The organism is Dyadobacter endophyticus, from assembly GCF_014641595.1.
In the GTDB taxonomy this organism is placed as follows: domain Bacteria; phylum Bacteroidota; class Bacteroidia; order Cytophagales; family Spirosomataceae; genus Dyadobacter; species Dyadobacter endophyticus.
In genome coordinates, this window is the sequence record NZ_BMIA01000001.1 from 1 (window position 1) to 115,343 (window position 115,343).

Genomic DNA, 115,343 nt, shown 5'->3' on the forward strand with positions numbered 1-115,343 from the left:
GGTAATTATGGATTTACCATACCGATACCCACGGCTTTGAAAGATGGCGTGGCCCATCAATTGAACGTGCGGGTGAAAGGTTCCACCTTTAATGTGACGGGAGGGCCCAGAGCCCTGACGTGCAGCTCTTCTGCGAGACTGGCGGCTGATTCCCTCTCTGTTCAGGCAGATGTCGAAGAAGGTTTATTTACCGTTGCACCAAACCCGACCAGCGGCAAGGTGTTAATCAGTTTGATGCTACCTGTGAACGAGAGCGGTGAATTGTCGATTGTAAATCTTAAAGGTGACATTGTGTGGAAGCAGAAAATAGCAGGAGTCGGTGAACGCTACCAGCAATGGGTAGACCTAAGTGCTTACACAGACGGTGTGTATATAGTTGTACTGAAAACATCCGGAAAAATTAAAACGAAACGAGTCATACTGTTAAAATAAGATAGTTTATAAAGATCTGATAGTCTGATGCTTTATTGACTATCCTATGACTAAGGAAGTCCGTAAGGGATAGTGTACAAATAGTGCTGACCCGTTGCCGCGTTAACCTTTGGTTGGCATGGCAACGGGTCATTTGTTGATGGTGCGGCCCAATGCATCTATCAGCACGATTGTTTTATATAAAATACGAAAGGGCTCTGATCGTTGCAATAACAACGAACGAGACATTTGCGTCGGCTAGACTCTCAGAGTCTTCCTTGTAAGAATGAAAAGCAAACCGTGGAAGTGGAACGCCCCTGGTTTCTTTGATACTCAACTAAAATGAATTATGAGAAAGTTATTTGCTTTTTATTTCACCCTCTTTACGATCTCTACATTTGCTCAAACCCCGGCCAGCCGGATACCTTACCTTTCCGTGTCGGAACTCAGAGCAGGCCAGGCAGACACTGCCAGGACCGTGCATATCACAGATGATGGCAAAGAAGGCTTATTTCGTTACAGCGCCACGGATGTTTCCTCTGTGGACGATTCTGCCATGGTGATCCGTTCCGGCAGCAGGCGATATTTGCGGGTTATCCGGGGGGCTGTTAATGCAAAATGGTTTGGAGCAAAGGGAGACGGCACCACAGACGATTATTCAGCTATCGCAAGAGCTGTTGCCTATGTTGGCAAAAAGTCGCAATCACTGTTCTTGCCGAAAGGAGTCTACTACCTGAAACTGAAAGCTTCGTTGGCCCTGGCAGCCGGTGTAAATATGTATGGAGAAGCAGGAACGGTTTTGAATCTCGATACGACCACGCCAGTGTACACCTCTTTCGCCAGCAACATCGGTGACAATGTTACTATCAGTAATTTGGAAATTAACCGGATTGTCGATCGTCCGTTTGTCTTCTTCATGGTTCAGTCATTCAAGGGTTTCACTTTCCGAAACCTGAAAATTAACGGAAACCGGGCCCGATATGCGAACTTCTATTGCCACGCCTTTCAAATGGGCGTTAACAATGCTGGTGTTTCCGAGAACGTCACGATCGACAGCTGTTCAATCATGCAGACATCCTATGGACTATTCATGACCAACGCATCGACAGCTGTCGTGAAGAATGTAACAGTAAGTAACTGTATGTTCGATTCAAATACATCGACAGACTTAGAATTCAACAGTCCGAACGGCTCGTTTTCGAGTGTGAGCGTTGACAATTGCAGATTTTCTAACGGTAGGTTGTTTGCTGTAGGTTTTGCGAACGTTAAATCGGCCAAGGTGAAAAATTGCTTTTTTGAGAGGTACGATAAGGAACCCGTGCATATTGAGGACTATTCTGAGGACATCAGCATCGAATCAAATTCGTTCAAATCATGCGCCTTGAATGTATACGCGTACGTTCAGATTATTTCGGGATCGCGGCGTGTCCGGGTCAGCAACAACACCTTTGATGCAAGTGCAAATGCGGCCGCGACCAACGTTATGAGCGCGCTTGCCGGAGGGCTGGGATCTACGGGTGGTGGCCGAAAGGTAATACCTCCACGTTCGATTTCTTTTCTGAACAACGATGTGCTGTTAAGCTCTGTCGTTAATGGGCTATACGTTGAGGCCGTTACGAATTTCACCATCAGCGGTAATAAGTTCAGGGGGCCGGGCGGTGTTACCTCAGGTGTATTCAATGGGGCTTCGAATTATGCGATCAGGGTTTACGCGAGCCAGTTCGGTGTAATTTCCGACAACAATATCCGGGGCATCAATTCGGGAATATCAAGTCCGCCGAACAACGTCAATGGGCTCTCTGAAGGTCAGGTGGTTTCAGGTAATAGTTTTTCCGATTGTCTGGTAGGCATAGCAGGATATAACTTGTTCCCGTCGACTATTAGTCAGAATACCTTTACCCAATGTCAATTTCCCATGTTTACGGGCGCTTACAGTAGCGGTGTTCCTAAGAATCTCGTCATCACAGGGAACAGTGCAATCAGGTGTTCAAACCCGTTTCTTATTTACAATTATGTAAACGTTAGAGCTACATCAGCAGTAACTTCTGGCAGTGATAAAACTGTTTCGATTTCACCTCTTCCCGGAGTATTTCCTCAGGGAACAGTCATAACTTTCGCGTCCGGAGCAGTCTTGACCCTCACAAAGGCAGCTGCATTCCAGGCAACAAAACTCACCGGAAATATTACCGTTTCAAACATTTTGGCAAATGACACAGCAACGGTTTACAGGCGTTATAGCAGCGATGTCAAGCAGACTCAAACTGTTTTCAAGAATATCGATGATTTTTATGGCAGAAGTGGTTCAACGCTGATAAAAGAGGTGCATGCTGATTACCAGGTCGTCGGCTATGAAGAAACCATAATTATCACAGCAAATGCGCCAACCATAAAACTTCCGCCTGCCATTTCGTGGAATACCAAGGAGATTACGGTCAAAAACAGTAGCGCGAGAAATGCAACCGTTTCACACGACGGGGTAAAGGACACCTTAAAAGCAGGAACTAGTGTCGGGTACCGATTGAATGATGCGGGGAGCGCTTATATAAAAATGAATTGAGGATTTAGATAATGTTAAAGCCGGGTTATTCGAGCCCGGCTTTCTTTAGTTATTCGGATAATACTGCCTCAATTTCTGATCCAACTGATACCCGGTCCGATACCGCTCGCCAATGCGATACCCACGCGTATACGCATACTCCCAGCGGAATTCGTCGTTCGTTCTCAGTCTTACCCTTTTTCCCTGAATAATCTTGCCGGGGGGAATCGGAACGGCGAAATTGAAGCCAGCGGTGGTTCCGTAGCTCGTTTTCATGATGTAGAAGCCAACCTCGACGTTGGTGAACTGCCGGATCAGGTCTAGCCTTGCCCCGTTGTCGCCTGCAAGGTACCTGCCTCCCGAAAGCTGCATGGTTATATTGTGGTAGGGAAGGCGATAGGCGACATCGGCCAGCAGGAGCATATTGTCCATTTTCTCATAGTAAATGCCCTTTTCTGCCCAATAATAGAGCCCGGTAATGCCGCTTTGCAGCCCGAATGACCAGGGGTTGGTAAAGTTTTGATGACGGTATTGCAGGTTGACACCATATTGGTCGTCATAAAAATAACCCGCCGACGCACTGACAAAGTTTTGCCCAAACGCCAGAAACTGATTTAAATAGGTAGGAGCCAGGCGTATTTTCTTAGGGCGATTATCGAGGTCGTTTGTGATGGGGAACAATATGCCGGTGTTGAATGCCAGGCCCTTTGCCAAGAAGAATTGCGTTTGAAGCAGGAGACTCGCATTACTCTGGATGGGTTTTTCCTTGTAGCCGAAATTGGCGGCAAATACGGGTTGCAGCCAGAAGTCCAGCTTGTATTTCGTTAGCGGGAAATCGGAAACGTTCAATTCTTGACCTGCTAGGTTGCGAAATTTAGCGGACCGGCCAGGCCGGTAGGCTCCGATTGGAACACCCTGAAACATGGGAATGTATTCCTGGATGCCCGAGTCTGGTAACGCCAGGGAAATTTGCTTTATAGCCCGATAAGGGTTTCTGTAAAGTCTTTGTTCGTAAGCAATTTTAGTACCGGAACTGTCGCGGGTTATGTTCTCGAAGTTTTCCAGCACTTTGTTCCGTTCGGAAGGGCCAGACAAATCGGTTTCCGGTTCAACCGCATCTTCATCCGTACGATTTTGGCTGCTAACAGCGCTTTGGCGTAAGTTCAACGCGTAGGACGTCCCGAAGGTAATCTGGTCAAAATTCAGCAAGCCGGCCTGCACAGTCCAGCGTTTGAAGAGCCGGCCGTAAATGCCCATGTTGAACTGTTGGCTATCCCATTCAAGCATAAGCCCAGCCCGCCGCTCCAGCCGAAGATTAACCCCTCCGACCGGGCCTGACAGATACTGATAGGTTAGATTTTTTTTCTTTCCAAGTTTCATATCTGCAAAAATGTCGTTGTTGACCTTATTGCCGCGCTGGAAGAAATAGGGGCTACCGATGCCAGCAGTTACTTCTGCGAATACTCTTGGTGCTAATTTGAACGTTTTCGTGGCTACAAGCACATCGGCAGATACCGAACTGTTTATGCCGAAAGGGGGGGAGATAATAGCCGCGAGGGCAGGCCTCCTGGACGTTTCCGTAAGAATTAGATACTTAATATCGAGTTGCCTGTCGCCGATGCCTTTCTGATCCAGGTTTTTGTGATTGTTGTATTGCAGCAGATTCACATTGACTTCTAGCCTAGGAAGGATGGTGAGGTTGATGAAGCTGATACTTTCGGAATTCCGATCTTTGTAACGAAATCCATAACGGATTGGGTTGTAGTGATAGCCAAATTGAAATGTGCCGTCGTCGGTCCGTGTTGCGGTAGGGACATAGATCAGGCCAGTCTTGCCAAAAATCGTGGTCTGTGCATCGCAAAAAGGACTAATAAGAACAAGAAGTGGAAGAAGAACGGCAGTTTTCAACAATTGTCCCCAATGAAGTTTAGCTGATGTGTAGGGGCGAGGACGAGACGTTCGCTGCTTGAAGCCCATAAGTGTGAAAATGATGGTGGAGTGAATCAAATACATTCGCAATGTATATAATATTTACTCTATATGTATGCGAAAATACTTCTACAAATACCTATCCATTTTGCGATATAGCCCTTTTTTTGCGCCGGAGGTCAGCACCCGGCATTTTTTTTCCCTTTTGGCGGACGTAGCTCTGGGATGCACCGACGTTCAAACCACCTGGCTTTTTGGCAATGGCCGAAAGATCTGCAAAATGTTTGAGACTGAATCTTTCCATAAGCATTCTCCGGTGGTATTTAAGCTCGATCATCGAAATATTCAGGTGTTTGGCGATCGTTTTGAATGGCTCGTCGCGCGATAAACCTTCCAAGATTGCCCGCTCGATACTTGACAGGTTATCCAGGGACGGCCCGCCAGCTGTTATTCCGGCCCACAGCATATCCTGAATGTCCTGCGACAAGAACAGATTTCCTTTTTGTACCTGCACGATGGCGTCCAATAGTTCCTGAAACGGACAGGTCTTTGTAAGGAAAGCTTTCGCGCCCAGGTTCATATAGCTTCTAATCCGCCATTCATCGCTCATAGAGGTTAAAATGATTACGTCGGCTTTTGGCCCGGAGGAAAAAATCAAATCTACACCTTTGTCATACCGGCCATTGAAAACGAGCTCAGTAATGACCAGCGGCGCGGTTTCTTCGCTTTGACGTGTGATGAAGGCTTCGATAGAGCTGTAAATATTTATATTTTCTAGCCCGGGCATCGCTTTCAAGAGGTTTTCTTTTAAGGTTTCGGTGAAGATTCGATGACTATCGATCAGTGCAATTTTCATGACAGGAGGATGTTAATGGCAAACGGGTTTCGGAGCCGCTTGCCAATGGATACAATTATTTTTAGATAACCAGAGATGGCTGACAATGTTTAAACAAGCGCAAAGACGTTGGAAAGGCCGTTATTCTTCGATACGGTCATAGAATTATCTCACGGATTTTGTTCCGACTAACTGGGCGGAGTGTCAATCAGCGGACGATATTTAGCCGGTAGGTTATCGTCGGAAGTGCGCTGTCCCACGGGCTAGTTCGCCAGATGAGACATGTTTGCCGAGGTTTGTTTGAGAAACTGACCGTTTCGGCCGGTTTGCGAAAGTGGTTGTTAGTAGCATCTATTCGAAAGATTAACGTTGAGTAAAATTCACTTTGATATGATTCCAAAGCGGGCTTGTCAAGATTTGAGTGTGCGGGGTTAATTGGCGTTGCCAGTTTTTGAACCTGGTTGTGATTTTGGCTGCGGTCGATTTAGTTGATCGGCCAAATACAAGCCAAGGCATAGAATATTTGTGGTTGAAGCTATTAAACAAAGTTTATTATAGCAAGCCATTAATTGTAATATTATGCGACTTTATCAATAATTGTTCGATTAGTTATATAAATTAATTGGATAATTTCATGTTTGTTGGCTCGGCTTGCGGGCTGTGTAGATGCGCGATTGTGGGTCTTGTCAGGAAAGTTTTGGGCGTGTGTGGGGGGAGATTACATTGAAAAGTAGCAACATGAGGCAGTTACTCTAATGTATATACGTTTGATGATTAAAGCCGTAGTTGATCTATATACGTGGCTGTCCGACGCTGCATTGGCTTCGCCGAATTTATCAAAACACAGCATTGCGATGGTCCATTGAGACATTCAGACAGCAAAAACAAACCTTATTTAAGCTAAAATTCAGCGGCCACTTTTTCTCTGAGTAACCTGATTTGCCTGACCAGGTCGAAACATTCATTTTTCTGCATCTGACTGATCGTGTTCTTAACCGAATTGACGATAATACGACCCTCTTCATCCAACAACGGACCGTGCCGGGTTACGTTTTTGTATATTTCTTCCCACTCCAAAGCAAGTTGCTCCGAAAACATTTTGGCTGGTATCACATGGAAGTAAGCGTGCAATTTCAGAAGCGTCGACCGGCAATCGTCGTTATCCAGGCCGTCGGAGAATTTCGACAGTTCAGCGTAGGCAAATATGTTAGAAGGTTTCATGATAAAGGATAAGAGGCTTGTATAGCGTAACCAGTTAACAATTTTATGATTTTATTGCCTTGCAAGCAACCCACACCGCTGTTGCCGGCAGCGTCAATAGGGACGGATTGACTTGAAATAGCTTACACACAGTTACTTGAAGAGACTTGCAGTCCCAGGTGCGTTAAATAAAATAATAGACTATTTATTTAGCGGTTGAATACGCCACAACCCGTTTGAAGTCAGCTACTTCTGTTATTGGAGGTGTAGAACGATCCGGTATATAGTGACTGTTCGAAATGTGCCATCAAATTTATTCGTATCGTTTTTTATTCCGTCGCCCTCGCTGCGTAGTTAAAAGTTTAGCGCTGTCAACCTACACTGCTTTCCTGGTGTGGACGCGTCGTTAACGAGTATTACAGAGGTAGCCGGTCGATAATTAACTTGTAGAATGTCATATGAATTTTACTTATTATACGAATTAGGTCACTATTTTGCTTGTGATTTTACTCAACGATAGAAAAGGGGGCGTTTGCGTAATGCGAAGCCCCCGCTTTGTTTTCAGGATCTCCCGGCTTAGTCGGCCGAATATTGGGGCCGGAACTTGACCACCTTGTTGCTTTGCGGTTTCACAGTTTGCAGATATGCAAAAATCGCTCTCAAATCACTTTCTTTCATTCCCGCATACATGGTCCATGGCATAGGCGTATTCATCTCTTTGGCCCCTACCTTATGTGGCTGATAAGCGGAATCGGCATAGGGTTTGAAACGTTGTACGAATGCGTCAGCCGTCCATGAACCGATACCGTTAGCTTTGTCGGGAGAAATGTTTGCCGAGGTAGTAATGCCGTTGGGCATAATAAATTCCATTCCGCCGCCAAATTCGGTTCCCGGTACCTTTTCACCCTTTTCGCGTTTACTATGGCATTCCACGCAGCTTGCGGCCGTGGCCACATAGCGGCCATAGGCGACCTGGTCAGTTTCAGAAGGCCGTTTGGAGAGATTGGCTTTCGTAGGCATCGTGTTAATCAGGATATTGACCGGAAAGTCGTATTCCGGCGCTTCAATGTCATGCTTTACGGGCGCTAAGGTGCGTATATAGGAAATCAAGCAGTAGATATCTTCCTGGTCGAGTTGGCCGTAGTTCAGGTAAGGCATAATTGGGAATAATGCGCGGCCATCCTTACTGGTGCCGGTGGTGATGGCGCGGAAGACCTCCCCGTCCGTCCATTCGCCGATGCCGTAGGGCGTGATATTTCTGGCGTAAAACTTGCCCGGGAAACCCATATCGCGGCTGAAAAGCTCGCCTCCTCCTCCAAAATTGCCGGCGGCAAGCGGAGCGGAAAACCGCGACCAGTCGCGTGTGCTGTGGCAATCCACGCAAACCGCAATGTGATTGGCAAGGTACTTGCCGCGTTCGATACGCTCAGGTGTTTTTTCAATCGAAAGCACAGGGGCCTCGCCCACATCGGGAAGGGCAGTCTTGACATAGGTAGCGGCAGCAGCGGCCGCCAAAATGATTACAAGAAGCAGGACGCCCACGATTTTGAGTAGCTTTTTCATAACAGAGGGGTGATAGTAGATGGTGAATATGAGGATTGTTGATAAGGTACAATAATTCCCTTAAAGTCCAAATACTTAGTTATTTAGTGAAATTCGGTGAAGCGAATGCAACGTTTAAATGCAACATGGTGTCTAAAACTGAAATTCAATCCAGATTCCTGCCATGAAAAGAACCTTACTTGTAAGCTGCCTGGTGCTGTTGATGGTCTCGTGCTATTACCGGGACTCCGAACCCTTTATCGGCAATGTGAAGTTCGATGGCACAGGCTACCGGCCGGTCTACAAAAACCCGGAGGATATTTCGAAGGTAGAGGTGTTGGCCGCCCAGTCGCTGAGAAAGCCCGGCAAGATCTATACTTTCGACCGTTACCTTTTTATTAATGAGCTCGGTAAAGGCATTCACATCATTGACAATGCCGATCCGAAAAAGCCCGAAAACCTTTCATTTGTCTCGATTATTGGTAACTACGATATCGCAGTCAAGGATAACTGGCTGTATGCGGACAACCACTCGAACCTTCTTGTTATTGACATTGCTGATCCTAAGGCTCCTAAGGTGACCAAGGTCATTCCGGACGCTATTCCCGTACATAACTATCCGCCTTTGCTGGGGGTTTATTTTGAATGCGCCGATGAGAAGAAAGGAGTGATAGTGGATTGGGAAAAGGTCGAGATGGAGAAGCAGCCCAAATGTTACAGGTAATCATTAACAGACATCTTTTAGCTATGAAAAAGTTGATACCCCTTTTATTTCTCGGACTTGCCGCTGTGGGTCTGATGCTTTTGCTTAATAGCTGCGATGACGGAGCGTCTGACTCTGCACCCAGCCCGCAGACCGGCACAGGCGGGTCAATGGCGCGGTTTGCGATCACAGGCAACACGCTCTATATAGTTTCAAAACAATCCTTGGAAGTCTACGATATCAACCAAGGTGGAAGCCCCGCCAAGGCGGTCACAAAGAACCTGGGGGTGGGGATTGAAACAATCTTCCCCTATCAGAAGAGCCTGTTCATAGGGGCTACGGACGGAATGTATATTTATAACAATAGCACGCCGAACGATCCGGTCCTTTTATCGAAATACACCCATGTGCTTTCCTGTGATCCCGTAGTGGTGCAGGGCCAGTATGCCTACGTGACATTGAGGGCGGGCGTAAACTGCCGGCCGGGCGGTTCTTTCAGCTCGCTGGATGTGGTCGATATTAGCGATCCGACCAAACCTCAAATGGTCAATAGCCAGCGAATGGATACCCCTTACGGGTTGGGCGTGTCGGGTAACAAACTTTTTGTTTGTGAAGGTGATAAAGGACTCCGCGTGATGGATATTACCGACCGTAAAGTGCCGATCCAGAAACATTTTTTTCAGGAAGTGCCCTCATATGATGTGATCGTGCGAAACAATCAGTTGATCGTTACAGGCAAGGAAGGCCTCTACCAGTATAAGTTCGATGAGTCGGACAGCATCGAGTACCTGAGCAAAATTCCCGTTCTATGAGAAGCACGCTCATTGCAATACTTACACTCTTGTATCCCTTTTACAATTGCTTTGCCCAGTTCGACGTCGAAACCGCCAAGCGGCACGTGATCATTAAGTATTCGCCGCTGCCGATGTTCGACTTCGACAATACCGTTCAGTTCGGGGTGGAAGTGCCTTTGGGTGACGGGGTTTTCGCGTTACAGGAAGATTTGGGCTATGGAAACTCCTCTTTCAGTACTTGGTATAGCGATGATGACCGGCCAGACAAGCAGATTTTTAAAACCCGCACGCATTTGAGGTGGTATTTTGTGGAAAGACGCAGGATGCGTGCTTACTTTGGACCCGAGATTTTGTACAAAAAAGTCGTTTACCGCGACAGTCAATGGGCGGGCAGGGATTGCAGTGGTCCATTTGGCCCATGCAGTTTTTTTCAAAACCAGAACGTCCGGGTCGATAAGAACGTTCTGGCCGGGCATGCGCGCTTCGGCTGGCAGTTCATTACGCCAAGCCGGTTCACGTTTGATCTTTTTGCCGGCCTGGGGTTCCGCCACATTTTCGCCACCTCACATTCGCCGGGAATCCCCGACTCACAGGTTCTTAGAATTCATGATAACTGGGAAGACCTTGATCCGGAGAAGAGCGAAACTCGTCCCAGCGCAGTCCTAGGCTTCCATTTGGGGATTGTTTTGGGGAAATACCGCAGAGATTGACTACATTACCATTCAATCCCTAAACATCGGACAACTATGGACAATGCCATCAGCTGGTTTGAAATACCAACCGCCGACCTAGATCGTGCTACCGCTTTTTACGAGTCGATTTTTGAGATTAAATTCATTCCGCTAGACGCGCCGAACCTTAAAATGCGGATGTTCCCCATCGACAATATGGCTACCGGGGTAGGCGGGGCGCTCGTATACAGCGGCGGGTTTCACAAACCTTCCGCCACCGATGGGCCGTTGATTTATCTGAATGCAAACCCGGACGTGCAGATCGTGCTCGACCGGGTAGCCACCGCAGGTGGGAAAGTTACCGTTCCCAAAACGCAGATCAGCCCCGAATACGGCTATATGGCCGCATTCATCGATTCGGAAGGGAACCGTATCGCACTGCATTCAGCGCCGGTCGAATAGTTTTGCCGGCTTAGATTTTAACCTGTAATGTCAGGTAAAAGCCCCGCCCGTCGGATGGCAAAATACCCGGGCCGGGATACCCTGTTGCCCGGCGGGTGAAGTACATTTCGTTGGTCAGGTTGTTAGCGCTGCCTTCGAGCCGGAAGCGCTTCCATTCGTAGGACAGGCTCACGTCCATGATCTTGTAAGCCGGGATAAGGCCGACCACCGAGGATACGCCGCCATCCACAGCATTAGTGGCTTCCGAAAACTGGTTAGTCAGGTGCGTAAGCTGAAAAGAACCCTTTAATTTCTTATAGCCGAGCCGCAAGCCGGTTTTTAGGTTGAGTTTGGGTACAAATTCGACCTGGTTACCCTGCACGCCCGGGATCTCGCTATGATTATATTCGGATTTGATCAGCGCGACATTTCCAAACAGGACGCCACTCCAATCGTTATGCTCCGGCCGGGCGAGCCTGATGAAGTCAGCTTCTGCATAGGATTCAATCCCCATGATAATGGCTTGGCCGACATTGCTTCTCAGACGCAGCACGCGGTTGCTTTCGTCATAAAACTGCACCTCGCCGATCCGGTTATCGTAGTTGAGGTAAAACAGGCTAACATCATAATTGAACAGCGAGGTCTGGTGGCTGCGCACGCCGATATCGATCGAGTACCCTTTTTCATCCTTTAAATTCGGGTCTATGACCGAGGATGGGTTGGCAATGCGCATGTCGCTGAAAGTGATCGAGCGGTAGTTTTGTGATATGTTGCCGTAAAGCTCGACTTTTTCAGCAGGCTTATAACCGATTCCGATGCCGGCAAGCAGGAAATGGCGTGCATTGGTGCGGTATTCGTCGGTTCGGGAAATGTTGATCACATTCTCAGCAAGGTCGCGCGAAATGTTGCCATAGTAGCCGTCTGCGGTGGTTTTAATGTATTCAAATCGCAAGCCAGGAGTAATGGAGAGCTTGTCGTTGAGGTAGAAGATGTTTTCTGCGAAAAGAGAAATGTTGCGGTTGGGGAATCGGTAGTCGTAGGTGATAAACCTGTCGGGCTCCACAAATGTAAAATCAGCGTCCTTTGCTTTGCTGCCAAGTCCCTGCAAGTTGTGGTTATAGCCATAATAGTAGCGCCCCCCAAGGAGCATTACCGACATTTTCTTGGCAATCGAATACCTTTTCAGGTAACGCGCTTCGGCGCCCCAGTTGGTGAAATCGCCTTTGATCAGATCGCGCTCTCCGTTGTCATCGATGGTAGCCACCCGGTTGGGCCGGAAACCCAGCGAATACCGGTTGGCTGCCAGGCCAAAAACGCGCAGGTTGAATTCATTACCTGCATTGAAACGATGGTCGAAATGCAGGGCGGCCATGTTCCAGTTTACCTCAAACCAGTTTCGTTCGCGGTTAGTCTGGCGCGGATCGTCGGCAAACATTGCGTCGGTGAGCCCGCCGGGTTGCTTGGCCAGGTAATGCATGTGTGTGATATCGAGGCCTATGCTGGTTTTGTCGGAGAGCTTATAGTCAAGGTCGGAATAAAAAGTGTAGTTGTTGAACCGCGAATTCGCACGCCAGCCGTCGGCTCTTTTGTATTGGAAAAAAGTGTAGTAGCTCAGCTTGCCTACTGTGCCGCTGGCGCTGGTAAATGCATTGTAAAACCCAAAAGAGCCCACACTTTGCCGCGCTACCACCTCCATTTTGCGATCCTGCACCGGTTTTTTCATGATAAAATTGATCAGCCCGCCAAACTGTGTGCCGTACTGCAGTGAAGCCGCCCCGCGCACGATCTGGATCTTGCCGACAGCTTCGATAGGTGGTGTGTAATAGCTTTCGGGATAACCTAGCGCATCGGCGCTGATATCGTGGCCATTCTGACGTACATTGAAGTTGGCCGTCCGGTTGGGGTCCAGGCCACGCCCGCCGATACTGAGCTGCAAACCGCCTCCGTCATTCTCCCATATATTCAGCCCGGCCACTCGCGAGTAGACCTGCCGCGCATTGTTGGTCGATAAATTGGCCACCAGTTGCTCGGGGGTGATCACCTCCGATTTTTTACCTTCGTAGATCCCCATACTCTCCACACCGCGTAGCCGCGAGAAACCAAAATCCGCCGCTTTTTCTTTTACGGTTAGCTCGTCAAGGTTTTGCTCCGAAGAGCTCAGATAAATATCGAATCGCAGGTCCTTGCCGCGGGCATTGAAATGTTTTTTCTCGATCCGGTAGCCCGACAGCGTGGTTTGCAAGGTATAATTCCCGTTTGGCACCGAGGTGAAGACGAACCTGCCCTGCTGGTCTGTTACTGTGGTGAGGCTTTCATTCAGAAAGATGGTGCAACCCGCAATAGCGGTCGTATCAGACTTGGAAAAGATGCGGCCCGACAGACTGGTCTGCGCCAGAGAAAAACTGCCAAACAGCAGCAGGAGGGGTAAAAATTTAAAGACCTTTAATTTCATTGTCAAATGGGGTAATCCAGGATTTGTGTCGGAAGGAGTCGGTTTGTTGCGCCAAATCGACATCTGGGGCAATCAATGGTTTGCCGGTGCGCCCGTTGAGGGCTACATACGAATCTACATACACATGAGGGCGTGTGAAGCCGCGTGCAGCGTAGTGGTCGCGCAGCATATGCGCGTATTGCAGGATCATGTCAGGCTGGGTCGACATCATTTTTTCCTGCAAATGCGTGAGAAAATCGTTATTGTTTACAACCTGTCGTCTTCCAGTGGCATCTGTGACGGTAAACTGTGTGTAACCTGCTTTTTCCATCAACATAACCCTCCATGAAAACCGGTAACCTTCCTCGGTCCAGAAAAGCTCGTCGGAATAAAGCAGGTACCGGAAAGGAAAAGTGATTTGGAATACAAAAAACAGCGCAAAAACTGCGTAAACGATCGGTTGAAGCCATGCGGGAAACCGGTAAGGTGCAATAGGCTTGATGGTCTCAGCAGGTAATGCAAGCAAACGACCAGCACGGTCAATGATTTTCTGATGGAATTCCGCCGGAAAAAATACCAATGCGGTCACGATCATGATATAGGGAAACATGCCGATCGGGAAAAGCAGAGACGTCAGCAAATGAAACACCACTACCGAGGCGTAGGCAAAGGGTCTTGTCCGGCCGTTCCAGAGCAAAAATCCTACGCTCAGGTCATAAATGCATCCAATCCAGCTAAAAATGTAAGCCGTCTCCAAATGGTTGAACAACGTACCGATGAGCAGCGTGTCATTTTTAGCAGGTAACCATATTTTCATGGGTAGTGCTTCCAAAAGCCAGTCGCTGTTGAGCTTGGCAATGCCGGCGTAGAAATACAGCATGCACACGATGAGCCGGATGCTATCCAGGCACCAGGCAGGGATTTGCCCCGCACGCAATGCTTGATTTTGGCGTGAATCAATTGAAAACAGGGTGTTTGCTGGTAAAAATAGGAGCATGAAACAAAGCAGGCTCACAAAATAGTAGTGGTTCAGGTATGTGCTTTTGTCGATGAATTCAATGTAGGTGAAGCTCAGGAAAAGTGCGACCGAAGCCATCCTGTAATGCCAGCCAATAGCGACCAGCAATGCGGAAATGCCACAAATCGCAAACAGCAGGTAAGTCCATTCACCCAGCGGCCTTACGAATTCAAAACCATAGAACGGGAAGAAAAACCGCGGGTTGATATAGAGCTCTTTGACCCACCCCAAAGCCACAAAACGGCCTGTGCTGATCGCCAGCATCAGGCCGAAAATGGCCCTGAACACGGCCAGGGGAGCCGCCGAGGTATATTTTTGCAGATATGCCCGCATGGGTTGGGTGCTAATCGCCGTCGTTATCGGTGTAAGTAATGGTGATGCTCATGGCCGAAGTCATATCCACTTTCAGCATCCGCACCGCCTTTTGCATTTCGGTATAGGTGTCCTTCATGGCCTGGTTATTGGTTTTGACCTCTTCGTACAAGTTGGGCTTCAATACGTCGAGTTTGGCGGCAGCAGTCTGGAACTGTGCATTGATGCTCTCGGTCAGCAATTTGCCGGTGCCGCTGTCCTTGGCGCCCAATGCATCCAGGTAATTTTTAAGGCCTGGGCCGGCCTGGCCAGTAACCGCGTGTCTTCCGTTGAAAAAGTCCACGTAAGCTTTATGCGCCGTTTGGGCGAGTGTTTTGGAAATGTCTTTCTTGTAAAAAGCTTCCACCTTTTCCGGGGCCGGAATACCGCTAGCCATGGCGCCGGAAGGAATCCCGAACTTACCCGAACGAATGTAGCGTTCGTAATGAAGAACGGAGCCATTGACCATCAATGAAGTCGATGAGCCGATATCAAGGCCGGTTTTACTGATGAAAGTATTGAGATATTCGCCTTTCCAGTCGCTGATCACCTTCCCCAGCAGCGAGTCCATACGTGCGATCACGCGGGTAATGTATGCGAGTTTTTTGGCGGCATCTTTGTCGGTGGTGTAATGGGCAAGAATGGAGGTGTCGTTGGCGCCCAGCCCATTGATAAGGTAATCGAGCGCTGGAAAGCCCTGGGTAGGGTAGGATGCGGGTACTTCCAGGCTTGAGGTTGGATCGGTGATGTTGGCTGCAATGCCTGCCTCGCTGGCGGGATAGATGTTGAAGAAGTTGCGGATAATCTGTTTTTCAGCCGGACCAAAATCGAATAGCTCCACACGTTGCCAGGCCACATACGCATCGGTCCAGGCGCTGCGGAACTCGGTCAAAGTTTGGCTATCAGGTTTTGCCGTAAATGCTTTGGACTTTGCCGACATCAGATCAAACTTGGTTTTAAACTGATCGTAGGAGGGAATGATCACATTTTCGGCCAAGGCTTTAAGCATCACCGACCGGTCTTTTCCTTCGTCTGTCGGCTGCGGATCGGGCTTATCGCTTCCGCTCGAACAGCCTAGGAAAACCAATGTCAGCACGAGCGCGATGTACTTTTTCATTCTTATCAGAGGTTATATTTAAAACGACAAATGGTGGACCGGCAAAATGCCAGTCCACCCACTTGAAAAGAGATAATATGAGCTGTTACAGCTTGAATTTCTTGGTAATAGCGTCGGATGCGGCATTAACCTTGTCGTTGGTAAGGTCCCAGAATTGGTTGGGCGAGCCTGGTCCGATCAGTGCCAAAAGGATCGCGTCGGAAAAGTCAGAGTCAGCGCCGTTGATCGTACAGTAACGCAGCGAGTAAATAAAGCCGAGCCCTTCTCCGATGGCGTGTGCGCGGGCCGCATCGGTAGTGCCGCTTTTCCATTTGGCCAGGTAACCCAACGCTGCTGAGGCGATGGCTTTCTCCATTTCTGTACGGATGAAGGTAGCCTGTGTTTTGAGCTCCGTTTTGTCGTTATTCACGATCGCCACGCGTCCTTTAACAAATGCAGTGTGGATTTTGGCATAGGAAGCCTTGTTGTATTCCCAAAGGTAAGAACCCAGGAATGATTCGGTCGCTTTTGCTCCTTTGGCGGCATCGGTTGCTCCTTCGAGGAAAATAGGGTTTGGCGTAAGCAAACCGAAAGCTTCATCCCAATTGTGTTCCAGTGCAGTGTATTTTTTACCGGAAACCAATGTTTTGTTGTCAGCTTCAAGACCTTTGTCCATCACTACGTTACCGATATAGTCGAGCTGCAATGCGCCGATAAGGCCTTTTTGAATGATCTGCGCGATTTCAATACCGTTCGCAGTGACCAGGTAAGTGCCCAGTTTTCCAGCCTTTCCTTTCGCCGCAGTTTGTTTCACCGATTTGCTGCTTTCCGCCATCTCGTTGAAATAGCCTTCCAGCAACTTGCGGTCTGTCTCTGCATTGGCTCGTGAGGAAGCCGTCAGGTTACGAAGCTGCACGCCTGAGGCATTCAAATCGTTTCCATTTACCACAACAGCTCCCGCTTTAATGTCTTTGAACGGGTTACCACTATTCGCAAACATGTTTTTCATCACAGTCGCATCAAGGGTCGCCGAGTCACGTACAGCGCTGCCGAGATAGTAATTCAGTGCCTGGAACATCCTGTAACGGTCGGTGCCTGATTTCAGATCGGCAGTAGTGTCGCCTTTGGCGTCGATGAAAAGGCTTTTATAAGGAGTAGTAGGCGTTACTTTCGCATAGTCGATCTTGGTACGAAGGTCTTGCTGCCCAGGAGGTGTAGGTTCGTCGTCATCTGAGCAAGAGACAAGTCCGAACGCAACGACAGAGGCCAACAACATAGCCCGCAACTTGAAATTGTGGTGTAGCATTTGATGCAGTAAGCGTTTTGTTAAGGATGTAACTGTGTGGTTTATTTAGAATAATTATAAACCACAGCAAACATAGGGATTATTTAGAATTGGAACAAATTATAAAATAAAGAGTGTGAAAAAGTTTTTTGTGCTGAAAAGAAAAGGGACGTTCCTCTTTGGGGGCGGGTCGTTTGGACCGGCATCCGAGGAATGTCCCTTTTGCTTACTAAATCAGAGGCGGAGGTATTAGCTGCCGCTTTCTCCTTTCCTTTTACTATTGAATTTTTTCTCGGCGGTTTTCGCCTTTTCAAAATCCAGCACCACGCCGTTGATGCAATACCTCAGGCCGGTAGGAGGCGGGCCATCGTCGAAAACGTGGCCTAAATGTGATTTACAACGGCCGCACATGACCTCGATCCGGTGCATGCCCAGACTGTTATCTGTCGCCTCGATGATCGATTTCTTGTTGATCGGTTCAAAAAAGCTCGGCCAGCCGCAGCCGCTTTCATATTTGGCGTCGCTTTTAAAAAGCGGGTTACCGCAAACGGCACAGTAGAATGTGCCTATCTCTTTGGAATGCTCGTACTCGCTGGTGAACGGACGTTCGGTTCCTTTCAGGCGCGCGACCCGGTACACTTCCGGTGAGAGGATCTTCTGCCAGTCGTCGTTGCTTTTCTTAACCGGTGCTGTTTCGCTATGTGAATATTCGGGCGCCTTTGGGGCCGGTTTGCTCTGGCCGGTCGGGGATTGCCCGTAGCAGTTCTGCAGGGTAAGGGCAAAAACACCCGCAATGGCAACCATGATGAAATTTTTCATGCGTTTATGATCTGTTTTTTCAAGATATACGATGAAAACAATCGTATAGGTCAAACAAATTCCCTCATTTTTTTCACAATAAATGTTAAATGAATACCGACAGGTCGCGTACTCCCAGCTTGCGGGCCGTTGTGAAACCTTCACCATACTTCACTCCGATCGCGTGACCCATTTCCTGCGCGCGCGCAATGATAAATTCCAGGAATTCCGGCGAGGAAATATAGCTCTGCGGCTCGCCTTCGCCCTTGTATTCCGGCACGTGAAACTGGCTTTTGAATGCCTTGATAGCCTCTACCTTTTTGTCGTGGAATTCGGTGATGTCGACAATAAAATCAGGATTAATGTAGCGGTCCTGGATCGAATGGAAGACCTGTTTCGGCCTCCATGGCTGCTGCTCGCTGCCTTGCTCGTCGTAGGTTTTCACCATTCGCAGCCCGGAATAGAAACTGGCTTCGGCAACCAGCGCTCCGCCGCGCCCATGATCGGGGTGGCGGTCGTGTATTGCATTAGTAATAACGATTTCAGGGCGGTATTTGCGAATAAAAGGGATGATCGCCTTTTGATGCGCTTCGTCGTTTTTGAAAAAGCCGTCTGCAAGGCCCACATTTTCTCGCACCTGCACGCCCAGAATGCGCGCGGCATCCAAGCCTTCCTGGATGCGGCCCTCAGGCGTTCCGCGCGTACCCAGTTCACCTCTTGTAAGGTCCACAATGCCTACTTTCTTGCCTAGCGCAATCTGAGCGAGCAATGTACCGGCGCAGCACAATTCGACATCGTCGGGATGCGCCGTGATGGCAAGGATATCTAATTTCATGATGGTTTCAGCTTATTTAATGCGCAGTTTCTGTCCGATCCGCAGCGTCGCGCGGGTCGACATGCGGTTTCTGCGCGCAATGGTTGAAATACTCACCCCGTAACGTGAAGCGATCGAGCCCAGGGTGTCACCCGAGCGTACTTTGTGCAAAATGGAGCGCGAATATGCCTTAGGCGCGTCGCCGGCTTCAAATTCGCTCTTGGTCGATTTGCCACGAATATGGCTCCATGCTGAGCTGGTCAGCAGGAAATGATCGGAACGTATAGCTGCGCCGGGCCAGTCGAATATACTTTCAGGGTCGAACGGGTTACCTTCGTAACGGTTCTCGTAATGCAAATGCGATCCGGAGCTCCTTCCGGTATTTCCTCCCAGACCAATTACTTCTCCGGCTTTTACAAGCTGCCCGGACTCAACCATTTGTTTGGAAAGGTGGCCATACAGGGTTTCCAGGCCATTATAATGCCGTACCACGACAAATCTGCCATAACCACTGCCGTCCCAGGCGACAATCCGCACCATGCCATCGTAGGTGCTGCGAACCGAATCGCCTGTTTCCAGGTCCAGGTCGGTACCATTGTGCCAGCGGCCCCAGCGGTAGGCGAAATGAGAGGTGACCGGCGTACGTTCCATAGGCGCGGCCCACATACGGCCAGCTGCCTGGTCATACAATTTAAGATCAACCGGCTCGTCGAATTCGGCCGGGCTGAGTCCGTACGGGTTAATGGTACGTGCGTCCCAGATTACGTAATACTCAGCAGCCTTTACCCATTCATCGGCAACGAGTACAGAATCTTCGGCGATCACTACTTCGGTTTCCCCCTCGTCGATGGTGGCAGTATCTTCATTGACGACGGGGTTCAGCGGCTTGACCGGTTCGAACTGGCTCTGGAATTTCAGGTTGGAGGTTTCTACTTCGTATTCGTCCTCTGGTTGAGGCGTGGCTTTGGTGGTCGGGCCATCGTTGGCATTGCTGCCCGACTGGTTGATCTTGGGGTTTCTTCGGAACTTTCCTCGCTCTTGCGCTTGCGTGTTCCAGGAGATCAGACACACGGCCATTAGCAAACAAACAATAAGCTTTACTTTCATAAGTATAATACCAAATCAGACTACGCTGGTGTTTACCATTCAACGTAGCCTGACTCCTATTAGGGGTTGTGCGATTAATTAAGCTGTTTCTTCTTCGATAATAACGTCCACTTCCCGTTCTACGAGGAATCTTTCAGCATCCAACGCAGCCATACAACCTGTTCCGGCAGCGGTTATCGCCTGGCGGTAGACATTGTCCTGAGCGTCACCACAGGCGAACACGCCTTTGATATTGGTGCAAGAGCTTCCTTTAATGGTTTGGATATATCCGGTCTCGTCCATGTGAACATAACCCTTGAAAATATCCGTGTTGGGTTTGTGGCCAATCGCAACAAAGAAACCGGTTGCTTCCAAAAGTTGCTCCTCGCCGGTTTTATTATTTTTAACCAATACCGATTCAAGTCCCTCTTCTCCGTTTAGCTTCACAGTTTCGGTGTTCCAGAGGATTTCGATATTTGGCAGCGTTTCCAAACGTTTCTGCATGATCTTCGAGGCACGCATTTCGTCGCGGCGAACCAGCAGGTATACTTTGCGGCAAAGCTTAGCAAGATAGCTGGCTTCTTCTGCGGCTGTATCGCCGGCGCCAACCACTACCACGTCCTGGCCGCGGAAGAAGAAACCGTCACAGACCGCACAGGCAGATACGCCGCGGCCATTCAAGCGTTCTTCGTCTTCAAGGCCAAGCCATTTGGCCGAAGCGCCAGTCGAAATAATTACCGCGTCGGCAGTGATTTCGTGCTTGTTGTCGATGATCACTTTATGTGGGTAACCCGTGAAATCAACCGAAGTAGCCAGACCGTAACGTACGTCGGTACCGAAACGTTTGGCTTGTTTTTCGAAGTTAATCATCATTTCAGGGCCGGTAATGCCATCGGGGTAGCCCGGATAGTTGTCAACTTCTGTCGTGATAGTCAGCTGGCCGCCTGGTTGGGCGCCTTGGTAAAGTACAGGATTCAATCCCGCGCGGGAAGCATATATGGCGGCTGTATAACCGGCAGGGCCGGAGCCGATAATTAAGCAAGAGACTTTCTCGGATGACATGTTAATATAAAACTACTGTTAATGACGATTTTTCTAGGTTTTAGCTGGAAATTCCAGCGGTGCCAGACAAGGCATATCTTCGTGTGTGAGACTTGATTTTGCCTTATTGTACCTGTCAGTACAACACAGGCAGACTGACAAAAGTGCAAAATTTCAGCCCGTTATGCAAATGCATTTAGAGGATGCGCCACTCAATCCTTCGGTTTTTCTGCCGGTTTTCATCCGAATCGTTGGGTGCTTTGGGCGTTGTTTCGCCATAACCTTTGGCCAAAATCCGGTCGGTCGCAATTCCGGACTGTTGCAAATAATATTGCACCGACTGCGCACGGCGTTGCGAAAGCGCCATATTCTCGGTATCCGAACCTACGTCGTCGGTGTGGCCGGATATTTCAATTTTAATGGTTTTGTTTTTGTGCAAAAACTCGCTCAGCTTGTCGAGCTCCACTTTGGATTTGTCATCGAGAATATATTCCCCTGTTTTGAAGAAAATGTTATTCAAAACCTCCGCGCGGTCCTTTTCGATCGCTTCCAGCGGGATTTCAAGGTCTACAAACGACTGGTCGTTATCAACGGAAAATGAAAGGCTTTTAAAGAGATACCCTGGTTTTGAGACATAAAATGCATATTCCCCACCGCTATTCAAAACAGCCAGAAATGAGCCGTTTTGGCTATCAGATGTAAATGAGCCTACCTTGGTCTGTGTTTTCAGGTCGAAAAGATCGATATCGGAAGCCAGAACCGTTCCCGTTTTTTTATCAAACACCTTACCCTTCGCATAGCGCGTAGGTGTGATGATCTTTTGCAGCGACTCGGGAACGCGGAAGGTGTAAATCAGCGAGCGGCCGCCGCCTTTTTCAGTATTATCATCGGTATAATAGGCATTCTCGCCGTTGGAAGCGATAAATAGCCCGACCTGGTCTGAAACCGTGTTGATAGGGTAGCCTATGTTTGCCGGGAGCGCCCATACCGTATCCGTTTTTTGGGTAATAAAAATATCAAAACCGCCCATACCTGGCAGGCCGTTCGAAGAGTAAAACAGCGTTCGACTATTGGCATGAATGAATGGAGCGTTCTCGTCGTCTGAGGTGTTAATAGTCGGTCCAAGGTTTTTGGGCGCCGTCCATTGTTTTTTGTCGTCCAGGTGTGTCACCCAGATGTCGCGCTTTCCCACGCCGCCCTTTCGGTCCGAAGCGAAATAGAGTGTATGTCCGTCCGCAGAAAGCGAAGGCTGCGATTCCCATTCGCGGGAATTAACCTCCTGGCCCAGGTTCGCGGGCTGGCTCCAATCTTTGCCTACCTTATGGGAGATATACAAATCGCAGCTGCCGTGGCCGTCGGGACGGTTGCAGGCCGTGAAAACCAGCGTACGGCCATCGGCGGAAACCGTGCAGGTACCTTCGTTATTGGTGGTGTTGATGGATTTGGAAATTTCTTCGGGTACGTCCCAACGGTCAGCCGGGCTGCGGTCCGCCACGCGACCGGCTTTGATGCGGCGCGTGAAATAAATGTTCTCGTCGCGGTTTTCAGTGAGTCCTGTAAAGATCAATGTCTCCTCGTCGGCAGTCATCACCGGGAAATACTGCGTTCCCAGGAAATTCACCGTGTCGCCCAATGATCTTTTCTCAATAGGAAGCGGGTTTTTAACAGCCTGCTGCGCAAACTTAGACGAGGCCACCGACTTTTCCGCTAATCTGCCCAAACTGGATTTGGCGGGGAACAATGCAGAGGCCTTCTCGAAGTAGAACTGCGCTGAATCGTAGCGCTGCACGTTGAAATGGTCACGGCCAATCCACTGAAAGGCTGCTGCCGATTGCGGCGCGGCAGGTTTGAGACTTATGGCCTTGTAGTAGTGTTTGCGGACGAGATCGCTCTTTCTTTGCAGTTCGTAAACCTGCGCGAGCCGCAGGTGGGTATCATAGCTGTTGGGCTCGATTTCAAGCACTTTCTCAAACAGTTCAGTTGCTTCGGGGAGATTTCTTTCTTGCCAGGCCTTTTGTGCCTTGTCGTATACTTGCCTGGCTGTTCTGGATAATGTAACGTCCTGAGCTGAAACGGATTGGAGTGTGGTGATGCCTAGTGCGATGCAGAAAAGAAATACCCGGTGCATTATGGAATGTTCATAAACTTGTGAGTTTGTAACGACATTTTCCATTTGGGATTGTCTTTGATATAGTCAATTATCAAAGGCAACATTACCTCCTGCTTACTCCATTCGGGTTGGAGAAGCAGCGTACAGTCAGGCGAAACTTTGGCGGCATGTTCTTCGGCGAAGTCGAAATCGCTTTTATTGTAAATGATCGCTTTCAACTCGTCGGCATTCTTATAAATATCCCGGTGAGGCGTCTTGAATTTTTTGGGCGAAAAACACACCCAGTCCCAATGCCCCGTGAAAGGATACACGCCCGAGGTTTCGATATTGGTTTTGAACCCAGCCGCTTGCAATGCACTCGTTAAACCGTCAAGATTGTACATTAATGGCTCTCCACCGGTAATTACTGCTAATCGACCGGGAAACTGCAATGCGCCGTCCACGATCGCTTCAATATCAAATTTGGGATGGATGCTCGCATCCCAGGACTCCTTTACATCGCACCAATGGCAGCCTACATCGCAGCCGCCGAGCCGGATGAAATAGGCGGCACGACCGCTGTGCTGGCCTTCACCCTGCAAGGTGTAGAAGGCTTCCATCACCGGCAGCTCTGATGTAACGATAGGCAAAGTTTCAGTAAGCAAAATCTTGAAATTCTTAATGTTGTAAAAATGGGTAACACGCCGCGTCAGCGGAAAAATCCCGTAAAGGTACAAAATTCAAACTTCCTGCTTCCGATATTGGTTCTTTCAAATAGTAGCATATTTGCATTATGAACATAGTACCCATCCATCAACAGGAAGTGATTTGCGCGCTTGCCACACCCTCGGGCGTAGGCGCGATAGGTGTTATACGTGTGTCGGGCCTGGGCGCTATTGCCATGGTCAACAGCGTTTTCAAAGGTAAAAACCTCGAAAAGGTCGAAACCCACACCGTGCATTTCGGCACTATCAACGCCGGTGGCGAAATCATCGACGAAGTGCTCGTCTCGGTTTTCAAAACGCCCCGCTCATTTACCAAGGAAGATTCCGTAGAAATTTCCTGCCACGGTTCCGATTACATTATCCGCCAGATATTAAAGGTATTGATCACCAAAGGCGCGCGCATTGCCAAACCAGGCGAGTTCACCCAGCGTGCCTTCCTGAATGGCCAGTTCGACCTGGTGCAAGCCGAAGCCGTCGCCGACCTGATCGCCGCCGACTCGCAAGCCAGCCACAAAACTGCATTGAACCAGCTCCGCGGCGGATTTTCCAAAAAACTGGCCTCGCTGCGCTCCGAGCTGATCCATTTCGCCTCTATGATCGAGTTGGAGCTCGATTTTGGCGAAGAAGACGTTGAATTCGCCGAGCGCGACGATTTGCGCAGGCTGATTGTGGCGCTGCAAACGACCATCGAGCCGCTGATCAGCTCATTTGACTTTGGCAATGCCATCAAGGAAGGGGTTCCGGTAGCTATTATTGGCTCGCCGAACGTGGGAAAATCGACACTCTTGAATGCATTATTAAATGAAGAGAAAGCTATCGTAACGGCCATTGCGGGCACCACCCGGGATGTGATCGAAGATACGATTGTGCTGGATGGGTTGAAATTTCGCTTTATCGATACGGCAGGAATTCGCGAAACGACCGATGTGGTAGAGTCCATCGGTATCGAGCGCTCGAAAGCAGCCATGGACAAAGCGGATATTGTGATTTTCCTTTTTGACAGCCTTGAAACGCTGGCTGAGAACCGCGCATTGGCCGCATTGCTGCCAGCTGATAAGGAAGTTCTTTTTGTGTTGAATAAAACCGATATTAATCCTTCGCTGGCAACGGAACTGCTTGGTGAAGACTCTGATATTGTTCCTATTTCTGCCTATACGCAGCAAAACCTCCCTGCGCTCACGCGGAAACTGGTTTCACTGGTTCACGGCCAGGCGGCCGGCGACACAGTCGTGACCAATTTGAGGCATTATGAGCATTTGATCAAGACCAACGCGTCGCTAACCGATGTTTTAAATGGGCTATCGCTGGGCGTGACCGGGGATTTTCTGGCGCAGGATATCCGGTTGGCGCTGCATCATTTGGGGGAGATTACGGGGACTATTGTGACGGATGATTTGCTGGATAATATTTTTAGTAAGTTTTGTATCGGAAAGTAATTGTTGAAATTGGCACAAAATTGAAACTATGGGCGAGCAGGATATCCGTTGGGAACAGCGCTTTGAAAATTATAAAAAGGCACTAAAAAAGTTGGGCGAAGCCGTGAAGCTCGATGCCGAACGTCCGTTGAGCGAACTGGAAAGGCAAGGGATTATACAAGCATTCGAATACACGCACGAGCTGGCCTGGAAGGTGATGCAGGACTTTTTTGTATATCAGGGCAATACTGAAATCAGAGGGCCAAGGGATGCGACGCGGCAGGCTTTTAGTGCTGATTTGATCTTAGACGGAGACAATTGGATGGAAATGATCAAAAATAGAAATCTTACCAGCCACACCTACAACGAAGAGATTTCCGATGAGATTTACACAAATATTATTGACCGGTTTTACCCGTTGTTTGTGAAGTTTCAGGAAACGATGGAGCGTATTAAATTGCAACATGACTAATGCACGGATTATCAGAAAAAGCCGTCAGCAGCATTCAGGGGGTGTTTGCTAAGCATCCCGAAGTAGAGCAAGCCATTCTATACGGATCGCGTGCGAAAGGGAACTACCGAAACGGCTCCGATATTGATTTGGCTTTGGTAGCGCCGGGGCTCGATCTATCTCTGTTGTTTAAAATTGAACTGGAACTGGATGATCTGATGCTTCCTTATAAAATTGATCTTTCTGCTTATCACAAAATTGAAGACACGGAGCTGATCGGTCATATTGATCAGGTAGGAGTAGTTTTTTTTTGAGAAGGGTTGATTGATTGTCCACGTTTCTTAACAGTTCAGGACCCACAACGTACCTTCAAGGTTGGGTGAGCACGCAGGCTAGCTTTTCTAGGGCCTTCGCCTGCGCCCTTTTATAGTTGTAAAAGTCGCCTCTGGCGTTGGTCTGGACAAGCCAAACTTCTTGGCAATTTCGCTCTCAATGTCAACAGGGGTTCGAGACTTCACGGGAGCACTTTTTGACAAAATAAAATCGATCAAAACCCTGTAAATCAACTATTTGCAGGGTTTTTGTTTTTGAACTGGGTGCCAAAGTTCGTAAGCAATCGGCTATCCCCCTTGGTATTGGTTATGCAGTTAATATAGTAGGATCGGTTACCGATTCTTTTTCCAGCGGTTGGGGAGAAGATCTGAGAATTTACCTTCATGGTTGAGGTCATTCATTTTCCGAAGAATATCCAGCAGCCAGTCCTGTGGATTTACATCGTGTTTTTTACAAGTCGCAAAAAGAGAGTAGATCATTGCAGCGTTTTGCGCCGTCTCATGCGTACCTGCAAAAAGGTAATTGCGCCGCCCCAGGGCAATTGGCCTGATTGCGTTCTCGATCAGGTTATTATCGAGTTGCAAATCTCCGTGAAGCGCATATAATCTCATACTTTCCATGAGCGGAAGAGCATATCCTATTGCCTTTCCAATAGGACTCTGTGGTACTCCCGCTGCATCCATTCGTGCAATTGGGTCAAGATTGGCAGGGATTGGGTCATCCTTTTCTCAACAATCTGACCTTCACCAAGAATTGGTGTCTGATTGGAAAATTCGGTGAAATTGACCACCTCAATACGGTTTAAATCTCTGTTGATGGTTATGCGCTGTTTCAAGGCTATATTCTTGCCGAAAACGCAGATTGTGGGGATATTGCTCGTTTAATGGGCAAGCGTCAATTTACGCTGAGCCGAGTCAGGAGAAACCAACATTGTATTTACCAGTCTTAGAGATACCGGCGACTATCGCCGTTATCTCCTTATTTAACAAATGGATAATTTACATATCTTTGATACGACGGCGACAGCCGCCGTCAAATTAAAAATATGTAAACATGCCGAGTATACCAGATCGCCGAAAACAAATCGAAAGCCTCATCCCTGAGGGAAGGATCGTTACGCGGAAATGGCTTTCAAAGAGTGCTCGCCTGGATGAGCACGCTATCGATAACCTGGTAAAAAGCGAACAACTTCGTTTGCTATGGAAAGGGCTTTATACGAGGGGAACGCTCAAAATAACCTGGCAGCAGATCGTATCGACTTTGCAAGCAATTGCAGAGACAGATTTTTTGGTCGGTGGGCTGACTGCTTTGCAGTTGAAAGGCTATTCACACTATATCCCCGGAGCCAGGAAAGAAACAATTCACTTATACGGTAATGACAAGTGGCCAGCATGGATTAATAAGCTTTCTGACGATGTTACCTTCGTAAAACATACGCGCCGCCTGCTTTTCAGTTCAATGACCGATTCCGAATCGCAGCAACTGACAACTCAAATTCCGTTTGGGGAAATAGAACTGAGCATTTCAGTACCTGAACGCGCATGCTTGGAAATGCTCTATGACGTGCCGGACCGAATCTCGTTTGAACATGCGGAAGAGCTCTTTCAAGGGATGACCAATTTATCTCCGCGCATACTGCAACGACTGCTAGAAAGCTGTACAAGTATAAAGACGAAGCGGCTTTTCCTGTGGCTATCATCACGTTACAATTACAGCTGGGCAACGAAAATCGATCAGACAAGAATCTCGCTAGGCTCAGGCAACAGGGTTTTAGCCGAAAATGGGGAGCTAGACAAAAACTATCTTATCACTGTCCCTAGACTTGATAAACAAGGATGAAAAAGGATACGATTTACTATCAGCAGGTTCAACTTCTCGTTCGCGTTTTGCCGCTGCTAGAAACAGAAAAATGTTTCGCCTTAAAAGGTGGCACCGCGATTAATCTCTTCTATCGCGAGCTTCCACGCCTTTCGGTTGATATCGACTTGTTGTATCTTCTTTCAGAACCGCGCGATGTGTCTTTGAAAAATATACGCGAGGCGCTAACCAGGCTCAGCGAGTTGATACGCAAAACGATTCCCGGGGCTCGCGTGCTGAACACACACGAACAGAATGACGGACTGCGTCTGATCGTACAGCTTGGCGATGTACGCATCAAGGTAGAACTTTCTCCTGTGATCCGCGGGACGGTATTTGCACCAGAGTCGATGCAAGTCTGTGAGGTAGTTGAAAAAGAATTTGGTTATGCAGAAGTTCAGGTAGCCTCCCTCCCAGATTTGTATGCAGGAAAGATCTGCGCCGCCTTGGACCGGCAACATCCGCGTGATCTGTTCGACGTGAAATTTCTGTTGGAAAACGAGGGTTTCACACAGGATCTTAGAAAAACATTCCTGGTTTTTCTAGTCAGCCACCAGCGTCCTATGGCTGAATTGCTGGCACCGCACCTGAAAGATATCAGCATGATTTACGAAAGCGAATTCGTTCAGATGGCGGAGGTGGATGTTTCTTTACAGCAACTGGAACAAACCCGTCAGCAGCTTATCAACCTCATCCATGAGCAGATCACTGAACAGGAAAAAGAGTTTTTGATTTCTTTCAAGTCTAACAAGCCCCAGTGGGATTTATTGGGCCTACCCGATATAGAGCTGGTAGCCTCGCTCCCCTCCGTTCAGTGGAAACAGATGAATATTGCAAAAATGCAAGCAAAGAAACACAAGCAAGCACTCGAAAAACTGCGTCAGGTACTTGGAAGATGAGGGTCCTGCAGAAAAACATTTTACCTGTCAAAAGCGCCTGTGTTGCGACGAGCGCTAACGATTGTGCGAACGTGACTGCTGGTGAAGATTTGGAGGCAGCACTTAATCATCGCGCCGCCCTTTGATCGCTTTGCCGACCAGCATTTCATTATGACCGGCACCATAAAAATCGCCGGTGTTCAAAAAGTTGATGCAGTTGTCCAATGCTTGCTGTGTCGTCGCGATGCTTTCTCTTTCGTCGGGTATTGGTCCGCCCCAGACCGAAGACATGCGCATGCAACCCAAGCCCAGCTGGAAACCAGCGGCCCGTTTTGGCCTAAATGTATTTGCTCTACGTTTTTCATAACACAAAGATGTACAAACTATAAAATTTACGGTTTCCTAAACGCCTCAAATAACTTGCTTATACAGCTCAATTAACAATTGAAAATTCAGTTGGTTTATGGGTCAAGCAGGTTTTTATCCTGCCAGATAAACGTGCCCCGCCTTGAGGCGATGAGCCACCGAGCATTAATTCTCTCATATCCATCCTGATATACAGCTCCTATAGTCGATTTAACCTTTTTGCCATGTTCTATGCTGAGCAGGGTGATATGGCTATATAATGTACCGTTAGCATGGTCACCTTTGACTGCTACCACATGCTGCCCATTAAGGTGAAAGGAAGTGGCAAAGCTTTTATTAAAACCTTCGAAGGCCGCTGACATAGCTTCACGCCCGGTCAATTGCATGATCAGGTTTCCGCCTACAGTGATCTCTGTGATAGCATCTTCGGTAAATAATTGTACTTGCGCCTCAAAATCCTTTTTATCTGCAAATATCGATACCTGATCCACTAAAGCTCTTAGCTTTAATTGGTCTGCAATGTCTTGAGTATTCATGTCAGGCAACGGTTAACACGATCTTACCTTGAATATGGCCCTTGGCTGCGCGCTCATGTGCTTCACGTGTTGCCGATAACGGGAAAGTACTGTCAATAACTACTTGGATACTACCTTCATCCAGTAACTTGGCCAATAGCGCCAATTGTGCCCCGCTTGACCTCACCTGCAGGGATGATACGGTGATCCCAAGTTTTTCGGCTTCTGCTCCTCCCTCGAAACCCAATGGATAAACAGGAAACAAGGCACCTCCACGCTTCATCGTCTTTAAAAAGCGCTCAGTTGATGCACCACCGACCGTGTCCACGACCAGATCAAGGTTGCGGACAACATCTTCTGCGGCCGTTTTCGTATAATCAATAAATTCGTCTGCCCCCAGGTCTCGTACAAGTGCTTCATGCTTACCTGATGCTACGCCGATTACCGTGGCGCCCTGAAGTTTAGCTACCTGCACTGCAAAGTGGCCTACACCTCCCGCGGCTCCATTAACAAGGACCGTTTTGCCTTGCAATGGTACCAGTATGTGCGGATGAGGTTGTAAGGGGTTAGGGTGATCGTGGCCAACTTCCACCAGAAACTGCCATGCAGTTAACAGCGACATAGGCGCGCCAGCAGCATGCACATGGTCAATTTTGCCCGGTTTGATCGCAAGATGTTCTGCAGGTACGCTCACATATTCGGCATAGCCTTTGCTCTCTCCGATGCTGAAAAAGCGAACCATGGAATAGACTTCGTCACCAACCTTAAAATTATTTACGCCATTGGAAACGGCTTGAACAACCCCTGAAATATCGGTACCGAGGATCATCGGAAAGTCCCCCTCCGGTTGCCATTCAGGAGGTAAGGAACGGTAGCCATCCCGTAAATACCAGTCGGGGGGATTAACGGCGGATGCGTGGACTTTCACTAATACTTCACCATCTTTTAGCTCCGGCATCGGCGCATCCTCATAACGAAGCACTTCTGGTCCGCCGAATTCGTGTAATCGAACTGCTTTCATAACGCCACTGGTTTTATGATCGGTCGGGTTTGTTTGATCTTTCACTATTTGTTTTTTTAATGATCATCATCTGGTCTGTTAACAATGAATCAAATGTCGAGTAAATACATACTTTTGACAAGTACATACTTTTTTGTACCTTATATACAAAAAAGTATATAATGCTGATTATCAATTGCTTGAAAATAGGACCGATATGAAAAAAGATGAATTATTGACGCAGGCTAATCAGCTTTGCGCGGTCGACTATGCCTTCAAACGCATAGGCGGAAAATATAAGGCCAGAATTCTGTGGTACCTGGACATGAGAGGCGTATTGAGATATGGCGAGTTGAGGCGAACTTTGCCTGACATCACGACAAAAATGCTTACACAAACCTTGCGTGAACTGGAAGAAGATAAATTGATACTCCGCAAGATGTATCATGAAGTCCCCGCGAAAGTTGAATACTCATTGAGCGAGACCGGGCAGGAACTGATCCCTTTTATCGCTCATTTGCATGCGTGGGCTAAAAAACAGATAGAAATGGATGCACTATCCGTCGGTAAGGTGAAGGATGAACGAACTGCTGCCGTTTGTAAGTCAGTCTGTGACACGGAGTGAAATATTTGTACCGGTCAAACATTGACGCCAAAAACAAAGTACTTTTAGTTAACCTCATTTACCGATCACTTGCTGGCGGTGCCGCAAACCCCAGAAGTGAAGTTCATCCAGCACTTTCTCCAGGGACAGACCGTGCGGGGTGATGGCATACTCGACCGTTGGCGGGAAAGTATCATAAACTGTCCTGCTGATTAATTGATTGGCCTCCATGTTTTTCAACTCTTTTGACAGCGTTTTATCGGTAATACCCTGCACTTCTTTAGCGATCTGCTTGAAACGTTTAGGCTTTTCTGCCAAGGCAAATAAAATAAGCAACTTCCATCTCCCTTCCAGTGCGCCAAGGGCATCTTTGATCGATAACATGGTTTTCGGGCAACCCGCATTTGACAACATAGCTTTCGTTGAACGTTACTTCCTTTTTGGATAGTGCTTTCCAAATGGAAAGCACTATCGATCGGATAGCGAATGTAGCTAATTTGCGCAAAAAAAATAGAAGTCATGTCAGCACAGCAAAAAACATCAAAAGCGATAATCGTAAGCCTTTGGATAGCACAGATCCTATTAGCGGCAACTTTTATCTGGGCGGGATCAATGAAATTATTTAAACCGGATGGTCTTCCTTTTCCTTGGATAAAAAACAATCCCGGACTGGTTTTGCTAACCGGCGTGGTCGATCTGTTAGGCGGGATCGGGATTCTACTGCCAGCCGTACTTCGCATTCGCCCGGTACTGACCGTGTTTGCAGCCTACGGCATCATCGCCTTAATGGCTATTGCCATTATATTTCATGTTTCCCGGGGCGAAGCCAAAAATATCGGTTTTAATATTTTCGTACTATCGCTTGCAGCCTTCGTGGCTTGGGGAAGACAAAAAGGACCAGAGAATAACATCCCACATTAACATCAACGTGCCTTTCAACAACCTGATACTTTCATAAACCAAGTGAGAAATGCGGTTTAGGCTTGTATCATCAGGCTTTGTCCGTTCCTACTACTCGAGCAGGGCCATGAGGTCACCATGGTCAGCAGCAAAGCAGACAAAAAAGAGCAGATCTTGGAAAGATACTTCCTTCTGAAAAGCGGTTTGGGGACGCTGGCTTGCTTGTGACGTCCTCCCGGGTATTCAGCCCGTTAATCAAGTTTTTCGCTTGTTGGTATAAAATATTTTTGGTGAAAATCGACGGATGTGTATTTTTGATTAGCACCTGGAAGTCTCGGTGTTCATGTAGTGTGGCTTTAAAGATATGTGGGAATGGTACTTCAGGCGCATGAGCGATACCCGCTCTTAAAATTTCTCTTGGATGAGCTTTCAGGGAGCTTTTTGGAAAACGAGCTAACCTGGTTAAACAGGTTACTGATTCTGTATCACTGTACTGCGCCCAAGTTCACTGATCTCTGCATTTGTTGCTCGATCTCATTGGTGATAGCTGCCCCATAAGCCCCGCCCGCTAGTATCGCCACTGCCAGCAGCACCAATTCTTCAAATTCTCCCAGGTAGGTACCTCGCATACTAATTAATTATTTCTGTATTTGTATAACAAATGGTATGCCATCTTAAAAAGATGCTTCTATTGTCTGCAAACGAGGTTTTTCGCAAATCTGCATGTCCGAAACTGAACACTCGGTGGAAGAATCCTACAAACGGGCGCTGGTGTCAGGAATCAATGCGGCTTGGTTAACCAAAGTAAAGTGATCATGCTGGCGAATTCGGTGTGTTGACCGTCAGATTCCTTGGCAATCGAGCTTTGGCGATGGCTTACTCGCAGATACCTGACAGCCCCTTTCATGACGATTTGTTCCGAGCGGTTACAATCGCTTTAATTTAATGGTTTTTATTCTGTATTTTGAGCAGATAATCGAATTTCGATCCCTATTTCACCAAGCCGTTATGCCAGTGTTGGATAGCTGCCGTGCTATGGGCCTATGTTTTGACCTTACGACATTGTTTAGTTCTAAAATAATTAATCCACCATTGAATGACCAATATTAGATCTTTCATTTATTCGCTGCTGGGTTGTGTTTGCTTAGCTTTCACTCGGGCTATGATACCCATTACGGATAACCAGTCCCCTGCCGGACCTCGGGTGGTACCCATGGCTGTCGACACCATTGATCTCAGTAAATTTCCTATAAGTGAAAAGCCGTTGGCTGCGTTTCCGATATTCGCCCCTCCTGCGGGAGTCACCACGCTAAACAAGCCAATAACCCGCGAGTTCGACCGGCTGTTCTTTCCTACCAAAGAGGGTATGATCCTTCTTGAAGGAACTGTTTACAAGACTTTTCTGATCAGTGAGACCGGCAAGGAGTGGTCGTTGGCTTATGTCGAAAAAAATTACCGGGATTTGATCACAGCCGCTGGGGGACTTTTGATCTTCCAGGGGAAAGTATCGCCTCGTGAACTAGACAAAATCAAGGATGAAGCGACCTACTTCGGCGAAGAGGGCTCGATTGATTATCCCAACAACCCGGTGAAAGTTTACGCAATCCGGCGGAAAGACGGGGATCATGTATTTGTGCAGCTTTCGGGAAATAGCGCAGGTGCTGCCGTTCAGATTTTACAGTTTCCCAAAGTTGAAGTGAAGCATTAATGCCGGCATTAATTTATATGCTGGTTGCTATACGTCGCGTATTTGACCGAGGATGAGCGAGATGGATTTGCAAAAGTTTTTAGATGCGCAGCAAAGTGACTACGACGCAGCACTCCGTGAGATCAAAAATGGCAGAAAACGAGGCCATTGGATGTGGTACATTTTCCCTCAGATCAAAGGGTTAGGGCACAGCAGCACGGCTAACTATTTCGCCATCGAAAATCTCGATCAGGCGAGGCGGTATTTCGAACACCCCCTGTTGGGAAAGAGGTTAGTTGAAATATCCGGGGCAATGCTGGCGGTAGAAGGGAAATCGGCATACCATATTTTGGGAAGCCCTGACGATCTTAAACTGCGGTCGAGTATGACGTTATTCAGTTTGCTGCCTGAAACGGATCCGGTGTTTGAGGCGGTGCTGGAAAAGTATTATGAAGGGGAGGCTGATTTACGGACGTTGGCATTGGTGGGAAAGAGATAGAAGGGTCGATAGCCGGAAAAACACGGTAATCAGTCCCGCACATGTGCACGGGACCTGCTTGATATCCTATTCCTGGCTCATGCTCCAAGCCGCAAAAGACGCTTCCAATTCTTGTTGCGTTTCCGGTAACTGAACTTTCAAAGAGTGATCGACACGCGCCTGCACGCTCTCGACAATGGGTTTGAACACTTCATTATAGTTCGCAAAAGCAGTTTGATGATCGTCATGCGCATTCAGTTGCTTGGCCAGCAAGGTCGCCCCCTGCATCGCCAGACTAGTGCCCATACCGGTGAAAAAGCTTGGCGCATAGGCCGCATCACCGATCAATGCGACACGTCCTTTAGTCCAGCCGGACATTTGGATTTGACAGGCTTCGTCGAAATAGAGGTCGTCAGCGCGTACCATCGCATCTAAAATCTGCGGGATCTTCCAATTGCTGTTGCCGCCAAAGTATTCTTTTAAGATTTGCCTGGGTCGTTCGCGGTCGCGGTAATCCCATTCCAGTTTGGGCGCCCGGAAGACCAGGATGGTGTTCACGCCATTTTGAAATTCAAAGATCACCGCCTGTTTTCCGAGCTCCCGATACACAATACCCGTCGACCCGAGCCTGCCTGTTTGGATCTCGTCGGTGACAGCAAATCCAAAATAAACGCCAAGAAATTTCTTAAACGCTTCCTCCGGCCCAAAGACGAGCTTTCTCACGGTGGAATGCGTACCGTCCGCTCCAAATACCAGATCGTAAGTTTGGTGCTGCCTTGTTTCAAAGGTCACCTCCACATGATCTTTTTGCTGGACCAATGTGGATATGCTGCTAGCGAACATGATCTTTACTTCATCTTTTGGAATCGCATCGTAAATGATCTGCACCAGTATCCCGCGATGTATCTCGACATCGCCCAGATATTCCGGTAAGGTATTAATGGCAAATTTGACCAGGGTTTGATCCCGGGCATCCACTATCTCATCCGTGTGGATATATTCATTGGATTTAACCTGATCGTAAATCCCCATCTCACGGGTGATCTCCAATGCCTCTCCACGAACATCAATGGGAGATCCGCCCGTTCTCAGGTCCTTGCCCAATTCTACCACGGTCACTTCGTAACCAAACTTATTCAGCCAGTAGGCCAGCGTTAATCCTGCAAAGCTGGCTCCGGAAATCAGCACTCGTTTTTTCATGGTTTTCTGTTTGTTTTTTATCAGATACTATCTTGAACACAGCAAAACTACTCGTAGCTTTACGGTTAAAATATTCGATAAACGAGTTTTTTTAGTCGAGAAAATGAGTATTCAGCCAGGCGGACAGGAAGGCGGCCACATCGGGCAGTTTATGAATAAGCTGGGTTTGATCTTAGAGAACGTGTTGCAGCATTTTCAGGTGATCTATTTCAAAGGATTTAGCTTTTTGCCCGACATGGCCATTCACTTCGGATCATTTTTGGTAACAGAGGATTTTACCCGCGTAACCGGGGAGTCGGATTTGGCTGGCGGTATCGGCTTTGTATTTCACAACATTTTTGCAGATGATCAGGCCGGCGGAACAGCTATGTCCGGGTTACACGCGCCGGTTGAGGCGCCTTATGTTCGTATTTTTCCTTACGCGATCCACCAAACATTACATTTCAAAAAGAACACGCGGGTATCACACGTTTCCATCAGTGTCAGTGCCGGCTATTTAAGGAGCTTTTTAAAGGAAGAGGCTGAACACTTCGATTACCTTTTCGATAGCGCCAGTAATTTTTGGATCGAGGAACTGATGACCGATGACATTTTACGAACCGTAAACGAGCTCGTCAGACGGGAGGGGCCGGGCGTGATGACAAGTTTTTACTACAAGATGAAAGCGACAGAATTGCTTTTCCATCTGTTCACAAGTTTGAAGAAGCGGGAAAGCGCGGCTGTCGTGAAACTGCATGCCAAGGACATCCACGCCGTCTACCAGGTCAGGGATAGGATTGTTTCGTCACTGAACCGGCCCGGCACCATCGCAGAATGGAAGCAGATCGCTGGCATGAACGAGCTAAAATTGCGCAAAATATTCACGCAAGTATTTGGAATGGGTATTTATGAGTACTATCAACATGTACGAATGAAAGAGGCCGCGCGGCTTCTGCGGGAAGAAAGGATATCTGTGTCAGAAGTAGGCTATCAACTCGGCTTCGAGAATCTGGGCCATTTTACTAAAATATTCGAAAGACACATCGGCAAAAAGCCAAAGCAATACAGTTGTGAAGTGAGATCATGATGTTTGATCGCATTTCTACTGCAAAGAACTGCTGATTTATTTGCGTTAGATGGACCAGCGGCCCCGGATTCTCCAAGCTTATCGCAAATTGCTATGGCCTAATGACGTATTCTAGCTTCTGATCTCTCTCCGCATGAATAAGTAATATGAATATGCAAAGCAGAGAAAAGTTGCGGCTAATAATCCGGACACTTGGGGCCAGACCACCATCAGGCTTTCCGTAAACGGAAGTGGTGAGGGAATAGCGCCCGCCATCTGCTCCATTGTCATCGGGCCGAGGCTTCGCACCGACGGCATCAGCAAAGTGGTCGTTGCATCGGAGAACAGCTGGCTTGGCGCGAGGCGGAGTATGTTCAGCATTACTTCATTGTAGCCGACCAGGTCTGCTTCGGTCTGTATGGTATGTCTGGGAATGAAAGCGGCCATCACCAAATTGACAACGATCTGATAAAATACTGTAAAAAATAGCCACACGCCAATCGCTGCGAGCGCGGAGGTGGCCGTTTGCTTGAATGCGATCGAGAACAATATTGACAAGCTCAGCCAAAAGCCGACATAGACGACAGCCAGAATGGTGAAGGTGAATATTCGGAGTACCTCGACCGGTTCGATCAAAACACCTGTGATACACAAGCCTGCGCCAATCATCAGTAAGACGAGCGTAAAAAACAGGGTGCCTACAAGGATTAACGCACTCACAAATTTTGCCAGGATCAGATTGTCGCGGTATACAGGCTGAGCCATCAGGCGAATCAAGGTGCCGTTATTCTGTTCGGAATTGATCGCATCAAAGCCCAGCGCTATTCCGAGCAATGGACCGAGAAAATTCAGGAATACATGAAATGGGGGCATCGTGCCGTCTGTACTGGTCAGCAGTTTCAGGTAAAGAAACGTGCTATCCGGGTCCTGAGCATTTGAAACTACGCTTTTGATATTGCTCAGTGAAACATATAAAGCCCCAAAAAATGTGAGCGCCAGCAATGCCAGCAATAGGATAAGCCGCCAGCTACGGATATGGTCAGTCACTTCTTTGTCGACCACCACCCGAAAAGTGGTGACCGGGTTGGCGCCGGGGTCACTTTTTATGGATGTACCTTTTGAAAATGCTGCGAGACTTTTCATGGGCATTGTTTTCAATTAAATTGTTGTCGAAGTATTTTTGATAAATCTCATCAAGTCCGAATTCTCGCTTATGGACACCCATTACGTCAAGGCCCTTGGCGACAAAGAAGCGGACTATGTCAGGCGTAACATCCGAAGCGCATGCGATCTGCACGAGGTTTTCACTAATGCGCAACCCTCGCACGTCCCGGATGTCTCGCAGTTCATCACTATACTCCCAGGAAGCTGGTAAAGGTTCTCTCACCGTGATGCTCACCGAGTAGGAGTCTTCGGCAAAAAGGGCCTGTGAAAGCTTGTGAATATTTCCCTCCATCTGCATTTTACCGGCAGCGAAGATACCCACACGGTCACAAACCATCTGCACCTGGTGCAAATGGTGGGAAGAAAGCAAGACGGTCAATCCCTGTTCCCTGCTCAACTGGCGTATCAGATCAAGGAATTCTTTAACGCCCGCTGGGTCTATCCCAAGCGTGGGCTCGTCGAGGATGATTACTTCTGGCCGCTTGATTAAAACTTCCGCCAGACCGAGCCTTTGTTTCATACCGCGGGAAAAAACGGACGTTCTTTTGTTGGCCGAATCGCCCAGGCCGACCAGATCCAGCAGATCCAGCGAGCGGCGGTGTGCCTCATTTCCGGGGATGCCGTTGAGTTTTCCGGTGTATACCAGGTTTTCAAGGGCTGTCATATTTTCGTAAAAGCCGACGCTGTCGGGCATGTACCCCACTTTACGCTTTACCAGGATGGGGTTGGTCGTTGCATCGATTCCGCAGACCAGCGCTTTGCCCGAAGTGGGTTCGGTAAGGCCGAGCATCATCAGGATGGTTGTAGTCTTTCCTGCTCCGTTCGGGCCTAGCAAACCGAATATTTCGCCTTTTTCGACTTTCAGGTTGAGGTCATCGACTGCCTTCAGAGAACCATAACACTTAGTCAACCCCTTCAAATCAATGACAGGATTTTCCATACTGTTTATCGTCTGCCGTATTTTCTGATTAACCTGAATATTAAGCCAATGGCAAGTAAAATGACGAGAATGCCAAGCCAGCCGGATAGTAAGGAAGTCTTAACGGTGATCCGGAAAGCAGCATCGGCATTGGCGTTCTGGGTTTTAGCCGTAAAGGTGGAGACGTAATCCCCGGCAATTGTTTTGTCCGGAACATGCACCTTGGCCGTTACATCGATAGAACCGGAGGGGTCTATACGCTCCACTTTGGCCGGCTCAAAGGTGACCTGCCATTTCGGGGGTGTCTGGGCTGACAATTCTACGTTAGTAAGCGGCAGGGTGCCCGTGTTCTTGATTGTGCATACGATCTGCTCTAGGCTACCTTCGGTAACATTTTCACTGAGTCGTCCGGAAGGGGTGGTTAGTTCCATCTTGTAAGCCCCTTTGAGAACGGCTTCAAGATTGAGCCTAAGCGTGTCGACGGGCGAAATAGCCGTTACGGGAATGGCATACTTTCCCGGCTTGGAATAAGGGCTTGCGCTCAGTTCTACGGATACTTCCTGCGTTGCGCCCGCTTCGAGATGGATCGAGGTGACGGGGCTGCCCAAGGTGCGAAAAGATGCCAGCCAGCCGGAGGGCACTTTCGCGTCCAAAGCATAGATCTTTGGCTGACCAGTCCCATTTTTTAGTGTTGCTGAATACCGGAATGGCTCATTGGCGCCGGCCTCCAGATTAAATAAGTTGGTTTGAAAAGAAGAACTTCCAATTGGTTTACCCGAAGGCTGCGCCTGTGAATTTGCCGGGAGTCCGGCCATGAAAAGTAAACCGTAAATGGAATAAGTGTTGTACTTTTTGAAAATTGGACAAAAAAGAGACATAATCTAACAAACAAAAGTTATCACTAAGTTTCATCTATTAAAGAATGGTTGCAAAGCCTCGTTCGGCCTACGCACTCTTCTTGCCGCGAAAATAAAAAATGAGTGAATTTTTCAAAAATCTGTTCAACAAAAATTTCCGATACTGCCAGGTTTGTCAGCTTTCTGCAGTGTAAAACTGTCAGAAAAAATGTCAGAACCCTGAAAAAATTTCCGGCAAATCCAGCTTGGAACGCACTTTGAATCAGCAGGGTAAGGCGGGCGATGAAGGCCGGCCGAAAGTTCATTATTCATTGTTTAACTTTTTAAAAAGGAGGTTGATTATGTCACTCATCAAAAGGAACGGGCTATTGCCCACAGCATTCCCGGCGCTGTTCGACGATTTCTTTGGCCGCGAACTTTTTAACTGGGGCAACAATAGCTATTCAGCTACCAGTACAACGGTGCCTTTGGTAAACATCCGCGAGACAGGCGATAATTTCGATGTTGAAATGGCCGCTCCCGGAATGGACAAAAGCGACTTCAAGGTTGAGCTGGACGGCAACATGCTTACCATCAGCTCTCAAAAAGAGCATCAGCAGGAGTCTGATCAGGATGGTTACAGTCGCAGGGAGTTCAGCTACCAGTCTTTTCAGAGAAGCTTCGTTCTTCCCAAAGACGTGGTCGATGTCGAGCACATAGCGGCAAAATATGAAAACGGCTTGCTACACCTGACAATTCCTAAGCGGGAACAGGCCAAGCAAAAAGCTCCGAGGCTGATTGAGATAGCTTAAAAAATCGGAGGGCTTGCCGGCCCTCCGATTTTTGTTATTCCGCTATTTTAAAATTTCAAATAGAAAATATGATGAGGACTTCCTACGAAATAGCTGCCAACGTTAAGGCGCCGGGTGGATGGCACCCCTTTGGTTATTTTCAGGTTGGTTACGACCAAGAGAAGGCTGTCGCAATTTTCGAAGGCCTGCAAGGGATTCCTGGGAATCATGGCGCAGCGCTGCGCTTGGAACTTTTTGAACATGTGGGTGACGAAAGCCTCTTGGTTGCTCACAAAGGTTGCACGCTGGATGAGTTTACCGTCAATTCCCGGATCATTGCCAGGGACGTTTTTAAGTATTTCCATCTCGAGTAGCGCCACTGGCCAAAGTACAAGGATTACATCTTCAGGTAAAGAGGTTTTGAGAAATGAATCAGGTTTTATTTTCCCTTACAGCCCTTTGTTTACTCATCCTACTGCTAACCATACTACTGAAAAAATTTCGGCAGCCTAATGTGATCGCTTATATCATTGCCGGATTCCTTATCGGGCCGCATATGGCAAACCTTTTCCATAGTGCAGAAGATATTGAACCTGTCGCTGAGATAGGGATCCTGCTGCTCATGATTTTCCTGGGAATCGAAATCGATATCCCGGACAGCAAATCGCTGCTATTTAAACCTTTCATTGCGCAGGGCATGAAGGTCATATTTACGCTCGGCCTGGTGATGTTGATTTCATTTCTAGTCGAATGGTCGTGGTTAACCGGTGCCGTTATTTTCATCCTTCTGATCTTTAACAGCACCGCTGTCGTCAGTGAATTTCTGCACAAAAACGGTGAACTGAAAACAGAGTTTGGGATGACTATCCTCAATATCCTTTTGTTGCAGGACTTGATGCTGGCTCCAATACTGGGCGTTTTGCAATTTGCGGAGAGGGGAACCTTTTCCTGGTTGCGTGTGGCGGTTTCCATAGCGGTATCCATGCTTGTATTTATAATGCTGCGTGCGATCCGTAACCGCGATTTCCTTCAGTTGAAAATTAAGGACATTTTCCAGGGCGACCATGAACTGCAGGTTTTCGCAGGTTGCCTGCTGTGCCTGGGGTTTGGTGTACTGGCCGAACTCTCAGGACTCAGTGGTGCGCTCGGCAGCTTTATCGCCGGAATTTTTATCGGTAAACAAGACGCATTTCAGTGGCTGGAAAATGCTTTACGTCCCTTCAAAGTGTTTTTCGTTGCCCTCTTTTTTGTTACCATCGGCTTGCGCCTGGACCTGGTGTATGTACAAGACCATTTGCTGCTTGTGAGCTTGGGCACCTTGTTGCTACTAGCGGTCAACAGCGGTTTGTCAACGCTTATCTTCAAAGCCTTGAAATACACATGGGCAGATAGCCTCTACGCGGGCGCGTTGCTGTCCCAGATCGGTGAGTTTGGAATTCTTGCCTGCTCACTGGCTTATAAGATGAAAGTGATCGACCACAATCTGTTCAAGACCGGGATAGCAATCACGGCCTTATCCCTGTTGATCTCCACCGTTTGGACAACAGCGGTCCGGAAGTTTGTCGTTAAGCACGCACAGCCGTTGCGGAGAAAAACGCTTTACCGCTTTCCCTGAATTTTCGTGCCGATGGGCAGTTCTCCGCAGAGGATCCTTTAGCTCCATGGCGGAATCCCGATATGGCGCAACGGTTTCCGAGCCTTGATTGTCGGGAGTTCATTTTCCTTTGTATTAACAATGGATATACTGATGAAAGCAAATGATCGTGAGCGGCTTACGGAGCTCTGCTCAACTCGCCTAATTCCGACGGCTTACACGTCGTAGATGGAAAATTTGTTGCCCATGCGGCGGGCAACAGGTTAGTATTGAGAGGTGTAAATATGGGCAGTGCTTTTGCCGACGGTTTTGAAATGTCGAAATTCCGGAAATAGAGAAAACCGGCGCCAATACCATTCATCTAGTGCAGCAGCGCCGATACGACAATAGCGGTAGCGGTGCAATGACCACCGTGCAGATAGAGCCTCTGATCACTTCCTGCATTGACAAAGGCATGGTAACCGTTCTGGAGCTACACGATTACACGGGAACCTCCGACGTTTCTGCTAGCCTCGGTCAAGCAGCCGCCTGCTCGTCCGGTGCTGATATGAAACCGATGCTGTGAAATACCAGAAATCCGTCATTATTAACATAGCCAATGAACCAGATGACGGGAGCGCCACCGGCAATACTTATAGGACTGCCAACATAGATGCTTCAGAAACCTAAGGGCAGCGGGTTATAGCTGTCCTTTGATGATTGGTGTGCCCAGATGGGGTAAGGACCCGGATTTCCTTGTCCAGCACGGTAAGGAGCTGATGGATGCCGATCCGTTGCATAACCTGATACTGAGCGTGCACACTTACTGGCCTACAACAGGAGCCTATGGAAACTATTCGGATGCCCGGATAATGGCTGATCTAAACAAGCTAGGGAGTTCTGGACTGCCCGTGGTATTGGGGGAAATAGCTGCCATAGACGATCAGGGTGCGAATGGGGTAAAGCCCATTAACTACAAACTTATCATGCGGCCCTGCCGGCAAAATCAATTGGGATGTCTGGTATGGTGGTGGGGGCTTTGCTGTCCCTGAGGGTTCTAGCAATGCGGAAAGTATGACGCCCGATGGTACTTACAGCGGCCTGCTGGGAGCCGGGAAAATCATGGCCGTTACTGACGGCAATTCCATTAAAAACACTGCGCAAAGAGCAGTTGGATTAGAATAGCGTCCCGTCTTACCCATCTATAAACAAAACCGGATAATGAATTCCCCGACTGTTGTTTATCTCGTTCACCCGCATTCACTGGAATGCGCCGCGGTTGCAGAGTGGCTAGTGTGTAATGATTTTATTGAGGTGACTGGAAAAAGTGGTAGCCTGGAAGAGATAGCCAATTCTTCCAAGCTGGACGGAACTGAATTGCTCATCGCGTCCACGCATTCCGCAACCGGAAGAGCCAGCCAAATAGCCAATATCAAAAAGAGGCACCTATCCCTGAAAATAATGATTGCCTCCGATACCTCGGCCATTGGCGAAGTGCGTGAAATAGTGCATAGTGGGGTTAACGGCTAAATTGATTTCCGTGCCGAGATTGAAGAGTGGGAGAGAGCAGTCAAGCTGGTTTCGGCTGGCAAAATGTATTACGCACAGCAGGTAATGACTCAGCTTGCGAAGGTAGCCCTGGGCAGCCATACCAACCAGCATAAGGCACTGCTTGTTGATGGCAAATCTGCCATGCAATCCCATCGTTAATGCCACCGAATTCTCCACTAAAAATAACGTTGTAGCGCTTGTGCATTTTTTTTCTCAGGATAACAAGCGAAGTATTCCGGGTTTCTGTTTAGTCGCCTGCATTTCGGGAACCGTTTGCTTCTAACCAACTTTTGAATGCTTCGGCATCTTTGGGACAAAAATGAATCACGCGGCCATTTTCCAGCATGCATGTAAATAATTCACCTGCCTGGATGAACCGGACAACTTCTCTGCCCCGGTAAGCAAAGTCGGGAAAGGTGTCTTTATCCACAGAATGTATTTTCGGTTTATTTGATTAAAAATGCAAATAAAGTGTGGATAGTGTTCATTCCTTGATGGATGATTGTCAGCACACAAATTTGGTAGGGGACTTTCGTCCCTTGTCTTTCTCAGTATCCAAAGACAGTGGCTGTCCGGCCGGCAGCAGTGTTACTGCTTGACGAATTTGAGGCTCTCTTTGAAATTGATGCCCTTCAGGATGATGCTGTAAATCCCTGTGGGAAGTTTGGCTGCGTCGAATTCGTAGCCTTTGGCGTACGTGTCACTCATCGGCAGTGACACTACCGTGCGGCCACTCTGATCAACAATTTGTACGGCAAAGGCCTGCCCTTTGTGCAGCGAAGGGTGGAGTTTGAGCTTTCCGCTGGTCGGATTGGGGTACACGGCCAGCACGTCTTTGTCGCTTTTCAACTGGATCGCCCGCACCTGCGAGTATTCGAATTTGCCGTCATAATCGAGCTGTTTCAAACGAAAATAATAGGTCCCGGCAGCCAGTTCGCCCATCGAGTATTGATAACGGTTTGCCGAAGAGGAATTGCCATTTCCTGCAACGAAACCCGCTTTGGCAAAACGTCTGGCATCGAGGCTCATTTCAATATCGAACCCCACATTATTGCTTTCCTGCGAGGTTTCCCATGTGAGCAGTGCCGCATTGCCGGCAGCTGGCTTGACATCAAATGCAACGAGGGTAACCGGCATAGGGTTGCCGATCGTGAAGTTGGCATTGGAAATATCAAAAAAGACATTGGGCACATTGCCGAGCGCGGTGCTGGTGCTGGGCGCTATTTTGATCCTAGCCTTGTCGGTATCGGTCAGCGGCAGTACTACCGCGGCGGTACCAAGGGCGTTCGGTATAGCTGTGGCCAGGGTAGTAGGGAAGGTGAGCCCGCCGTCGGTCGAGAGGAAAATATCCACCAGCGTACAATTCACCGGTGCGCCCGCCGTACCATTAACGCTCCACAGCACAGTGATCGCACCCCCGAGCGGATATTGTCCCACAGGGCCGAGCAGGCTGCCAGGTGTGTCGTTAGTGATCAGAAAAGGTCCCGAGCCGCCATCCACAGTCACCGTTACGTCGGCCGAGCTAACGCCGCTGTTGTTGTCACGGACGGTTAATTTATGCGTAGTTGCCACACCAATCGAAGGCAGCTTGTCGCCGATCGCATAGTTCGAGCCGTCAAGGATCGAAGCCAGTCGGGGATAGTAACGGGTCCCCGCGCCTGCGCCGGTGCTGGCAGAAACCGGGGCATAGGACCGGAAAAACGGCGGGCGCGAAGGGTCGGAAATGACAGCCGCCGTGAGCGCCTCCTTGTTGGCTTCGTCGCTGATATTTGTTCCTTCCCACGAATAGCTTAAAACATCCCCCGCGTCCGAGTCGGTAGCTGAGCCGGTGAGGACAAACGGCGTCGATTTCGGGATCGTGAAACTTGACTGCATCGCGTTGATGACTGGAATGGCGTTGTTGGTCGCTGTGCTGGTGTAGCATGACAAGGATGCGATAAATGAATTGGCCTGGTCGTAATTAACCGCATGAAAATTAAGGATCGGTGAATAACTTTCTTCATAGTCGTCATTGCCGACCAGCCCGCCCGATGCGTCGGTGTTGTTGCAGGTGTAACCGTAGCTCATAATGGTCGTGCCGGAGCCAGGCTCGACGGAAGTGTCATAAGCCCTTGTGGTACAAACTGGCACATTGCTGTTGTAGCTGTGGCTCATATCGAACTGGTGGCCTACTTCATGCTGGATCAGCTGCTGATCGAATACATCCGGATAGGAGCCGTCACCGACACCTGAAGTCCCCTGGCCTTTTGTGCCCTCATCGCATACCGACCCACGCACAGCAATCCCGCCGCCCGAGCCGCCTACATACCCCAGCACGTGCCCGATGTCGTAGCCGCCCGTGATGAGATTGTCGAGGTTGGCCTGGTTTTCGTCGAGCATCGTGCCCTGGTCGTCATTGGTGTAGGGGTCGGTAGCTGCGTCGGTATAAACGACCGTTTCGTCACTGACCAGCACAAACGATACGCTCAGCTCTTTTCTGTATACGGCATTCATATTGTTGACGTAGTTGGTCAGCGCTGCGTAGGCCAGGGGCGCCGTCCCGCCTTTCTGGGCGGTGAACTCCGCATCGGCCGCCATTGCCAGCCTGAATGTCCGCAAAGTGGCCCCCGTAGCAGTTGTAGCGGCACCTCTTTGATTTGTGCCGCCTGTTTTCAGCTTGTAAAAGCGGCTTTCACTGTCCAAGGTCCCGCAGCGGTTGTCGGATGTTTTTTTAGTGGCATCTTTGGGACTGACCGCGTCCCTTGAGAAGTAGCTCCGGTAAGTGCTGTCCGTGACATCCGAATTAACCTTTTCAAAATACACCGCATCATCTTCGACACCCAGGATAATGGCACTGAACCCAGCTGCGGTAAAATTGATGCGGACCGAATATTCTTTTTTTGCAGCTCCCTTCCCGGCATAGGTTTTGATTTCCGGATGCCTTGCGGCTATTTCAGGGGCGAGAATCGGCGATTCGAACAGCTCGAAAAGTGCAACATCCCCATTGGGCAGCGGGATTTCCAGCGCGCGGCCGCCGGCATTGGCGCGGAATTCTAGTGGCGCCCCGGAAAGGTAGGCTTTCAGGTTTTTTGTTTTCACATTAAATACAGAATGCCTTAACAAATGTGTCCCCTCCCTGGCCGAAGAATTGCTACTGGACTCAACCCTGGTAAAGAATCCTTTTTGTGCCAGTGCAAACTGAAAGGACACCGCAAATAAGAAGGTTAGAAGTCTCTTCATAAGATAAATAAGATTTAGGTTGATAAACGAATAAGGATCTGATTACAAATAAATTAAGATTAGATTCTACCTATCGTTCATTCTCTCAGCGCGCAATGACGATGCGTTGTGATTCGGTCTGGCCCCCCTGCCAGGTAATTTTAAGGAAGTAGATTCCGGCACCGAGATTTTTTAAATCGATGCCCTCCCGCGGAAATGTTGCTAGGTGGAAAACCTTCGTCCCGGTGAGCGTCGACAATGTCACGCGACTGACTGCGCTTGATTTGTTTTCTTTCAATAACAGCACCTCGTTTGCCGGATTTGGGTATACGTTTGCATTCGTAGACACACCGCCGAATTGCACGTTTAAAATCCGGCTGTGTGAATAGGTTTTGTCCCGGTCGATCATTTTCAGCCGGTAATATGCCAGTCCAGTCAACGGTGCACGATCGGTAAACTGGTAGAAAATACGCTCTTTGCTGTCGCCCTTGGCTGCTTGCTCACCGATTGCCAGCCAGGTTTTTGCGTTTTTACTCCGTTGTATTTCAAATTTTTCTGCGTTGATCTCTTCTGTTGTCACCCAATCGAGCTGCACGGTCCCCGGCTCGGAGATAGCCAAGAAGGAGACCAGTGTGACAGGCATGGGACGGGAAGCGCAAAATTCGATCGGTGTGCTGCTTATCGCAGCGCATGCTCCGCCGATTTCGGAAATATTCGTCCCGGCAGCCAGGTTTGGCGCCTGAGTGCCTGCGTTGTAATTGACGGCATAAATCCGGTAAGTACCTTCCACGGAAGGCGCATTAACCGGGCTGCCGGTATGTTTAGAAATGATCTGGCCAGTTGTATCTGTGATTACGTATTCAGTAAGATACCCAGGAGAAGTGTTGTTGCCGGTCAGCTGAAATGCAATGGAAGCGCCGATGGGAACGCATCCGCCGTTCACGCAGAATTGGGCCGGTTGCTCACTTACTGCCACGCACTCGCCGCCAATTGCCGTGATATCCGTACCCGCGGTGGTCACGGGCGCGGCGCCTGATGTTTTATAATTAACTGCATAAATAAGGTAGCTCCCATTCACCCCTGGGGCAGCAAACCCGTCGGTGACTGTTTCAAGGATTTTGCCTTCGGAATTGGTAAGTACATGTACCGTCGCATAACCGGCGGTGGTATTGTGCCCTGTTACCGCGAAATGAACGGCACTTCCCGCGCTGATACACTGCGCATTAGCTGCGGAGTGAAATAACACTGCTGCAATCATCAGAACGGTAAGATTCCAACGAACAGAAAGATGGTATACAAATTTTGCATTCATATCTGACGAAGGTTGGTTAAGGGACGATACTTATTGTTCCGGCATTTGACTCGCAGCAATCCAGCGGGCCAATGCTCAGGCCGGTGGAGGGAGCAGATACACAGGTGCCGTCGCTAGCCGTAACCGTATAAGGGCCGGAACCGGGCGCCAGGCCGGAAAATGTGCCGGTCGTATTGGAAACGGCTCCCGGAGTGAGCGTGTAGGTCAGACCGGCGACAGGTGTCTGCACGGTGATGCTGCCGGTCGGTGTTTCGCAAGTAGGAGCCGTAACAGCAATTGTGGGCGCGACTGGCCCGGTTACTGTAATGGCCACTTCGTCGATACAGCCATTGGATGTCCAGGTAAAATAGTAGATACCCGGGCTGGTAAATCCAGAAATGGATGTGGCGGCGCTGGATGGGTCTGCAATGTTTACCGAAGTAGGATTGCCCGGCTTTTCGCTCCATGTACCGCTACCTGTTGCAGCCATGGTGGCAAGCGCACCTATGCACATGTTCTGGTCCGGACCGCCGTCCACCGTATAGCTTAGGCGGAAATTGTCGATGTAAGTATATGCACCCACATTTCCGGGTGCGATAGGTGCATTGAGTATTTCAATACGGTCAAAAGTCTCGCTGGTGGTGACGTTGAAACTCCTGGTAACCCAGGTTGGATTGCTTGCCGATATGACATTGTCGACGACAACCGAACCCATCAACTGTGCTGGGTTACGGGTAAAATCGGCATCTGTGGACTTTACGCCATAAAATAATAACGTCGTCGTCGATCCGGTCGCATTCCCTGCATCCAGGTAGAACGTATAATTTCCGGGTGGTAACGGTTGTGCAAGAGTGTTTTGCCAATTCTCCGTATTGTGTCCTCCCAGCCAGTTGGTTCCATCACTTCCGCCGGTTAGCGCCGTTGAAGCAGGCCAGGAAGCCGCAGGTTTGTTTGACACACATTCTCCTGGCCTGTTTACCATCAATTGCCCATAGGTACCAGCCAGCCCATTGAGCGTTTTCCAATTGGTAGCGTAATTGATGGTCCCATTGATACTCATGTTTGGGCAATTAGTATACGTTTCCATGCTACCGTTGGCAATGAAGTTGATGCACTGTGACCGGGCAGGGCTTGCAACCGCTGCCGCCAGCCCGGAAGCCACGATGAACCCCCTAGACCATGCAGCAATGCTGTTGGTTGAAAAAGTAAATTGCTTCATAGTTGAAAATGATTTGTTGAAGTCATCTTTATATAATTCGAAAGGAATGCAGGTCAGGCATACATTCCTTCGAAATTCGGTTTACTGGTCAGCGACCTAGGATTTTGACGGTTTTTACCGTCCCGTCTTCGAAATGGATCAACAACACGCTGATGCCTTTGCCGCGGGCGGGTAATTCGACAGATCCACTTTTAGGGCGGCCCATCTGGAATAATTCCCTTCCATTTACATCCACCGCAAAAATGCTTCTGACGCGCTTCCAGTTTGTGATGGTGAGCTGCACCGGTCCGTCTGAGGGGTTTGGATAGGCGACGACCATGTGTTTGTCATCTGTATGCAAATCTTTGATGCTGCTGAATGCGAATGTGCCATCCAAGTCGATCATTTTCAGGCGGTAGAAATTCATTCCCTGCCGGGGGTGCTTATCCAGGTATGTATAGGACTGGTCAGTCGTGCTTTCACCCATCGCTTTCACTGCCGTCACCAAGTTCCACTGCCGAGCGTCCCGGCTGTGCTGGATTTCGAAACGGTCACTGTTGGTTTCCGAGGATGTCTGCCAGTGGAGGCGGACACCTTGTTCCTGGCGAGCAATCGAAAATGCGATCAAGCTTACCGGCAGTGGGTCTTCGACGGATATCACAAAATTGTTATCCTGGTAATTAACGTCTGCCGCTATACGGGCCGTCCCGTGCTCGATGCCGGCGCAGTCGGCGGTAAGGCTCATCACCCCATCCACTGTACCATCGCCTGCACCGCTTCCCGACAGGACTGCAATGCCTTCGCGGATGGCGAAGTAGCCGGCAGGCATCTGCCCTTCGGTCGTTCCGGTAGAGGTTGTGCCCAGCACCAGTTTGTGGCTTCCGGAAGGGACATTGGTGAATAAGAAGGTACCTGCTGCGCTCACCGGCGTCACCCGTTGCGAAGAGCCGCCTGGGCCGGGAGTGATCAGCGTTACATACAATCCCAGCGTCGACCCGTTGGCAGCTGGCCCGTTCACGCCATCATCGATCCCGGTCGGGTCGTCGAATACCGTCCCGCCGATATCCATGGCACAGCCGGTGACGGCAAGCGATGCATCGCGCTGCTCGGCGATACAGGCATTGTCAGGATGCGAGATCAGCACCCGGTATGTGGCGCCGTTTTTATTCAGATTCACGCCCGTGAGCGTGAGCGTCGCGGTGGTTGTTCCACTGTAAATGCCTCCATCTGTAATATTGGCAAACCCCGAACCTGAATTCTCCTGCCACTGGTAGGCGATGGTGGCCGATACGTCGGTTGCACTGGCGCCTGCGAAATCGGGCGCCGAACCGATGTAAGTCGTGGTAGAGGCTGCGCTGGCTGCCACGGTGAACGAGGTAGTGCCGCCGCTTTCAACCGACTGGTTTCCGGGGGCCGTGTTCACAAGCAGGCGTGTCGCATTCTTTACGTTCTGGAAAATTCCGGTGTAGCCGCCTTGGCCAATTACCCTGCCGTTTTCGTCCACTTGCACGGGTGAATTTCCCAGCACGCCATCTGCGTCCGCATCGGCGCCGCCGGCTTCCACAGCGTCGGGGCAGCCGTCGTTGTCGCTATCCGTATCCAGGTTATTGGCAATGCCGTCGCCGTCGAAATCGCCGCAATTGGTATTGACCAGCGAAATGTCATCAATGGAAAAATCGTTTCCGCCCGCCTGTACGGATGTGTTCACCAGCGTGGCCCGGTAAACGCCAGTGCTGGGTGCCGTGAAATCAACGCCCAGGCTTCGCCACAGTACATCTCCGATCGCGCCAGTTGCGATCGAGCTCACCAGTAAATTGTCCGAGACTCTGCGGATTTCTATTCTCAGGTTGTAAGCACCGCCGGCGCCTTGGTTCCACGCGCCCTTGTGCCACATTTGATAACGGTAACCGTTCCCTGCCGTTAGTTGAATGTCTTCCCTGAAAAAGGTGCCCACCGAGGTCGAGCCATTCACCAGAAGGTAGCAATCGGTATCTGAACCGTCTGTGTGCCCGGCATATTCCCAGATGGGCCCGGGGTGGTTGACAATGGAACCTGCCCTGTTGGACACGGTGTATTTTCCGGCGGCATTGTTGCCATTTACGCCCGGGCCGTACGAATAGCCGGTGCCCGGCGGATTCTGTAAATCGCGGAAAAAAGCGGCAGCATCGGGCGACACCCCGAAAGTGCCTTTAAATTCATTGTTAAAAAGCGTTTCGCAGCCTTCGTCGGTGTCCAGGACGCCGTCGTTGTCGTCGTCCACGTCGCAATCGTTGCCTACGCCATCGCCATCCGAATCAACAAATGCCGGATCGCCGGGATCGCAGGATGCCATCATCGCAGCTGATTTTGTGACCGCACCGCGCAGCGCAATCATGGTGTGCGCCGCAGGGCCTGTAAAACCAAAGGAAATGGCCATCAAGGCTGCCCAGCAAAAAGCCGAGCAAGGTAAAGTTGTTCTCATAAGAAAACCGTTTGAAATGATAGGTTATCGAAGCCAAGCAGATAACCGGGCAATTCCCGAAAGCGTTAGCGACCGGAAAGTGGTTTGTAATCTGCTGGCGGATATTAATCAAGAGGAGAAATACTTATGTACTCTTACAATAAAGTTTCTGGATTGTTGACCGGTTTTACGATTTAATTGGCCTCAGTTGAATGCAATAATCTTCTTACCTTAAAAAACATCCATACACATCTCACCACTTAATTAGCGCAACAGACTGTTGTTCCAGTTTTGAGAAGCGAGCGCACTTGGGCGTTGTCAAGATTGCTGGGACAGACGATGAACGAGGCCGAAGCGTAGCTTTTTATTGCCTTTTTTTAAAGCCTTCTGATCGAGCTCAGGTGGTCTTCCGATAGGCCCAGGATAACCATATCAAGGGGGCGCAACAGTTTTTCCAGACAGCAGATGAACGCCACTGGTTTCAAATGTGGTCAGATTTTTGATCCTGCCGATCAGCGTCGCCCGAATGCTGGTACGGAGAATGGGATGCTTATGCACAAGTGCTACGTTCATAAACTAGTGAATGTGTAGTGGTCCATATGTTGTCAAATCAGCTCTCGCGGCATTACCGGAAGATGATCATTTTACTCAACGTCATGAGTTCACCAAGCGTAGTTTACCATGGTCTCCTCTGTCCGATTAACGTAAATATTTACGGATTGGGAACAGGACAAAAGTATTGCGTGTAGCCGAGGGCGTCATTACAAAACATTTAATGGACTTTTAAAGAAAAGTATTTATTGGATTTAATAAATTTAATGGCGTGTAGAAGGAATACTATTATCGATTTTCCATATCATTGTTACACGTAATCTCCGGTCATTATATTTATTAGTATGAGTATTCAGATCATCATCGCAGAAGATCATCCGCTGATTCTGGCAGGAATTCAATTTCTGTTAATGAAGCATAAGCCTGAGGCGGTAATTACTTGTACGAGCGACTTCGACAAGACTATCGCCATGCTTGGGAGACGCCAGTTTGAATTGCTGATAATGGATATCAACCTTCCCGGCGGAGATAAGGTATCCATGTTGCATTCGGTAAGGCTCCGGCAGCCTGACCTACCTGTTCTGGTTTGTTCCAGCTACGACGAGCAGCTTTACGCAGTGCCGTTCATAAAGGCGGGTGCCAATGGTTATATTTCCAAAACGGCAATCAATGACGATTTTACGAAGGCCGTAGATCAGGTTCTTAGCGGCAGGACCTATGCCAGCCCGGAAGTAATGCAGCAAGTATTCGCAAAATTGCAGGGTTCCAGAGATACTGTCGAGGCGCTCATTGATAAGCTTTCGGAAAGGGAACTGGATGTCGCTCAGATGTTGGTCAAAGGACAGTCTACCAAACATATCGGAGAGCAGTTGAGCCTATCGTCCTCTTCTGTGAGCATTTATAAGTCCAAGATCTTTGACAAGCTTGGTATTAATAATGTGATCGAGCTGACTAAGTATTTTCAAGTTAATGAGTAGCATTTTTTCTCAATGGCCATTTGTTGTCAGGTTTGCCTTGGGAGCGCTGGTCAATGCCATGTGTTTGTTTTCACCGGCATTCGCCCAGCAGCAGATGGAAAGATATTGGTTACAGCATTTCACTGATGAAAATGGGCTTCCGCAAAACAGCGTCAAGGCAATTGCGCAGGACTGCAACGGGTTTGTCTGGCTTGCGACCGAGGCGGGGTTGGTTCGTTTCGACGGCCATCGTTTCGTGACGTTCGAAAAATCGGTGATACCCATTACGAGCAACCGCTTCCGAGGATTTGTTCCCTTCGTCGGGACCGGCCAAAGTACTTCTCCCGATTTTTTGGCATTGTCGGAGAAGAGCGAGTATGTAGGCATCATGCGCAATGGGTTGGTATCGGTGGATACCACTTTTTATAAGCGTTACGAGAAATATGATCCTATCGCCTCCCGGCGACCCAGGCACAACAGCCTGCTGGCAAGTTTGCCTTCTCAACATGCGGTAGATCCAAACTTCGAGCATTACTTCATCACCTCCGACGACGGTATTACCTATCTCTGGCAAAAAAGCGGCATTACCGGTTTTCGGGGCGGCAAACCCTTCTTTATCGCACGCGGATCCTTTCAAAAATTCCTGCTGGCAGGCCACGATCCCTACGCAGTTGATACCAGCGGAACGCTCCAATCGATTGGTGCGGTGGTGAACGCTGTTGTATTTGAGGGAGAGATCCTGTCCGATACGCACTTTTCGAATGCTTCGCGCAATTTGAATCTGTTTTGGAACAACATATCGCGCCAGCTCTTTTTGTATTACAATCGATCGTTGTACCTAGCCAGGTCGACATCCGCTGGAAAGCTCGATACCCAGCTGATCCTGCGGAATTTCGATCTTGAAAAATCGAAAATCGTTTCCATACTCTTTGATGAAAATACGCATTCCGTTTTTTTGGGAAGTATGACTAACGGATTTTTTCTGTTTAAAACGAAAGATTTCTCCGAAAACAAACTGGTTGCTGAAAACGCGGATAATGTATACTATGGACAACTTGCTGTTGCCGGACGGGCGGTGCTCACAGCGCAGGGCTATTATTTCGTGGCCAAAAAAAATGGCTCATCCGAGGCGACTGCGATGCGCATCTCACCCCTTTTGGAAAAAATTAAAAGTACATTCTCCCTTGCTCAATCCCGCGACGGTTCGTTATGGGCCCAGTTTGGATTCGACCTGTATCAAATGGATTCCCTGGGTCTCAGGGTACTGCAATATATCCGGCTTCCGGAAAAGGCGAAGACGCTGAACATGGCGCCAGACGGCACGCTCTGGATCAGCTGCGAGACGAATGGGGTATTTTCAGTAGAAAAGTCTGATGGCAAGTTTATCACCCGGCGGAGATTCAGGCTGAATGTCGCAGACCTTTCCATTGTTGGCAGAGAAAACCAGGAGACCCTGTTTTTGGCTACCGAGCATGCTATTTACAGGTTCAATACCCGAACAGGTAGTTTTAAAAAGATCGACAGGCTTGACAAAATGACGGTCCGGAGCACCTACACTACCAGCGACGGAACCTGGATTACTACCTATGGAAATGGTATCTTCCTCTTAAAAGGTGAGGATGCGGTCCAGTTTCCATTGGATGACGATCGTTTCCTGGCCACATCACATTGCATCGTCGAAGACCGAAAAGGGTTTTTCTGGATCACCACCAATCGCGGTCTTTTCCAGGTGGCGAAAAAACATTTGCTAGATTATGTCGCCGACCGACGTAACCTGGTTTATTACTTGTTTTACAATAAAAGCAATGGATTTGCCACGAACGAATTCAACGGAGGTTGCCAACCTTGTGCTGTAACGCTTTCTGACGGAACTGTGTCGTTCCCGTCGATGGACGGTTTGATATGGTTCAAACCGGGAGACATCAAGCCCGAACTGCCCGATCGCAAAATTTTCATCACCACCATTCGGCAAGACGGCAAGACCATTCAGGTGGCGGATACCCTGAGGATTTCCCGCGATTTCGAGCAGCTGAAATTTACCCTGACGACACCCTACCTGGGCAATGAAAAAAACATCCGCATGCATTATTCGCTTTCCGGTCCTGGCCGCAACGAAAGCTGGACAGCCATTGGTCCGGACTTTGTGATCTCGCTTCCACGTCTGCCGCATGGCGATTATGTAGTGAAAATAAGAAAAGTAACCGGCTTTGATACCAATAATTATGTCTATAAAGCCGTGTATCTGCAAGTTCCCAGGGCGTGGTATGAAACCTGGTGGTTCCGGATTGTGACAGCATTGGTGCTTGCTGGTCTGTTTGTGGTTTCCGTACGGGTCAGGTCGGCCTATCATATCAAAAAAGAGCGAGAGGCGGGCCTACTCCGGCATTACCGGGTGATCAGTCAGATCATTGCTGCCGTGAACCACGATATCCAGACGCCGCTGCATTATATCGGCTTCTCACTCAAACAGTTCAATGTCTATGTGCATCAGCAGCCGGCAGTTGACCCACTAATAACCCGTTTGAGCGACGAAACGCTGGATACTTCCGAGCGGCTGAATACGCTTACCAGAAATATCCTGGAATACATCAAATTGCAAAGTAAGTCACCCTCTGAGCGATGGGAAATCCATCCCGTGAATGTCTCGGAGATAGTAACATCGACATCGCAATTGTTTGCTGGCATTGCCGCGCACAGGCAAATAACCATCAAAACCGACATCGATCCGGCCTTCACCGTAGGCAGCGACCCCAGCCTGCTCTCCATCATCATTCACAACCTGATCGACAATGCATTGAAAGTGGCCCGATCCGAAATCAAAATTGTTGCCAGTGAAAATGATGTAAAAAAGATCACCATTGAGGACGATGGGCGCGGAATCCCGATCGAACAGGCAAACTGGCTTAACAAACAGTATCATTCATACGATCACTGGCTACATTCTTCGCGAAATCCAGAGCAAAAAGGCATTGGTTTGTTGATCGTCAAAGACTTGTGTGTATTGCTTGGCCTTCAGATCAACGCAGTGGTCACCTCCGAAAGTAAAACCTTAATCTCGTTGATTGTTAATGGTGATGCTAGGTAGCACATTCAATTCTGTTACCATTTGGCTGCTAAGAATCTCAAAATCCGACGTGAGCCAACCAAAACAATCGAGAGCTTGCTCAGGTTGCCATGCAAATGTGGACTGATCTGCTGATGTAGTTGGAGTCATATTCCAATGAGGTAAGCTCGGTCCTATGGTATTACTTTCCATACATTCGGTGAGGGCGTCACTGATAATTGAGTTGTGACATCTGCACAACAAATATTTGTCTGTTGGCGAGAAGAAAAGCAATTCTACAATTGCGGTTTGCCCCATTAAATTATTTGGCTCAATTTAATCTATTTGTAACCTTGGATTTCCTGTGACCGGAATATTGCTGGCTTTTTTTTATTTCAGAGTGTCACACTTGCAGAATATGGAGCCACTGATCACCCCAATTCGCCTGCTTTTTCTTTTCAAGTTTTCAGCTCCCATTGCTTTGGCGTCGTTCCTTTACAGTATGATCATAATGGGAACACATGGGGCCATCTGGCATCACCGGTATTGCATGCATGGCGCATATAAATTCGGCAACAAGTTCTGGAGGCTGTTTACAGATGTGGAGAATAACTTAACCGACCACCCCAATATCGGTGATATTGCCCAAGCGCTCGCTGTTAGTCAGAAAATTTTCGCTTTTCGAATCGCCGGCCGCCGGCTTGATGCCCATAAAATGCCGCGCAGATCAACTCCTATCCAACCGCTTTTCTAAAATGCAAACTTTTGCAAAGCCGGCCTGGATTGTCTTCCAGCTGACCTTGTACCGGCCGTAACCTGGCGGGCAACTTCCAGGTTACGGCCGCCACTTTTCGGCCGGATTAAATATAGAGTCATTGCTTGCAGATGTTTGGCCGTTCGAGCATCACGCCGGATGAGCTACGTTATTTATCGGCGCTGTCGGGAAAGGATGGCGGGAAGGCGAACTATTGGCCTGGCTCATTACGGGGCGCCTTTATTTTTGTACGCTCACTGTCAGAGGGTGACCAATCGCCAACACAAGCCCGTAATAGGGAAGCGCCCAAGTAAGTCTGTTAATATCCTACAATTGGGCGCGGGACTCTATCTGCTGATGATCAAATGCGCCAGCTCCGGATCGGAGAGCATCCTTTCCATTTCCGAGAAAATAATCGTTTCCACATCTTCCTTGATCTGCCGGTAGTTGGCCTCGATAATATCAGGGTTTACCTTGCGGACAACAGGTAAGGGTTTTTGCGATGCCTGCTGGCGGCCGGGCGCGTTATGGTCGTTGACCAGCGTGCAGTGAAATGTTTTCAGATCCACGGGCTGATCGGGATTATCAGCGCACATCCCGACAAATTCACCGGCGCTTAGGGCCGCAATGCGGGAGGGAGGAATTGCCGGGTCCAGCTGCTTGGAGCGGCTGATGGAGGTGTCAGTACGGTTGATCGTAAGGCTGGTGCGGTCCTGATTGATCCTTCCAAAGCGTTCAGAGAGCTGCTTGGCCGTCTCGCCGCTGACCTGCCCGCAGATGATATTCCCTGTGATGTTCATGACCACGTCTGCAAGCTCTCTTCCATAATCTTTTCGGAGCTGGCTCAGGTCCTGAATCCCAAGGGTGGTCGCTACCTTGTTTTGCCGGGCGGTGGCAATCAGCGAATCAATATGGTTCAAATAGACGGTGGGGAATTCATCGAAGACAAGGCTGGACTTTTGTTTACCCTTTTGGTTGACTGCTTTGATCAGGCGGGATATATAAAGGGAGACCACAGCCCCATAAGTCATGATCTTGCCCGGATTATTACCCATACAAACTATTTTGGGGTCCGAAGGATTATTGATATCCAGGGAAAAGTCGTTTCCGGAGAGCACATAATAAAGCGCCGGTGAGGAGAGGCGGGCCATTGAAATCTGCGCTGAGGCGATCTGCCCCTCCAGCTGCTGATTGGCGTGGTGGATGAAAGCAGATATAAAAGGGTTGATCAGTACCTGTATTTCTTTTTGGGTCCTGAGCACCGAGAAAAGTTTGGCGTGCTCAGTCTGCATCAGCTCGACCACGTGAGGCAGCGTGCAGAAGGTTCCGTTTTGATACTTTTTTAAAAACCATATAATGGCCGTCAGAAAGTTGATGGGAGATTCGACAAAAAAGTCGCCTTGACGGCGGATCCATTCCCGGTTCAGGCCCATCAGAATCGTGCGGGCCGACTCTGCCGCATCGGAAATGTCAGTCATCGAGTCCGGGTCGAGTGGGTTGCAGCGGTGTGATCGCGAAAGATCATCAAAGTTCACATAGTAAAACGCCTTGACTGCCTTTTGGCCACCAGGTGTATTTAACCAGGTATTGTAGGCGATGCTGGTCAGATCGTCAAACTTAAAATCGTATATGAACATGGTGAAGCCCTTCATGATGTGCTGGGTAATGATATGACGAATCACATAGTAGGTTTTTCCAGAGCCAGGGGATCCGACCAAGAGAATGCCTCGGAACGGGTTGATAAAATTCACCCAGCTGTCCCGCGTTCTGCCGCCATGCCGGTAGCGCGCTTTCAGATTGATCGAATACTGGTTTTCCAATAGCGCTTCCTGTTGTGGAAAGCTCTCATTGTCGGCATTGAAGATGTCGACTGCGATCTTTTGGCGGATCACCCGAGAGAGCCGGGCCCCGCCTAAAAGAATGATCAAATAGCCGCTCGAACACCAAAGCATGTAGATGGCCGCGGCAAGCGGGCGATCTGGCCCGGTGATGCTCAGAGATAGAAAAGAAAAATGAAAGCAGACCAGGCCCGTAGATGCCCACAAGAGCGGGGAGCGCATCGAGAGCTTTTCATCTTTTTTGCCTTTTGCGCCCAGCAGTGAAATAAAAAGAAACAAAAGCGCTGCCAGCTTAGTCTTGTAAAAATGACTGAAAAGCTGCGTCTTTATCAGCTGCTGGAGCACCTTATCACTCCAAGGCGCTGTCAGCTGCCAGGATTCAAAGGCCCCATAGCAGTAATAGTAGTAGTGAAGGGCCAGCAGTGCAAGGCTGATCATGCGGCTCATGTCCATGATTCGCTGTAGTGCCTGCTGGTTTTCTGCGGTGGCTGAGCTCATCCTTGGCGCGGTTTAAAGTTGTAGTGAGATTTGTTTGCGTTTTTTATGCAGGCGCCTTTTCAGCTCCCGCGGCAGCGAATCTGCCTGCGGCACAGGATCAAGCAGCAGCTTCAACAGGCTCTCATCGGGTAGGGGGGCGCTGGCTTGTTTTTCGCTGCTAATGGCCGGCTCTGCTTGAAGGGCTGCCATGCCAGAGGAAGGCTTCAATAGGGGATTTTGGTAAATGCCCGGGGCTGACTCCAAGCTCTTTTCCGATTCGGCCAAGTGTTCCAGCAGCTTGGAAGGGGTGTAGCGGCCCCCAAGCTGACTGGCCGAAAAGACGGATCTGGTTCGAAAATCGACAAAAATAACTTCACAGAGTTTCCCAGTGGCCTCCAGGGCGTATACGGCTTTGACTCCCTGCTGGGAAAGACGTTGGCCCAAAGCGGCCAGAGAGCGGGTGTCGGGGGCAATCAGGGCTAGATCAATCAGGGTTTTAATGCGCTGCTGGCCGGGCAGTACAGCGAGCTTATTTGCTTTAAAACGCTCATGCAGATACCTCAGGGTGGGTTTACCCGAAAGGCGGCTGGCTTTAACGGATGTCCCTATTTTTCTGCCGTCATCAGCAAGCATCTGGTAGGTGAGCCCTTGGTAAAACCGAATTTTTGACCCGGGTTTGCCAGTCTTGGCAACCAGGTTGTAGTGCCTGAGCACCGCGTTGAGCTCTAAAAGGGAGCTGTATTTAAAGTTGGGAAGCACCACCGAGAGCACCTGAGAAATTGCAAGCGTTGCTGGGATCTTGCCGTATTGTAATTTTTGAGCGCTTTCCAGTTTGCCGGCCGGCATCATTCTTCCCCGGGATGGGGTAAGCCGGTAGTCTTTTTCTATTTGTTTGATCACATCTTTGACCGCTGCCTGCCGGCTGTGGAAGACCGAATTGCCTGAGCCGTCCGCCTTCACAGTTACGGTAACAAGGTGCAGATGTGGATGAAGCGTGTCCAGATGCTGATAAACCAGAAATGGCTGATCGGCAAGACCGATATGATCCATATAGGTCTGCGAGATTTTTTTGAGCTCGGCTTGGGTGAGTTTATCCTCGGCCGGAAAGGAAAGTACAATGTGAAGGCAACCTTTTTTGCACCTTTCGTTGAGATCAAGCCGCTTTTGAAGCACGAGCATGCGTTGTTTTGCTGTAAGCTCGCTGGCTTCACATGGATAATTGCCGGCCAATATGCAGCTGGCAAGCCCGGTATCGACCTTGTTTTCGTTATATTGGCAGCTGCGCTTTGCTGAGGCCGAGGACCTGATTATTGCAACCATACAAGCGCAGTTTTTTTGCAGTGCTGATAGACTTGATCGATCAGCACTACGATCCTAGCCCGGTCTTTTTCATGTTCATTAAGCCAGACGGCGGTCAGCTGCTGGTGTGGGCTCGCAGAAACTTTTTGTGCGGACTGCTCAAAAATCTGGATCGCATCCGATAGCTGCCTTCGCGTCAGCGAGAGCTCTGTGATCAAGTCTTCCAGGGAAGCATTCCGGTGATTGACCGTGACTGGTTCTGAGAGAATCAGCTTTCTGAGGTATTCTGCCAGACTGCGGCAGGTGGTCCGGCTGCATCTGTCTTTGAGTAGCTCGTATTGAGAGATCTCTACTTGGAAGTAAACGGTGCGGCTTTGGTTGGGGACAGGCTCTTTCATCACTTTATTGGGGAATCATTTAAAATACAAAACCTGGTAGGGGGCAAATCCAATTTGCGCCTCATATTGACAAGTCCAGTCCTGGGGTCTTTGATGGACTTTTCCTAGCCTGGTTGTTGGTCGCTATCAGATACTCGTTTAAATCCTTGAAGCCATGGTAGAGCATGCTCTTGTCTGTCAGATGATCGTTTTCGGCCAGCGCCCGGCTGGTCAGGCTTTTGCCGGTCTGATCCAGGTCCAGATAAAGATGGACCTGGCGGTAGCTTTCCAATACGGGCCTGGCTTTCGAGAAAAATGCTACCGAGTTAAGCACCATGTAGTTTTCGGATTCGATGCCCGCATTTGGATGCATGGAGCGGTAGGAAAGAAAATCAAAAAAACCTTCAAAAACAGCCAGAACGTTGCCTGCGCGCCCAAGGGTGGTGATATCTTTGGGCGAAGTGCTGATCTTGCTATACGCATTGCGAAGCTCGTAGCCGCCTGAGTCATTGGCAAAACCGATCGCGTAGTAGGTTTTGCCCGAGAGCTCATAGTCTATTTGCCGGCAATGCTCTCGGGCGAGCTCGATGTCAATGCAGCGCTGGGTCAGATAAGATAGCAGGGCGGGCTTGCTCAGGGGGTTTTCTTGCAGTATTCTGATTTTGTTTTGCTCGGGCTGGGCTCTTGCCGCCGAAGGCGCCGCAGCAGAAAGCATCAGTATGTCTTCCCTGAAAGCGCTCAGAAAATCGCCGACCGAGCACTGATGGTAGCGGATCCCGAAATCAATCAGGTTGCCACCGGCACCTTCCCCGAAATCATACCAGCGGTTCAGGTGCCGGTTTACTTTGAAAGAAGGCGTTTTCTCGTCTCGAAACGGGCTTTGGTACCAATAGTTGACCCCGGCGATCCTGGCAGGTTCTATTCCCAACCGGGACAGGTAGCCGACCATGTCCACCTGGCGGACTTTTTTTATATAATCTTGATAAGCAGTATAGTCCATCTCCTTGAAGGTATACGGTGGTCATGGGGGCGAGCGGGCTAGCTTGCCGACAGGCCCTGCTCTTGCTGGCCGGCCAGGCGGTCGGCATCACTGGCCTGCAAAGCATGTTGGGGGGCCTGCTTGGGGGCGTGCTGTTTGGAGTCAGTCAGGGCGTGGATCTGCTGGCGGACCGAGTTGTGGTCATAGGCGATGATACCTTTGAACTGCGGGCTTGCCTCGATAAAGAATTTGTGCTCCACGCCCTGATCAAGAAGGGTAACCTGCTGGCGGTTGCCCTTCCGAAGTGAGTCAAGCAGCTTTGCCTTGCTTTGATGCTGGTCAAGCTCTTTAATTGAAAGCCTGGAAAGCACCCCGGCAAGATCGTACCCATAATTTTGATGGAACTGTTGGATCTTAAAATTGCCTGCCTGATCCGTGTTTTTAAAGTCGAGTTGCACCCAAGCCTGGTATGGATCCCCCTGCCGGTTGATGAGCTGTTTTTCGACGGCTCTGCCCTGTAAAAGGTTAAAAGCTTCTTTGAAGGTTATACTTCCCGGGCGCTGCATGTAGAACAATTGATTGACCTTCTGAGATTGATCGTAGTTTTTCAGGCTGGCCAGGTAGCTGTTAAAAAAATACAGATCTTCTCGGGCCGATCTTTGAAAATTCAAAGAGGCAGTAAGCTCATCGTTTCCAAAACGCATCTTGTGCTGCAAAGAGAACTGAGCAAGTTGTTTTTGCATACTGGCCCGTAACTGCTCATTTAGTTCTTGCCCAAAGCCGTGATATTTGAGCTGGTCTGTGAGATACTCGAAATTTTTCTGGTTCATCTCCGATCTCTTTAAAGGTTTGACACTGATGGAATCCGCGCTATTTTGGCCAGGTGCTTGCCTTTTAAGCGCACGGTAATATGCCGGGAGCCACTGTGCTCTGTGAGCTGCACCAGAAGGCTCTTGCTTTCAGGAAGTGTCATTTTGGCCAAGGGCACTACCAGGGTTTTTTGCTCTGAGGCCCGGATTTGATCGGTCGCGACAGATCCACCGATTGGCAGCAGTTCGTCCTGCTGGCTGGCTGAGCGTCTGATTTGCTTATTGTCGCTTGCCAAAAACCGTAGTGTTTCGATCTGGTAGTCGATCACAGACCGGTTTTCAAGGCTCAATCTTAAATACATCACAGCTCCTGCGATGTAGAGGCCGTCTACTTCCAGGGATACATCGCCTGCCAGACTTTTGCGCCTTAGGTTTGGCGGTTGGGCTGCGGCAAGCTTTAAAGCTTGCTGGATTTGATTCTGATCGATGGTCTTTGGCATTTGGGCCGCAAGCGGCTGCTGACGGCTGGGCATAATTTGTAGCCCGATGCTGGAAGGCTGCTGCTGGTAGCGGACCTCGAATACGTGAAGATCCCCGTCGGCTGTGATCACAAGCAAACTGGTAGGCTCCATCTCTTCGCGGGCGGCCTTGATCAGCACTACGTTTTCTGTCCCCTTTGCTTTTTGGGCCAAAAGGTCGGCACTGCCGCGGTCGACGCTTTTCACAGCAGCTGCAAAGCTCAAAGAAACAGTTCTGGCCGCGCTGACTTCGAGTGGGAGTGACTCGATCGCGTAAAGCCGGTCATTTTGCGCGAACGCCTTAGGCTGGGCCAGCAGATGGATAAGGCAGGGTATGTATACTGCCATTTTGATGAAATGATGCATAGCTGATCTTATCGGTTAGTTGTGTTAGTCTCGTAAAGGAGCACTTTGTAGCCCTCCCGGAGGGTGATCTGAGTTAGCCTGGTTTTTCTGCTGAGCAGCATTTTACCCATCTGGATTCCGGCAGATGCCGCCTGGGCACCCACCGAAAAGCCGCCAGCATCCAGGTCATATCCCTGCACCTGGCTGCTGAGCTGCTGCTTGGCCACAGTGCGCGGCATCGCGCCCGGGATGAATATTCCCTCATTACCATCCAGGTCATAGACTGACAGGCTCACCGGAAGGATCAAATCGCCTGAGCGGATGGAGCTGATCTTGATTTTGAGCCGCTCTCCCGACAAAGACGCGGTGCCATAAACAAAAGTGTTTGCCGTGATCTGGGCTGAGGCGACCGATAACGCCTTTGTCAGCCTGAGCTGAACGGTATTGCCTGAGACCAACTGCTGGGTATGATCGATGACGGCGGTCAGCCCGGATTCGGTGTTGGCTGTATCTTGCTGGTCGAGTCCGTAAAAACCGGTTTTAAGGCCCTCACCTGCTCTGTAAGCAGAAGAATCCTGATGCGCCGCAAGCAGCGAGATGGGATCATCCGAAGAGACTGCATGTACTGGAAGATCCCGGCTTTGATTTGCATCCTTGACATCGTCTGGCTCTGCCGGCAGATTCTCTTGCTGCTGTAACTGCAATAGCTTATCGAGCATTCCGTCGAGCCTATTCATTTCAGGATCCTGGCCGTCGGCCGGATCCTGACTTTGCATCTGGGCCATCATCTTTTCAAGCCGGGAGATATCTGGCTTGCTTTCAGTTGCGGTGTCCTTACCGGGCTCTTGATTTTCGAATGCCGGCACATGCGATGCTGCTATGGCTTTGTCCAGAGCCCTGAGCCTTTGATGGAGCTGTTTTTCCTGCTTTGTCCCGCTGCCGGCCTGGAATGTGCTTACATGGCCGGGCTTTAAACCCGGGGACGACAGTCCCATCAGCGCTGAGTTTGTCGAGTCAACTACTGGCCTGTATTCACCTTGCCGGTAGGGATCTTTTTTGATTTGCTGCGCCCAACTGGCTGAATCCTGATCCGCCTTGCGGTAGTAGGCAAGCTTGTCCATGTTTTGCTCGCCTTTCAGCTCAGCGGTCGGCAGACTTAATTGCAGGCCGGTACCCTGCGGGTTCTCCGCTGGTGGTTTATCAAGATTTCGAACCAGCAGCTTCCAGTAAATGAATGTCAGAAACGGTATGGCAAGCAGCGGCAAGACAAGATAGAACTTGCGTTGCCTTAAAAACTGGTCAGTGTAGGGGCGAGGCGTCATGGCTGATTTGTGGTTTTGTGTTTTGAATACTATCTAAGATGAAGGCCTTTTCAACACTGTCCAGATACTGATCCAGCGCTTGTTGTTTCAAAGGGCTTTCAGGCACAGCATTGGAGCCCGAAATAGCAGGCAAGCTCAGCTCGAAGCGGTGTAGGGTCAGCTTTGGCGGATTGATTCCGTAGTAGATAAGACCTGCCGCAGCAGCTGAGGCGGCCAGGCCGCTAGCTATAAGCGCAGCTTTGAGCCTTCTGGCAGACAGCCGTTGCGCGCGACTATTTAAACGGTTTGCCCAGGCGCGCTGGATGGAAATGATTTTTGCTTGCAGCTTTTGATACTGTCGGCCAGCAGGCTGCTGGCTGCGGGATGGTTTGAATCGGTAGAACATGGCAGTTATCTGGTTTGAATTTGAATGTCTTTGTTCTGGGTGGTCACCCACCGCTCGATCAGGAACCCGTGCGGGTTGTTGTCGCTTCGCTCGACCGGCCTGAGAGACCCTGCCGTTACAAGGCTGCGCGATACGATACTGGTCGGGCGGATAATCCGCTGGATGGCGCGGCACTCGAAGGTGTAGGGTTGAGCCGATGCGTCCAGGCTGACGCTATCGATCTGGATCTCTTGCGAGACGTTTCCTGAGATGACCCCTGCGTAAAACCCGGACTCGCGAAGGTCCTCGTACTGCTTTTTTGCGCTGGCGTCGGCCAGGTACAATGCCCTGGACAGGTTTGCCGTGATAACCTTCTCGTCGGGGGCCAGCGTGAAAAACAGCCGGTGGAAGGTTTTGACGTGGTCGCGGGCTTCCACTGCAATGTTTTCCCTGCGCTCGGAGGCGTAGGCTTCAAGCACCTTCCCGCTGGCCAGGATGTATACTTTCTGGGCAGATTTTTCAGCCGAATCAAATGAGAGGTAGATCGAAACGGCTGAGAGAAGCGCGCAGCAAATGATCAGCGCGAAACAAAAAAGGCGGATGTGCCGGAAGGCGCGCTCGATGTCCTGAGTCTTGGTAAACATATCTTTTTAATTTAGTTGGAAGTCCTTTTCGGCGGCGTCAAAAGGGGAGCCGTTGGGATGGCGATGCGCCCGGCAGAAGTACTAGCAGCATCAAAGACCCGCGTGGTTTTTTGCAGCAGCGCCCCGGGCGCTCCTGCGTGAATGATGTAGCCTGCCACGGAAGGCACCGAGAAATAGCCCACAATCCCGATCACCAGAAATATCAGGTAGGCCATATCGTGCGCGTTGAAGAAGGTGTCACCCGAGCCCTGGATCTGACGGATGTCCATCGCAATCATCTTCTGCTGGATCTTTCCGATAATGGCCCCGAAGATGTTGGCCACCGGCAGCCACAGGTACACATTGATGTAGCGGGCAATCCAGCTGGTAAGCGTAAACTGAAAGCCGTCAAAGACTGCGATCCCGAAAGCGAGCGGGCCTATGATGGCCAGAACGATCAGATAAAAGGTCCTGATCGTGTTGATGCAGAGTGCTGCGGCCTCAAAGATCACCCTTAGGATTTCGCTCAGGGCTGCCTTGATCGAGTTGCGAAAATTATAGGACTGCTTGGCCATATAGAATTTAATATCATTGGCAATCCCGTCAGTGAATCCTTCCGAGTAGCTGTCACCATACATGTATTTAAGCCACTTCTCGCGGTTGCCCCGGCTGTCATCGCCTACGTACATCTCCCAGAACTCGGAGCTTTTGATGGCATCCTCTTTCTTTTTAAGCAGCATCTCGATCGCTTTGTCTGAACCGGTGACCATGCCCGAAGTGCCGCGCACGGCAGGGGAGAGCACAGCGTTGATCAGCGCGATCACCGATGGGAAGACAAGGATTGCAAAGCCTATCACAAAAGGCCTGAGCAGCGGGTAAAAATCAATAGGCTCTGCGGCTGCGATGTGCCGCCAGACCCGGTGGCCTATGTAAAAGATGGCGGCAAAGGCTGCAATCCCGCGGCCGACACTGATCAGCTGCTCGCAAAGCGGGAGCATCTCCGAGTAGAGCTCATCGAGCACCCGGTTCAGCCCGCGGATTTGCGCCTGGTAGCCTTGCGCGCAGGCGAGGCTGGGCACTAGCGTGCCGGTAGCTGCAATCAGCAGCTTGGCTTTGAACTGTTTCATAAGCAGATTGTTTAGCCTAGGGCGTTATATCGTAGAGGTTTTCCGTTGTTTTCAGCGAGGCCTTTTCGTCCTTGCGCTGGGCAGCCAGAACGCTGTTGTTGCTATTGAGGTGCCTGAGAAAGACCAGCTGCTCTGAGAGGTCCTTATAAATCGAATCGATCATCGATAGCCGCTCATCATCGGAGGCCCTTAGCTTTTTTGCGGTCACCACATCAAGCAGCGCATCCAGGTTTTTTAGGCTTCCATCCGAGAGCTCGCTGTAAACCTTACCCAGGTAATCCAGCTCTTTGGCGCTGAATACTCCGGAGGCTGAAAGCGCTCCGGGCGCGCTTTGGCATTCCCGCATGATGGCAAGCTGCATCTGAACGATATCCTTTATACGCCCGTAGTTTTTCACTGCCGGACTGACCTGCAAGAGCCCGTCAAGAAACGCCTCGTGCAACTTGAAGTTGCCACGGGATATATCGCGTATCTTGGTGTAGCCTTCAAAAAGGATGTCATACCCCTTTTTGAGCTCTTGCAGGATTTTTCTCAGCTCGCGCAGCTTTTCAAGATTTAGGATCAGCTGGGTCACTTCCTGGGTTTGGGCCTGCGAGGCTAGCGGAACGGCAAAGCCCAGCATCAGTGTAAGGATTAGTTTTTTCATATAACTATTATTTGATGCCGTTCAATTGGCGGCGGTTATCAATATCTTCCAGCTCTGCCGAGACGGATTTGCAGACCAGGCCCAGATCCCGCCTCAGGTTCTGGGCCAACAGGTAATTCCCTTCGAATTCTTTGCAGATGCCCTCTATCCGCTGGATCCTCTCATTGTCAGTCATCGAAACCTGCTCATCGCGGATCACCATAAAAAAACCGCCGATCAGCACCTGGGAGTCATCGTAGAGGATTTTAAGAGCAGTGATCATTCGCTTTTTCTGCGCCGGATCAAGCAGCTGGCAACCAGCGATTTCAGCAGGCAACTTCTCGCAGACTTCATTGATGCTCCCATGCAGATCCGTGATGTGTTGCAAGCGGGAGAGCGAGGTGATCCCTGACTTGACAATGCGCAATGAATCAAAGCGGTTTTTATGCAGCTTAAACTCACCGTTTTTGATTTGATGGATCGTGTTAAGGCCCTCTTTGGCGATCTTGTACCCTTGTTTGGTTAGCTCTAAATAAAGCTTCAACTGCACGATCTGCTCTTTGAGGTACTCCCGCTGCGTTTTGTTCTGCCTGAACCATTCTTTGAATAGCTGGGCATGGGCACCCGTGGCCAGTAGCGCCAGCCATAAGGCGATCAGTAGTGTTCTCATAAGGATTGTTTTTATTGGATGCCGTAGAGCTCCTTAGTGACTTTGGCGTCGAATTCGCTTCTGGCTCTGGAAAGGCTCAGCAGCTTGTTTTCCTGATTGAAGGTGTTGAGCTCATCGTAGATCTGGTCTGCGGCTTTTGCCGCCCGGTCAATGATTTCAAGCCGTTTTACATCAGAGATCTGGGTGGCAAAGGATTTAACGACCAGCTCCAAAAGCTCCACGCTACGGGCGGTTTCTTCCAGAATCCCCTTGTATACCTTTTCCATCTGGGCAAGCTCAGCTGCGGTGAAATGCCTGTCGTTTCGAAATATTGCCCAAGCCGTCTGGTACTGCCCGACGATCTGGGCCTGTTTGTCAAGGGTTGCTTTAATGCGGAAATAATAGCTGACCACAGCCTTTACCTTTTTGAGCTCTTCATAGTACTCCTTATAAAGCTCCCGCTGCTTTTTGACCCAGTCCTCGATCTCATCGAGCTTTAATTTGGCCATCGCATTTTCAAGTGTTTTCTGCGCGTTTTGAAGGCGGATCTGCCGGTTTTGCCGGCGCTGCACTAAAAGGTCCATTGCCCTGACTACGCGCTTGACGGCCTGCTTGATAATCTCAGCCCAGGGAATTGCTGCCTGCGCCTGTTTGATAGGTGTGGTCGCTGTCAGTAGCAGCAGCGTGAGGATAAATGCCTTTTTAAACATATCAGTCTTTGATTTGAGATTAGCCATTCCGGCGCATTTGTTGGGCAAGGGCAGCAACGCCAGCCTGTATGCTGCCCAGCTGCTGGGCATACTGCTGCACCTTGATCTTTTCGGTTTGCTCAGTGGTATAGGTCAGGTATTCTTCCAGGCTGACCTCGGTGCGGTAAACTTTGGAGAGCGCCCCGCCCAGACTGATGAAGACCTCCTTATAGCGCAGCAGCGGGTCATTGGCCTTGTTGACTGAGAGCACCAGCGACTTTTCCTTTTCGGTCAGGCCCAAAAGTTCCTGGATCTGATCAAACTTGTTTTGATACTTGGATTGATCCAGAAGGATCTTGCAATCCGAGTTGTTGATGATGGCCTGCTTGACAATCGGGGAGGAGATAATATCTTCCACTTCCTGAGTGACCACAATCGCTTCACCAAAGAACTTTCTGACCGTTTTGAACAGGTACTTAATGTATTCGGCCATTCCCTCTTTGGCGATTGCCTTCCAGGCTTCCTCGATCAGGATCACTTTCCGGATGCCGGAGAGCTTTCTCATCTTGGAGATAAAAACCTCCATGATGATAATGGTCACGATCGGAAACAGGATCGGGTGTTCTTTGATGTTATCCAGCTCAAAGACGATAAAGCGCTCTGATAAAAGATCGATGTTTTCTTTCGCGTTCAGAAGGTAATCAAACTCGCCGCCACGGTAATAGGGCCTGAGAACGTAAAGGAAATTACCTATATCAAAATCCTTGTCTTTGACCTGGTCCTGTTTGAGTACCTGCACGAATTGGGTCTGCAGGAACTCGTAGAAACTATCAAAGCATGGAAAAATGCCGCTGTCTTGAATGTGCTCATAGTACTGGGCAAGCGCCACTGAAAGGGCGACATACTCTGATCGTCTGAAAGTCTCGTCGTCCTTTTTCCAAAGCGCTAGTAGCAGCGTTTTGATGCTTTCCTTCTTTTCAGTGTCAAGGGCATCGCCTTTCGCTATGTAAAAAGGGTTAAACCGGATCGGGTTTTTCTCATCATAAGTGAAATAGTATCCCGAAACCATATCGCAGAGCCCTTTGTAGCTGTGACCCACATCGACGAGCACAATATGCGCGCCGGAATCGTAATAGCTTCTGACCATGTGATTGGTAAAAAAGCTTTTACCGCTTCCGGAAGGGCCGAGAATAAACTTATTGCGATTGGTACAGATCCCCTTTTTGATCGGCTCATCGGAGATATCGACCAGTACTGGTTTGCCGGTAAGCCGGTCGCCAAGCCGGATCCCGAAGCTGCCCTTTGAGGACCGGTAGGGGCCTTCCAGATTGAAAAAGCACGCGGCCTGTTCTGCGAATGTGTCGAAAGTATCGTTCATGGGAAAATCGGCTGCGTTTCCCGGTATGCCCGCCCAGAAAATCTGGGGGGCTCCGGAGGTCTCCTGTTTGGCTGAGCTGTCCAGCTGGGCAAGTGCCGATGAGACCATGCTTTTTAGTTCTTTCACAGAGCCGTGCTCTTCTGTCCAGGCCAGCACATTGAAATGTGCTTTGACCGGGAGCCGCTGCTCGCGGATGGCTTCGTTTAAAAATTCGTTGGTGGCCTCAAGGGCCAGACTGTTCTCGCGGGCATAAATCGAAAGGGATTGCAGCCTGAGCCTTTTGCTTTCAAGGCGTTTGAGCGTCTTCTCACCCTCGCCAGTAAAGACGTACTGGTTGTAGATGTGATTGCAGGCCAGTAGCTGCCCGAGAAGGCTAGCAAAACCGACACTGAATTTGGCGCGGTCAGTCGAGTAGCGCTCATAGGTTGTCGCAGCGCTGCAAAACCCTGGAAGATCAGCCGCGTCAGCCAGCGTGTAAAGGCTGCATAGTCTGTCCCCGATCTGAATTCCCTTCTCAAAGCTGATCTCACGCAGCAGCCTCTGATCAGTGCCGGTCAGCAGAAACGCGTACTTTTCGATCAGGCCCGCCCGGCGCGCCTGACTTAGCAGCTGATCGTTTTGTAGTTGGGTGAGCCGGCTCATACCACTGTCCTCTAAAATACGTTTGAACTGGGTGGCACTGTCCAAAAAATCATCGAGCGCTGCTTTGTCTAGCGTCTGCCGAGGCGCAATCGAGCTGCGAATCAGGTTAGAGGTCAGCGAGCTGGATAGTTTTCTTTCCTGGGGCGATTTGGTCAGCATCACATAGCATTCATGGGAAAGGTAGGGTCTTCCCTTAAAGAATTTGTCGCTGGCCTGGCTTAGAAAGCTGACTGGCTCTGAGCGGTTGGCAGAAAACTCTTTTGTAACAAACCAGTCTTGTTTATGCAGCAAAGCGCGGGAGGGGAGCATCTTGATGGCCTTAACCCATGTCTGATGAAAGGCCTCGTACTGCTGCTCAGAGAGCGTGAAGATCTCGGGCATCTCAGCCCGGAAAACGATCGTTACATCGCCCTGGCGCGAGAGGATCATATCATGCTCCACATCCAGTATCGGTAGCAGATCATCGAGTAGCTTTTCCATTTGCTTTAATTTGATTTAATCCTGGTTATGAACCGTTTTCTGGAAGTGGCCTTGACAAGGCTTGGGACTTTTCGGGCCGCCAGTGCTTTGCTCAGACCGTGCTCGCCAAAGCTGTTGCTGAGCTGGTAGACTGTCATGATCGATGCGGCGGCCAGGCATACGGCAATCAAAAGGCACAGGTAGGTATTCACTCCGCAGACATACATGAGCGCATACATAATCATCACCATGAACATTGCCCCGCCTGCATACCAGATGTACTGCCCTTTAAGCCCGCGAAAAACGATGCTGCGATTGATTCCCTTGTTTACCACATATGTGATTCGTGCCATCTGCTATTGGGTTTCTCTTGATCACTTTGTAGGTTTTGAAACCATATCTGGGGTTATTGAGGCGAACAAGGAACGATAAATAGTCTCTGAGCCGCTCGCCGATGTAAATTCCCATACTATCAATTGTTTGATTCATCTGGCGCGTTTGATCAAAAGGTAGGCATTTAAAGGTTGCCGGTAATGTTTATACGTCAAGCCTTTAAGCCTACCTTTTGCCGGCCTAGAGTCCGAAGAAAGATTGCAATACTGTCGCCACCACCACCAGGAAAATGCAGCTACCAAACCATGCCGCAGCAACTTTGCCAGTATCCTGATCGCCCGCATTCCATTTTTGAAAAACCTTTACTGCGCCAACCAGACCCAGTACTGCCCCGATGGCATACATCAGGTTTGTGCCGGGCTCAAAGTAGGATCTGACTTGCGAATCGGCTTCCTGGATACCTGCTGCCCCGTCCTGGGCCCATGTGATCGTGCTGATTAGGCCCAGAGCCAATGTAAGTGAAAGGGCGTACCTCACCGGTGGATTCTTTCTGCTCGTTTTCATACTCCTCTATCCGTTTAAGTTGAACATACTTGCGATTCCCCTCCGTCTGACACCCTTCCGCAACTCGGAAGGGGTCAGATCGTTGGGCGGGCTCCATTAAAACATCCCCCAAACCTCACCTTTATCACCCTCGCTGAGATGTATGGAGCCATATTTTGCGCACTCGGCGTCAATACGATTATTTACCGCAAACTGGAAAGGCGATCTTTTAAGCATCTGGTAATCTTTCAGGATTATTTGAAGCATTTGGATCAGGTCCTGCCTGTCATAGCCTTTCTGATGGGCTTCTTCGATTTCTGTTGCCAGGTGTTCATAAAGGTTCTCTACCCTGGTTGACATTTCTTCGTTTTGCCATTCTGGCTGCGGGTCCTGCTCGTTTAAAATTTCTTGGTCCGGACGGCTCGGGTCGGACGTTTTTCCAATTGCTTTGCTTAAAGTGCCAGCGTCAAACTGCCGTTTCCTGGGTCTTCCACCAAGCAGGCGATTGATTTCGGTTCGAAAATATTTCCATCCAACGAAGGTGTAGTAAATCAGCAGGGCACCGGCGAGAATTCCCGCATAAACAGCCCAGGGGTTTGAGGTAAACATATGCGTCTTAGGTTTGCGTTTGAAGTGACCGGCCTTGGGTTGCCGGTTGATTTTTGTTACGCTACAAAGTAAGTCGTCAGGAAAGGGTACAGAAAAGTACAAGTTTTGTTGTACCTTTTTGTACCCTTTTTCTTCTTGCCCAAAAACGGACTGATGATGCGGAGTGAAAGCAAGTGAATTATTTGTGTATTGAAAATCTTGGAAAACCTAAATTTGAATTTATCGGCGAAGTATCACCGTTTGATGTCGATAGCTATCTACCCCAGATAGACTGGGTCATCTTCTCTGACCAACTTCAAAATTTATCGATGAGAGAAGTCAGCGAGCTATGTTTTGCATGACGAGAACCCAGACACGCTTTACAAATTCAGCAATATTGAAAACCGAATTCTCAAGGATAAGGCTTATTTTGAGGCAGTTATTCAAGGATTGGAGCAGCCAGGGAATTAGAGCAAATCGGATATCACTCTTTTAAGTAGAAGGTTTACAAATGCAAAATGGAAAAGGCAGGATGTATCTATAAAGGGTCTTCTGGCCAGAAATCCTTCGGAGAACATTCCAACGCTTTTGCCAAAGCGTTTAGGTGATTAATATTGTACTTCGCGCGCCGACTTGAAGCTTCAACGTGCGAAACAAAGGTATCAGTCATCTCCAATTTTTGAGAAAGTGCCATCTGAGAAAGACCAAGCGCTTTGCGCTTTTCTCGGACCTTCTCAACGATATATTTCTCGATTGGCGACAACAACATCTAGTTTTTTGTTGCAAGCACAACCTTTTACGAAATTTTCTCAATGGTACATGTACCATTAAATGTAACTTTTTGTTATATTTGTTAAAACAATTGGCGGGTGTCGAAATTTGATGCTGGCTATGTTATTATTTGCGATACTTCAGAATATCAGAAGCATTCGCTTTGAGTCTCGTTATCGAAACCTAGGAAATTTCAATATGCACGGGATGATAAGTCGATTCGCTCACGACCCGGGCGTGGGCAAACTTATCCGTGCGCAGGCTTCCTAGGGCCCCGATAACAGTAAGTTTGAATCCACGCCCTTTTATCCGGAAAGGGGTCTCATTCAAACTTCCCGAGTGACATAGTACTTTGTTCCATTATGAAAACCTTTTGGTGGCCTATGTTCTGCTCTTTCATTTTCCAACTTATTATTCGAAAGCCCGAGTAGCAACTTCGAGCTCACTTGCTGATTTTGCTCTGACCTGCTTCATTAAGCGGGGCAAGCATTTTCGCGCCTTTTGTTTCTTATTTATTCACTCCAAAATTCATTGCAATGAAATTCATTTATTGCTCTCCCGGGAAAAGACTGTCCTATATTCTGTATTTGGTCTTTGCCTACTATCTGCTTGTTATGTGGAGCCCGGCGCGCGCCCAGGCGTCCAGGCCCCTGCAAGTCGGTGACCGTTTGCCTGATCTACGCCTTTCCGGCGTGATGGATTACAGTTCACCAACTGTTTCGCTTGCCGATTTCCGGGGTAAACTGTTGATCCTTGACTTCTGGGCGAGCTGGTGCGGCCCTTGCGTGAAGATGCTGCCGGTTTTAGATTCACTTCAGCGGCAATTTGATGGAAAGGCGCAGATCCTATCAGTCACCTATCAAAGTGAAAAGGAGATCCAGTCCTTCTTTTCAAAATATTACCGCCGTAATCCCAAACGTATAGGTATACCCGGTGTCACAGGTGACACTACCTTATCACGCTTGTTTGCGTATAATGCCGTCCCGCATTATGTCTGGATTGACGCTTCCGGTGTGATCCGGGCGATCACCGGCATGCAGGAGCTTAACGCCGCTAATATTACAAAGATGCTTTCAGGCACTGTGCCTGTTATGGAGCAAAAAAGCGATGAGAAAAGGATTCCATACAGCCCGTACTGGCCGCTGATGCTGGACAGAAACGGTGGGGACGGTTCAAATATGCTTTACCATTCGCTTTTCACCCGGTACACTCCCGGAATAGGCTTTGGGCATTCAATCCTGCGCGATAGCACGTCCCACTTTCGGATCACGGTCCGAAATTGCGAGCGGGCCTGGTTTTTCAAGATCGCTCACGCGCTTAATGGAGTCCCTTTCAACGAAACTAATACCATTTTTGAGGTGCGCGATAAGGGCCGGTTGACTTCATCACTTGTCGGCGGGCCCTATGAGAAATGGCTTCAGGACGGCAACGGCTTTTGTTATGAGCTCGCAGTCGGCCTGGATCAGGAAAAGCAGGCCTTCAAACTAATGCAGCGAGACCTTGAAATGTTCTTTCCCGAATACACCTCGGCAGTTGAGCAGCGGGACACGGCCTGTCTGGCCCTGAAGCGTATTTCTACAGCCCGGGCACTGGCCAGCAGTGGAGGGAAAACCATTCTTGACCTGGGACCATACGAATGGAAAGTCTCCAATGCATCGGTTGGGCAGATCATACGCCGCTTGAACTACTTTCAACGGCTGAACACGATGGTAGTCGACCAAACCGGGTTTACCGGTAAGATGGACATGCTGCTCACTGCGGGATGGTCTGATCTGAAAGCGCTGAATTCAGAGCTGGCCAAATACGGGTTTGTGTTAGAGCCGGTTCAGGCGCCTATCCAGGTGCTGGTTATTGGTGATCGAAAATAAGTAAGCCCTTTCGCTATGAGACGATCTATATTGTTTATTGCTTTTTTGCTGAGCTGCGGCGCGGTTTGGGCGCAGAAATCCGGTGAAGTCACCGGGAGGGTGCGAGGGGCAGACGGGGGCATCTTACCCGGGGCTTCGGTAGTCATTAAAGGCACACGCAACGGAACGATGGCTGATTCGCTGGGCCGGTTTAGACTTAATCTTTCCGCAGATACGGCTACGCTGGCAGTTTCCTTTATTGGTTACCAGACAAAGGAGGTCCGTGCTTCGGTAGCGAGATCTTTGGATATTGAGCTAGAAGCCAGCAGCAGCCAATTGAGCGAGGTGATCGTCTCAATCGGTTATCAGCAACTGCCCAAAGAGCGCGCGACCGGCTCATTTGCCCAGGTAGACCAGAAACTATTCAACCGGAGCGTAGGGCCGGATGTGATCAGCCGGCTGGCAGATGTAACGCCTGGCCTGATCTTTAACCGCGGGATTGTCAAACCCGGCAGCCAGACCAACATTTCGATCCGGGGGCAGAGCACGATTTTTGCCAAAGCGGACCCGCTGATCGTGCTGGACAATTTCCCCTATACGGGTGATTTGAACGCGATCAACCCGAATGATATTGAAAGTGTGACTGTGCTCAAAGATGCCGCAGCCGCTTCGATCTGGGGGGCTCAGTCTGCCAATGGGGTTATTGTGATCACCACTAAAAAGGCAGCCTACGAGCAGCCGCTTCGGGTGAGCTTGAATACCAGCCTGACTGTAACCCAGAAGCCTGATCCTTTTTACCTGCCGAGGATGTCCAGCTCTCAGGTCATCGATATGGAGCAGCTGCTGTTTTCCAGAGGCTATTACAAAACCGCCGAAAACAGCCCCGGCAAACCTGCGCTCACTCCGGTGGTCGAGCTTTTGATCGCAGCCCGTGATGGAAAGATATCGGCCGGGAGCGCCGATGCACAAATCAACGCATTGCGTAATGTCGATGTCAGAAATGACTACCGCAAATACCTTTACCGAAACAGTGTCAATCAACAATACGCGCTCAGCTTGCAGGGTGGGGGAAAGGCCTCGCGTTTTCACCTTTCGGCTGGCTACGATAAAGGACTCTCCTCGCAGATTGGAAATAGCTCTGAGCGCGTAACTGTGAGTGCCAATAACGATTTGACACTTTTAAAAGGCAAAGCCGAGCTTTCTACGGGAGTCTACCTTACCCGCCAGCGTATGATTGACAATGCCCTCGGGTTATCTTATTTCAATCTGACATCCACCAGCGCAGTCTACCCGTATGCATCTTTCACTGACGAGTCTGGTAACCCAGCCAGGCTCAGCCACTACTATCGCAACAGTTTTTTGGATGAAGCGGCCTCGAAAGGACTGCTGAACTGGGGCTTTGTGCCCCTGGACGAGATGGGCTATCGCAATTATCAAACCAGACAGCTCGACTACCGCATCAATACCGGGCTTCGCTACAAAATCCTTCCGGGGTTAAGTGCAGAGGGGTTATTCCAGTATACAGGCAGCAGCTCGCGTGGATGGCGGCAGCAAAACCAGAAAAGCTGGACGGTACGCGACCTTGTTAACCGATTTACGATTGCTTCCGAGACAGGGCTAGTAAGGCCAGTGCCGGTTGGGGACGTCCTGGATCAGTCTGCGGTTGATGTTTCGGGTTATTTCGCGCGGGCGCAAGCCAACTTTGAGAAGACGATCTTAGAGAAGCACCAATTGACCGCAATCGCTGGTGCCGAAGTGCGCGATCTGGGCACAAAGTCCAATGCGTGGCGCAGCTATGGATACGATGACGCGCTGGGCAGCTTTCAACAGGTTGACTACCTGTCTACTTTTAAGTCCTATATTAATCCTGCCTCCGCCTCCAACCGGATCCCGCAATATGGCGGGATGAGCAGCCTGACCGACCGGTTCGTTTCTTATTATGCCAATGCAGCCTACACCTTCGACGGCAGATACCTGATTTCGGCCAGCGGCAGAAAAGACATGTCCAACCTTTTTGGGGTGAATGCCAATCAGCGGGGTGTGCCGCTGTACTCAGTGGGAGTTGGCTGGAATGTGCACCAGGAGAAGTTTTTTCATGCCAGGTGGCTCCCGCAGCTGAAACTACGCGCCACCTACGGCTACAATGGTAACATAGATAGGACGCTCTCTGCTTACACTACGGCCTATTATAGCATCGCTTCGCAGACCGAGATCGGTCTTCCATATTCGCTGATCCGCAACCCGCCCAATCCCGACCTGCGCTGGGAGCGCGTTAGGATGATGAATTTCGGCGTGGATTTTAAAACAGCTGCCGGCCGGGTCTCCGGTAGCATAGAGTACTACATCAAAAAAGGGTTTGATTTGATAGGGGATGCTCCGCTTGCCCCGCAAACGGGATTGACCAGCTACCGTGGGAACACTGCTAATACCAGTGGTAGAGGCATAGATGTGCTTTTAACCAGCAATAACTTTCAGGGTAAATTTAGCTGGCAAACCCAGTTTATCCTTAGCTATGCGAGCATCAAAGTCAGCAAATACCTTCCCAAGTCCAGTAACCTTAGGGGCGATTATGTAGTCTCAGCGAATGGTTATCCTACCCAGGGGCGCTATTTGACGGGAATGTACAGCTTGCCTTCGGCCGGCCTGGACCCCGAGAACGGGGATCCCAGAGGATGGCTTGATGGGAAGGTCAGTAAGAACTACTCGGCGCTGCTGGCAGTGGCAGATTTAAATTCGCTTGTTTACCACGGCTCTTCCCGTCCGCTTGTCTTCGGCGGCCTGCGCAATACGGTCAGCTGGCGCAATTGGAGTTTGTCAGCCAATATCGGCTACCGGCTTGCCTATTACGTGCGGCTGCCTTCGGTGCTTTACTCGCAGGTATTGACTGGCGTGACAGCCCACGGGGATTTTTCAAAACGCTGGAAACAGCCAGGCGATGAGCTGCTAACCCATGTGCCTTCGATGCCCGCTTCGACCAACACTAACCGGGATTTATTCTATACCGGCTCCCAGGATCTGGTAGAAAGGGCAGACCATCTCCGTTTGCAGGATATCAGGGCGGGTTATTCATGGAATGCAGTTTCATCAGGCAGCTTTATCCGGGATTTTGAGATTTATGCATATGCGGCAAACCTGGGTGTGATCTGGAAGGAAATGAAGGGCAGCCTAGACCCTGATTTTGTCGATACGACCCCACCTCAACGAAGCATTTCTCTGGGCATCCGCGCAAATTTTTAAACGAGAACAGCGATGAAGAAATATTTGATCTGGCCCATATTGGCCATGCTTTCGGGATGCCAGGACTCGTTTCTGGATGTTAAGCCCGATAAGGCGCTGGTCGTTCCTAGGACTTTGGCCGACTATCAAGCCGTGCTCGATAATTTTGACAGCATGAATTCACCGGGATTAAACCTGATCGCCGGGGACGAGTTTACGGCAAGCTTCCAGCAGTTCCAATCCTGGGAGTATGTCGAAAGGCAGGCCTATCTGTGGGCTGACGATCTGTACAGTGGAGCGGGCTCTGCGGACTGGGATGTGCCTTACAAAGCTGTATTTGCCGCTAACCTGGTTATGGAGGGTGCTGGTAAGCTCAGCCCCGGTCCGGAGCTATCCAATCTGATGGGGTATGCTTACTTCTACCGTGCCAACGCCTTCTATGGGCTCGCCCAGCAGTTTGCTCCTCCCTATGAGGCAGCCAGTGCCCGCTCGCAGCTTGGAATACCGCTGAAATTGACGACCGAGGTGACTAAGACTGTCCCACGTGCAAGTTTGCTAGATACCTACCAGCAAATCCTGGCTGATTTGCGGCAGGCAGCCGAGCTGATCACTGCCGAATCTGTCTGGAAGAACAGGCCGTCGCGAGCGGCGGCTTACGCGCTGATGGCGCGGGTCCAGCTCGCGATGGGTGATTACGAAAGCGCCGAAAAGAGCGCTTCTGCGTCCCTGGCCCTTTCTGGCAAATTGGTCGACTTTAATGATCTGGATCCGGCCGCCAAATTGAGCTTCCCTAATTCACCCAAAGATGCCAATCAGGAAGTGCTCTATTATAACAGGATGAATTTTTACCTGTTTTTCTTTACACCTTACTATCAGGTTGATTATTCGCTCTATGCGAGCTACGGCTCGGGGGATCTGCGCAAGCAGTGCTATTTTGACACGCTCGCTGACGGGACGGTATTCTATAAGGGAAGTTATGCAGGCAGCTTTGGCTTTTTTAGCGGTCTGGCAACCGATGAGGTCTATCTGACAAGGGCCGAGTCTTACGCCCGGTTAGGTAATACCAGCCTTGCGCTATCGGATCTGAACGCGCTTCTGGTGAAGCGCTTCAAGAATGGAGTCTTCAAGCCTCTTGTTGCGGCAACTGCCGAGCAGGCACTGCGACTCGTGATCGCTGAGCGAAAAAAAGAGCTCGTTGCCCGTGGTCTAAGATGGGCTGATCTGCGTAGGTTAAATATGCAGGAGGCATTTAAGACCACACTTCGAAGAAGGCATGAGGGTAAAGAATATGTTCTTGCCCCAGGTAGCCCCAGATATACGTTTCCTATTCCATCTAATGAGGTTTCCACCAGTGGAATCCAGCAAAACCCAAGATGAGATCGGGCTCGCCGGATTAGTCCGGCGGGTGATTTCTGATTTTATTTCGTATCAAAAACCTGCGATATGCATCGTGTAGTATCGTCAAACATGGAATATCCAGCTGTGCTTGCCAGCGATTTAGAGCAAATCTACCAGGTGATCCAAGGCGGAAGCTGGAAAGTCTCTGGTTGTGGATTGAGCCAGGGAGCATTCTCCTGCGCCCTGTTTATGAGCCAGTATGGTGCCAGCTTTGAGCGGGTTGATCTTAGGGGAGAGGTTCAGGAGCTATTTGATCGTGGCTGCAATGGCGTCGTCTCTGGGAAGACCAGTTGGCTGGATTTTGCCGACTTAGCCCTGGTTTCCCACAGGCTTTCTGAGCGTGGTTTTATCCAGATCGAGCAGGAGTTTTTTTTTGAGGATATCGACAAGCTCGCCCTTGCAGCAATGGCTCGCCGCTGCCAGATCGCTGGTTTTGAAAATTCGGATCTTGGGGCGGCGCTTTATGCGCTCAGGCGGTTTAACGCAGGGGCGACGCATTTCGCGGGGCCAATTAAAGGGTTTGTTTCAGCTTTGGCAGCCGGGGGTGAGGCTTGTTTTGTCGGCGCTACCGGATGCGGAAATGAGAATCTTCGAACAGGACTTTCTGCGCCATTGCTGTTTGTTTCAGCGGCAGCAGAGATCGGGCTGGTGGATCAAAAAGAGGGGATAGGCGGCGTTTCAACGCTTGCCGAAAAGATTTGCGAGAACGTCAATGATCTAAGCAACACCCAAACCGACCCCGGATTCCAGACAGGGGAGCTGGGTAAAGGATACGCATTGCTGCGCGCAGGAATGTGTTTTCACAGGGGCGATTGGATAACAGCCGGCTTACAAATTTTAATTGACTGCGCCTACTCTGTACTCGATCACGGTATCAGTGCACTCGACATGGCCTCGGGCACCTCTGGTATCGCCTTGGCATTTGATAAGCTCTACCGATTGACTGGCTACGATATTTTTCGCGACCTCGCCACTAAGGCAAGATGGTTGAGTTTGAAGGCCAAGGTATTAGTCGATGATCGAAACATCGATCACGGATACAGCTTCTACCATGGACTCTCTGGCATTGGGCTCGCGGCCCTTCACGGTCAGCAGGACCGGCCCGAAGAGCTCGACGAGTTTCTTTGGTTGTTGTAATTAGTTAGCTAATAGGTTGAAATAACGGTTCAGGATTTTCGCCTACATTCATATGCGGCATGGGCTCGTTACGCCGGCTAAAATACAACCCGGGCATTTCAGGTTCCAATTACAATTGGGTAATAGTTTTATTGATCGGTAAGAGTTTATAACCAGGCTGAAAACGGTTGCCGTCCTGGCCTGACCAGAGGAATCTTCTGTGGGCTTACCGGGACGTATGGCGGAATTTAAAGCTGCCCCGGAAAAAGGAGGAAAGCATACTTGGGGTCAAGGTTTTTTCGAAAGTAGCGAAATTCATTTTCCGAATGTTTCTGCTTTGAGCTACCAGGGTAGGAGACTGGTATTGCCCATGTTAACAGGGATAAGGCAGGCCAAAATCATTCAGCACTGGTCCATATGTTAATTAGCCAGAGTAGCCTCGGTTTGTCTCTTCCTGGTATGTCTTTGACATAATGTTTGCTTCCAAACGGATAGCCATTGAGACCATCTCGGTCAACGCCTTTCGAAATTCCGTTGTGTGTCCCTGTTTTACTTTAAACCGGGTAAGCGGGCAATTATCGGTTTGTCTACGTTGGACCGAAGCGCCTTTGGCTACCCATCAGCAGTCGTTGTGTCGGGTAAATAAGTAGATAGAGCATCCGCATTTTAACAGCATACAAGCACCTGAAATTAGATATTTGATCCGTGGAGGTTCCCAAATATTATTGGTTTGATCCGCGGGGAGACTCATTGTCCTTCTGCTCCTGTAAATCTTCGGCTGCATCTATGAAATGAGACACATGAAGGTCGACGTCTTTTCTGGTTTCCTGCGAAAGCTTTCCGAAGACTGGAATCCAGCCCGTGATTTTGCGCTTTTCCAGGAATTGATAATTGTATCCGTTTGAATAGCCTGCATCAGCCATCAGGTCAGTTAGTCTCATATGATTTCTCATGAGTCTATCCTGTAAAACACTTGCGAGTCTAGGTAAATACTGGCTGTCGCGACCGTCGGCAAAGTCAGCTTGAATATGACTTATCACCCCTTTGGCGACGTCAACAGACATTGAACAGTGGTAATTAAATTTTCTCGCTTTGCCTGGTTTAATTGAGATTCTAGCATCTGGATCATGCGGGTTGTAGTGCGTTTATTACTTAGCAATTGCGCTTTCTCATTACTGGCTTTCGGTCGGTTTGCCCTGTCAGCATTTAAGTTGTCCTGGTATTTTGCCAGGCGTTTGAGTTGGCTTGGACTGGCAGTCATAGCCGCCTTGTCACGTTGGTCACCTTCTTTTTCAATCGGATTGACGGAGTCAACGGCTGTAAGATGCGCTTTAATTGACTGTGCCAGAACCCTTAATTCAAGGGTTTCTATCGAAGCGTTTGCTTTAATGGGAGCGGAATCTACGGCATGGGTGTGGCCCGCTACCATTCCTTTTTCAATACACATGGCAAATACCCTCTCAAACAATGATTCGAAGAGAGTGGCGGGATATAGTTGCCTGGTCCTGCTAACTGTGGAGTGCCAAGGTAGCGGTTCATCAATATCATAGCCAATGAAGTACAAAATATCCATTCGCACCGAACAATGTTCTGTCAGCCGACGATCAGATGTAATGTTTTCCAGATATCTTGTCAACATCAATTTAAAGAATACGACCGGATCGATCGATGGATTGCCAGTTTTGCCATACAGCTCGCTGGTGTCTCTGTATAGAAACTGCAAATCGAGCGTTTCGCTAAGCCTGCGATAGAAATTTTCCTTAGGAACAAGATCTGAAAGTTGAAAGCTGACGAACAGTTTTTCCGAGTAATTTTTCCTTCCTGAAGTTACGAAAAAGGAAGCAAGATACTGGGGTTGCAGAAGGACTTTCTTTGATTAAAATGCAGATTATCAGCTAAATATTTATTTAGGCTCAACTATCGCGATTCCCACGGGACAATTTGAAACTCGAAAGAACGGGCTAGTACTTGGATCCAATGGTCGTGTCCCTGCAATAGATAATGAATATATTCTCTTTTGTCCCAAGTCAGCCACGTTGGATAGATTTCCGCACGTTGCTGAATTTTATTGGCGAGCCATTGGGATTCTCCTATTGCACTCAGGAAAATGTTCGGATGGCAAAGTTCCGATGGCCTATCGCAGGTATGCATTTTCACTCCCAGATACTCAGCCGCCCAGCAGTCATGGAAAATTAATCTTCCCTTGTGTGTAGTAACATCCTGGTCATCAAGATCCCAAAGTGAAAATGTCGCCCCACAAAGTCCTTCACTTATAGTAATTGATAAATTGGACTGGGGGTCTTGCTTAAAGGACCTTGCCGAAAACTTGCTTTCCATGGTATTTTTAAATTGCCTACATATATGGCGAGGTAGTTAATTTCTGTGATAAAAGCCAGTATAATCGGAATCGAAAAACGGTCATTAGAGCATTGCGGATATTCAGCTAATTGCAACTAGAGGCAAAGTTCAACGCAAATAATTTGAGTTGCGCAACACCCACGGCCGTTATTAGAGACGAAGATGAGGTCGGTCAAATCGTAAAATTTCCACAGATTCATCGCCGCGAGAATATCAATTAATTCTTGTATAATATATAAATAACTTATATAATTGCCGTGAACTTAAAGACCAGTGTATTTTTGATGGCGAGGAGCTTGCTTTCAGTCAATTTAGATTTCGTAATAGTGTGCTTACCTAAAATTGTATCAGATCTTAAAATTGTCAGTCGATGGGGAGCGCTCAAAAAGTGAAAATATGGATGGTATCGTTATGGGCACTGCTTTACCAAGATGCCTTCGCTACAGCCCAGAATCCGGATAGGCTCATTTACATGGGAGACACGCTCTCCATTTTTGCGAACCCACTCGAAGAGCTCTATAAAACGGATTCATTGAGACCACAATTTTTTGCCAACAAAAGAGGATGTATCACTACAGGACCGAAGCTTTTGAGTTGTGCAACGGCCCCCCTAGTTTTCTGAGACGATCGAGTCAATTTACCGCCAACCGCCAGTTGATGCAACAACCGCAAGTCGAATTTTTAAGTGTGCTGACTGATGGTTCGCCTATCAACTGTTTTTAGGCATTTGAGCATCCGCTGTCACATTTTACCCACAATAAATGAGACAGGTCCGAGCAGATAAAATCGTACAATTGATCATGATTCATGCCTGCGGAAATATAATTCAATTTTACTTAATATATAAATAAACTATATATATTTGTTGACATTTGAGGGCTTCGTCATTAAGGACTGTATTGGTAGTTCGATGTAACTTTGCAATGCCGTCCCGGGAAGAGTTCCTAATGACATTACTGCGCTTAAAAATCTCTATTAATATGTCGCTCATTGCCAAGTTTGTGTTGCTCCTGATTGGAATCACGTATACACTTTCCACAAGTGCCTGTGTGTGCAGTCACTATAAGTTCATGGACAAATATGTTCGGTCCGACTTCGTCGCGCGGGTTTCCATCGTAAAAAATTTCCCAAACCAGGGTGCGGCTTTGCACTACAGGTCTGAAATTGAGATCGAGCATCTCATTAAAGGCAAAAACGTTAAGTCCATTCTGATCGAAGGAAGCAGTGATGGTAAGAGGCGCACATCCTGCGATATCTTTTTTAAGGAGGGAACTAAATTGTTGGTCTACGCCCGACTCGACAGCACCGGTCAATATATCTTTGACATGTGTTCAGGCTACCGAGTCCTCTCGGATTCCGCGGGCAAGACTCAAATCCGTGAAATTCAAATGCTTAATTTTTTAGATCGTCATGATATCAGAGCCACCGATAAAACGTTCTATGGCGCTGACTTGCACGATAAACTACGAACATTTCACGGAATTAAAACGATTCCAGATTTTGCAATCTATGAGATCACTTTTGCTAGCAACCTCCATGTTGATTCAGTAAGAACAGTCACTGGTTTCAACGCTGAAATCGACATTCGCCTCGCGGAAATCTTGCAGGGAGCTCGTTGGGTGAGCGATAGGATTCTAATTGATGGGAAGAAAAATGAAGTTCCATCTGGAAGCAAGTTGTTAATTGGATTTTACTATTACCCAGCACAGGCGGCTGATGAGAGTTTTATTAGTGAGTGGGATCTTTGACTTTGAAAGTGAATCAGCATTGAGGGACGCGGAAATCTGTGGTGGATAGAGGATCGGTCAACGTTCAATCACCAGAACATGATTAAATGTCTCTCAAAACGGGCGTGGCTGTTGCACAACTATGTTAACCGATGTTACATATGCGACTGACAGTTAATGGCTTTCACCATATAGCGAGGCGGCACCTTCTTCTTTTAGTATTAATTTTGTAAGCTGTTCGCGGAAGTTGTCGATCGCTGCAAGATAAACCAGCATTTCTAGCTCCACTTTATCTTGCCAGGTTTTTCGGTTGCTGTTTTCCTCCAATGTAATCTCAACGCCGACAAGGCCAGTTGGGTCAGGAAGGTTAATTCTCATTCCCCAAAAAGCGTATCCACTTTTTTTTCCTGCTTCGTATACCAACAGTTGTTTACCGTTCGGAAATTGGGCAAGCAATTGCACCCAATCGTTAAGGGATTCAGTTGTGTCGTAAACCTCAGTTGTGCCGGAAAACCTTCCATTGGTTGCCTTAACTCTTAATTCAATCATGTCACTATCCTTCCAGATGACTTGTAATTCTAACTGTGATTTTCTATTGTCAAATTCCATTTTGGTGGTGATTAGAATACCATGTGGGAGATGTTTATTAGACTCTAATGCTCAAATATGGCACTTCATCTGCCGTTAAGCCAAATCCTTGTAGCGGGCCGTTGTTTTTTGCTGGTCATTAACATACTCTAAAATGTCACCTGGTTGGCATTCTAATACATTACAAATTGCCTCCAAAGTGCTAAATCTAATTGCCTTTGCTTTTCCTGTCTTTAATATGGAAAGGTTCGATAAAGTCAATCCAACTTTGTCAGAAAGCTCATTAAGTGACATTTTTCGTTTAGCCATTACAACGTCTAAATTTACTACAATTGCCATCACTTAAACAGTTAAGTCAATTTCGTTTTGAATATCTACCCCTTTTTTAAAAATAGTCGCAATAATATAGATTACAGCTCCCATTAAAATAAATGCTTGACTATCTGCCCAAAACTGGTTTAGATTGCCGGTGGCAAAACCGTGGTGCATTAAATTTTTAGCTAACTGTCTGGCGATATAACTTAACAATCCAATTGAAAGGGTGTAGTAACTGATTTGCGAAATTTGCCTTGCAACAAAAGCGTTGAACGGTTTTGATAAATCGATTGTGTGCATTAGTCTGATAACTATGTAAAATAGGCAAGCTTTTAAAATTGAAATGCTTAGAATAAAGCCATAGACACCGAAGAAAACTAATCTACTATCTTTATACATTTCAGCTAAGTCCAACTTTTGATAAAGATTTTGGACAAATTCGGGATTATACAGACTGAAAAAGAAATTTACTATCAGGCCTCCCGCTTCAATGCTCAGCCCGACAAAAATAAGCCAGGCCACAACATATAAGGCCCAAAATACGAAGTTGTTTGTTTTTGATATCATTGCTGAAATTTAGGTTGATGTATCCAAAATAATAAAATTTTATCGATAAACAATAAAAATAGATTTTTATTCAAAAAATACTCACCGTAGGGCTTTGTAATGGATTTTCTGATGGATGCCCTGGATGAGACCACGGGATCAGGCAAATCGATGATGAGGGAAATATGAAGCCAGTGTTGATCAAAGCGAAAGTCAATGGCAACGGGCGGCTTGCAAATTTTAATTGACTGCGCCTACTCTCTACTTGATCTTGGTATCAAGACGCTCGATATGGCTTCGGGCACCTCTGGCATCGTCTTGGCGTTTTATAAATTGCGCCGATTGACTGCTACGACATTTTTTACGATGTCGTCTCTAAGGCAAGATGGTTGAGCTTGAAAGCCAGGGTAATAATCTATGCTAGAAGCATCGATCACGGATACAGCTTCTAGCATGGACTCTCCGGCATTGGACTAGTGATTCTTCACGGGCAGCAGGACCGGCGCGAGGGCGAATTTCTCTGGTTGTTGGAATTAATCGTCCAAGGGGCTGGTTCCGGGCTCTCTTGCGGTCTTCTTAGTTTTTTAACAGTCAAGCCTTTCTGCGGATCCGGGCGCGCGTAAGCTTCGAGTAAGCCAATTCTTCGTACTCCTAATGGCGTTGGTAGTGTTCGTATCAAAATATTGATAATAAAAATATCAATTTGTGATGCATGTTTGAAAACCATTTTTTAATTTTGGTTATCAAATAAACTTTAAACCACAGAGGCCGGGAAATATCGCTGGCTTCTGCTGGGCGCCCGTTCCATGTGGTTATTTCCCTATGTAATAGCTGATTGGAAAATTCAGAGTAAAAATTAATCGCCATAAATTCATCAACAACTATGAAACTAGAAGCTACAAAAACCAGGGCGGAAGAGGACTTTGACGAGTACAGCATCGAAGCAGTGGAAAAGAGCCTTCTCGCTAAGTATAATGTCTGGCAGCAGGAATTTAAGGGGAAAATACAGCCCATTGCCTCCCCGAATTATGCATGGGTAGTTTATGCTGGAATTGATACCCTCCGGCCACAGGCGGCATTCACTAACCGGGAATGTGCGGACCAGCTAGTCCTGTATATGCAGGGCGCGACGGGTCCGGTGCACTGTGAGCGGAGCGCGATCAAGGCGATGAACCTGGTGATAGACAAATACAAAGAACAAGTGAGCTTCGGCAAAATGCCGTATGAAATCATATTGGATAGTAAAGGCGAGGTGTTTGATAGCTGGGGGCCGAGTGACGGAATTCCTTCTATTGAGGAGCCGGTGGTAATGAACGAGAAGTTGCATGCACTGGCAGGAACGTTCTGGGGATGGACAGGCAAGGAGGCTATTGAGAATGCCCAGCAGTTATTTTGGTCACTGAGAGAAAAAGGAGAGATATAGCCATGAAAACCAGACTTATACAGCACCACGTTCCCAAGCCGGTAGACCTGGACCGCCTTACAACGCCTTACACCCCAGATTTTTTCAAGGAGTTCGGAGCCATACTTTATCAGTTCTTACCAGCGGCAAAAGGCACCGAACTGTTACCAGGAGAGGTGAAATACGGTTATAAATTTTATCTTCTGGACGATCCCAGCAAGGAAGGTGTATTTTATTTATCGTCCCATAAGGATATGGACACATTGAAATCACGTTCCAAATTTTTGTCAAGGGTAGAGAAGGAAATATTGAAGGTTGCGTGATTGGTCATTTATTGGAGTATTTTGAAAACCCTACCGGCCGGCCTTGTGGTTATGTTTCATTTGGGATTTGATTGCACCGACTGATGTGCGGCACGAGTTTTCATTGTGCTTGTTTGTCCCCTATCTGTATATGTCAGTGTTTTATAAACAAGGAAAAGCAGTGCCGCTATGGAAAAGGTAAGAAAATATAGCAGCTTCCAGGAAATGAAGGACACCGCGACCAGTGGCACGGTGAGCGCTACTGTACTCGCGGAAGGTCAAAAAAAGGTTTGAAAATTTCATAGATTTCCTCAGAGGTGATAATCTTTCTGAGAAATCGCTGCAATCTGTAAGACAATCCAAATAAGGGTTATCGCGAATGCTTGATTTCAATTTCCTTCCCCAAATTATCTGGTCGCTGAGCGATCACAAGGTCGAATACATGATTGTAGAAGGCTTTGCTGTGTCCTATTACGGATACGTCCGCGTATCCATGGTCGGGAATACAAGCCGTTTGACATAACCCTCCATTCGCGCGACGAGGGAACACAAACTTGTATAGCTAGAATTCAGTATCAGACATTTTATGAGACAGGAAAAACGTGCGGATCGAAAAATATCATCCGTAAAATGCAAGTGGCCTCACCGATGCAAGGCCTCAAATAATTTCACCCTTGGAGGCTCACAGCCTATCATATATCAGTTTCATAGTATTCTCGCCGGAACCGGAGTTTGAAATGACCTGGACCGAAATAGAATTTCCATCATTAATTAATTTCCAAACCTCTGTTACTTCAATATCTGCATCCTCAGAAATTGTGTTGAAGGATTTTACTGAATTGATAGTCATAGTTTGGCCATCATCTGACCACCTTGCGCTTGATTTCTCCCTAGGACTTCCGACAATGGTGGCTTCACTTTTACCATCAAAGGTCACTATCTCTTGACTAGTAACAAGCCTTCCGTAAGGCAGTGGTCTCGCTACGGTTACCGTGAGAAAATCTCCGTGCTCTGCAACTTTAATTGTTTTAGAAGTTGAACGATCCCCTTCTCCAAATATGCAAATAGGAAATTGGCCATCACGTTCACTTTTCGACTCATTTAATTTCCAATCGCCGGAAAAGTTGGCTCGATCTGCATCCATACGTAAATCCACGAGAGAGGCAGTCACGTCTTTGGTTTCGGGCCTAACAAGGTCTCTCAATAGCTCATTTTCGTTTTTTTCCTTCCAGGCGGTGCCAAAAACGAGCATCAAGAATAGAGCGGAAAAGTGTAAGTGTTTCATCATTTTTCTTTTTGATATTAGGAATTTCCGCAAAGCTGGATGTTTCTCTTAAAGAGGAAGTTAATGCCTTGTTAAACAATGTTAACGAAACGTTAACGTGGCTTTTACTGATTTCCTGGCGCTCCGAGGAGACGGCACGAAGATGCCCATCTATATCTTAGAAAGTCACAATGTAATGACCTCGGACAGCTGTTATAACCTCATGTGTCACGATGCCCCCTACGAGGAGTTTGGTCGCGGTACGATACTTTGGTAAAATTGTAGAACAAAATAATAATCTCAATTTTAGATACTTATATCTGATGACTTTTGTAAATCACCAAGCATTTGGTTCGAGATTTGTTCCGCTGCGGGTGAGATTGGGTACGAAAGGAATTAGATATTAGGACGGGTGGCTACGTCACCCGTCCTGGTTTTAATCAGGGTACATAACCGTTGGAGACTACGGATGCTGCGCTCTGGTTTTGCTCAGCCGTGTGCTCGTTCGGATCATAGTCGTCCGGGAAATCAGCCTGACAGATACCCGAGCTGGTCTGACAACCCGAAACTTGCCCTTGCTCCCAATTCTGGCTGGCAGCTCCGCCCGTCCGGGTCCACCGTTGAGCCTGTCTGCCTGGGAAGTTTGCTGCCAGGGCGAGAGTGCCACCCAGCAATAGGGCAACTAGCGGAAGGATACTTAATTTGCTTCTGGTTTTCATAACAGTAATTGTTTAGCGTTTGAAATTGAGATTCTTTGCAGGAAGGGCGGGTGCCTGCAGCCCGGTTGGACGTTCTCCCTGGGAGCCTGGCCGGTTAGTTTAGAGTTTTGAAAGCAGACCTCCTTTCATTTGGTGGATGATGTATATACCAATCAGCGCGATGGTCAGAAAGAATAGGTTAAAGAGCAGATGGGCCTCAAAACCCATTTGCTGCAAGACACCGCCACAGCTACAAGGTGTTTTGCTGAAAAAGCCGGCTACCACAAGTCCCATGTAAGCGGTAAATCCGGCCATTAACGTCGCCGACGCATACAGGCCACAGAGCCTGGTTGATTTAATCAGAAGCAGCGCCGTTGCTGCCAGCTCAGAGACGGGTATCAGTAGCGTGAGCGGCCAGATGCTCCATGCAGGAAATGGCTGCATGGCAAGCTGCGAGTTGAAAACCTGGAGAGTAATTATTTTGGAAACCGCCGTGTAGCTGAAAAGTATGATCAGCAAAGCGGTGATAATGGTCAAGGCTGTCTGTCTAATCATGACGCCGGTCGAAAGTCAGGTGGTGGAATTAACGGGTCTCTAGCGGGTTGTTTTCGAAAATTAGCCCCGGAAATTCTCTTCGGACTTCGGGAATGTGAAGTCAGTTTCTGAATGTTTTGCTAAGGCGATATCCTTACCTGGTGTTTTTTCTTATTTCACTGATTGTCTGCGGGGTGATACCCAGGAAGCTGGCAATGTCACGCAGGTGGACCCTGCTTTCGGGCAGGAAGCTCCTGAATTCTGCGTAAGCCTGGCGGGCGGGCAGCGCGCACAGGTGGGCCTTTAGCTCGGCCATATTGCGGTCTGCGAGAAGGATTTTTGTGGCAAACCGGGCAATTTGAGCCGCGGAAAGTTTTAGTGAGCCGGCACTTGCATAGGTGATCGCCGAGAGTTTGGCCGTTTCCAGTGCTTGCAGACGGTCCGCCGTTGTGATATTAACCTCATGCGCATCCGCCAGGAGGATAATCTGCCTTTCTTGCCAGAACCTTGTTACGTGCTCGCGCCCCTTATCGTCATAGAAGAAACCTTTGACAATGCCCCGTTGAACAAAAAAGGCTTCGGGATGAAGGCCGTTTTTGAAAAGCATCTGTCCGGGCCTGAGGATTTTACTGACCGGCATCGAGTCAAGTAGCTGCCAGAGAGCATCTTCCTGCTGGTAAGCCTGTGACAAATAGCCGATCAGATCATTTTCCCTCATCACATCCTGCTTATTGAGCGTCCAGCTCGGAGATCCAGCGGCTCACCGAATCGAGGATGGTGAGCACGCGCTGCTTGTCAGATTCTTCGAATTGGTAAGCCTTTGAGCGCATGCTCTCCCAGGAAATATCCTTTTTCCGTGGCGTGGATAGGTATGGGGCAATTCTCTGGAACACACTGTTCATTGATCTTGCCTGTATGATCCGAAGTGAATCGAGCGCCCTGAGCAGCAGCGCGATCTGGTCGATCGAAAGAAAGCAAAGGATCTTTGTGTGCTCGGTGGACGTGTTGGGGATGTTGCCAAAAGTTTGAGCAGTTGCAGCCGTTTCCCACTGCCTTTGCCTTTTCAGATATTGCAGCTCTGCATCAAACCATCGCCCGATGGCCGTTCTGACATCTACGTAACCGGCGTGCAGGCAGAGCTGGGACTGGTGATGTAGTTGATTAAAATCCTTGTGGGCCAAAAGCAGCTCCCCCATTTTTTCGGCAGTAGACTGCGTTTGCCGGACGCGTGCAGCTATGCGGCTGGTGTAATAATCGACAAAGTGGCGGCTGTTAAAATTCATAAATACAAGCATCTGAATGAGCCGATCGGGGCTTAACTCCTCCTTATGTGAGGAGCTTGCCAGCTTTTCGAGCTGATCGATCAGCTCTTTTTTGTAAAACACCTCCCTAAATGTGGCCCGTCGTTTCTTGTGATGCTCATCAGTAAAAGTGCTAAATGCGTCCAGTACCAAGGGCGCCAGCGGAGTGCCCACCGCCACCGCGTCAAGCCATGGCTTAAGTTTTTCAAGTCTTTCGGCGATACTTTCTTTGATGACGGCAAGGTGGGCTGTGGGTACCCAGCTGTCCAGGTCAATGTATTCCCCAAAACGGTGCTCAATAAAGTCAAGCAGCTCATTAATTGCTTCGATGGCGGTCGTCCCCAGGCTCGTGGCCTTTTCGCTGGTAGCGATCGGGGGGTGACGTTCAAAAACGGTTTCCAGAAGCAGGAAAAGAGACCGGTGGTACTGGCCAACCATACGCTTGATTTTGCGTTTGCTGAAAATTCGGAAGGCGGCTTCTGAAAGTAGCGTCTTGCTCTGCGAGATCTCCTGCTTTATCAGCGAATTGAAGTTTTCAAGCTCCTGTGAGCCGATCGTTGATACATTTGTTTTGGCAGGGTCCAAAATCGTGGTGACCACCAGATCAAGCCACCGAAGGGCATACTTTTCGTCCATTTACATCCACCAGATTGATCTACGTCCTATACCGATAAAGCAGCTTCTGAGCATTTGGGCTGTGGGAGGGTGTAGCTGTAAATGTCTTTTCTGAGCGCTAGCGAGTCAAATTAAGTAGACCAATCAAGGGAAATTGTATAGCGGATGGGGTAAGACAGCGTAGATGTATTGAGAGATGCCTCTGGGGAAGCAAATGAAAAAGCCAGCCGCAGGGCGGCTGGCCTTGGTAAAATGGGTGCTTTTCCTAGCGATGGTGCCTGCGGAAACCACACGTGGTTCCGCTGGTGGTAATTGTGTCCTGTTTCCCGTATTGGTTTGTCGCGTGGCCCAGCAGCGCAAGACTGGCGACTTCACGTTTTTTAAGGCCGGAATACTGATTTGTCTGTTGCGTTTGCATCTGAATTGTGATTTGTGTGAGACATTGAACCACCCCAAATCACATGCATTCTCTTTCCAATCTCAAATTTAGTAGATCAATCCTGAGCTTTTGTATACGAAACAGATTTTCAACTTGGATATTCCTGACCAAAGAGGGTTCTTCGTCACTTTTGATGGTGGGCTTATCTGTTTTTAGCCATTAACATTTTTGTAAGCAGGTCAATTCCGGCTCGTCCGAAAGCGGTCGGCTACCTGCCTGGCTTGCGGGGCACCCTTGCGGATACCTAATGCATAGGCCGATGCTCTATCCCTGGCCACAATATGCATCTCCGGGTGTTGTTTAAGCCAAGCTTCGAGCACTTCTGCACTGCGACCTTCCCATAAATCGATTACCCTATTCTGATGTAGGTCTACCAGGATTGTACCATAGGTTCTGCCCTTTTTTAATGCCCAGTCGTCCACTCCGATAACGCCGGAGCAGATATTGCCACTAACACCCGGGAGCGATTTAATCATTCGGATCACCGTGGCCGCGCTTACGGAGCTACCTACCCACCTGCTGATCATCGCCGTCTTGACACCTCCCAATTCCAAACCTATATTTGTCAAAAGGTCCCGGCTGCGTTGTAAGCGGCGACTGTAAGTGCCTAATTCTGAACAGAATCGTTCAGTAAATATCTTCCATGGACAGATGTGGTCTCGGCATATGAACCTTCTACTTCGGAGGTTGATCTTCACTTGATAGTTAGAAACAAGCAAATCAGCTAGCTGGCGATGATAATAACTATGGATTGACTTGCTCTTCTTTTTACAAACAGGACATCTGGAGTACCTTTGCAGGGAACTTGAATTGACCAATACTTTTCCTTGCCAATGTAGCAGCATGAAGGCTGATGATGTAAAAAGGACCGTTGAGCTTGCAATAAAAAAGGCTCGAATTAAAACCAAAGCCAAACCCAAGTTACTTTCAGACAATGGTGCGTGTTACATATCCAGCGAGTTGGGCGATTATCTGAAAAATACGCTTCAAATGCAGCCGGTGCACGGCAGACCGGCCCATCCGCAGACGCAACCGGGCGGCCGGAGCCGGAAAGATAGAGCGTTACCACCGGACCATGAGAAATGTGGTCAAGCTCGAAAACTTCTTCCACCCAGACCAGCTCAGGGAAGCGATCGGCCAATTTGTAGACCGCTATAACAACCAGCGGTATCACGAATCCTTGAACAACCTGACGCCAGCCGACGTGTATTTTGGTCGGGGTGAGCTCATTTTGAAAAGAAGGGAGCAGATCAAAACTCAGACCCTGAAACAGCGGAAAATCTAGTATCTAAACCAAAAGTTAATAGCTTTATAAACCTGAAAATACTCTCTAAGCTGTTGTCCAAGTTGGTTTGACTACATACAGTCACCCTTTTTGTGAGCTGCCCGGATTTATCCATCTCTCCCAGTGATTTGCATTTATTGGCGAATGGTGTCAGCAAAGTGGCATCTTCTTCCACCAGCCCTGATGGGTATGCGGCCACGTCACCGTAGATTTTCTTAGATAATAGACTATCACTATCCATTTCCGGCCAGCCTTTTATTTATCAAGTCTATTGTTGACTGACTAATGCCGTATTCTTTTGCCAAAGAATTCCACCGCCCCAAGGCAGACCTGGTTTGGGCTATACTCTCCTCGACAAGTGCTTTTGACAGACCAGCTTGAAGCCCCAACTTTATAAGCTGCTTGTCACCGGGGCTTCTTCCCTCGCCCATTACCATTGTGCTCTGTTCTCCCCCAGGGCCATTGGAAAAGGTCAGATCATACGCTGGTGATAATTTCCACTCCCCATGGCTATCCATGAGAAAACTGAAATTTTTGGCATGGTCATCTCGGTTATGGGCCAGGACATTGAACACTGCCAGTCTATACATTTTCCCAACTTCCCGGATGTCCTTCGTAAGCTCACCAGTCAGCGTCAGTAAATCTTCATAGTCTAATGACGGTATCCGAAAATCACTATGCAATAACCCGCTTACTGTATGCATGTGGTATCGTTTTGTACCATCCCGGTCAAAACGTTTTGTTGCAAAATATCCCCCCCCCTTAGTGGCGGTAAATAAATGCACCTCCGACATTGCAACACCCGCCTCTTTTGCCATCAAAGCATAAACGTATTCAATAGCGCCGGAATCCAACCCGTCTTGGGAATTCGGAAACTTGACCAGCCAGGGCTCAAATTCTTGGGCGAGTTGCTTTGCTCCATGGGAGATGTTCTGACGGGTCTCATCAACCCCTATGAGTGCTTTAGGCCTTGCCCCGGCAGATGACCCATTTAAAGACAGCAGCTCCTGGATAATCTCTTCTGAATTACCTGTAAGAACCTCACCGGCTTGCTGAGCAAGATGATCCAGATCAATCAAGCCATCTATATCAGACGGACTATGATCCGGTTCATAGACCAAGGCTCCCATTCCATGAAATCCGACATGTGCCAAACGATCCAGTGGAGTAATATCGGAAGGCAATATGTTCTGAGAACGCAAAAGACGGTCAAATAATAAACGGCCCCAGCCGTCAGGCAGGCTATCGCTAAAAACACCCGCCAATCCCTCGAATGGTCTTGTTTCAAAAGCGGTAAGTCCCGGTTTGAGAGGCAAACGTAGTGGAGAAATCTCCAACCTTTTTTGAATGAACGAGGCTTGATATTCAAAATAAATGGTACGGTCGCGAATAGCCAAACGTCCAACCGGAAGAATTTTACTTCCGAAATCCAATCCTACTTTGAGTTCTGTGATAGGTCGCTTCATTTGTGACGGCCTCGTTTACGGGGTGAAGCCTCTTCTTTCAATACTTCATCGATAGAAGAGAAAGCTGGTTTAACTGGCTTGATAGCCTCAATCAGTTCCTCGAGGCCGCCAACTACTAAAAGAAGCCTAAGGAATGACTCAAGAGAGATAACCCCTTTCTGCTCAAATTTTCTCAAAGTCGGAAGGGCAACACCTGAACGCTCTGCCAAGCCTTCCTGAGTAAGGCCTGCATTTAAACGCCTGGAACGCACATTTTCAGCAAGCTTACGAAGCGCCTTAGATGGTGATATAAGTGATATCATTTTAGTACTTATCTGCTATATATATCAATAATTGATACTATTGTATTACAAATATACTGAATTGCAAGCGGAAAATTCTTTACTTAGATGGTTTTAAAAGTGAAATTATAGATATTAGATCTGTTTTTAGAAATAGCAGCGTATTGGCCGTATATCCTAATCCGGCACAAACAACGCTTACGTTTCAAGTAAGTAATGCATTGTTAAAAACCACCGCTACATTGCATGATGTGACGGGGCAGAAGTTGCAAACGATTGTGATCACCACTGGCCAGCAACAGATCAACATCCTGTCACTGGCCAGTGGGCAGTATATTTTGAAATTTGCGGATGGGACAGCGGAAAGATTTATAAAGAATTGAAAAATCTGGGTGGAGAATTCGAACGGTGTGACCACCAGATTCCGTGGCAAGCTGACCGTATTGTCATTTATCGTGATTTCAAGCAAATTTTGGACTGTTTCATTGTACTAATATTATTCGACAGAAATACGAAACATATCGTAGGTTCTGTTACGAGAGAAGCTTATTCTATACGCGTATGCGAATTCAAATTCTCATGCGGGCGAAAGACTGCATCATTAGATGCAGTCTTTTAAGTTCAAAATTCCGCTGTCCTCTGTTACCATGAAAGGATTTGTATGTGGCATATTTACTACAATAAATGCATGATTAATCTGGCGAAACGATAAGTAACTATTTCATGCCTTTCCAGGTCTAAAGAAACTGCGAACAAGGGGCTTAGCGCCGGGTTTGCACATGACCTTAACTTAACTGAAACGTGTGTACCTGAAACGTTTACACTTAACCGTCCTGGTGTTGTTGCTATCTTTATCGCAGGTTACAGATCCGGCATCAGTCACCCAATCTCCCATCGCTACAGGAAGGTGAAGCAGCTTTCTGAATACCCGATTTTAACCGATGAAGCCGATCAGTATCTGCAAAGCCGTTAAAGTAGTCTGAAATTGGTGGTCAAAAAGGACTTACGGACTACCATCCGCATCAGTGACCTTCTTGGAGTCTCAGAACGACTAAGGAAATGTCGATATGATGTGAGCGATTTGGAGTTCAACAATCTCTACAACCAATAGTTGTGTCTCAATTTGTGTAGCGAGTAAAGAAATACTTATAAGTTTTATTTCGTAAGTGATTGATTTTTAATAGTATATGCCTGGGGTCGAACCAGGAGCCTATTGATTATTAGTCAGAGGACCAGCGGGATTTGTAAATAAACCAGAAAGCTTTCCGGCTTGTCACTTACCCTGAGCCGGTGGTTTTCAGGGAAGTAGCCTTCGAGCCTTCGCTTGAGTGTAGCAAGCCCGAGTCCGCCGTGTCTTGTTTTCTCTGATACAGGGTATTTGATGCCAGGTTTGCTGTTAAAAACCTGGAAGGTAAGCTTGTCCTGCTCGATGTGGCAGTCGATTTTGACATAGGAAGGCTCATGCGTTGCGTGCACGCCATGTTTAAGCGCGTTCTCAACCAGGGTCGTGATCAAAAGCGTCGGTACACGTTTGCCGGTATCTACATCTCCATAGCAATCAAAGACGATTTTGCTTCTCTGACTGCTTCTCATTGCTTCCAGTTTCAGATACTGGGATATGAATTCAAGCTCTCTTTTGAGCTCAATAAACTCCGAGCGTGTATCGTAGAGTGCAAAACGGATCATATCGGCAGCATGTATCAGATAGTCGGACGCTTTCCGGGAGAAGGTGGCTACTTCTGTGCTGGCTGCGTTAAGCACATTCAGGATGAAGTGGGGTGTAAGCTGCGCCCTAAGCTCTTTGAGCTCTTCTTCCAATTTTCGATTTTCCGCCTCCGAGCGCCTTAAATTGGCCATCGCGCCCAGCCTTAACCATCTTAGCCCAATAGGCAGCGCAAGAAGCTGCATATCCATCAGATCATAAACCAGCACATACCAATCCCTGCTTTTTTCGGGGATCCACGGCCGCAAATAATACTTTCCGATAAGCTGGAAGTTTGTTGGCAGATTTTCAAGACCGATTAGGCCCTGGTAGAAATGGTAGAGCGGTTTTGTGAACAGGTGCGTTATCAGAATAAAGATAAATAGAACGACAAACGGGCTGAACCATTTTTGCGAGGGCTGGCCGGTAAGTGCCAGGACAATCATCGCGCCATAATAAATCGGAATGAAACGGGCATAGTACAGCAGATATGCAAGTCTGGTGTCTGCGCTCATCACCCTGTCGGGCAAGATCGGAAAGAAAAAGATCATATGATAGCCGATAAAAATCAGCCAAAAGAGCATGTGACCGGATGCGCGTGTACGCAACGCATCCGGCAATAAAAGCCTGGAATAGACCCCTTTATTTATTTCGCTTTTCATATGCGTCGCTGGCGGTCCAGTAGTCGGTTGATGATGTTTTCTCTGCTTTTGTAGCTGGGTATGGTGTATTTAGAACCATCAGGCATTCGGACCATGTTGCCTTCAATGAGCCGGATGGCCGACCGGTTTATAATATACGAGCGGTGGATTCTGATGAAATGCGACGATGGTAGTTTGCGCTCGATCGAGCCGATACTGCCTTTCACCAGGATTGTACCTTCCGAGCAATGCACCTTTACGTAATCCTTCAAGCCCTCAATCGCATAAACCTCGTTCAGTCTGAGATGGTGAAATTTTTTGCCTGAGTAAATCCAGATCGAATCGTCCTGGACAGAGCAGGTTAAGTCATGCATTTTTTCATCCCGGCCGCCCCTTGCTGTTTTACACTCCGCTAATTGCTGGCGGCCTTGCTCCCCTGGCAGCGAATGCAAATGTCTTGCCCGTAAGTCTTCTCTGATTTTGATGACTGTCCGGTAAAACCTGGTGGCTTTGATGGGTTTTAACAGAAAAGCATTTACTTCGTTTTCAAAGCCCTCAAACGCATAATCACGGAAAGCGGTTGTCAAAATGATCTGTGGCCTGGGTTCGGTCAGCATACCGATCAACTCCATGCCACTGAGCCCGGGCATTTCAATATCCAGAAAAATTAGCTCCGGGCGTAGCGTTGCGATCATATCGGCTGCCTGGACGCTGCTGTAACAGCGACCTTTCAAGCTAAGCCAGGGGACTGAATCGATCAGCCTGATTAGTGCAAGGTGAGCCGCCTCCTCGTCGTCGATCACAAGGCAGGAAATTGCATGAGAAAAATTGGTGTCCATTTCGTAGAATTTTCAAGGTAGATTCTTAGCGAGTGGGCGAGGAGTAGTTTGCTTGTTTATTTAATTAACCAATTGGTTACAAAATAATGTATGTAACCCAAGATTAAAAGTGTGTTTTCGATTTTCGTGCTGATATTCAATTAATTAGTCGATTCGTGCAAAGTTTGGCTGCCGATTGATAGTATTTGCTTAAAAAGTGAAACAAGATCATTTCCTGTTTTCGATGATTGCTTTCAAGAATCCGGTTCAGGAACATGTGAACATAGCTGGAAATTTCTGCCCTTGTGATTGTCGTCGTGCGCGTGACCCGAATCTGCTCGGATCTTTCCTTAAAGCAGCCGTCGAGCATTAGCGGCAAAAGTGCCTGACTTGTGAGTGTCTGCTGGATTTGCATGCGGTGCTGCCTGTATTTGTAGTCCAGCTGACGGGTCAGCGCCTGGTCCTGACCGAATTCGGATAAGAAGTTTTGATAGGCTACTTTGGCAAAAGCCGCTTTCTCGTTTACGCTCAAACCGAAATCATCGAGCATAACATCCGCCCCGTACAGTGCGGCAAGCCATCGCGCCTGGTCATCCGTCTCTGACTCAAGTAGCGAGACGACCTTAATGCAGGCCAGCGAGTCCTGGTAGAAGATTGATTCGACCTTTTCAAAGTCGAGGCTATGATACCTTTCAAGTTCCCTTTCGTAGGTGTCGGTTTGGATTTTCTCGATTACGCCCTGGAAAGCACTACCTTCAAGTGAAGTCTGGATCCGGTCCAGGGCCAGGTGCCAGCATTCCGGCCTAGCAAGCTCGAGGCGGATTCTCAGGTGATGCGACGGGTCAAAATACCGGACATAAAACCACTTTTTCAGATGCCCTTCGCTAGTCAGCTGCTCGCAGATCGTGGCCAGTGACGTTGTCAGCAGCCTGTCGGCTTTACCTGCGGGAAGGAAGATCTTTACATAGAGCCACTGGCTTGCCAGATGAAAGAGCCGCTGCTCTTTCATCTGTGCCGGCGGGGAGACTAGCGCTTGGGTTGCCGCGGGTTTAAAGGCCAGTACCAGCTCATGTGAATAGCGCCCTGCTTTATCTTCTACCGGCTGAGAGGCACTAGATTGCAGGTATTCCTGAATTTTAAGGTGACCTGTTTTTTGCAGCTCTGCTTTGAAGAGCGCTCGGGCAAAACGGCTTTCAAAATCGATCAGAAGCAGATTATCACCCTGACAGATCTGGATCATCCTTGGAATTCTTAACTTACTGAGCAGCACGTTCCAGTGCTCGTCTGTATCAAGTGCATCAAGGATTTTTTGACGGGTCTCTCCCGAAAGATTCCACTGGGCCGGGCTCAATATCAACCGGTGGAATAAGACCCTGGGAAGAAACGAAAAGCTTGCAAGATGCTCCCAATCCCATGCCATTAACTGGCTGTCCTGATTGGCTACATCAGATAAAAATTGATAAACCGGAAGCCCGAGGCTGTAATTGTGGGCGGTCGTGTTATGTGGGATGATTCTTTTTGCAAGGCTTTTGCTGGTCAGGATGAAGCTCTCATCCTCTGAGATTGAAACCAGTATGTCGCTGACAGCAATTTGCCTGGATGCGGGCATTACCGAATGAGAAAGATAGGGGATCTCGTAAGGCCACAGATGAGGCCTGCTCACAACGGCGGCTGTTCTGATCTCTGGAACATGGGCGATTTCTGCGTGGATGCTTTCGCGATCGAGCTCTGCGAGCGCTCTGCTTGCATCAGAAAGATAGGCTGCCAGCAGCGGATCATTCTGAGCGAAGCGTGCCATGAGCTCAAGACCTGACTGGCCACCAGCGGCTTTCAGATAGAATTGAAAGTAGCCGCGGTCTATGTTTTTGGCCGAGCTGGCAAGTATCTCCCCCAGCCAGTAAAATCCTCGCTCTTGGGAAGGTTGTTTAGTAAGCGTTTTTAAGTCACTTTCCTGAATCTCGATTTGGTATAGTTGCTCAGATAGCGCTTGATCGAGGATTTGTTGCTTGATGCGGCTTGCGGCTGTTTCCGGTAATGCCGCAGTGTAGGCGGTTTGGGAGAATTCCAGCTGCGTCAGTAGGGTAGGCGGTTTGCCCTCCTGCATAGCGAGCCGGGCATACTGCATCCCCATTTCACTTTCCAGCACCTCGCAGAGCGGCAGCAGCCGATAGCCGTAACTGGCCCTGAATTTTTGTTTCAGCACAGTTAATGGGCTTAACTGCTCGCTGCTGCGCAAAAGGCCTTTTATTGCTGCAAAATCACCAGCCAGCTTGGCCACCGCTTTTTTGCCAAGCATCAGCCCTTTTTGGGTGGCGCTAATCTGGGCGCGGAATAGCTGCTGTGTGGAAAGCGCAGGTATCAGACCGGCTAGTTCTCTGGCCACACCTTGCAGGCCGGCGGTTGAATCCTGGCTGGAAAGCCCGCAGACCAGTTCATAGAGCTGCTGGGCTTGTCTGGATTTTTGACGATACTCGTCAAGACAGGCTTTGACGCGGTCTTCGAAATCAGGGCCGGTCGCGTTGGGTGAGAGCTCACTGACCAGAAGGCCCGAGTCGATCAAATCCTGGATCAAACGGCTGGACTGGTCCGGTGTAAATGCGTCCTTTAGCCTTTTTGCGAGTTCGATTTTCGTCTGCGGAGTCTTTGCCGCCTGCAAAAGCAAGATGAGCTCTGGAAAGCCATCGACTTCTGAAATGACTGGCTCTGTGGTCTGTCCACTTTTTTTAATCTCGATATAACGGTATCCTGTCGGGGTCAGATGTAAGCTGCTGTTGGCCACATACCGGGTTTGCCCCGACGGCTGCTGGCTGTCAAGCCAGCGGGCAATATGTGTTAATGCGTTGATCTGTAACCTGATCGTCTTTCTCTTTTCACTGATCGCGGGCCCGCTGAGCTTACTGTGATCAGCGAGGGCTCCGGCACCAGTCACAGAGAAAAGCCCAAAAGGGGTTGCCCGCGCGCTTATTCTGATCAAATACTTGTAAAGTGAGAAGAGTACTTTGCGCCTGGATTTTTCCGGGGCTTGTTTATCGTAAGCTTCTACGGCGGCCTCAAGCGAAGGAGAAGCAAGCCAGATAGCCTGACGGAAGGGCTCAGTTTGACATAGTTCAAGTAGCGCAGCTTCCCACTTTTGAAAATCATCTCCGCACCGCTGGTGAAGAGTTGTTAGCTCGCCGTTGGGCATGGCCGCCCGCCTGAGCATGAAAAAATCATAGGGCTCGTTGTGCATGCAGGTAAGTCTTTGGGTGGAGTGAAATGTCCCAAATTCGGCTTGGAAGTCCACTTGCGCCACTTTAGTATACCAGCCTGGACAGATTGTAGATTTGGATACAAACCCCGGATTTGCCTGACCGCTCGATCGTATTCTGTAATTCGTATAACATTTGCTGTTTATTGGTCGACTGTTTTGTACTCTCAGTAAAGGCGGATATTGCTTTTCGATGCAGACCGTGCTGGGTGTATATAATCCCGTCCGGGGCAGACTTTCTATCAGCCTGGCAAAAGTGTTCGGCATAACTGCGGCCTAGCGCCCGCTTTCTTATTCCACTTCCTTTTTGCCCCTGGCGGCGGGGATTGGGGCTGAGCTTTCTTTTCTTCTTGTTTTGTTCGGGCCAAAAAATTGCGGTTTTCGGAAGTCTGACCCTGAGAAGCGGAAAATGCGGTACCACAGATCACCCCATTCTATGGCAGATTGGCCACCAGCCACAATTCGCAGCCTTTGGAGTAGCTCGCTGGTGAAAAAAAGATAGAGTGGTCAGTATAGGCCGAGATGACCTGGTCAGCCCAAATTTAAATCAGCGGGCCGCCCGGCGGTGGCCAGTATCCCCGCAGTTTCCAGCAGTCAATTGTCGATGTGAAGCGTTCGTAAAGTGTCGTTGTGCTGTCCGAAGTAGTAGTGACTTTGCCGGTTTTTGATCTTTCATTTTGATATCCGAATGTATGCGGTTTTTATGAGTCGCCTCTGTTGAGAAATTATTTTTTTTCCATTTTTTAACTATTTAGTACCATTTTGGACTTTTTACTCCCTTCATTTGGACTATTCCGTACCCATTCATAGTCTGTTGGCGATCTATCTTTGGTGCAAGAAATCCCTGTTATTGTACTGCCCTACATTGGGCATGAACGCGCCGACCTCCAGACTATAGGCCTTAGGAATGGGCATGAAGCCAAAGCTGCGGTTCATCAGAACTATTTTAGCAATCACTTAAACACATGCATGCAATATGGACAAAACTTACGCAATGAAACCAACACACGGCTGTCAGCTGATCCAAAATCAAGGCCAGTATGGGAAATTTTCGCGGTTCCGCAAAGGAGCTCGCCATGTGAACCAAAATAGTGGTAGAACAGCCTGGCCGGTTATGAAGTTGTCATTACTGGTTAGTTGCTGGCTGACTTTTCTTTCGGCATCCACGCTGCTTGCTCAGACCTACCAATGGAAAAACGTTCAGATGCTGGGTGGAGGATTTGTGACGGGCATTATTTATAGTCCTACTCAGCAAAACCTGATCTATGCGCGCACCGACATAGGGGGAGCTTATCGCTGGGATGCTGCCAATAAAATATGGATACCGCTCTCGGATAGCTTCGCTTCCGGCGATGACTTTGGCGTGGTCAGCATGGCGACCGATCCTTCTAACGCCAATCGGGTGTATATGGCCACCGGCCTTTACACGCAGTCTTGGGGTGCAACAGGTGCTGTGTATTCCTCAACCGACAGAGGGGCGACGTGGACACGTAATAACCTATCGATTAAACTCGGGGGGAATGAAAACGGGCGCTCAGCCGGTGAACGCCTGCAAGTGGATCCGAACCTGGGGAGCACCCTTTTCCTGGGTTCCAGTACAGACGGGCTTTGGAAAAGCGCCAACTACGGATCTACGTGGAGTAAAGTCGGTAGTTTTCCGGTCAGCTCCAGTCCGGTTGGTTCTGGTGGTATTTCTTTTGTGCTTTTTGATAAAAGCAGTAGTTCGTCCGGAACAGCGACGAAAACTATCTACGTGGGCGTCATGCAGACAGGTACCAACCTATACAAAAGTACCGACGGAGGAGCTACCTGGACGGCTGTATCCGGCCAGCCAACCAATCTGATGCCACATCAGGCGGCTCGGGCTTCCAATGGCATTATTTATCTGTCCTATTCTGACGCCAACGGCCCGAATAACGTCGGTGCCGGGGCGGTGTGGAAGCTGAATCCGGCCAGCAATGCCTGGACGAATATATCCCCACCGTCCGGACAGGGGGGCTACGGGGGCATTTCAGTAGATGCACAAAATGCCAATCATGTGATCGTAAGCACTATGGACCGCTGGTGGCCACGCGATGAAGTTTTTCGCACGACAGATGGCGGCAGCAACTGGACCGGCCTGCTGACCAACGCTACATGGGATCATTCCTTAGCTCCGTATGCGGCTACCATGAATCCGCACTGGTTGGGTGATGTAGAGATCGATCCATTTAATGCTAATAATGCCTGGTTTGTAACGGGTTACGGAGTATACAACTCGAACAATCTCGGCACGAGCCCGACCAATTGGATATTTCAAAACAAAGGATTGGAAGAAACTGCCGCCCTGGAACTGATCAGCCCGCCTGCCGGTGCTCCGCTTTTGAGCGCATTGGGTGATATCGACGGTTTCAAACACGACAACCTGGATGTTTCGCCGGCGGCCGGTCGCTTATCGCCTCAATATGGCACCAGCCTCAGTATCGATTTTGCGCAGAGCGTTCCCAGTTTTATGGCTCGTACCTACAACAATGCTGGTGGTAAGTACGGCTCCTATTCTACCGATGGCGGCAGTACCTGGACGTCCTTTGCCAACGCACCAGCCGGAACAACCGGTGGGGGCAATATCGCAGTTTCCGCCGATGGCAACAGACTGGTGTGGGCTCCCGAGGGCGCTTCCGGGTTGTATTTTTCTACCAACCACGGAACATCCTGGACCGCCTGCGGTGGCGTGCCGGCTAATTTAAAGCCCACATCCGACCGCGTGAATTCCCAGAAATTTTATGCATACGACCCTGTGAATGGCAGGATTTGGGTGAGTACCAACGGAGGAGCTTCCTTTTCCATACAGGCTACCGGACTGCCGGCGGTTCCCGACTATCAGGCGTGGTTAACCAGAATTCGGACCGTTTTTGGCTCGGAAGGTGACATTTGGCTCGCTAATCCCAGCGGTGTGTATCGTTCTACGAACTCCGGCACCACTTTTGCCCAAGTGAGCACTGCACAAAATGCTACGGCAGTTTCCTTTGGAAAAGCAGCACCCGGCAAAACCTATCCTGCGGTTTTTATCGTCGGTACGGTGAACGGCACTGCCGGCTTTTACCGTTCGGACGACGGTGGTGCCAGCTGGACGCGTATAAACGATGCCCAGCACCAATATGGCACGGTTACCACCATTACCGGCGATCCGCGTGTGTACGGCAGGTTGTACCTGGGAGGAACCGGCCGGGGAATTATTTACGGAGATATACAAAATTCTTCTTCGGTTATTTCGGGAGCAACCTACCGCATTATCGCAAGACACAGCAATCAACTGATGGACCTCGTCGGCGCGTCGACTGCTGATGGGGCGCAGGTAGACCAATGGCCTGGCAATGGCGGCTCTAACCAGCATTGGGTAGTGACAGCCGACGGAAGCGGGTACTATACTTTAAAGGTAGTTCATAGTGGCAAAAACCTGGACATTAGTGGGTTTTCCCTGAATGACGGCGCGAAAGTGCAGCAGTGGACAGCTGGCGCAGGCACCAACCAGCAGTTTCAGTTGATTGATGTCGGAGACGGCTATTACCAGATCAAGGCCAGGCATAGCGGTAAATGTCTCGACGTGGCAGCCGCTTCGGTGGCTAATGGAGCCCTCATTCAGCAATGGGCCTGTAACAATGCAACCAACCAGCAATTCCGGCTCGAACAGGTAAGTACGGCAAGCGCTTCTCGGGTGGCAGGTCCGGAACTGGTAGAATTTGAGAGAAGGGCAATGGTTTATCCTAATCCATCTTCCCAACTTTTCCAGATCAGAGCAAATTCTGATTTTACCTATGAAATTTATGATTCGGTAGGCAGGAAAGTAGAAAGTGGCGAGGGGAAAGACGGAACCTTGGTCGGTCAGACGCTGCGCCCTGGCCTGCATTTAATCAGGTTGCATATGGGTGGGGTAAGCAAAGTCATCAAGCTACTTAAACAGTAATGAAAGGTGCCTGGTAGGAATAGTTTGTACTTAATTTGATCGATAAGGTTTTTTAAAATCAGGTAATTGTAATGGATTGCGCGTAGGGCGATCTGGCACTTCGGTCATGCACCGGGGCGCATTTAGATATAGTGGTTAACCTTGGCCGGAGAATTTACTTCGGCCAATTTACTTGCTTGTACAGAATACCCATCCGCATTGAGCAATGGTCTAACAGACGACGATCAGATGTGATATTTTCCAGATAGCCTGTCAGCATCAATTTGAAGGAAACGAAGGGATCAATTGATGGATTCCCGTTTTGCCATACAGCTCGCGAGTCTGCTTGTATAAAAATTGCAAATCGAGCGTTTCGCTAAGCCCGATAAGCAGCTCATTTTTCTCTCTATTTGGGTATGCCTGTCAATCTACCCATCTAAATCAAGGCTTTGTTTGGCTTGAAGACTGGCATTTTGTTCTCAACAGTCATTTAAACCGGATACATTGAAGGATCCGCATTCCATTTCCATTCCAAAATCTCAGGCATATCTTCTCCGTGCATTTCGATGTAGGCTTTGTGGTCGATCAGCTTGTCGCGGAGATATTGTTTGGTATAGGCACCTTTTGAGCCTAGGTCGGGCAAGCGGTCGATCACGTCGCTCACCAGATGGAACCGGTCCAGGTCGTTGAGTACCACCATATCGAAAGGTGTGGTGGTCGTGCCCTCGCCTTTGTAACCACGAACGTGCAGGTTTTTGTGGTTTGTTCGGCGGTAGGTGAGGCGGTGGATCAATAGCGGATAGCCGTGAAATGCGAAAATAATGGGTTTGTCCTTGGTGAAAAGGATATCGAAATCCTTGTCGTTCAGGCCGTGTGGATGCACGCTTTCGGGTTGGAGCGTCATCAGGTCCACTACATTAATCACCCTTATTTTAATTTCCGGTAGATGTTCCCTCAGGATTTGAACGGCGGCGATCGTTTCGAGCGTGGGTACATCTCCGGCGCAGGCCATCACCACATCGGGCTCGAAACCTTCGTCGTTGCTGGCCCATTTCCAGATTCCCAGCCCGGCCGTGCAGTGTTTTACAGCCGCATTCATGTCCAGCCATTGCATTTCAGGCTGTTTTCCAGCGACGATCACGTTGATGTAATCCCGGCTTCTGAGACAGTGATCAGTCACCGAAAGCAGCGTATTGGCATCCGGTGGCAGGTAAATGCGGACAATATCCGCTGTTTTGTTGGCCACAACATCCAGAAATCCGGGATCCTGGTGGCTGTTTCCATTGTGGTCCTGTCTCCATACATGCGAGGTAAGCAGGTAATTCAGCGAGGCGATCGGTTTGCGCCAGGGTAGGGCCCGGGAAACTTTCAGCCATTTTGCATGCTGGTTGAACATCGAATCCACAATGTGAATGAATGCCTCATAGCAGGAAAACAGCCCGTGCCTGCCGGTGAGCAAGTAACCTTCCAGCCAGCCCTGGCAAAGATGTTCGCTTAAAACTTCCATCACGCGGCCATCGGGCGAAATATGGTTGTCGCCCGGAATAATTTCCGCTGTGGAAGTCCGGTCGGTAATGTCGAATAAATGGGAAAGCCGGTTGGAGGATGTTTCATCCGGCCCGAATATCCTGAAATTCCGTTCGTGCCAGTTTGCTTTCATCACCTCCCTCAGAAATTCACCCATGGCCGACGTCGCTTCGGCCTTACTGTTTCCAGGCGAGGGCACCGGCACGGCATGCGCGCGGAAATCGGGCATTTGTAAATCTACCAGAAGCGAGCCGCCATTGGCACTCGGATTGGCACCCATTCGCCGGTTCTCTGCCGGGGCGAGTTCGGCCAGTTCGCCAGCCAGCTTTCCATTTCCGTCAAAAAGCAGTTCAGGATGGTAGCTTTTCATCCACGTTTCCAGCATTTGCACATGCTCAGGTTTGGTAGCCAGTTCGGCCAATGGCACCTGATGCGCGCGCCAGGTGCCTTCAATTTGCAGGCCGTCCACGGTTTTAGGGCCCGTCCATCCCTTGGGCGTGCGGAAAATGATCATCGGCCAGGCAGGGCGTTCTTTGAACCCGTAAACCCGCGCAGCACTTTGAATCTGCCTGATTTCTTCCACGACAATGTCCAAAGTCGAAGCCAGCAATTCGTGCATGGTTTCCGGATCGTCGCCTTCCACGAAATATGGATTGTAGCCATATCCGCGGAAAAGCTGCTCTAATTCCACTTTCGGAATCCGTGCCAGCACAGTAGGATTAGCGATTTTATAACCATTCAAATGCAGGATTGGAAGTACTGCGCCGTCATGGGCCGGGTTGAGGAACTTGTTGGAATGCCAGCTCGTGGCCAGTGCCCCGGTTTCGGCTTCGCCGTCACCCACCACACAAGCAGCGATCAGGTACGGATTGTCAAAAACAGCCCCGAATGCATGTACAAGTGAGTAACCGAGTTCCCCGCCCTCGTTGATGGATCCAGGCGTTTCCGGCGCCACGTGACTGGGAATGCCACCTGGAAAGGAGAACTGTTTGAAAAGTTTCTGCATTCCGGTTTCATCCTCTGAAATATCTGGGTAAACCTCGCTGTAAGTGCCTTCGAGATAGGTATTGGCCACCAGTCCGGGTCCGCCGTGGCCGGGACCTGCTACGTAGATGACATTCAGGTCATATTGCTTGATAATACGGTTCAGGTGGACGTAAATAAAATTCAGTCCGGGCGTCGTGCCCCAGTGGCCGAGCAGCCGTGGTTTGATATGTTCGAGCGTCAATCGCTCTTTCAGCAACGGATTGCCGTACAGGTATATCTGGCCGACCGACAAATAGTTAGCCGCATGCCAGTAAGCATTCATTTTCCTTAACAGTTCGGGCGATAGAGTTTTCACCCCCATATCAACATCTTGCATTTTCATCATCCTTATTGTTTAATGACTTAATTTAAAACCTGGCTGACGAGCCTTGCGATCATTAATTCTTCATTCGTAGCAATCACCCGGACAGTCACTTTGTCAGCGATGTCCGAAATAATTGCCTCATTTTTTCGATTTCGTTCTTCATCCAGACCGATGCCCAGAAAACTAAGATCCTTGCAAATCTCGCTGCGGATCTGCGGGATGTTTTCCCCAATACCTCCCGAAAAAACGAGGTTATCGACACCTCCCAGCACAGCAGCGAAAGAGCCGATGTGTTTTTTTATCTGATAGCAAAAAAGCGCGATTGCTTCTTCGGCGCGGTGATCGGTTGTTTGTAGCTGCATTAATTCCTGCATGTCCGAACTTGTTTCAGATACGCCGATCAGTCCCGATTCATGGTTGACCAGGTGATTAAACTTTTTAGCGCTAAGCTTTTCAAACTGTATCATATACGAGGCAATCCCCGGATCAATATCTCCGCTGCGGGTTCCCATCATCAGGCCCGAGGCCGGGGTAAAGCCCATGCTTGTATCGAGGCATCGGCCTTCCTTTACAGCAGCCACACTTGCTCCGTTTCCCAAATGTGCCAGTATAACCTTCCCGCTAGCAACCTCTTTGCCTGCCAGGCGTTCCAGTTCTTGCATCAGATATGCATAGGAAATGCCGTGAAAGCCGTACCTATGTAGACCCTTCTCGCTAAACCGACGGGGGATAGCCAACCGTTTTGCGACGGCGGGCATGTTTGAATGGAATGCAGTGTCAAAACAGGCGATTTGTTTTAATGCAGGATGGCGTTGGCTGAAAAGTTCGATCAGCTTAATCTCTTCCGGTAAATGCTCGGGATCGTAAGGGCTGATCGTTTTGAGATAGGCTAATAATTCAGGCGTTATTTCCTGCGGTTCTGTCTGTTCCATCCCATGAACGATCCGGTGGCCGACGGTAGAAACCTGGGGAAATTCTTGCTGATTTTCCAGCCATTCTACCAGAAACCGTGCGGCATGTTCAAAGGTGTTCTCCCGGACGCGCAGGTTTTTGGGCTTTTCAGAAGTATTCGTAGTTAAAACGGGCTCAGTAGTGTTGTTCCCTATGTTATAAAGCTTCCCTTTAAGCAATAATGTAAACGCCGCCTCAGCTACCCGATAAAAGGCAAACCTGATGCTTGATGAGCCTCCATTGATGATAAGCAGTGATTTCTCCGTGTTCATATTGATCAAGCCTTTTCATCGGATCGTGTTTCATACAAGTTACTATTATCGAGCCTGCAGAATGGTGATCAGGATCATCTTTTGAAATGAGTATCAACACCGTCTTTCCATTAGGTAGCACGCATTTTGCAACGAGTGGTTTAATACATGTTTTTGAATGAAAATCTATGTCGAAATCCTTTCAGGAAATAAGTGCGCAGCAATTGGCGGAAGCGCTCCAAACGGATATTACAAAAGGGCTTTCTACTGCGGAGGCGGCAGCAAGGAACGAGCGTTTGGGCCTCAATGAGCTCAGCCGGGAAAAGCCTGAGAGCCTTTGGTCGATATTGCTGAGGCAGGTCAATAGCCTTATCGTGTGGATATTGGCGGTTGCGGCCATCGTATCATTTTGGTTAGGGGACACCATTGAAGGCTTCGCGGTACTTGCCGTCATCATCATCAATGCAGCAACAGGCTTCATATTGGAATACAACGCGCGCGAGTCGATGGAGGCGCTCCGCAAGCTCGATACCACGCCGGCGAGAGTGTTGAGGGATGGGCAAATCGACGAAATCCCTTCCGAGCGCGTCACAGAGGGCGATATTTTGGTCCTTGAAGCAGGCGATTTGATCCCGGCGGATGCCAACATCGTCCAGACCAACCAGCTGGAAGTCGATGAATCGGCATTGACAGGCGAATCAGTCCCATCTGCCAAGGGCGTTGATCCGTCGGCCGCGGAGGCGGCTTTGGGTGACCAGCATAACCGGTTATTCAAAGGAACGGCGATCACCAACGGGAATGCGAAAGCCATTGTTACCGGCATTGGACAGGCAACTGAACTGGGCAAAATCGCGACGATGGTCCAGCAGGCGAAACGTACCGCGACGCCGCTCGAAGCCAAACTCGATTCGCTAGCCAAAGTGCTGATCTGGATCACGATCGGTTTAGCGATGTTGTTTTTGGTAGTGGGGCTGATTCGTGGCGAAGAAACCAAGCAATTGATAGAAACGGCGGTTGCACTTGCCATTGCAGCCATACCGGAAGGAATGTCGGTTGTCGCCACGGTCGCGCTGGCTTACGGAATGCTCAGGTTGGCCGAAAAGAAGGTGATTGTCAAACGGCTTTCAGCAGTTGAAACGCTGGGAGGGACCAATGTTATTTTTACGGATAAAACCGGCACGCTGACTCAAAACAAAATCGAAGTGCGTCAGCTTCATTTTCCGGCCGGTGATTTATCGGTGATCCTGCACCCGGAAAAAGCCGGGGACGAGGCGATGGAGCTAACAGGTGAAGACACAGGACTTTCCAATTCTAGAGAATTTGCATTGTTGGCGAGGGTAGGGGCGTTGGCTAACAATGCCCAACTGACTTCCGGGCATTCGAACAGAAAGCAAATAGGTGATCCGGTTGAAATTGCGCTATTGCGATTCGCCCAGGCCGCAGGAGTCGATTTGGAAGATTTAGGTTCTAACTACATTAGAAAAGCCGAGGAAGCATTCAGCTCGGATACGCGCATCATGGCCACGCTGCACGAGTCAGCGGCGACCTATTATGTGGCTGTGAAAGGTGCTGTGGAGGAAGTATCTGAACTGTGCCATTGGAAGAATGATACCGAGAGGAAAAGCGAACTTGAAATTTCCGAGCGCATGGCTGCCGACGGTTTGCGTACGCTGGCCTTTGCCTACCGCGAGTCAGCGCAAATGCCTTCGGCGGATTTCACCAAGGAAGAGAAGCTGATTTACCTCGGACTTATTGGTTTCCTCGATCCGCCGCGAAAAGAAGTAACGCCAGCCCTGATGGCTTGCCATGATGCTGGCATTAAGGTGATTATGGTAACGGGCGATCATCCCGCGACGTCTTTGAACATTGCCAAGCAAGTCAATCTGGTTCAACCGGATGAGCAGCTGGTTTTGACAGGAAAGGATCTTCAATCGTTTAATTTTTCTTGCAAAACCGATCAGGAAAAAATGCTGAAATGCCAGGTGTTCGCGCGGGTAAATCCTGCTCAAAAACTGGATATGATCGATTTTTACCAAAAGCAGGGCGACATCGTCGGCATGACCGGCGACGGGGTGAATGATGCACCGGCTCTGAAAAAATCCGACATAGGCATTGCCATGGGCCTGCGGGGCACGGCCGTGGCCGCAGAGGCCGCGGATATGATCTTAAAGGATGATTCTTTTACATCTATTGTGAAAGCCATTGGCCAGGGACGCGTCATTTTCGAGAATATCAGAAAGTTCATTGTCTTCCTGCTCTCTTGTAATATGAGCGAGATTTTCGTCGTCACTTTTGCAGGTTTTTTGAATGTAGGCAATCCGTTGCTGCCCTTGCAAATCCTTTTTATCAACATCGTCACAGATGTATTCCCGGCTCTTGCATTGGGTGTAGGTAAAGAGAATGTTAAATTAATGCAATTCCCGCCCAGAGATCCGAAAAGGCCGGTTCTCGAATTGAAAGACTGGCGCAGGATCGTGTATTATGCGCTGGTCATGACGCTCTGTGTTTTAGGCGCATTTTGGTTTGGGACAAGTCAGCTGGGATTGAGTCATCAGGAAGGCAACACGGTTACTTTTTACGCTTTGTCGCTGGCGCAGTTGCTGCATGTTTTCAACCTTTATTCAGGGAAAGGAAAGTTTTTTGGCAACGAAATCACCCGAAACAAATTCATTTGGCATGCACATGCTTTGTGTATCCTGATCCTTTTAGCAACGTATTACATTCCCTTTATAAAACAAATGCTCTCATTGCAGGATCTGGATATGCTTTCTTTGCGACTGATATTGGCGGCGGGGCTGTTTCCGCTTTTGATTATCCAGTCAGTAAGGTTTTTCTCTTCGGGAAAGTTACATTAGCGCTGAATGAGCTATTGGATGATGACACTGGAAGGTGGTGCTGTCTCGCGAGCGAGAATTTTGAGACGAACATCCGAATGCTCTAAGAGTAAAAGGACTCGTTATCTTCCGACTTTTTGAAACGGGTAAACTTTAATTGGTACCTAGATTGTAGCATCATTTGACTTTTGAAAGCTTGATAAGTCCCATTCGGCAGCGCAAAGATGGCCAATATTACAAGGATTTTTCAGAACACCAGGATCGCAATTTGCATTTGCGACTCTGTTGTTCGAATGATTGCGGTCCCTCGACCTTTAAGTTTTGCAGCAATGAGCCGGAAGGTGAGAATAGCCCATCCCTTAATTTTCCCACATTTTCACTGATTCTCGATTTTCTCACTCGCCAGTAAAGCATCGTTGTTCTAATGCTTCGAAGCTCAATAACATTCCCAGCAAAAACTCTAAAAAATCAATCAGCGCCTGTTGCTCTTTGACCATACCGGCAAAGCCAGCCGAGAAGTGGCCGGTCGCAATTACAGCCCAAGCAGACGATGTTCCAAGCTCTATCAGGCTGATCCCCGATGGTAGTCTGAGAAAACGGATATTAATATAGGAAAAGGCCGCAGCCAGTGTGGTTAGGATTGAAAAAAGGATAAAAATATTTCCATGTTGTTTGCGATGTCTTATAACAATGGTTTATGTGTTTTTTGAAGGTGCTTAAATGCAGATGAGCAGTATTTTGGAAGCGTAACGGATGCAAGCCACGGCTCTTAACACATGCCTTGCCAGAAAAAGCATGTGCCGAGCGAGCAAAAATTGTAAAATGCAGATAGCCGGGATCAGTCAGGCCGGCTAACTACCCGGTAGGTTTCTGTGTTCTCTGTAACGGCGAAGGCTGAGGCCAGCAAGTTCCGGTTTTCTGTGATAAACAACCGGATCTTGCCAGGATCATCAATGATTTCAATACAAACGGGCAGGTCGGGCGGGTTTATTTCCATCACGCCGAATACAAGCCTTGCGTCTCCTAGGAATCCTGCTTTGACCGGCAGCATGAAGGCTTGTCGCAGTCCGGCCTCTTTGGCACGCCTCAGAAGAGCTGTCGATAACAAATTATCGCCCAGAAAACGTTTCCAAAATGAAGTGTTAGGCACTTTTTGACCTTGACATATATAAATCCTGATCGTATTTAAGTAGGGAGTATCAGCGTTTTTCATGAGCTAGTTTTTTAGGGTTGGTTTGAAGATTACTAACGCTTTCCCCCTCGTGTTGACGGTAGACCATGTGCTTGGATTGGCCGATAACCTGCGCCCCGTAAATTCCTCGGTGCCCGGAAAAGAAGTAAGCGATTACACAAGCTATTGCCGCATATACACCACAGTCCACGCCGAATAGTTCGATGGCCATAATGGTGCAGGCGAGCGGGGTGTTGGCAGCTCCCGCAAACACCGCGACGAACCCCATCCCTGCCAGAAGCCCAACAGGTAGCGGGACAAAATAAGATAGGGCATTGCCCAGGGCTGCGCCGATAAAAAACAATGGGGTCACCTCGCCACCCTTGAACGCTGCCCCAAGAGTAACCGCGGTGAACAGAATTTTCAGTACAAAATCGTAAGCAGGAAGCTTTTCGTTAAAAGATGCGACAATCGTCGGAATCCCCAGACCAATGTATTTGGTCGTCCCAAGTCCGAATACGGCGATGGCTACGATGATCCCTCCTGCGACCGGGCGCAGTGGGGGATATGCAATTTTTCCTTTGAGGAAGCTGCCCACACTATGGGTAAGACCACTGAATACGACGGCACACATGCCAAAAATCGCACCGGCGATCACCGCATACAACACATTTGCTGCCGATA

Annotated in this window: 104 protein-coding genes and 3 pseudogenes (1 of these 107 running past the window's edge); 37 read left to right on the plus strand and 70 right to left on the minus strand. The window is 48.9% G+C overall.

The features are described from left to right. Both IEY24_RS00005 and IEY24_RS00010 read left to right on the plus strand, forming a co-directional pair. Positions 1-432, plus strand: a 432-nt coding sequence (locus IEY24_RS00005; protein ID WP_188927434.1) for a T9SS type A sorting domain-containing protein, incomplete at its 5' end; no start/stop codon positions are given. Between the two features lie 457 nt (positions 433-889). Then, complete coding sequence (locus IEY24_RS00010) at positions 890-2,968, plus strand: right-handed parallel beta-helix repeat-containing protein (RefSeq protein WP_188927436.1); 2,079 nt, start codon at positions 890-892, stop codon at positions 2,966-2,968. A gap of 45 nt (positions 2,969-3,013) precedes the next feature. Here IEY24_RS00010 and IEY24_RS00015 read toward each other — a convergent pair whose 3' ends face one another. From IEY24_RS00015 to IEY24_RS00030, 4 genes are all read right to left on the minus strand, one after another. Further along, positions 3,014-4,858, minus strand: coding sequence for a YjbH domain-containing protein (locus IEY24_RS00015; protein ID WP_229221020.1), 1,845 nt, complete (start codon positions 4,856-4,858; stop codon positions 3,014-3,016). A 157-nt stretch (positions 4,859-5,015) separates the two neighbouring features. Then, on the minus strand, positions 5,016-5,732 hold the full coding sequence (locus IEY24_RS00020) for a LuxR C-terminal-related transcriptional regulator (protein WP_188927439.1): 717 nt from the start codon (positions 5,730-5,732) through the stop codon (positions 5,016-5,018). 879 nt (positions 5,733-6,611) lie between these two features. After that, a complete protein-coding gene (locus IEY24_RS00025) occupies positions 6,612-6,932 on the minus strand; it encodes a hypothetical protein (protein WP_188927441.1) in 321 nt (106 codons plus the stop codon). Positions 6,933-7,487: 555 nt separating this feature from the next. Then, entirely contained in the window at positions 7,488-8,474 is a 987-nt protein-coding gene (locus IEY24_RS00030) for a c-type cytochrome (RefSeq protein ID WP_188927443.1), read from the minus strand. Between the two features lie 163 nt (positions 8,475-8,637). Here IEY24_RS00030 and IEY24_RS00035 point away from each other — a divergent pair, with 163 nt between their 5' ends. Genes IEY24_RS00035 through IEY24_RS00050 form a run of 4 tightly spaced genes read left to right on the plus strand, consistent with a single transcriptional unit; the run spans position 8,638 to position 11,083 of the window. After that, positions 8,638-9,177 carry an LVIVD repeat-containing protein gene (locus IEY24_RS00035; protein ID WP_229221023.1) on the plus strand — a complete coding sequence of 180 codons (540 nt, stop codon included), beginning with the start codon at positions 8,638-8,640 and terminating at the stop codon, positions 9,175-9,177. A gap of 23 nt (positions 9,178-9,200) precedes the next feature. After that, entirely contained in the window at positions 9,201-9,968 is a 768-nt protein-coding gene (locus IEY24_RS00040; RefSeq protein WP_188927445.1) for an LVIVD repeat-containing protein, read from the plus strand. After that, complete coding sequence (locus IEY24_RS00045) at positions 9,965-10,660, plus strand: hypothetical protein (protein WP_188927447.1); 696 nt, start codon at positions 9,965-9,967, stop codon at positions 10,658-10,660. The genes IEY24_RS00040 and IEY24_RS00045 overlap by 4 nt, the downstream gene beginning before the upstream one ends. 36 nt (positions 10,661-10,696) lie before the next feature. Next, on the plus strand, positions 10,697-11,083 hold the full coding sequence (locus tag IEY24_RS00050) for a VOC family protein (protein ID WP_188927449.1): 387 nt from the start codon (positions 10,697-10,699) through the stop codon (positions 11,081-11,083). A gap of 10 nt (positions 11,084-11,093) precedes the next feature. On the opposite strand, the gene IEY24_RS00055 is transcribed toward IEY24_RS00050, so the two are convergent. From IEY24_RS00055 to IEY24_RS00100, 10 genes are all read right to left on the minus strand, one after another. Next, on the minus strand, positions 11,094-13,514 hold the full coding sequence (locus IEY24_RS00055) for a TonB-dependent receptor (RefSeq protein ID WP_188927451.1): 2,421 nt from the start codon (positions 13,512-13,514) through the stop codon (positions 11,094-11,096). Beyond that, entirely contained in the window at positions 13,495-14,844 is a 1,350-nt protein-coding gene (locus IEY24_RS00060) for an HTTM domain-containing protein (RefSeq protein WP_188927453.1), read from the minus strand. Before IEY24_RS00060 ends, IEY24_RS00055 begins: the two co-directional genes overlap by 20 nt. Positions 14,845-14,854: 10 nt before the next feature. Next, positions 14,855-15,979, minus strand: a complete 1,125-nt coding sequence (locus tag IEY24_RS00065) for an imelysin family protein (RefSeq protein WP_188927456.1) — start codon at positions 15,977-15,979, stop codon at positions 14,855-14,857. A gap of 85 nt (positions 15,980-16,064) precedes the next feature. Continuing rightward, positions 16,065-17,264 carry a DUF4856 domain-containing protein gene (locus IEY24_RS00070; RefSeq protein WP_229221025.1) on the minus strand — a complete coding sequence of 400 codons (1,200 nt, stop codon included), beginning with the start codon at positions 17,262-17,264 and terminating at the stop codon, positions 16,065-16,067. 228 nt (positions 17,265-17,492) lie between these two features. Then, positions 17,493-18,062, minus strand: coding sequence for a peptide-methionine (R)-S-oxide reductase MsrB (gene msrB, locus IEY24_RS00075; protein ID WP_188927458.1), 570 nt, complete (start codon positions 18,060-18,062; stop codon positions 17,493-17,495). Between the two features lie 85 nt (positions 18,063-18,147). Beyond that, complete coding sequence (gene bshB1 / locus IEY24_RS00080; RefSeq protein WP_188927460.1) at positions 18,148-18,876, minus strand: bacillithiol biosynthesis deacetylase BshB1; 729 nt, start codon at positions 18,874-18,876, stop codon at positions 18,148-18,150. 12 nt (positions 18,877-18,888) lie between these two features. After that, positions 18,889-19,962 carry a M23 family metallopeptidase gene (locus IEY24_RS00085; RefSeq protein ID WP_188927462.1) on the minus strand — a complete coding sequence of 358 codons (1,074 nt, stop codon included), beginning with the start codon at positions 19,960-19,962 and terminating at the stop codon, positions 18,889-18,891. Between the two features lie 78 nt (positions 19,963-20,040). Beyond that, positions 20,041-21,003, minus strand: a complete 963-nt coding sequence (trxB, locus tag IEY24_RS00090; RefSeq protein WP_188927464.1) for a thioredoxin-disulfide reductase — start codon at positions 21,001-21,003, stop codon at positions 20,041-20,043. Between the two features lie 175 nt (positions 21,004-21,178). Then, positions 21,179-23,110 carry an OmpA family protein gene (locus IEY24_RS00095; protein WP_188927466.1) on the minus strand — a complete coding sequence of 644 codons (1,932 nt, stop codon included), beginning with the start codon at positions 23,108-23,110 and terminating at the stop codon, positions 21,179-21,181. Continuing rightward, positions 23,110-23,691 carry a 7-carboxy-7-deazaguanine synthase QueE gene (locus tag IEY24_RS00100; RefSeq protein ID WP_188932009.1) on the minus strand — a complete coding sequence of 194 codons (582 nt, stop codon included), beginning with the start codon at positions 23,689-23,691 and terminating at the stop codon, positions 23,110-23,112. Before IEY24_RS00100 ends, IEY24_RS00095 begins: the two co-directional genes overlap by 1 nt. 173 nt (positions 23,692-23,864) lie before the next feature. Between IEY24_RS00100 and mnmE the strand changes: the two genes are divergently transcribed. From mnmE to IEY24_RS00115, 3 genes are read left to right on the plus strand one after another with little or no spacing between them, the layout of a single operon-like run. Beyond that, complete coding sequence (gene mnmE / locus IEY24_RS00105) at positions 23,865-25,232, plus strand: tRNA uridine-5-carboxymethylaminomethyl(34) synthesis GTPase MnmE (RefSeq protein WP_188927468.1); 1,368 nt, start codon at positions 23,865-23,867, stop codon at positions 25,230-25,232. Positions 25,233-25,260: 28 nt separating this feature from the next. Next, on the plus strand, positions 25,261-25,683 hold the full coding sequence (locus tag IEY24_RS00110; protein ID WP_188927470.1) for a nucleotidyltransferase substrate binding protein: 423 nt from the start codon (positions 25,261-25,263) through the stop codon (positions 25,681-25,683). Beyond that, complete coding sequence (locus IEY24_RS00115; protein WP_188927472.1) at positions 25,683-25,976, plus strand: nucleotidyltransferase domain-containing protein; 294 nt, start codon at positions 25,683-25,685, stop codon at positions 25,974-25,976. Before IEY24_RS00110 ends, IEY24_RS00115 begins: the two co-directional genes overlap by 1 nt. Positions 25,977-26,327: 351 nt before the next feature. On the opposite strand, the gene IEY24_RS00120 is transcribed toward IEY24_RS00115, so the two are convergent. Further along, a complete protein-coding gene (locus IEY24_RS00120; protein WP_188927474.1) occupies positions 26,328-26,678 on the minus strand; it encodes an IS66 family transposase in 351 nt (116 codons plus the stop codon). A gap of 370 nt (positions 26,679-27,048) precedes the next feature. On the opposite strand from IEY24_RS00120, the gene IEY24_RS00125 reads away from it, so the two are divergent. Next, a complete protein-coding gene (locus IEY24_RS00125; RefSeq protein WP_188927476.1) occupies positions 27,049-27,834 on the plus strand; it encodes a type IV toxin-antitoxin system AbiEi family antitoxin in 786 nt (261 codons plus the stop codon). Next, positions 27,831-28,751: a nucleotidyl transferase AbiEii/AbiGii toxin family protein gene (locus IEY24_RS00130; protein WP_188927478.1), complete on the plus strand. Its 921-nt coding sequence runs from the start codon at positions 27,831-27,833 to the stop codon at positions 28,749-28,751. The genes IEY24_RS00125 and IEY24_RS00130 overlap by 4 nt, the downstream gene beginning before the upstream one ends. Positions 28,752-28,853: 102 nt before the next feature. Here the strand turns inward: IEY24_RS00130 and IEY24_RS00135 are convergent, their stop codons facing one another. From IEY24_RS00135 to IEY24_RS00145, 3 genes are all read right to left on the minus strand, one after another. Then, positions 28,854-29,027: an aldo/keto reductase gene (locus tag IEY24_RS00135; protein ID WP_229221035.1), complete on the minus strand. Its 174-nt coding sequence runs from the start codon at positions 29,025-29,027 to the stop codon at positions 28,854-28,856. 164 nt (positions 29,028-29,191) lie between these two features. Further along, positions 29,192-29,632, minus strand: a complete 441-nt coding sequence (locus IEY24_RS00140) for a nuclear transport factor 2 family protein (protein WP_229221038.1) — start codon at positions 29,630-29,632, stop codon at positions 29,192-29,194. A gap of 1 nt (position 29,633) precedes the next feature. Next, a complete protein-coding gene (locus tag IEY24_RS00145; RefSeq protein WP_229221040.1) occupies positions 29,634-30,677 on the minus strand; it encodes an NADP-dependent oxidoreductase in 1,044 nt (347 codons plus the stop codon). A gap of 151 nt (positions 30,678-30,828) precedes the next feature. Between IEY24_RS00145 and IEY24_RS00150 the strand changes: the two genes are divergently transcribed. Then, positions 30,829-31,236: a winged helix-turn-helix transcriptional regulator gene (locus IEY24_RS00150; RefSeq protein WP_188927480.1), complete on the plus strand. Its 408-nt coding sequence runs from the start codon at positions 30,829-30,831 to the stop codon at positions 31,234-31,236. A gap of 54 nt (positions 31,237-31,290) precedes the next feature. Here the strand turns inward: IEY24_RS00150 and IEY24_RS00155 are convergent, their stop codons facing one another. Continuing rightward, positions 31,291-31,599, minus strand: coding sequence for a winged helix-turn-helix transcriptional regulator (locus IEY24_RS00155; RefSeq protein ID WP_308420543.1), 309 nt, complete (start codon positions 31,597-31,599; stop codon positions 31,291-31,293). A gap of 135 nt (positions 31,600-31,734) precedes the next feature. Here IEY24_RS00155 and IEY24_RS00160 point away from each other — a divergent pair, with 135 nt between their 5' ends. After that, positions 31,735-32,136: a DoxX family protein gene (locus tag IEY24_RS00160; RefSeq protein WP_188927484.1), complete on the plus strand. Its 402-nt coding sequence runs from the start codon at positions 31,735-31,737 to the stop codon at positions 32,134-32,136. A gap of 470 nt (positions 32,137-32,606) precedes the next feature. Here the strand turns inward: IEY24_RS00160 and IEY24_RS00165 are convergent. Continuing rightward, positions 32,607-32,744, minus strand: a pseudogene (locus IEY24_RS00165) (PadR family transcriptional regulator); the annotation flags it as partial. Between the two features lie 533 nt (positions 32,745-33,277). Between IEY24_RS00165 and IEY24_RS00170 the strand changes: the two are divergent. Next, complete coding sequence (locus IEY24_RS00170; RefSeq protein ID WP_188927485.1) at positions 33,278-33,823, plus strand: hypothetical protein; 546 nt, start codon at positions 33,278-33,280, stop codon at positions 33,821-33,823. A 52-nt stretch (positions 33,824-33,875) separates the two neighbouring features. After that, positions 33,876-34,301, plus strand: a complete 426-nt coding sequence (locus IEY24_RS00175; RefSeq protein ID WP_188927486.1) for a DUF1810 domain-containing protein — start codon at positions 33,876-33,878, stop codon at positions 34,299-34,301. Between the two features lie 66 nt (positions 34,302-34,367). On the opposite strand, the gene IEY24_RS00180 is transcribed toward IEY24_RS00175, so the two are convergent. After that, entirely contained in the window at positions 34,368-35,480 is a 1,113-nt protein-coding gene (locus IEY24_RS00180; RefSeq protein WP_188927487.1) for an FAD-dependent monooxygenase, read from the minus strand. 103 nt (positions 35,481-35,583) lie between these two features. On the opposite strand from IEY24_RS00180, the gene IEY24_RS00185 reads away from it, so the two are divergent. After that, entirely contained in the window at positions 35,584-36,546 is a 963-nt protein-coding gene (locus IEY24_RS00185; RefSeq protein ID WP_229221042.1) for a helix-turn-helix transcriptional regulator, read from the plus strand. A 111-nt stretch (positions 36,547-36,657) separates the two neighbouring features. On the opposite strand, the gene IEY24_RS00190 is transcribed toward IEY24_RS00185, so the two are convergent. Genes IEY24_RS00190 through IEY24_RS00200 form a run of 3 tightly spaced genes read right to left on the minus strand, consistent with a single transcriptional unit; the run spans position 36,658 to position 39,261 of the window. Further along, the gene (locus IEY24_RS00190) at positions 36,658-37,668 is read right to left on the minus strand and encodes an ABC transporter permease (RefSeq protein WP_188927488.1); all 1,011 of its coding nucleotides are present in this window, start codon (positions 37,666-37,668) and stop codon (positions 36,658-36,660) included. After that, positions 37,622-38,629, minus strand: coding sequence for an ABC transporter ATP-binding protein (locus tag IEY24_RS00195; protein ID WP_188927489.1), 1,008 nt, complete (start codon positions 38,627-38,629; stop codon positions 37,622-37,624). Before IEY24_RS00195 ends, IEY24_RS00190 begins: the two co-directional genes overlap by 47 nt. A gap of 5 nt (positions 38,630-38,634) precedes the next feature. Further along, a complete protein-coding gene (locus tag IEY24_RS00200; protein ID WP_188927491.1) occupies positions 38,635-39,261 on the minus strand; it encodes a COG1470 family protein in 627 nt (208 codons plus the stop codon). A 545-nt stretch (positions 39,262-39,806) separates the two neighbouring features. Between IEY24_RS00200 and IEY24_RS00205 the strand changes: the two genes are divergently transcribed. The 6 genes and pseudogenes from IEY24_RS00205 to IEY24_RS00230 all read left to right on the plus strand — a co-directional run bounded on the left by IEY24_RS00205 (position 39,807) and on the right by IEY24_RS00230 (position 43,338). Then, positions 39,807-40,256 (plus strand): Hsp20/alpha crystallin family protein, encoded by a 450-nt coding sequence (locus tag IEY24_RS00205; protein ID WP_188927493.1) that lies wholly within the window; start codon positions 39,807-39,809, stop codon positions 40,254-40,256. Between the two features lie 68 nt (positions 40,257-40,324). Beyond that, a complete protein-coding gene (locus tag IEY24_RS00210) occupies positions 40,325-40,609 on the plus strand; it encodes a hypothetical protein (RefSeq protein WP_188927495.1) in 285 nt (94 codons plus the stop codon). 53 nt (positions 40,610-40,662) lie between these two features. Next, on the plus strand, positions 40,663-41,850 hold the full coding sequence (locus tag IEY24_RS00215; protein ID WP_188927504.1) for a cation:proton antiporter domain-containing protein: 1,188 nt from the start codon (positions 40,663-40,665) through the stop codon (positions 41,848-41,850). Between the two features lie 343 nt (positions 41,851-42,193). Beyond that, positions 42,194-42,394 carry a hypothetical protein gene (locus IEY24_RS00220; protein ID WP_188927507.1) on the plus strand — a complete coding sequence of 67 codons (201 nt, stop codon included), beginning with the start codon at positions 42,194-42,196 and terminating at the stop codon, positions 42,392-42,394. Positions 42,395-42,491: 97 nt separating this feature from the next. After that, a pseudogene (locus IEY24_RS00225) lies at positions 42,492-42,860 on the plus strand (cellulase family glycosylhydrolase); the annotation flags it as partial. Positions 42,861-43,029: 169 nt separating this feature from the next. Further along, positions 43,030-43,338 (plus strand): hypothetical protein, encoded by a 309-nt coding sequence (locus IEY24_RS00230; RefSeq protein WP_188927509.1) that lies wholly within the window; start codon positions 43,030-43,032, stop codon positions 43,336-43,338. A 609-nt stretch (positions 43,339-43,947) separates the two neighbouring features. Here the strand turns inward: IEY24_RS00230 and IEY24_RS00235 are convergent. The 5 genes from IEY24_RS00235 to IEY24_RS00255 form a co-directional block, all read right to left on the minus strand. Continuing rightward, the gene (locus IEY24_RS00235) at positions 43,948-46,578 is read right to left on the minus strand and encodes a reprolysin-like metallopeptidase (protein WP_188927515.1); all 2,631 of its coding nucleotides are present in this window, start codon (positions 46,576-46,578) and stop codon (positions 43,948-43,950) included. 85 nt (positions 46,579-46,663) lie between these two features. After that, positions 46,664-47,869, minus strand: a complete 1,206-nt coding sequence (locus tag IEY24_RS00240; RefSeq protein ID WP_188927517.1) for a T9SS type A sorting domain-containing protein — start codon at positions 47,867-47,869, stop codon at positions 46,664-46,666. Positions 47,870-47,885: 16 nt separating this feature from the next. Further along, the gene (locus IEY24_RS00245; RefSeq protein ID WP_188927519.1) at positions 47,886-49,067 is read right to left on the minus strand and encodes a hypothetical protein; all 1,182 of its coding nucleotides are present in this window, start codon (positions 49,065-49,067) and stop codon (positions 47,886-47,888) included. A gap of 88 nt (positions 49,068-49,155) precedes the next feature. Then, positions 49,156-51,507, minus strand: coding sequence for a hypothetical protein (locus IEY24_RS00250; protein ID WP_188927521.1), 2,352 nt, complete (start codon positions 51,505-51,507; stop codon positions 49,156-49,158). A gap of 411 nt (positions 51,508-51,918) precedes the next feature. Next, on the minus strand, positions 51,919-52,059 hold the full coding sequence (locus IEY24_RS00255) for a hypothetical protein (protein ID WP_188927523.1): 141 nt from the start codon (positions 52,057-52,059) through the stop codon (positions 51,919-51,921). Positions 52,060-52,382: 323 nt separating this feature from the next. Between IEY24_RS00255 and IEY24_RS00260 the strand changes: the two genes are divergently transcribed. From IEY24_RS00260 to IEY24_RS32680, 3 genes are all read left to right on the plus strand, one after another. Further along, entirely contained in the window at positions 52,383-53,015 is a 633-nt protein-coding gene (locus tag IEY24_RS00260; RefSeq protein ID WP_188927525.1) for a response regulator transcription factor, read from the plus strand. Beyond that, the gene (locus tag IEY24_RS00265) at positions 53,008-56,079 is read left to right on the plus strand and encodes a sensor histidine kinase (protein ID WP_188927528.1); all 3,072 of its coding nucleotides are present in this window, start codon (positions 53,008-53,010) and stop codon (positions 56,077-56,079) included. Before IEY24_RS00260 ends, IEY24_RS00265 begins: the two co-directional genes overlap by 8 nt. A 376-nt stretch (positions 56,080-56,455) precedes the next feature. Further along, positions 56,456-56,791 carry a hypothetical protein gene (locus IEY24_RS32680; RefSeq protein WP_229221044.1) on the plus strand — a complete coding sequence of 112 codons (336 nt, stop codon included), beginning with the start codon at positions 56,456-56,458 and terminating at the stop codon, positions 56,789-56,791. A 347-nt stretch (positions 56,792-57,138) separates the two neighbouring features. On the opposite strand, the gene mobC is transcribed toward IEY24_RS32680, so the two are convergent. From mobC to IEY24_RS33025, 18 genes are all read right to left on the minus strand, one after another. Further along, a complete protein-coding gene (mobC, locus tag IEY24_RS00275; RefSeq protein WP_188927530.1) occupies positions 57,139-59,127 on the minus strand; it encodes a conjugal transfer protein MobC in 1,989 nt (662 codons plus the stop codon). 12 nt (positions 59,128-59,139) lie between these two features. Next, complete coding sequence (locus tag IEY24_RS00280; protein WP_188927532.1) at positions 59,140-60,426, minus strand: relaxase/mobilization nuclease domain-containing protein; 1,287 nt, start codon at positions 60,424-60,426, stop codon at positions 59,140-59,142. After that, on the minus strand, positions 60,414-60,803 hold the full coding sequence (locus tag IEY24_RS00285; protein ID WP_188927534.1) for a hypothetical protein: 390 nt from the start codon (positions 60,801-60,803) through the stop codon (positions 60,414-60,416). The genes IEY24_RS00280 and IEY24_RS00285 overlap by 13 nt, the downstream gene beginning before the upstream one ends. Positions 60,804-60,864: 61 nt before the next feature. Beyond that, positions 60,865-61,782: a DUF8464 domain-containing protein gene (locus IEY24_RS00290; protein WP_188927536.1), complete on the minus strand. Its 918-nt coding sequence runs from the start codon at positions 61,780-61,782 to the stop codon at positions 60,865-60,867. Between the two features lie 38 nt (positions 61,783-61,820). Next, a complete protein-coding gene (locus IEY24_RS00295) occupies positions 61,821-62,591 on the minus strand; it encodes a hypothetical protein (RefSeq protein WP_188927538.1) in 771 nt (256 codons plus the stop codon). Positions 62,592-62,602: 11 nt separating this feature from the next. Continuing rightward, complete coding sequence (gene traN / locus IEY24_RS00300; RefSeq protein ID WP_188927540.1) at positions 62,603-63,454, minus strand: conjugative transposon protein TraN; 852 nt, start codon at positions 63,452-63,454, stop codon at positions 62,603-62,605. 8 nt (positions 63,455-63,462) lie between these two features. Beyond that, on the minus strand, positions 63,463-64,755 hold the full coding sequence (gene traM / locus IEY24_RS00305; protein ID WP_188927542.1) for a conjugative transposon protein TraM: 1,293 nt from the start codon (positions 64,753-64,755) through the stop codon (positions 63,463-63,465). Then, positions 64,733-65,140, minus strand: coding sequence for a hypothetical protein (locus IEY24_RS00310; RefSeq protein ID WP_188927544.1), 408 nt, complete (start codon positions 65,138-65,140; stop codon positions 64,733-64,735). The genes traM and IEY24_RS00310 overlap by 23 nt, the downstream gene beginning before the upstream one ends. Positions 65,141-65,145: 5 nt before the next feature. Next, complete coding sequence (gene traK, locus IEY24_RS00315; RefSeq protein ID WP_188927546.1) at positions 65,146-65,763, minus strand: conjugative transposon protein TraK; 618 nt, start codon at positions 65,761-65,763, stop codon at positions 65,146-65,148. Between the two features lie 11 nt (positions 65,764-65,774). After that, entirely contained in the window at positions 65,775-66,869 is a 1,095-nt protein-coding gene (gene traJ / locus IEY24_RS00320) for a conjugative transposon protein TraJ (RefSeq protein WP_188927548.1), read from the minus strand. Positions 66,870-66,885: 16 nt separating this feature from the next. Further along, entirely contained in the window at positions 66,886-67,515 is a 630-nt protein-coding gene (locus tag IEY24_RS00325) for a TerB family tellurite resistance protein (protein ID WP_188927550.1), read from the minus strand. 7 nt (positions 67,516-67,522) lie between these two features. Then, a complete protein-coding gene (locus IEY24_RS00330; RefSeq protein WP_188927554.1) occupies positions 67,523-68,164 on the minus strand; it encodes a hypothetical protein in 642 nt (213 codons plus the stop codon). An 11-nt stretch (positions 68,165-68,175) separates the two neighbouring features. Continuing rightward, the gene (locus IEY24_RS00335; protein WP_188932016.1) at positions 68,176-68,853 is read right to left on the minus strand and encodes a conjugal transfer protein TraI; all 678 of its coding nucleotides are present in this window, start codon (positions 68,851-68,853) and stop codon (positions 68,176-68,178) included. 19 nt (positions 68,854-68,872) lie between these two features. After that, the gene (locus tag IEY24_RS00340; RefSeq protein ID WP_188927555.1) at positions 68,873-71,332 is read right to left on the minus strand and encodes a TraG family conjugative transposon ATPase; all 2,460 of its coding nucleotides are present in this window, start codon (positions 71,330-71,332) and stop codon (positions 68,873-68,875) included. Positions 71,333-71,337: 5 nt separating this feature from the next. Beyond that, positions 71,338-71,664, minus strand: coding sequence for a DUF4133 domain-containing protein (locus IEY24_RS00345; RefSeq protein WP_188927557.1), 327 nt, complete (start codon positions 71,662-71,664; stop codon positions 71,338-71,340). 220 nt (positions 71,665-71,884) lie between these two features. Further along, positions 71,885-72,208 carry a DUF4134 domain-containing protein gene (locus IEY24_RS00350; protein ID WP_188927560.1) on the minus strand — a complete coding sequence of 108 codons (324 nt, stop codon included), beginning with the start codon at positions 72,206-72,208 and terminating at the stop codon, positions 71,885-71,887. A 96-nt stretch (positions 72,209-72,304) separates the two neighbouring features. After that, entirely contained in the window at positions 72,305-72,796 is a 492-nt protein-coding gene (locus IEY24_RS00355) for a hypothetical protein (protein ID WP_188927562.1), read from the minus strand. Positions 72,797-73,313: 517 nt separating this feature from the next. Then, positions 73,314-73,544 carry a helix-turn-helix domain-containing protein gene (locus IEY24_RS33025; protein WP_369009285.1) on the minus strand — a complete coding sequence of 77 codons (231 nt, stop codon included), beginning with the start codon at positions 73,542-73,544 and terminating at the stop codon, positions 73,314-73,316. Between the two features lie 538 nt (positions 73,545-74,082). Here IEY24_RS33025 and IEY24_RS00365 point away from each other — a divergent pair. The 4 genes from IEY24_RS00365 to IEY24_RS00380 all read left to right on the plus strand — a co-directional run bounded on the left by IEY24_RS00365 (position 74,083) and on the right by IEY24_RS00380 (position 81,144). After that, entirely contained in the window at positions 74,083-75,414 is a 1,332-nt protein-coding gene (locus IEY24_RS00365) for a redoxin domain-containing protein (RefSeq protein WP_188927564.1), read from the plus strand. 15 nt (positions 75,415-75,429) lie between these two features. Beyond that, positions 75,430-78,630: a SusC/RagA family TonB-linked outer membrane protein gene (locus IEY24_RS00370; protein WP_188927570.1), complete on the plus strand. Its 3,201-nt coding sequence runs from the start codon at positions 75,430-75,432 to the stop codon at positions 78,628-78,630. A 12-nt stretch (positions 78,631-78,642) separates the two neighbouring features. Next, complete coding sequence (locus IEY24_RS00375; RefSeq protein WP_188927571.1) at positions 78,643-79,986, plus strand: RagB/SusD family nutrient uptake outer membrane protein; 1,344 nt, start codon at positions 78,643-78,645, stop codon at positions 79,984-79,986. 90 nt (positions 79,987-80,076) lie between these two features. Beyond that, positions 80,077-81,144 carry a glycoside hydrolase family protein gene (locus tag IEY24_RS00380; RefSeq protein WP_188927572.1) on the plus strand — a complete coding sequence of 356 codons (1,068 nt, stop codon included), beginning with the start codon at positions 80,077-80,079 and terminating at the stop codon, positions 81,142-81,144. Between the two features lie 701 nt (positions 81,145-81,845). On the opposite strand, the gene IEY24_RS00385 is transcribed toward IEY24_RS00380, so the two are convergent. Next, positions 81,846-82,187, minus strand: coding sequence for a hypothetical protein (locus tag IEY24_RS00385; protein ID WP_229221046.1), 342 nt, complete (start codon positions 82,185-82,187; stop codon positions 81,846-81,848). Beyond that, on the minus strand, positions 82,160-82,846 hold the full coding sequence (locus IEY24_RS00390) for a transposase (protein ID WP_188927574.1): 687 nt from the start codon (positions 82,844-82,846) through the stop codon (positions 82,160-82,162). Before IEY24_RS00390 ends, IEY24_RS00385 begins: the two co-directional genes overlap by 28 nt. A gap of 1,615 nt (positions 82,847-84,461) precedes the next feature. On the opposite strand from IEY24_RS00390, the gene IEY24_RS00395 reads away from it, so the two are divergent. Continuing rightward, the gene (locus tag IEY24_RS00395) at positions 84,462-85,229 is read left to right on the plus strand and encodes a hypothetical protein (RefSeq protein WP_188927577.1); all 768 of its coding nucleotides are present in this window, start codon (positions 84,462-84,464) and stop codon (positions 85,227-85,229) included. A 153-nt stretch (positions 85,230-85,382) separates the two neighbouring features. On the opposite strand, the gene IEY24_RS00400 is transcribed toward IEY24_RS00395, so the two are convergent. From IEY24_RS00400 to IEY24_RS00410, 3 genes are all read right to left on the minus strand, one after another. Beyond that, positions 85,383-85,817 carry a hypothetical protein gene (locus IEY24_RS00400; protein WP_188927579.1) on the minus strand — a complete coding sequence of 145 codons (435 nt, stop codon included), beginning with the start codon at positions 85,815-85,817 and terminating at the stop codon, positions 85,383-85,385. Positions 85,818-85,892: 75 nt separating this feature from the next. Further along, the gene (locus IEY24_RS00405) at positions 85,893-86,135 is read right to left on the minus strand and encodes a helix-turn-helix domain-containing protein (RefSeq protein ID WP_188927581.1); all 243 of its coding nucleotides are present in this window, start codon (positions 86,133-86,135) and stop codon (positions 85,893-85,895) included. 3 nt (positions 86,136-86,138) lie between these two features. Continuing rightward, positions 86,139-86,678 (minus strand): DUF2975 domain-containing protein, encoded by a 540-nt coding sequence (locus IEY24_RS00410; RefSeq protein ID WP_229221048.1) that lies wholly within the window; start codon positions 86,676-86,678, stop codon positions 86,139-86,141. A gap of 862 nt (positions 86,679-87,540) precedes the next feature. Here IEY24_RS00410 and IEY24_RS00415 point away from each other — a divergent pair. The 3 genes from IEY24_RS00415 to IEY24_RS00425 all read left to right on the plus strand — a co-directional run bounded on the left by IEY24_RS00415 (position 87,541) and on the right by IEY24_RS00425 (position 88,884). Further along, positions 87,541-88,080 (plus strand): hypothetical protein, encoded by a 540-nt coding sequence (locus IEY24_RS00415; RefSeq protein WP_188927584.1) that lies wholly within the window; start codon positions 87,541-87,543, stop codon positions 88,078-88,080. 2 nt (positions 88,081-88,082) lie between these two features. After that, complete coding sequence (locus IEY24_RS00420) at positions 88,083-88,382, plus strand: hypothetical protein (protein WP_188927586.1); 300 nt, start codon at positions 88,083-88,085, stop codon at positions 88,380-88,382. A gap of 358 nt (positions 88,383-88,740) precedes the next feature. Then, positions 88,741-88,884 carry a hypothetical protein gene (locus tag IEY24_RS00425; RefSeq protein WP_188927588.1) on the plus strand — a complete coding sequence of 48 codons (144 nt, stop codon included), beginning with the start codon at positions 88,741-88,743 and terminating at the stop codon, positions 88,882-88,884. Between the two features lie 159 nt (positions 88,885-89,043). Here IEY24_RS00425 and IEY24_RS00430 read toward each other — a convergent pair whose 3' ends face one another. The 8 genes and pseudogenes from IEY24_RS00430 to IEY24_RS33030 form a co-directional block, all read right to left on the minus strand. Continuing rightward, on the minus strand, positions 89,044-89,649 hold the full coding sequence (locus IEY24_RS00430) for a hypothetical protein (RefSeq protein WP_188927590.1): 606 nt from the start codon (positions 89,647-89,649) through the stop codon (positions 89,044-89,046). A 416-nt stretch (positions 89,650-90,065) separates the two neighbouring features. Next, positions 90,066-90,344: a hypothetical protein gene (locus IEY24_RS00435; RefSeq protein WP_188927592.1), complete on the minus strand. Its 279-nt coding sequence runs from the start codon at positions 90,342-90,344 to the stop codon at positions 90,066-90,068. Positions 90,345-90,443: 99 nt separating this feature from the next. Then, positions 90,444-90,878: a MauE/DoxX family redox-associated membrane protein gene (locus IEY24_RS00440; protein WP_188927594.1), complete on the minus strand. Its 435-nt coding sequence runs from the start codon at positions 90,876-90,878 to the stop codon at positions 90,444-90,446. A 133-nt stretch (positions 90,879-91,011) separates the two neighbouring features. Further along, the gene (locus tag IEY24_RS00445) at positions 91,012-91,575 is read right to left on the minus strand and encodes a Crp/Fnr family transcriptional regulator (RefSeq protein WP_188927596.1); all 564 of its coding nucleotides are present in this window, start codon (positions 91,573-91,575) and stop codon (positions 91,012-91,014) included. A 10-nt stretch (positions 91,576-91,585) separates the two neighbouring features. After that, positions 91,586-92,794, minus strand: coding sequence for a hypothetical protein (locus tag IEY24_RS00450; RefSeq protein ID WP_188927597.1), 1,209 nt, complete (start codon positions 92,792-92,794; stop codon positions 91,586-91,588). A 244-nt stretch (positions 92,795-93,038) separates the two neighbouring features. Beyond that, entirely contained in the window at positions 93,039-93,191 is a 153-nt protein-coding gene (locus IEY24_RS00455) for a hypothetical protein (protein WP_188927598.1), read from the minus strand. A 200-nt stretch (positions 93,192-93,391) separates the two neighbouring features. Further along, positions 93,392-93,781 carry a transposase gene (locus tag IEY24_RS32685; protein WP_229221056.1) on the minus strand — a complete coding sequence of 130 codons (390 nt, stop codon included), beginning with the start codon at positions 93,779-93,781 and terminating at the stop codon, positions 93,392-93,394. A 96-nt stretch (positions 93,782-93,877) separates the two neighbouring features. Beyond that, positions 93,878-94,057, minus strand: a pseudogene (locus IEY24_RS33030) (transposase family protein); the annotation flags it as partial. Between the two features lie 209 nt (positions 94,058-94,266). Between IEY24_RS33030 and IEY24_RS00465 the strand changes: the two are divergent. Beyond that, positions 94,267-94,497 (plus strand): integrase core domain-containing protein, encoded by a 231-nt coding sequence (locus IEY24_RS00465; protein ID WP_262892343.1) that lies wholly within the window; start codon positions 94,267-94,269, stop codon positions 94,495-94,497. 233 nt (positions 94,498-94,730) lie between these two features. Here IEY24_RS00465 and IEY24_RS00470 read toward each other — a convergent pair whose 3' ends face one another. Both IEY24_RS00470 and IEY24_RS00475 read right to left on the minus strand, forming a co-directional pair. Then, on the minus strand, positions 94,731-95,963 hold the full coding sequence (locus IEY24_RS00470; RefSeq protein ID WP_188927606.1) for a type II toxin-antitoxin system HipA family toxin: 1,233 nt from the start codon (positions 95,961-95,963) through the stop codon (positions 94,731-94,733). Continuing rightward, the gene (locus tag IEY24_RS00475) at positions 95,960-96,265 is read right to left on the minus strand and encodes a helix-turn-helix domain-containing protein (RefSeq protein WP_188927608.1); all 306 of its coding nucleotides are present in this window, start codon (positions 96,263-96,265) and stop codon (positions 95,960-95,962) included. The genes IEY24_RS00470 and IEY24_RS00475 overlap by 4 nt, the downstream gene beginning before the upstream one ends. Before the next feature lie 143 nt (positions 96,266-96,408). Here IEY24_RS00475 and IEY24_RS33035 point away from each other — a divergent pair, with 143 nt between their 5' ends. Beyond that, a complete protein-coding gene (locus IEY24_RS33035; RefSeq protein ID WP_188927609.1) occupies positions 96,409-96,627 on the plus strand; it encodes a T9SS type A sorting domain-containing protein in 219 nt (72 codons plus the stop codon). A gap of 841 nt (positions 96,628-97,468) precedes the next feature. Here IEY24_RS33035 and IEY24_RS00485 read toward each other — a convergent pair. The 3 genes from IEY24_RS00485 to IEY24_RS00495 all read right to left on the minus strand — a co-directional run bounded on the left by IEY24_RS00485 (position 97,469) and on the right by IEY24_RS00495 (position 102,634). Further along, positions 97,469-98,608, minus strand: a complete 1,140-nt coding sequence (locus tag IEY24_RS00485; RefSeq protein WP_188927611.1) for a sensor histidine kinase — start codon at positions 98,606-98,608, stop codon at positions 97,469-97,471. After that, positions 98,605-99,426, minus strand: a complete 822-nt coding sequence (locus IEY24_RS00490; RefSeq protein WP_188927613.1) for a LytR/AlgR family response regulator transcription factor — start codon at positions 99,424-99,426, stop codon at positions 98,605-98,607. Before IEY24_RS00490 ends, IEY24_RS00485 begins: the two co-directional genes overlap by 4 nt. 136 nt (positions 99,427-99,562) lie before the next feature. After that, complete coding sequence (locus IEY24_RS00495; RefSeq protein ID WP_188927615.1) at positions 99,563-102,634, minus strand: lantibiotic dehydratase; 3,072 nt, start codon at positions 102,632-102,634, stop codon at positions 99,563-99,565. 1,132 nt (positions 102,635-103,766) lie between these two features. On the opposite strand from IEY24_RS00495, the gene IEY24_RS00500 reads away from it, so the two are divergent. Then, the gene (locus IEY24_RS00500; protein ID WP_188927617.1) at positions 103,767-106,595 is read left to right on the plus strand and encodes an RICIN domain-containing protein; all 2,829 of its coding nucleotides are present in this window, start codon (positions 103,767-103,769) and stop codon (positions 106,593-106,595) included. 154 nt (positions 106,596-106,749) lie between these two features. On the opposite strand, the gene IEY24_RS00505 is transcribed toward IEY24_RS00500, so the two are convergent. From IEY24_RS00505 to IEY24_RS00515, 3 genes are all read right to left on the minus strand, one after another. Further along, positions 106,750-106,854, minus strand: coding sequence for a hypothetical protein (locus IEY24_RS00505; protein ID WP_188927619.1), 105 nt, complete (start codon positions 106,852-106,854; stop codon positions 106,750-106,752). Between the two features lie 210 nt (positions 106,855-107,064). Beyond that, a complete protein-coding gene (locus IEY24_RS00510; RefSeq protein ID WP_229221058.1) occupies positions 107,065-109,473 on the minus strand; it encodes a phosphoketolase family protein in 2,409 nt (802 codons plus the stop codon). Positions 109,474-109,490: 17 nt separating this feature from the next. Further along, the gene (locus IEY24_RS00515; protein WP_188927622.1) at positions 109,491-110,675 is read right to left on the minus strand and encodes an acetate/propionate family kinase; all 1,185 of its coding nucleotides are present in this window, start codon (positions 110,673-110,675) and stop codon (positions 109,491-109,493) included. A 167-nt stretch (positions 110,676-110,842) separates the two neighbouring features. Between IEY24_RS00515 and IEY24_RS00520 the strand changes: the two genes are divergently transcribed. Then, positions 110,843-113,509 carry a cation-translocating P-type ATPase gene (locus tag IEY24_RS00520; protein ID WP_188927624.1) on the plus strand — a complete coding sequence of 889 codons (2,667 nt, stop codon included), beginning with the start codon at positions 110,843-110,845 and terminating at the stop codon, positions 113,507-113,509. An 817-nt stretch (positions 113,510-114,326) separates the two neighbouring features. On the opposite strand, the gene IEY24_RS00525 is transcribed toward IEY24_RS00520, so the two are convergent. Next, positions 114,327-114,701: a DUF190 domain-containing protein gene (locus tag IEY24_RS00525; RefSeq protein ID WP_188927625.1), complete on the minus strand. Its 375-nt coding sequence runs from the start codon at positions 114,699-114,701 to the stop codon at positions 114,327-114,329. Beyond that, positions 114,688-115,343, minus strand: partial view of a voltage-gated chloride channel family protein gene (locus IEY24_RS00530; RefSeq protein WP_188927626.1) — the end only. Its footprint extends 673 nt past the window's final position; only the last 656 of its 1,329 coding nucleotides appear in the window; its start codon lies off the right edge, out of view; the stop codon is at positions 114,688-114,690. The genes IEY24_RS00525 and IEY24_RS00530 overlap by 14 nt, the downstream gene beginning before the upstream one ends.

Coding starts and splice junctions, on each gene's coding strand:
- IEY24_RS00440 (WP_188927594.1), bottom strand. CDS start 90,878: ATGATTAGACAGACAGCCTTGACCATTATCACCGCTTTGCTGATCATA.
- IEY24_RS00125 (WP_188927476.1), top strand. CDS start 27,049: ATGCCGAGTATACCAGATCGCCGAAAACAAATCGAAAGCCTCATCCCT.
- IEY24_RS00395 (WP_188927577.1), top strand. CDS start 84,462: ATGTCGCTCATTGCCAAGTTTGTGTTGCTCCTGATTGGAATCACGTAT.
- IEY24_RS00240 (WP_188927517.1), bottom strand. CDS start 47,869: ATGAATGCAAAATTTGTATACCATCTTTCTGTTCGTTGGAATCTTACC.
- IEY24_RS00120 (WP_188927474.1), bottom strand. CDS start 26,678: ATGGATGCAGCGGGAGTACCACAGAGTCCTATTGGAAAGGCAATAGGA.
- IEY24_RS00310 (WP_188927544.1), bottom strand. CDS start 65,140: ATGTTCTACCGATTCAAACCATCCCGCAGCCAGCAGCCTGCTGGCCGA.
- IEY24_RS00430 (WP_188927590.1), bottom strand. CDS start 89,649: ATGATGAAACACTTACACTTTTCCGCTCTATTCTTGATGCTCGTTTTT.
- msrB (WP_188927458.1), bottom strand. CDS start 18,062: ATGAAAAATTTCATCATGGTTGCCATTGCGGGTGTTTTTGCCCTTACC.
- trxB (WP_188927464.1), bottom strand. CDS start 21,003: ATGTCATCCGAGAAAGTCTCTTGCTTAATTATCGGCTCCGGCCCTGCC.
- IEY24_RS00210 (WP_188927495.1), top strand. CDS start 40,325: ATGATGAGGACTTCCTACGAAATAGCTGCCAACGTTAAGGCGCCGGGT.
- IEY24_RS00455 (WP_188927598.1), bottom strand. CDS start 93,191: ATGCAAACGCAACAGACAAATCAGTATTCCGGCCTTAAAAAACGTGAA.
- IEY24_RS00285 (WP_188927534.1), bottom strand. CDS start 60,803: ATGAAAGAGCCTGTCCCCAACCAAAGCCGCACCGTTTACTTCCAAGTA.
- traJ (WP_188927548.1), bottom strand. CDS start 66,869: ATGAAACAGTTCAAAGCCAAGCTGCTGATTGCAGCTACCGGCACGCTA.
- IEY24_RS00370 (WP_188927570.1), top strand. CDS start 75,430: ATGAGACGATCTATATTGTTTATTGCTTTTTTGCTGAGCTGCGGCGCG.
- IEY24_RS00065 (WP_188927456.1), bottom strand. CDS start 15,979: ATGAAAAAGTACATCGCGCTCGTGCTGACATTGGTTTTCCTAGGCTGT.
- mnmE (WP_188927468.1), top strand. CDS start 23,865: ATGAACATAGTACCCATCCATCAACAGGAAGTGATTTGCGCGCTTGCC.
- IEY24_RS00045 (WP_188927447.1), top strand. CDS start 9,965: ATGAGAAGCACGCTCATTGCAATACTTACACTCTTGTATCCCTTTTAC.
- IEY24_RS00215 (WP_188927504.1), top strand. CDS start 40,663: ATGAATCAGGTTTTATTTTCCCTTACAGCCCTTTGTTTACTCATCCTA.
- IEY24_RS00110 (WP_188927470.1), top strand. CDS start 25,261: ATGGGCGAGCAGGATATCCGTTGGGAACAGCGCTTTGAAAATTATAAA.
- IEY24_RS00425 (WP_188927588.1), top strand. CDS start 88,741: ATGCTTGATTTCAATTTCCTTCCCCAAATTATCTGGTCGCTGAGCGAT.
- IEY24_RS00490 (WP_188927613.1), bottom strand. CDS start 99,426: ATGGACACCAATTTTTCTCATGCAATTTCCTGCCTTGTGATCGACGAC.
- IEY24_RS00505 (WP_188927619.1), bottom strand. CDS start 106,854: ATGCTGACAGGCTATCTGGAAAATATCACATCTGATCGTCGTCTGTTA.
- IEY24_RS33025 (WP_369009285.1), bottom strand. CDS start 73,544: ATGTTGTTGTCGCCAATCGAGAAATATATCGTTGAGAAGGTCCGAGAA.
- IEY24_RS00265 (WP_188927528.1), top strand. CDS start 53,008: ATGAGTAGCATTTTTTCTCAATGGCCATTTGTTGTCAGGTTTGCCTTG.
- IEY24_RS00295 (WP_188927538.1), bottom strand. CDS start 62,591: ATGAACCAGAAAAATTTCGAGTATCTCACAGACCAGCTCAAATATCAC.
- IEY24_RS00130 (WP_188927478.1), top strand. CDS start 27,831: ATGAAAAAGGATACGATTTACTATCAGCAGGTTCAACTTCTCGTTCGC.
- IEY24_RS00350 (WP_188927560.1), bottom strand. CDS start 72,208: ATGAAAACGAGCAGAAAGAATCCACCGGTGAGGTACGCCCTTTCACTT.
- IEY24_RS00475 (WP_188927608.1), bottom strand. CDS start 96,265: ATGATATCACTTATATCACCATCTAAGGCGCTTCGTAAGCTTGCTGAA.
- IEY24_RS00520 (WP_188927624.1), top strand. CDS start 110,843: ATGTCGAAATCCTTTCAGGAAATAAGTGCGCAGCAATTGGCGGAAGCG.
- IEY24_RS00245 (WP_188927519.1), bottom strand. CDS start 49,067: ATGAAGCAATTTACTTTTTCAACCAACAGCATTGCTGCATGGTCTAGG.
- IEY24_RS00400 (WP_188927579.1), bottom strand. CDS start 85,817: ATGGAATTTGACAATAGAAAATCACAGTTAGAATTACAAGTCATCTGG.
- IEY24_RS00040 (WP_188927445.1), top strand. CDS start 9,201: ATGAAAAAGTTGATACCCCTTTTATTTCTCGGACTTGCCGCTGTGGGT.
- IEY24_RS00025 (WP_188927441.1), bottom strand. CDS start 6,932: ATGAAACCTTCTAACATATTTGCCTACGCTGAACTGTCGAAATTCTCC.
- IEY24_RS00030 (WP_188927443.1), bottom strand. CDS start 8,474: ATGAAAAAGCTACTCAAAATCGTGGGCGTCCTGCTTCTTGTAATCATT.
- IEY24_RS00335 (WP_188932016.1), bottom strand. CDS start 68,853: ATGTTTAAAAAGGCATTTATCCTCACGCTGCTGCTACTGACAGCGACC.
- IEY24_RS00170 (WP_188927485.1), top strand. CDS start 33,278: ATGATACCCATTACGGATAACCAGTCCCCTGCCGGACCTCGGGTGGTA.
- IEY24_RS00415 (WP_188927584.1), top strand. CDS start 87,541: ATGAAACTAGAAGCTACAAAAACCAGGGCGGAAGAGGACTTTGACGAG.
- IEY24_RS00020 (WP_188927439.1), bottom strand. CDS start 5,732: ATGAAAATTGCACTGATCGATAGTCATCGAATCTTCACCGAAACCTTA.
- IEY24_RS00175 (WP_188927486.1), top strand. CDS start 33,876: ATGAGCGAGATGGATTTGCAAAAGTTTTTAGATGCGCAGCAAAGTGAC.
- IEY24_RS00140 (WP_229221038.1), bottom strand. CDS start 29,632: ATGAATACTCAAGACATTGCAGACCAATTAAAGCTAAGAGCTTTAGTG.
- IEY24_RS00150 (WP_188927480.1), top strand. CDS start 30,829: ATGAAAAAAGATGAATTATTGACGCAGGCTAATCAGCTTTGCGCGGTC.
- IEY24_RS00230 (WP_188927509.1), top strand. CDS start 43,030: ATGAATTCCCCGACTGTTGTTTATCTCGTTCACCCGCATTCACTGGAA.
- IEY24_RS00420 (WP_188927586.1), top strand. CDS start 88,083: ATGAAAACCAGACTTATACAGCACCACGTTCCCAAGCCGGTAGACCTG.
- IEY24_RS00135 (WP_229221035.1), bottom strand. CDS start 29,027: ATGCGCATGTCTTCGGTCTGGGGCGGACCAATACCCGACGAAAGAGAA.
- IEY24_RS00525 (WP_188927625.1), bottom strand. CDS start 114,701: ATGAAAAACGCTGATACTCCCTACTTAAATACGATCAGGATTTATATA.
- IEY24_RS00385 (WP_229221046.1), bottom strand. CDS start 82,187: ATGTCTGTTGACGTCGCCAAAGGGGTGATAAGTCATATTCAAGCTGAC.
- IEY24_RS00405 (WP_188927581.1), bottom strand. CDS start 86,135: ATGGCAATTGTAGTAAATTTAGACGTTGTAATGGCTAAACGAAAAATG.
- traN (WP_188927540.1), bottom strand. CDS start 63,454: ATGCATCATTTCATCAAAATGGCAGTATACATACCCTGCCTTATCCAT.
- IEY24_RS00190 (WP_188927488.1), bottom strand. CDS start 37,668: ATGAAAAGTCTCGCAGCATTTTCAAAAGGTACATCCATAAAAAGTGAC.
- IEY24_RS00180 (WP_188927487.1), bottom strand. CDS start 35,480: ATGAAAAAACGAGTGCTGATTTCCGGAGCCAGCTTTGCAGGATTAACG.
- IEY24_RS00380 (WP_188927572.1), top strand. CDS start 80,077: ATGGAATATCCAGCTGTGCTTGCCAGCGATTTAGAGCAAATCTACCAG.
- bshB1 (WP_188927460.1), bottom strand. CDS start 18,876: ATGAAATTAGATATCCTTGCCATCACGGCGCATCCCGACGATGTCGAA.
- IEY24_RS00050 (WP_188927449.1), top strand. CDS start 10,697: ATGGACAATGCCATCAGCTGGTTTGAAATACCAACCGCCGACCTAGAT.
- IEY24_RS00160 (WP_188927484.1), top strand. CDS start 31,735: ATGTCAGCACAGCAAAAAACATCAAAAGCGATAATCGTAAGCCTTTGG.
- IEY24_RS00510 (WP_229221058.1), bottom strand. CDS start 109,473: ATGATGAAAATGCAAGATGTTGATATGGGGGTGAAAACTCTATCGCCC.
- IEY24_RS00445 (WP_188927596.1), bottom strand. CDS start 91,575: ATGAGGGAAAATGATCTGATCGGCTATTTGTCACAGGCTTACCAGCAG.
- IEY24_RS00280 (WP_188927532.1), bottom strand. CDS start 60,426: ATGGTTGCAATAATCAGGTCCTCGGCCTCAGCAAAGCGCAGCTGCCAA.
- IEY24_RS00515 (WP_188927622.1), bottom strand. CDS start 110,675: ATGAACACGGAGAAATCACTGCTTATCATCAATGGAGGCTCATCAAGC.
- IEY24_RS00255 (WP_188927523.1), bottom strand. CDS start 52,059: ATGAACGTAGCACTTGTGCATAAGCATCCCATTCTCCGTACCAGCATT.
- IEY24_RS00155 (WP_308420543.1), bottom strand. CDS start 31,599: ATGTTATCGATCAAAGATGCCCTTGGCGCACTGGAAGGGAGATGGAAG.
- IEY24_RS00035 (WP_229221023.1), top strand. CDS start 8,638: ATGAAAAGAACCTTACTTGTAAGCTGCCTGGTGCTGTTGATGGTCTCG.
- IEY24_RS00495 (WP_188927615.1), bottom strand. CDS start 102,634: ATGCACAACGAGCCCTATGATTTTTTCATGCTCAGGCGGGCGGCCATG.
- IEY24_RS00345 (WP_188927557.1), bottom strand. CDS start 71,664: ATGGCACGAATCACATATGTGGTAAACAAGGGAATCAATCGCAGCATC.
- IEY24_RS00055 (WP_188927451.1), bottom strand. CDS start 13,514: ATGAAATTAAAGGTCTTTAAATTTTTACCCCTCCTGCTGCTGTTTGGC.
- IEY24_RS00330 (WP_188927554.1), bottom strand. CDS start 68,164: ATGAGAACACTACTGATCGCCTTATGGCTGGCGCTACTGGCCACGGGT.
- IEY24_RS00260 (WP_188927525.1), top strand. CDS start 52,383: ATGAGTATTCAGATCATCATCGCAGAAGATCATCCGCTGATTCTGGCA.
- IEY24_RS00195 (WP_188927489.1), bottom strand. CDS start 38,629: ATGGAAAATCCTGTCATTGATTTGAAGGGGTTGACTAAGTGTTATGGT.
- IEY24_RS00115 (WP_188927472.1), top strand. CDS start 25,683: ATGCACGGATTATCAGAAAAAGCCGTCAGCAGCATTCAGGGGGTGTTT.
- IEY24_RS00375 (WP_188927571.1), top strand. CDS start 78,643: ATGAAGAAATATTTGATCTGGCCCATATTGGCCATGCTTTCGGGATGC.
- traM (WP_188927542.1), bottom strand. CDS start 64,755: ATGACGCCTCGCCCCTACACTGACCAGTTTTTAAGGCAACGCAAGTTC.
- IEY24_RS00450 (WP_188927597.1), bottom strand. CDS start 92,794: ATGGACGAAAAGTATGCCCTTCGGTGGCTTGATCTGGTGGTCACCACG.
- IEY24_RS00085 (WP_188927462.1), bottom strand. CDS start 19,962: ATGAAAGTAAAGCTTATTGTTTGTTTGCTAATGGCCGTGTGTCTGATC.
- IEY24_RS00235 (WP_188927515.1), bottom strand. CDS start 46,578: ATGAAGAGACTTCTAACCTTCTTATTTGCGGTGTCCTTTCAGTTTGCA.
- IEY24_RS00500 (WP_188927617.1), top strand. CDS start 103,767: ATGAAGTTGTCATTACTGGTTAGTTGCTGGCTGACTTTTCTTTCGGCA.
- IEY24_RS00340 (WP_188927555.1), bottom strand. CDS start 71,332: ATGGAAAAGCTACTCGATGATCTGCTACCGATACTGGATGTGGAGCAT.
- IEY24_RS00355 (WP_188927562.1), bottom strand. CDS start 72,796: ATGTTTACCTCAAACCCCTGGGCTGTTTATGCGGGAATTCTCGCCGGT.
- IEY24_RS00060 (WP_188927453.1), bottom strand. CDS start 14,844: ATGCGGGCATATCTGCAAAAATATACCTCGGCGGCTCCCCTGGCCGTG.
- IEY24_RS00365 (WP_188927564.1), top strand. CDS start 74,083: ATGAAATTCATTTATTGCTCTCCCGGGAAAAGACTGTCCTATATTCTG.
- IEY24_RS00250 (WP_188927521.1), bottom strand. CDS start 51,507: ATGAGAACAACTTTACCTTGCTCGGCTTTTTGCTGGGCAGCCTTGATG.
- IEY24_RS00485 (WP_188927611.1), bottom strand. CDS start 98,608: ATGAAAAGCGAAATAAATAAAGGGGTCTATTCCAGGCTTTTATTGCCG.
- traK (WP_188927546.1), bottom strand. CDS start 65,763: ATGTTTACCAAGACTCAGGACATCGAGCGCGCCTTCCGGCACATCCGC.
- IEY24_RS00435 (WP_188927592.1), bottom strand. CDS start 90,344: ATGAAAACCAGAAGCAAATTAAGTATCCTTCCGCTAGTTGCCCTATTG.
- IEY24_RS00100 (WP_188932009.1), bottom strand. CDS start 23,691: ATGGAAGCCTTCTACACCTTGCAGGGTGAAGGCCAGCACAGCGGTCGT.
- IEY24_RS00070 (WP_229221025.1), bottom strand. CDS start 17,264: ATGCTACACCACAATTTCAAGTTGCGGGCTATGTTGTTGGCCTCTGTC.
- IEY24_RS00410 (WP_229221048.1), bottom strand. CDS start 86,678: ATGATATCAAAAACAAACAACTTCGTATTTTGGGCCTTATATGTTGTG.
- IEY24_RS00290 (WP_188927536.1), bottom strand. CDS start 61,782: ATGGACTATACTGCTTATCAAGATTATATAAAAAAAGTCCGCCAGGTG.
- IEY24_RS00325 (WP_188927550.1), bottom strand. CDS start 67,515: ATGAAAAAACTAATCCTTACACTGATGCTGGGCTTTGCCGTTCCGCTA.
- IEY24_RS00470 (WP_188927606.1), bottom strand. CDS start 95,963: ATGAAGCGACCTATCACAGAACTCAAAGTAGGATTGGATTTCGGAAGT.
- IEY24_RS00095 (WP_188927466.1), bottom strand. CDS start 23,110: ATGCACCGGGTATTTCTTTTCTGCATCGCACTAGGCATCACCACACTC.
- mobC (WP_188927530.1), bottom strand. CDS start 59,127: ATGAGCTCAGCCACCGCAGAAAACCAGCAGGCACTACAGCGAATCATG.
- IEY24_RS32680 (WP_229221044.1), top strand. CDS start 56,456: ATGGAGCCACTGATCACCCCAATTCGCCTGCTTTTTCTTTTCAAGTTT.
- IEY24_RS00205 (WP_188927493.1), top strand. CDS start 39,807: ATGTCACTCATCAAAAGGAACGGGCTATTGCCCACAGCATTCCCGGCG.
- IEY24_RS00185 (WP_229221042.1), top strand. CDS start 35,584: ATGAGTATTCAGCCAGGCGGACAGGAAGGCGGCCACATCGGGCAGTTT.